The organism is Idiomarina sp. OT37-5b, from assembly GCF_002968395.1.
GTDB lineage: Bacteria > Pseudomonadota > Gammaproteobacteria > Enterobacterales > Alteromonadaceae > Idiomarina > Idiomarina aquatica.
On record NZ_CP027188.1, the window covers coordinates 2,511,545 to 2,626,887 of the forward strand.

Here is a 115,343-nt window from a genome sequence, read left to right on the forward strand (position 1 = left end):
TAGTGCTCACCGGCACGGAACGGCAGCTTAAACAATTCATTGAGGTTCTGCGGTGAGATGATGTGTTCGGGACCTATCAAGCCAAACACGTCGGCAGCAATACGCGCAACAAAAATGTCATTGCCCAGTTGTTCCGTCAAACGCAATGCCACCGAGCGCAGCAGCGCATTACCAACGTCCTGCCCCAGTCCGTCATTGACGTCCGAAAAGTGATCAATATCGACAATAGCGGCTACTTTTGATTTGCTGGCTCGTTCAGCCAGCCGTTGCAGCTGACGCGTAAACTCGGCGCGATTAGCAATACCAGTTAATGGATCGAGATAAGCCGCTGAGCGGAGCTCCTCAAACAAGTTTGCGTTCTCAAAGCCGACGGCAATATTAGCGAGGAAAACTTCCAGTAGCTCCTGATCGTAATTTTCAATCGCATCAGCGGTCTCGATATAAGCCGCTGCCTGGTGCTCCTGACCATCGATAAAAAATACCGTGGCGCCTTCCATTTGCACGTGCCGGCGCTCGGCCAGACAACGTTTTACACCTTCCTCGATTCGTTGTGACTCTAACGAGCGGAGACTCTTATTAATACTCCCGGCAAAGTGACCGGCAGCTCCCAGCACAATAATGTCATTTTCTTTATCCGGGGCCCGTGCCCCGACAATCCCTTCCGCCCGCAACCCAAGGAGCGAGGCAAGCTGAGTGACCACCCCTTCGGAGAAATTCACGATGGAGTGCTTCTCCATGAGGTTGGAGGCCGAATGAATAATTTTGCGCAGTCCGCGTCGGTTTTCGTTGATGGTTCGTAATTGCTGGTAGGAACGTATGGCAGAAAATACCGTCGTTAGCAGGCGACTGCGGGTTAGTTCTGTTTTGGTTTTATAGTCGTTGATGTCGTAGTTTTTAACGACGCTTTCTTCCGGCGCATAACCGGGTTGTCCAGTCCGTAAAACAATGCGAACTTCATCGTTTCCGAGCTCTTCACGGATGGCTTTGGCAACGTTGAGACCGGCATCGTCGGTTTCCATAACCACATCGAGCAATACCATTGCGATATCATCGTGTTCGGTCAGACAATCTAACGCTTCGATACCACTGTAGGCATGCAGAAATTCAAGCGAGCGATTGGCAATGATCACATCCGATAACGCCATCTTAGTGACGGCATGAATCTCCTGATCGTCGTCAACAATCAGGAGTTTCCATACGCCTTCGCAAAGTTCCCCGGGTATTTCGTCGGGGTCATCACTTAAAAAGAGTGGCTCATCGTGGTTACTGCTCATTGATTACCAGTTGCCTTGGGTTAAAGGATAACCTTAACAATTTAGCTACAACTGAATCTTACTGCAAGCGGTAATCTTTAGAAATGCACATCCAGTGAAACAAACGGGCCTTTGAAGTTAAGATCTGAGTAGATATTATCAATATCATCCAGCTCTACCTTCATGGCTCGATAACCAGCGCTGATGCTAATATCAACCGCCAGGTTGTCAATCACACGGTATTCCAGTGCTGCCTGAATGTCATGTAAGTTACTGTCATCAAAACTGATGGCTTTCGCCTCGCCCGTTACCGTCCAGTTGGTAAATGGCAGGCCAATGCGTGCGGCAGCGTAAGCGGTTGGCACAACACCTGAAAAATCCTGCTGCGCAACAATGTCACTGACTGCGATTTCAGCCTGGCCGTCGAACTGTTTACCATTAATACCAACGTCGATGGCTACGATATCGTTGTCGAAAATCTCGTAATACAAGGTGTAATCGGTATTATCGAAGTTGCCGGAATAGCTGCCCGTTGATGTATTAACATCCAACTGAGTCTGACGAATCTTAACGTTCGGTATCAATGGAATCGGATGCTCCAACGCAGCATAGAAACTGGTGTTGGTGTCGTCATTATCAACATAAAACGGCTGAACATCTGAGCCAAAGCCGTACTGTCCGTCATAATCCGCGTTCCAGCCCTGTACACCAACGTACAAACCCAAAATCGTGTCGGCGCTGGCAGCCATCGGTAATGTCAGTAAACTTGCGGCGGCGACGAGTGTGCTCAGTTTTTTCATAATAGTGCGCTATCCTTCAGCTAATAAATTACGTAAATCAATTAATGCGGCATTAGCTCGCGATAAATAGTTCGCCATAACCAGCGAATGATTGGCCAGTAACCCAAAGCCTGATCCATTTAATACCATCGGACTCCAGATTGATTGCTGAGACGACTCTAACTCTTTAATGATCTGTTGCAAGCTAATTAACGCATTTTTATTATTTAACACCTCAGCAAAGTCCAGCTCCACCGCTTTCAAATAATGCAATAAAGCCCAACTGGCTCCACGTGCCTCATAGAATACGTCATCGATTTGCCACCAACTGGTTTGCGCGGAAATCAGTCTCGGCGAAGCGGTTGACTGCTTAGCCGCAGCGTCACCGGCAAGCGATATATCGGTCTCCACGCGGGCAACACTCGCGCTCAACCGTCTGGACAATGACCCCAGACGCTTTTCAACTTCCTGGATGTAGCGCCTTAAATTATCTGATCGCGCATAAAACTGCGCGGAATGATCGCCTGGATCCGCCAGCGCAAGTCGATATTGCTGCACTTCCCTCATCACCAGTTGATACTCATTCTCGGCCGTTGGAGCGAACCAGCTGCGGTGGTCAATATTCATCGCCGGCTGTGCTTTCAATAAATTTGGGTTTTCAACCGACTGCGATTGCGAGCGGCTAAAATCATTTCGCATAGCCAATAACATATCCCGCGTCATTTGTATGGCGCCAAATTCCCAGGCTGGAATATTATCGAGTAGGCTGGTGGGTGGCAGAATATCGTTACTCATATAGCCGCCACGCTTATTTAATAACGTGGAAATGACCTCTACCACCGCCGTACTGGTGGCAAATCCTTTAACCGGTTCTAATGACAGTTCAGTGGCACTCTCAGTTACCGCCTCACGCACAGAAAAGGTATCAGGCTCTTTACTGAGGAACCAGCCCAGAACCCAAATGAGAACGATCAGCGACAGCGTACCTATCGCCAACCACTTCCAACTTAATGTTGAGTACCAACGCGAATGTTGTTGCATTATGGCTTCCTTACCTCTAGTTGAAGCAACTGTGAACGACCATCGGCAAAAAGTAACTCCACGGCAACCGTCGAGCCTTCTTGTAATGGCTCCTGCAGACCCATCAGCATGATGTGGTAACCTCCAGGTTTCATCTCTAACGTTTCACCCGGCGCTATCGACACTTCGCTAACGTGGGTCATTTTCATCATGCCGTCTTCATGAATATGAGTATGCAATTCCGTCGTTTTACTGACGTCACTTTTCATACCGACCAAGGTGATTACACTGGCCGTTTCGTTATGCAGTGAGACATACCCGGCGCCACTACTTGCGCCGGGGATCGAAGCACGAGCCCATGCATTAGTGGCCGTTACGTCGACCGCCCATGCACTAAAGGTACAACATGCGAGAATACCCGCAAGTAAAACGTTAAGCTGATTCTTCATAGCCGTAGTTAAGTCGCTGACTGATACCTCATACTATACGGTTTTTCTTGGATTCCGAAAGACAAAGTAGAGAATTAACACACACAGCAACAGTGGCCAAAACAGTCCAATGCCGGTAAAAATCAGCGCGATGAGGGCAGCCCCAAGACCCAGTAGCACACTGCCAAATATGGTCATGACTAAGAAGAAGACCAACCCAACCACAGCCAGACTGATGATCAATGAGATCGCGAATTCAATCACCGAACCAATCGCAAAACCCAGCGTTGCCAGTATCTCTGGAGCAAAAAACAGCACAACAACAGCGATAATGGCAATGATAATACCTTGATTGCGTGACATAGTAGCCTCTTAATGTTTCAAATAACCCGATATTGTCTTTCAAGTTTAATGCCAAGTATTTTTCCTTATTTATCAATATACTATATAGCTCGTTGATTTTAAGTTGGTCGCTTTAACTACAGAAATAAAAAAACCGCCACATTGTGGCGGTTTTTATCAAAGCTCAAGTCACTTAAAATGTGTATTCCAACTCGGTAAAGAAGTAGGCTCCGTTGAAGCCAATCGGCGAGTTGGTATTAGGGTATTTAAAGATTTGATCAAAAACGCCCTGTACCGGCTGCTCTTGCGGATACTCGCTGAAAATGTTCTGTCCGCCAACCACTAAACTCAGGTTATTGGAAAACGCATAGCGAACCGAAAGATCCGTCACCCAGTTAGGACCATAAGTCTCGTTCGCCTCAGCAGGGGTTTCACCCTCATCGTAGTCACCAATAATATAGGTACCAAAATAGTTAAACCGTAAATCGGTACGCCAATTACCCAAGGTATGAGTAAACCCAATTGAGCTACTGTGCGCCGGCGTCGAATCCGTCATCCGTATTGCTTCATCGTAATCGAACAATACCGACTCAATACCATCAAATAAAGGTGGTAAATTGACCGATTCAATTTCAGTATCGTTAAAGCCGTAAGCGACCTGAGTCTTTAGATCCCCATACTCGGCAAGATCAAATGACTTGCTGACAACCACATCAAGACCTTTGGTTTTGGTATCAACAGCATTGATGAAGAAGCGTGCATTCTCAGCATCTACGGTACTCAGTGCCTGTGCAACCTGTGGCGAGTCATCCGGACGAACCTGATTTGACAGGATGATGCGATCATCGATGTTGATCTGGAAGAAATCAACCGTTACCGCCAACCCATCATAACCATTCCAAACGAATCCGGCACTGACGCTTTCTGACTCTTCGGGTTGTAAGTCAGGGATGCTCAAAGCTTCGGTAATTGGACTTAACGAATTAAAGGTACCTGATTGCTCAAGAACCGTTTCGCCGTTTACGTCCACCGCCAACGTTGAGATGTTGGTAAAATACAGTTGTTGTGCACTGGGAGCGCGGAAGCCGGTATTTACCGCGCCACGAACGGCAAAACGATCGGTCACATCATAACGGCCGGACAGTTTCCAACTGGTGTTGTCACCAAAGTCGGAATAGTCTTCGTAGCGTACAGCAGCTCCCCAAAGGAAGTTGCTGGTAAGCTGGTTTTCAGCTTCCAAATAAACGCCGACGTTGTCGCGGCTCTGATTCACTTCGGATTCCGGTTTAAAGCCTGTAAAACCCTGGCTGCCGGCTGGACGATCCTGATAACCGCCATCAATATAAGACGCTTCCTCACCGGCTTCTATTTGATAGGTATTGTCGCGATAACTAACACCGAACGCTACAGACAAGTCCGAGTTATTGTAAAAAGGAATAAAACGCTGTGCGTCGAACGTGACATTTGTTTCTTCGTTGGTCAGGGTACCCGCGTCAAAAGACGTTGGGGTTAGCTCTGGGCCCATTGATGCGTTCAGCGAGTTTTCCACGTTGTATTGAAACTCACTGGTCCCTAAACCACCACTAAAGTCCAGTGTCCATTCGCCAACAAACCATTCGTAACCAACGTAGGCCGAATAATCCTGCACATCGGGGGCTAAGATCGGCAGGAAACCGTCAGGATAGATTTCGGTTAAGGTATTCGACTGAATCGCACGGCGATAGAATGCGCCAGACTCGGATTTACGATCGCTGACACCACCAAACGCGTATAAACGACCGTCGGCAAAGCTCATGTCAAAATTCGCGAACAACGACGCATTCTCGTACTCGCCAGCACCGATATGGAAGCTCTTGCGATCAAAGGTTTCTTCCCGCGGATCCGGCTCACCGTTGTCCAGTAGCGGATATTGTTGTCTGGTATCAAGACCTGCACGATTAGTGCGGTTCTTATGGTGAAGTTCAGCTGATAGTGTTAATGCCCCATCTTCTCCAACCGAAAATCCGGTACTGCCGGACGCGCGCCATTGTTCACCATCACCTTTATGCGTCTGGCCAGCCTGTAAACTGACATCACCGCCGCTGGCGTTATCCTTTAAAACGATATTGATGACGCCCGCAATCGCATCGGAACCATACAGTGCTGCGGCGCCATCGCGAAGCACTTCAATACGTTTAATCGCGGCCATTGGAATAGCGTTTAAGTCAACGTTTGAACTACCACGCCCTGTGGTGCCGTTTAGGTGAACTAACGCAGAGCTATGGCGACGCTTACCATTGATTAAAACCAAGGTGTGATCAGGCGACAACCCGCGTAATGATGCAGGTCGTACCGCGTCACTGCCATCGGTGATGGATGATGACGGAAAGTTAAAGCTCGGTACGGCGTATTGAAGTGCTTTGGCGGTGTCGGTCATACCGGTAGCAGCCAGATCTTCGGCTGAAATAATATCGATCGGTGCAGCACCGTCCGTCGCGGTACGTAATGACAGCCGTGAACCGACCACTTGTAACACTTCTTCTACTTCAGCTTCGGCGTTGGTATTTGCTTGTTGCGCAACAACAGGCGCCGTAAAAGCGGTGCCTGATAAGATTGCCAGAGTAATTAAGTTCTTTTTATTCATTACTGCTCTCCCATGAACGTGATGTTCCTAATATAACAGTAATACGAAAAACCTTATAAAACGGTTGGTGATGAATTAGATAAATTCAATCTAATAACTAGAAAAGGTCAACAGCGGTAACGCCGCGGGCCGGGCGGGCATAAAAAAAGCCCCGAGTGTGAGCCCGGGGCTTTCCTTAATTTGAAGTCTGGCGGTGTCCTACTCTCACATGGGGAGACCCCACACTACCATCGGCGCTGGTATGTTTCACTTCTGGGTTCGGAATGGAGCCAGGTGGTGCCATACCGCTATGGCCGCCAGACAAAAACTGTCACAACATGAAGGCTGATTGTAATGCCACTCGGTTGATGTCGCGCTCTGCGCAACCTCTGTTATTCGGTAAAGGTATCGTGCTTGTGCTTAACGATTCCCAAACACCTTGGGTGTTGTATGGTTAAGTCTCACGGGCAATTAGTACGGGTTAGCTCAACGCATTACTACGCTTCCACACCCCGCCTATCAACGTTGTCGTCTTCAACGACCCTTCAGAGCACTTAAAGTGCTAGTGAGAGCTTATCTCGAGGCTCGCTTCCCGCTTAGATGCTTTCAGCGGTTATCGATTCCGAACGTAGCTACCCGGCAGTGCCACTGGCGTGACAACCGGAACACCAGAGGTTCGTCCACTCCGGTCCTCTCGTACTAGGAGCAGCCCCTCTCAACTCTCAAACGCCCACGGCAGATAGGGACCGAACTGTCTCACGACGTTCTAAACCCAGCTCGCGTACCACTTTAAATGGCGAACAGCCATACCCTTGGGACCGACTTCAGCCCCAGGATGTGATGAGCCGACATCGAGGTGCCAAACACCGCCGTCGATATGAACTCTTGGGCGGTATCAGCCTGTTATCCCCGGAGTACCTTTTATCCGTTGAGCGATGGCCCTTCCATTCAGAACCACCGGATCACTATGACCTACTTTCGTATCTGCTCGACGTGTCTGTCTCGCAGTTAAGCTGGCTTCTGCCATTACACTAACCGTACGATGTCCGACCGTACTTAGCCAACCTTCGTGCTCCTCCGTTACTCTTTGGGAGGAGACCGCCCCAGTCAAACTACCCACCAGGCACTGTCCTCACACCCGATTAGGGTGCCAAGTTAGAACATCAAACATACAAGGGTGGTATTTCAAGGATGGCTCCACACCAACTGGCGCCAGTGCTTCAAAGCCTCCCACCTATCCTACACATGTAGGTTCAATGTTCAGTGCCAAGCTGTAGTAAAGGTTCACGGGGTCTTTCCGTCTAGCCGCGGGTACACTGCATCTTCACAGCGATTTCAATTTCACTGAGTCTCGGGTGGAGACAGCGTGGCCATGGTTACACCATTCGTGCAGGTCGGAACTTACCCGACAAGGAATTTCGCTACCTTAGGACCGTTATAGTTACGGCCGCCGTTTACCGGGGCTTCGATCAAGAGCTTCGCTTACGCTAACCCCATCAATTAACCTTCCGGCACCGGGCAGGTGTCACACCCTATACGTCCTCTTTCGAGTTAGCAGAGTGCTGTGTTTTTAATAAACAGTCCCAGCCACCTGGTCACTGCGACCACCATCAGCTTACGACGCGAAGTCTTCACCAACAGTGGCGTACCTTCTCCCGAAGTTACGGTACTATTTTGCCTAGTTCCTTCACCCGAGTTCTCTCAAGCGCCTTAGTATTCTCTACCTGACCACCTGTGTCGGTTTCGGGTACGGTCGATGTTTATCTGAAGCTTAGAGGCTTTTCCCGGAAGCATGGCATCAACAGCTTCGCACCCGTAGGTACTCGTCTCGTGTCTCGACCTTAAGAGCCCGGATTTTCCTAAGCTCTCAGCCTACGCACTTTCACCAGGACTACCAACGCCTGGCCTGCCTAGCCTTCTCCGTCCCCCCATCGCAATAAACATCGGTACAGGAATATTAACCTGTTTCCCATCGACTACGCGTTTCCGCCTCGCCTTAGGGGCCGACTTACCCTACCCTGATTAGCATGGGATAGGAAACCTTGGTCTTCCGGCGTGGGAGTTTTTCACTCCCATTATCGTTACTCATGTCAGCATTCGCACTTCTGATACGTCCAGCATGCTTCTCAACACACCTTCATCCGCTTACAGAACGCTCCCCTACCCAGCAACAAGTTGCTGCCGCAGCTTCGGTGTATGGCTTAGCCCCGTTACATCTTCCGCGCAGGCCGACTCGACTAGTGAGCTATTACGCTTTCTTTAAAGGGTGGCTGCTTCTAAGCCAACCTCCTAGCTGTCTGTGCCTTCCCACATCGTTTCCCACTGAGCCATAACTTTGGGACCTTAGCTGGCGGTCTGGGTTGTTTCCCTCTCCACGACGGACGTTAGCACCCGCCGTGTGTCTCCCGGATAGTACTCTGCGGTATTCGGAGTTTGCATGGGGTTGGTAAGTCGGGATGACCCCCTAGCCCAAACAGTGCTCTACCCCCGCAGGTATTCGTCCGAGGCTCTACCTAAATAGATTTCGGGGAGAACCAGCTATCTCCGGGCTTGATTAGCCTTTCACTCCTAGCCACAAGTCATCCCCTAATTTTTCAACATTAGTGGGTTCGGTCCTCCAGTTGATGTTACTCAACCTTCAACCTGCTCATGGTTAGATCGCCCGGTTTCGGGTCTATACCTTGCAACTCGACGCCCAGTTAAGACTCGGTTTCCCTACGGCTTCCCTATACGGTTAACCTTGCTACAAAATATAAGTCGCTGACCCATTATACAAAAGGTACGCAGTCACCCCACAAGGAGGCTCCTACTGCTTGTACGTACACGGTTTCAGGTTCTATTTCACTCCCCTCGCCGGGGTTCTTTTCGCCTTTCCCTCACGGTACTGGTTCACTATCGGTCAGTTGGGAGTATTTAGCCTTGGAGGATGGTCCCCCCATATTCAGTCAAGATAACACGTGTCCCGACCTACTCGATTTCACTTTTCATGCGCCGTCACATACCGGGCTATCACCGTCTCTGGCTCTGCTTCCCAACAGATTCTGCTAACGCATGTAAAGCTTAAGGGCTGTTTCCCGTTCGCTCGCCGCTACTAAGGAAATCTCGGTTGATTTCTTTTCCTCCGGGTACTTAGATGTTTCAGTTCTCCGGGTTTGCCTCCTGACACCTATAGATTCAGTGCCGGATACTCTGTAAACAGAGTGGGTTTCCCCATTCGGAAATCCATGACTCAAGTGCCTCTTACTGGCTTATCATGGCTTATCGCAAGTTAGTACGTCCTTCATCGCCTCCAACTGCCTAGGCATCCACCGTGTACGCTTAGTCACTTAACCATACAACAACCAAAGTGTCTGTGACCCTTCAGATGCTGTAATCGCAACTAAGATTGTTTGTTCTCGCTGTACACAAGTTCGATACGCCTCTACCTAATCACAAAGGTTCAAATAGAGTGGCATTTCTTTCTTTTTACAATCAGCTTTCCATGTTGTTAAAGAGCGTGTAACACAAAGTTACCGGTAAACATTCAATCCTGAACGCTTAACGCTAACGTCGTATTGCTACAGAGATAAAGTGGTGGAGCCAAGCGGGATCGAACCGCTGACCTCCTGCGTGCAAGGCAGGCGCTCTCCCAGCTGAGCTATGGCCCCGGATAAAGCCTCATTTTTGAGTGACTGGCAAGGCGGGAAGTCGCGAAGCATACACCAGTATGCGAGTGACTTTCCAACGCAGCCCAGGCGCTCAAAATGGTGGGTCTGAGTAGACTTGAACTACCGACCTCACCCTTATCAGGGGTGCGCTCTAACCAGCTGAGCTACAGACCCAGTAAACCTTCAGGCATCATCTTGTGCCAAAGGCACAAGCTACCCAAATGTATCTCTGTATTCTATCAAGCCGGCAAACTGTGTGGACACTCACATCAGTCAGCATAATGTAAGGAGGTGATCCAGCCGCAGGTTCCCCTACGGCTACCTTGTTACGACTTCACCCCAGTCATGAACCACACCGTGGTGATCGTTCTCCCGAAGGTTAAACTAACCACTTCTGGTGCAGCCCACTCCCATGGTGTGACGGGCGGTGTGTACAAGGCCCGGGAACGTATTCACCGTGGCATTCTGATCCACGATTACTAGCGATTCCGACTTCATGGAGTCGAGTTGCAGACTCCAATCCGGACTACGACGCGCTTTATGAGATTCGCTTACCTTCGCAGGTTCGCTGCCCTTTGTACGCGCCATTGTAGCACGTGTGTAGCCCATCCCGTAAGGGCCATGATGACTTGACGTCGTCCCCACCTTCCTCCGGTTTATCACCGGCAGTCTCCCCAGAGTTCCCACCATTACGTGCTGGCAACTAAGGATAAGGGTTGCGCTCGTTGCGGGACTTAACCCAACATCTCACAACACGAGCTGACGACAGCCATGCAGCACCTGTCTCAGTGTTCCCGAAGGCACCAATCTATCTCTAGAAAGTTCACTGGATGTCAAGGGATGGTAAGGTTCTTCGCGTTGCATCGAATTAAACCACATGCTCCACCGCTTGTGCGGGCCCCCGTCAATTCATTTGAGTTTTAACCTTGCGGCCGTACTCCCCAGGCGGTCAACTTAGTGCGTTAGCTGCGTTACTCACGTCTTAAAGACACGAACAACTAGTTGACATCGTTTACGGCGTGGACTACCAGGGTATCTAATCCTGTTTGCTCCCCACGCTTTCGTACCTCAGCGTCAGTCTCTGACCAGGTGGCCGCCTTCGCCACCGGTATTCCTTCCAATATCTACGCATTTCACCGCTACACTGGAAATTCTACCACCCTCTTCAGGACTCTAGCGTGCCAGTTCAAAATGCCATTCCCAGGTTGAGCCCGGGGCTTTCACATCTTGCTTAACACACCGCCTACGTACGCTTTACGCCCAGTAATTCCGATTAACGCTTGCACCCTCCGTATTACCGCGGCTGCTGGCACGGAGTTAGCCGGTGCTTCTTCTGTGGCTAACGTCAACTGTAACCGCTATTAACGATTACCCTTTCCTCACCACTGAAAGTGCTTTACAACCCGAAGGCCTTCTTCACACACGCGGCATGGCTGGATCAGGGTTGCCCCCATTGTCCAATATTCCCCACTGCTGCCTCCCGTAGGAGTCTGGGCCGTGTCTCAGTCCCAGTGTGGCTGATCATCCTCTCAGAACAGCTAGGGATCGTCGCCTTGGTGAGCCGTTACCTCACCAACTAGCTAATCCCGCTTGGGCCCATCTCTAGGTGTGAGGCCTGAAGGTCCCCCACTTTGGTCCGTAGACATTATGCGGTATTAGCCACCGTTTCCAGTGGTTGTCCCCCGCCTAGAGGCAAGTTCCCAAGTATTACTCACCCGTCCGCCGCTCGTCAGCAAAGAAGCAAGCTTCTTCCTGTTACCGCTCGACTTGCATGTGTTAGGCCTGCCGCCAGCGTTCAATCTGAGCCATGATCAAACTCTTCAATTAAAAGTAGTTCAATCAACTCAATGAATTACGCGTTTTTGCTTAGCTTCAAATTTGAAACCTTGCTGAACACTCATTCAAAAGTTGCAATACATAGTTCGTTTTGCTTAACTTTTGCAAGTGCCCACACAGTTTGCTTGGCTTGATATATTGTTAAAGAGCGTTTCTCAGCAGCGTTGCTGCGAGAGGTGCGTATTCTACACACCTGAAGTTTTCCGTCAACACTTTTTTGAAAAAAGATTTTTTAGAAAACTTCTGTTTTCGGCGGCTTCGTTGCCTGCCTCGAACGTGGAGCGCATTTTAGAGATTTATCTCGCACCGTCAAGGCCTTTTTTGCAATTTTAACTGGTTTTATTGCCGTTTGATTACTTCATCAGCAAATGTGATCAAAATTAACATCATTCGCTGTTTTATTGCTCGTTTACGCCACTCGCAGCGGCCTTTTATATACCTTACAATAGGCTGATATTAATTCGCTTTATCACAGCAGGCAGGAATAATGACGCATAAAGCCATTGGCGAGCTCGACTATCAGCAACAACTAAATGCTAAGCGCGACAGCATGCGCCAACAGTACCGCAAAGTCGGGGTAACGGATTTCGAGGTGTTTCCATCCGCTCCCGTCCATTACCGTATGCGTGCCGAGTTTCGGCTTTGGCACGAAGGGGACGACCTCTACTACATTATGTTTAACCCAGAGACGCGTGAAAAAGTGCGTATGGATCAGTTCCTGCCGGGCAGTGAGCTCATCAATCGTTTGATGCAGGCCGTACGCGATTACGTCATCGATAAACCATTACTCCGGCGCAAACTGTTTCAAGTCGACTTCTTAACCACGACCACTCAACAGGCTATTGTCTCTGTTCTCTATCACCGTCCTCTCGATGACGAGTGGCAAGCAGCCGCGGCAGGATTACACCAACACTTACAAAGCTATGCCGATGTTGTTCATCTGATTGGCAGAGCACGAAAGCAGAAAGTGGTATTCGGTGAGGAGTCCGTTACCGAGCGCGTTACTGTGAATGGCAGAGATTACCAATCGATTCAAACCGAAAACAGCTTTACCCAACCGAATGCCGGTATCAATCAGCAAATGATTGAGTGGGTAAGTCGGCATGCGGGTAACGCCCAACACGATTTATTAGAACTTTACTGCGGTAATGGCAACTTCACGTTGCCGTTGGCACAGCAATTTCGGCAGGTACTGGCAACCGAAATCAGCAAGAGTTCTGTGCACGCGGCACGCGAGGGTGCAAGGCTTAATGAGATCGATAATGTTACGGTGGTAAGAATGTCGGCGGAAGACTTTAGCCAGGCCATGCAGGGAAAACTTGCGTCCAAACGCGCTGCCGACGCACAACTTGAGCGGTTTAATTGCCAGACCGTCTTAGTAGATCCCCCGCGCGCAGGGCTTGATCAGTTGGCCTTAGAGCTAGTCGCCCAGTATTCACGGATCATATACATATCGTGCAATCCGGAGACGTTAATTGAAAACATCGAGGCGTTAGGTGAACAGTTTGAAGTAACCGCAGCAGCGATATTTGATCAGTTCCCGTACACTGACCATATTGAAGCTGGTGTCATTATAGAGAAGAAGAGCTAACTTCTGGCATCGCGCCGGTTGCCGCTGCGATGCGACTCTGCTTTCGCGAGCGTTGCAGGTTGCTCCAATGAGCGTAAATGATAAGACCTGCACCGAACAAAATAATGAAAGGTTCGCCGATATGGCCAAATACGTCCCGCTGGGAATAAATGACGGCTCCTGCCAGCAGTGGAATCAATAGGCGCCATTCACCATGTTGGCGAGCCCCTCCGACTAAAGACCACAAGCCAACCACAACGCTTAAACCCAGTATGGTGTTTTCCAACAGGTCTTCACCGATGAATGCCATACCGGTCAGTGCCAACAAAGGCAAAATAAGAGGCAATAACAGACAGTGGATCGCGCAAAGTGTGGTGATCCACATCCCCGCCCTGTCCAACTTTTTCTGTTTTGATAGTGTCATAACCGCCTCGCTTTACTTAATGCTGTTATATTATAACATACGCTTTCGACTGCCAAGAGGATCGGTTAAGTTTTTATCGAAGTGTTTGATCTGGCGCTAACAATTAGCAACAGAAAACGGCTGAACTTGAGCAATATGATCGGCACCCGTCGCAATCATCAACAACCGGTCAAAACCGAGGGCAACCCCAGCACACGTTGGCATGCCGTGTTCTAATGCCGCCAATAATCGTTCATCCGGTGCTTTCATCAATTTCGAATGCGCTTGCCTGAGCTCATTATCCTGAGCAAAGCGTTGTGCCTGCACGGCGGAATCGATCAACTCATCATACCCATTAGCCAGCTCAATCCCCTGGTAATAGATTTCGAAGCGGAGCGCGACTCGATCATCGGTTTCACTTAACCGGGCTAGTGCCGCCTGTGTCGCAGGAAAGTGAGTAATCGCAACCGGACGATCAGCGGGTAAGTTCGGTTCAACCCATAAATAAAACGCGAGTTGCAACATGGTATCGGTGTCTGTTTCCGCCTGCATCCAGCTTGCCGTGTCATCGCGTTGTTTTAACCGCTGATGTAACGCATCTCGACCAGCGGCCGTCAGTGGATCACACTGTGTGTGTTCAAGAAACGCCTGTTGGTAGGTGATGATATCAGTCGCAGGCGCATTAATGCAGTCGGTTAATAGCTCGGCCACTTCAGCGATCAAATCATTCATCGAGAAACCGATGCGATACCACTCCAGCATCATAAATTCAGGGTTATGGTGTCGGCCAATTTCGTCATCCCGAAAAACATGACTTAATTGGTAAATGCTGGTTTTATACTGAGCTAAGAGACGCTTCATAGCGTACTCTGGCGATGTTTGTAAGAACAGCTCGAGCGCCTGGCCGGTTGCATCGGCAGAGAGGGTTGTCACGAGGTTTTCCAAATGACAGTCGGTTACTCCCCGTTGACTCAGCGCTGGCGTGTCAACTTCGAGCACCTTTCTGTCATAAAAAAACTGGCGAACTCGGCGCATCAGCTCTGCACGCTGTTGCAGCACCTCAATTGATGCCTGAGATCGCCAGTCCATTATCCGCAACGCTTATTTCTGTACACGCGAAACGTATTCACCTGAACGGGTATCAACTTTTATCACTTCACCAATTTGCACGAACAGCGGAACACGGACCACCGCACCTGTGCTCAAGGTTGCAGGTTTACCACCAGTACCCGCCGTATCACCTTTCAAACCAGGATCGGTTTCGGTCACTTCCAGTTCCACGAAGTTCGGCGGCTGGACATTAATTGGGTTACCTTCCCACAGCGTCAAAGTACATACGTCCTGTTCAACCAGCCACTTTTCTGCCTCACCAACCGCTTTGGCATCTGCAGCAACTTGTTCAAAGGTCTCATTATTCATGAAATGCCAAAACTCGCCGTCGTTGTACAGATACGCCAGTTCCAGCTCAATAACGTCCGCGCCTTCAACCGACTCACCGGATTTGAAGGTCTTCTCAACCACTTTGCCGCTAATCAACTTACGGATTTTTACGCGGTTAAATGCCTGACCTTTACCAGGTTTCACCATTTCATTCTCGATAATGCTGCACGGCTCGCCGTCCTGCATGATCTTAAGACCACCTTTAAACTCGTTGGTAATATAATTTGCCATGATATCGTTCCTTTAATCGATAACTCTGTTGGCGGCAATAATAAAACAATCAAGGAAAATTTTCAGGTAAAATAATGACCCAGTCGATCAAATAATGGGGGAATTTTGAATCAAGCTCGACTTTTGACTCGTCCGGACTGGCGTATGGAGCTGCAGCGGGCTTTCACTCGCCCTGACGAACTGTTACGCGCGGTCGCGTTAGATCCTGCCGATTTTTCCGCCGACGTTAAAGCTCGGCAACTGTTTCCGTTGCGTGTTCCACGCCCGTTCGTACACTTAATGGAAGCCGGCAACCCCCACGACCCACTGCTGCGTCAAGTGCTTCCGCTGCGGCAGGAATTTCATGCGCCAGCAGGCTATAGCACTGACCCGCTGCATGAGCAGTCTGCTGATACCGCTAAAGACGAAGCTAAAGGGCTGCTGCATAAATATCGTTCTCGGGTTTTGATCATATTAAAGGGCGGCTGCGCGATTAACTGTCGTTACTGTTTTCGACGGCACTTCCCGTATGACGAGGTTCGTTTTGACCAGCATCAGTTAGAACAGACACTGGCTTACCTGTCTAACCACCCCGATGTCAACGAAGTCATCCTGAGCGGGGGCGATCCTTTGATGGCCAGCGACCACCAATTACAACGAATCATTGCAGCGCTAGCCGACATACCAACGCTGAAGCGAGTCCGGATTCACAGTCGTCTGCCGGTCGTTATTCCAGCACGTATCACTCAGGAACTGGTGGTCGCTTTAACCGCGACAAGATTAAAAGCATCGTTGGTGATTCATGCTAATCACGCGAACGAAATCTCGCCCTCACTGGGCGAATCGATGGCTGTACTCCGTCAGGCAGGCGTTCATTTGTTCAATCAGAGCGTCCTGTTAAAAGGCGTCAATGACACTCCGGACGCCTTGGTTAACCTGAGTGAACGTCTATTTGATATTGATGTGTTACCCTATTACCTGCACCAACTGGACAAGGTAATCGGTGCTGCGCACTTTGAAGTTACGGATACTAAAGCGCAATATTTATGGCAACAAATGAACATTCGTTTACCCGGCTTTTTGGTACCAAAACTTGTACGAGAGGTCGGTGGAGAACACAGTAAGACGCCCATCATGCCAGACGGCAACGTAACTAAGTTATCAGCTTTTGAATAAATGAAGGAATGTTATGAGCGAAGCAATGAATCAAGTCGAGCAAAAACTGCAGCAACATTTACAGGTTGTTTACCGCCAGACGGTGGACGCTGATGCCTATCTCGACGGACTGCGCCAGCAAGGTAAAGCGAAGTTTCAGGATGTTTTTGCTGAACAGAGTTGTTTCAAAACCAAAAGCAACCGGTTCCAGCCGTACCTTCAGGAAGTTACCGAGAACGTTGAGTTATGGCAACAACAGAAAAACGATGAAGAGCTGCTGCAAACAATCGTACAGCAGCTCCAGTTAATGACCGAGACGCTTGCCCGCCTTAAGCAGATTCGCCAGGCTGGTTAGTCTTTAGATGCTCAGAGAAGGTTTCATCAAACCAGCTTTTGAGCATTTTCTTCTCATAGTATAAGTCGTCGTTTTGCGAGCGTTTGGTTGCCATACTGCCAAAATCGAAACTCATGTCTTTTAATTTAACCTGATCTTCTTTTATGACAGCGCCATCTGCGCCATGCAACTGATAGTTAAAATGTAACACCGGGAAGTCGATCGAACGGACAACCCGGATGAAATTCGAGCCACCTTCGCCAAAAGTTGGCTCCAGACGTCCAGTCAAATCAATATCCGTTACCGTTACGTTTAGCACCTGATCTTTCGGTAGTTGCTGTGACAGCTCGTTAAAATACGCCGTTAATTCGTCCATTTGACGCTTTTGAAAACGTTCCTCAATACCACTGGCCGGCTCGAAGTCGGTATAATCTTCTACTTTTTCAAAACTTACTTTCGCTTCTCCCGCGATAGCTGTGGTCGACAGTAGTGCGAGCGCAGCGGTAGCGGCAATCATTGGAATTGTTCGCATAGTCACCTCCTGACTAAACTTGTTATCACTCCTAAGACAAAGAGATAGCATAAAAATTCCACAGCTCAAGGGAATTAACTGAAGATTTACGGTTGCCAATAAAAAAGGAGCCCGCAGGCTCCTTTTTAGAGATAAGGCCAGTAGGCCGGCATTACATCATGCCGCCCATACCACCCATACCGCCCATGTCGCCGCCCATAGCGCCGGCGTCATCGTCTTTTGGCAGGTCAGCAACCATTGCTTCGGTGGTGATCATCAGCGCACCAACAGAAGCAGCGAATTGCAGTGCTGAACGAGTTACTTTGGTTGGATCCAAGATGCCCATTTCCAGCATGTCGCCATAAGTGTCGTTACCCGCGTTGTAACCGAAGTTGCCTTCGCCGTCACGAACGTTGTTAGCGACCACAGAAGCTTCTGCACCAGCGTTAGTCGCGATTTGACGCAGAGGCGCTTCCATCGCGCGCAGTGCCAAACGGATACCAACGTTCTGCTCTTCGTTGTCGCCACGCAGGTCAGCCAGTTTGCTGGCCGCACGTACCAGTGCGACACCGCCACCTGGGACTACGCCTTCTTCAACCGCAGCACGGGTAGCGTGCAGTGCATCTTCAACGCGAGCTTTCTTCTCTTTCATCTCAACTTCGGTAGCAGCACCAACTTTGATGACCGCAACACCGCCAGCCAGTTTCGCCAGACGTTCTTGCAGCTTCTCACGGTCATAATCAGACGTGGTTTCTTCCATTTGCTGCTTGATTTGCGTTACGCGGCCTTCAATCGCTGCATCGTCGCCGTTACCGTCAACCACGGTGGTGTTATCTTTAGTGATAACAACGCGCTTCGCCGTACCCAGGTCTTCCAACTGAGTTTTTTCCAGCTCCATACCGATTTCTTCAGAAACAACGGTACCGCCAGTCAATACAGCAATGTCCTGCAACATGGCTTTACGACGGTCGCCGAAGCCAGGCGCTTTAACCGCAGCAACTTTAACAATGCCACGCATGTTGTTTACCACTAAGGTTGCTAACGCTTCGCCTTCAACATCTTCAGCGATGATCAGCAAAGGCTTACCGGCTTTTGAAACGCCTTCTAATACCGGCAACAACTCACGGATATTAGAGATTTTCTTGTCAACCAACAGGATGAACGGGTTATCCAATTCAACCGAACCGCTCTCCTGGTTGTTAATGAAGTAAGGAGACAGGTAACCACGGTCGAACTGCATACCTTCAACAACGTCCAGTTCGTCAGTCAGTGCCTGACCTTCTTCAACAGTGATAACGCCTTCCTGACCCACTTTATCCATCGCTTCAGCAATGATTTGACCGATGGTTTCATCGGAGTTAGCAGAAATAGTACCTACTTGAGCGATAGCTTTGCTGTCGGCACATGGCTGAGAAATTTTCTTCAGTTCTGCAACCGCGGCGATGACGGCTTTGTCGATACCACGTTTCAGGTCCATCGGGTTCATGCCTGCCGCAACGGCTTTCAGGCCTTCATTGACGATGGCTTGTGCCAACACGGTAGCAGTAGTCGTACCGTCACCGGCTTCGTCGTTTGCTTTAGACGCAACTTCTTTCACCATTTGTGCGCCCATATTTTCGAACTTGTCTTCCAGTTCGATCTCTTTTGCAACAGAAACACCATCTTTAGTGATGTTCGGAGCGCCAAACGACTTGTCCAAAACAACGTTGCGGCCTTTCGGACCTAATGTAACTTTTACTGCGTCAGCCAGAACGTTGACGCCTTTCAGCATTTTTTGACGCGCTGTGTTACCAAACTTAACTTCTTTAGCTGCCATTTTTGCTTTCCTCTTAAATACGGTTTAACGATTGTGCGTGTAACTTGCTACGACCCAAGACAGCGGCTTACTCTTCTACCGCCAGAATGTCGCTTTCGCTCATGATTAAGTACTCTTCACCGTCGATTTTTTCAGTTTTCACACCGTAACCTTCGTTGAACAGTACTTTGTCGCCGACTTTTACGTCCAGCGCGCGCACTTCACCGTTATCCAGAATGCGGCCATTGCCTACTGCAACAACTTCACCGCGAGTAGACTTTTCTGCCGCCGAACCGGTCAATACAATACCGCCCGCCGATTTTGCTTCGACTTCGATGCGTTTAATAATGACTCGATCGTGTAAAGGACGAAGTTTCATCGTTGATAACTCCTCAACCTGTTATGTTTGTGGTTAATACCCCTTCGGGGCGTTTAAAAATGAATGTGCACTATAGATGGGGTAAGAAATTGCGTTATCAAGGTCTTGATGAAAATTTTTATAAAAAATTTGTGCCTGAGCACGAACCACTTCTGTAACTGTGTTATTTTGACGGCGTGCGTTTTTGGCTATTGACCGGACTTGAGTAGAGGTAAACCATGTCACATGCAACCCGAATGCTATTTTGCACATGTGCCGATAATGATGAAGCCGGCCGCTTGGCTCATCTGCTGGTTGAGCAGCGTGTTGCGGCCTGCGTGAACATTGTGCCGCACGTTCGTTCGGTTTACGAATGGCAGGGAAAAATCGAAGACGATAGCGAAGTCCTGCTGATCATCAAAACCTCGAAACTAAAACTTGAGGCGTTAAAAGAAGCGATTCAGACACATCACTCCTATGAGTCTCCTGAACTCATAAGCTTTGAAATTGACGATGGTTTACCGGCGTATTTGGATTGGGTTGAGGCACAGACAAAATGAAGAAGTGGTTTTGGGTATTCGGAATTTGGCTCGTTTTAGGAGTCTGCTCTGCCGCACAGGCACAATCGGAGTTTTCACAGTCCAATAACCCGTTCCAGTCGGAGCCCGAATTTTTGCCCGTTGAAGAGGCTTTTTCACCAGAACTGCGTGAAGATAAGGGTGAGCTTACCGTAAGTTTCAACGTTCAACCCGGCTACTACTTGTATAAGCATCAATTCAAAGTAAAGCCAGCGGATGCGTTAGCTCAGCCCATTAATTTCCCGCCCTCGGAATCTCATGTCGATGAGTTTTTCGGCGAAAGTCAGATCTTTCGTGATTACCTTGAATTCCAGGTACAGCTGTCGTCAGACTACCAAGGCAGTAGGGTTGAACTACAATATCAGGGCTGTGCTGACGCCGGTTTATGTTATCCACCGACCACAATCACTCTGGCCGGGGCGGACCAACAACGTTCTGCAGCGGCACCGGCTGCCGCACCAGCAACCTCGTCTGGACCAGGTTTGTTTGGCCTTGAACAACAGTCGTTATTGCTATCGCTGGCATTGTTTTTCGCGCTCGGTATTGGGTTGGCCTTCACCCCTTGTGTGTTCCCGATGTATCCGATTTTGTCATCGGTGGTGATCGGCGACAAGCCGCGCACCTTCAAAAACGCATTATGGCTTTCTTTTATTTACGTACAGGGCATGGCGATCACTTACTCATTATTGGGGTTACTGGTTGCGATGGCCGGAATGCAGTATCAAGCCTACTTTCAACATCCCGCCGTGTTGATCGTTTTGAGCGTTGCGTTTGGTATCTTCGCACTTAGCATGCTGGGCTTATTTACCCTGCAGTTACCAAGTTCATGGCAGAGTAAATTACAGCAAATCAGTGGTCAGCAGCGCGGTGGTAACGTCGCCGGTGTCTTTGTCATCGGCATGATTTCCGGTCTGGTTGCCTCACCCTGCACAACGGCCCCATTATCCGGTGCGCTGCTCTATATTGCGCAGTCCGGCGATGTCATGTCCGGCGCTGCAATCCTATACGCACTGAGCCTGGGCATGGGCGTCCCACTGATGATCTTCGGGGTATCCGGCGGTAAGTTATTACCCAAAGCCGGTGCCTGGATGACCGCCATCAAGCACGCCTTTGGTTGGTTACTACTGGCAGTGGTGGTGGTACTGATAGAGCGACTGCTGTCCACACAACAAGCATTTTGGTTATGGATTGGTTATTTTGTCGCACTCGCCGTGTTTATGGGTCAGCATTTACAAACCCTGACTCATCGCGGCGCCCAAACCATACTGTTTGTGGTTTTGGTCAGTGGCACCGTCGGCGGTATTTTCTGGCAGGTTGATAAACTCGAGCGCGCTGAACAGTCTCACGCCTTATTCACCGCCGTTAACTCATTAGGCGATATTGAACAGCAGCTTGCCAAGGCAACGGAAAATGGTCAGTGGGTGATGCTGGATCTCTATGCGGACTGGTGTGTCGCCTGTAAGGAGTTTGAACAATACACGTTCAGCAACGCCGAAGTACAAGCTGAGCTCAGCTCGATGCGACTACTCCAAGCCGACGTCACCAAAAACGACGCCGTCGATCAGCAAATCCTGACGCACTATCAGGTTATGGGTCTACCCACGGTGCTGTTCTTTAATCCACAGGGAACTGAGTTAACCGGTTGGCGTGTCACAGGCTTTCAGGACGCGGAGCGATTTTTAGAGCACCTCGAAGCCATGAAAGCCGATTAATAATCGGGAACTTGCGGCTAAAAGCGGTGATAAGACCAGTATTTTACTGCAATCACCGCTCAGTGTTCTATAATGCGGAACATAGAAACTTTTCTTGTTTTGAATGGTCGACATGTTAACCATAAACTATTAAGTCGGCACGTTCGCAACATTTGGCAGCAAAATGAACCCAAAAACGTCTCAAAAAGCTAATATCCTGGTGCTTAACGGACCCAACTTAAATTTGCTGGGCACACGTGAACCGGATATTTATGGTGCCGAAACGCTGAGTGACATTCAGCAGCAACTGGAATTACTCGCACAACAGCACTCGCTGACCCTCAGTTGTTTTCAGTCCAACAATGAAGCCGAACTGATAGACGCCATTCATGCTGCGCGTGGCACTGTTGATTACATTATTATTAATGCGGCAGCCTACTCGCATACCAGTATTGCGTTGCGCGACGCCCTGACGGCGGTTGCCATCCCCTTTTATGAAGTACATATCTCTAATATTTACCGACGCGAAAGCTTTCGTCACCATTCGTATTTAGCCGATGCCGCAGAAGCCACGTTAAGTGGTTTTGGCAGCTACGGTTATTCGTTGGCGTTACTCGCGATCATCAAACAATTACAATCCTAATTGAGGCAAACGGTTATCATGGATATTCGTAAAATTAAAAAACTGATCGAACTTGTAGAAGAATCCGGTATCGCAGAGCTTGAAATCACTGAGGGCGAAGAGTCGGTGCGCATCAACCGCTACAGCGCACAACCTGCACCTATGCAATATGCGGCACCACAACCAGCACCCGCAGCAGCTCCTGCGGCGGCACCGGCAAACCAGGACGCTGCAGCAGCTCCGGCAACGGAAGAACCAAGCGGTCATATCGTGCGCTCACCCATGGTTGGCACCTTCTACGAAGCTCCTTCTCCTGACGCCAGCCCGTTTGTCACTGTAGGTTCAAAAGTGAATGTCGGCGACACACTGTGTATCGTTGAAGCAATGAAAATGATGAACCAAATCGAAGCCGATAAAAGCGGCGTTGTTAAGCAGATTCTGGTCGAGAACGAAGAGCCGGTTGAGTTTGACCAGCCTCTGTTCGTCATCGAATAAGCCAAGCAACATTAACCGCTAAACAACGACCAACGTTCAGGAATTTATCATGTTAGATAAAGTGGTTATCGCCAACCGTGGCGAAATTGCCTTACGAATCTTGCGGGCGTGTAAGGAGCTAGGGATTAAAACCGTAGCCGTGCACTCGACCGTAGACAGAAATTTAAAACACGTACTGCTGGCTGACGAGTCCATATGCATCGGTAAAGCACCGGCATCGGAAAGTTATTTGAACATTCCACGCATTATCAGTGCCGCCGAAATCACCGATGCGGCAGCCATCCACCCAGGTTACGGTTTCCTTGCAGAGAACGCGGACTTTGCCGAGCAAGTTGAGAAATCCGGTTTCGTTTTTGTCGGACCGACCGCTGACGTCATTCGCTTGATGGGTGACAAAGTATCCGCCATTAAAGCCATGAAAAAGGCCGGTGTTCCTTGTGTACCTGGCTCAGACGGTCCTCTCGATGACGACGACGAGCGCAATATTAAATTGGCCAAACGCATTGGTTATCCGATTATTATCAAAGCAGCTGGTGGCGGTGGTGGCCGTGGTATGCGTGTTGTGCGTCAGGAAAGTGAACTGTTGAGCGCGATCACCATGACCCAGAACGAGGCGCGGGCAGCGTTCGGTAACCCTGTGGTTTATATGGAGAAGTTCCTGGAAAACCCTCGTCATGTCGAAGTTCAGGTGTTAGCCGACGGCCAGGGCAATGCGATTCACTTGGGCGAACGTGACTGTTCTATGCAACGTAAGCACCAAAAAGTCGTGGAGGAAGCTCCAGCACCAGGTATCACGCCGGAAATGCGTAAATTTATTGGTGAACGCTGCGCGAAAGCCTGTATTGAAATTGGCTACCGGGGTGCCGGTACCTTCGAATTCCTGTATGAAAACGGCGAGTTCTACTTTATCGAAATGAATACCCGAATTCAGGTAGAGCACCCGGTCACTGAGATGGTGACAGGTATCGACCTGATCAAAGAACAACTGCGCATCGCAGCCGGCCGTCAGTTGTCGATTAATCAGGAAGATGTGGTGATTCGTGGTCACGCGATTGAGTGCCGTATCAATGCTGAGGATCCCGATACGTTCATTCCTTCACCGGGCCAAATCACTCGCTTCCACTCGCCAGGTGGATTTGGTGTACGCTGGGACTCTCACGTTTATGCCGACTACACCGTGCCGCCTAACTACGATTCAATGATCGGTAAGCTGATCACATACGGAGAAAACCGTGATATCGCTATCGCTCGTATGCGTAACGCACTGAGCGAACTTATCATTGAAAACATTAAAACCAACGTGCCGTTACAGAAAGACATCATGGCCGATGAAAACTTCCAGCATGGTGGTACCAACATCCACTATCTTGAGAAAAAACTTGGTCTTGGAGGGCATTAGGCCGGTGCCTTGGATCCAACTTACCCTATCAAGTACTGAAGAGCATGCCCCGCAGGTCGGGGACATGCTCATGGCTAATGGTGCTCAGGCCGTCACGTATCGCGATGCGGCGGATAATCCCATTTTCGAACCGCCGCTTGGCAAAGTGTTATTGTGGAAGCACAGTCTGGTTACCGGGCTGTTCGACGCCGCCGTCGATATGAAACCGGTTATCGCCAACCTCGAAAAGGCGAAAGTGCTACCCTCACCGCTACAATACAAACTCGACGGTCTGGAAGACAAAGACTGGGAACGAGAATGGATGGACAAGTTTCACCCGATTCAATTTGGTGAAAGGCTTTGGATTTGCCCCAGTTGGCGAGAGGTTCCTGAGCCGAGTGCCGTCAATATTTTGCTCGATCCCGGCATGGCTTTTGGTACCGGTACGCACCCCACTACGGCCATGTGCTTACGTTGGCTCGATGGAAACCCGCCAACGAACGCAAGTGTGGTCGATTTCGGGTGTGGCTCAGGCATTTTGGGCATCGCTGCGTTGATGCTTGGCGCCAAGCACGCGATTGGCATTGATATTGACCGTCAGGCACTGATCGCAACCGTTGAAAATGCGGAACGTAATGGCGTCGCTGATGCGTTTGATGTGTACCTACCGTCTGAACAACCGACCGCGAAAGCGGAGCTGGTGCTGGCAAACGTGCTGGCAGGGCCTCTGCGCGAGCTTGCTGCAGTCATCCTTGACTATGTTGCACCAAAGGGTCGCTTAGTAATGTCAGGCATCTTAGAACGCCAGGCTGACGATGTTATGGCGGCGTATCAGCATGCCATTGACTTTGACCCTGTGGTTGTCGATGGCGATTGGGTGATGTTATCGGGAGTACGCTCTCGCTAGGCGTTATGGCTTAGCCATCCTCTATTTTTGTCAATAGTAAAAACTTAAAAAAAGGCTAAATTTGCATACTTTTTAGCCTTTTCTTTAGGCGTTAAATTCCATAAAATTCTTCACCCTTTTCGCTGCGTAGTTTTTGACCGATGCGGATTGGCCAATACCAATTAATCAACAATGTGATCCTTGCTCCGATGGCCGGTGTGACTGACCAGCCGTTCCGGCAGTTATGCCATGAACTGGGGGCTGGAATGACCGTTTCGGAAATGCTTTCCAGCAATCCGAAGGTTTGGCATACCGACAAATCGCGGCAACGCATGGATCATTCTGGTGAGCTAGGTATTCGAGCTGTTCAAATAGCGGGTTCTGAGCCGCATTTGATGGCCGAAGCTGCGCGCGTGAATGTCGCGATGGGCGCCCAAATTATTGATATCAATATGGGCTGTCCGGCGAAAAAAGTGAATAAAAAACTGGCAGGGTCTGCGTTAATGCAACATCCAGCGTTGGTTGAGAAGATTCTCACCGCGGTGGTCGAGGCAGTTGATGTTCCGGTGACCTTAAAAACCCGTACAGGGTGGGATCCAGAGCATAAGAACGGCATCGAAATCGCACAAATCGCAGAACGTTGTGGTATTCAGTCACTTGCCATACATGGTCGCACACGCGCCTGTATGTACAAAGGGAACGCTGAATACGACACCATCCGGGCGATAAAACAAGCGGTTTCCATTCCGGTTGTTGCAAACGGAGATATTACCTGTCCGGAACAAGCAAAATCGGTATTAGATAATACCGGAGCAGATGCCATTATGATTGGTCGCGGAGCCCAGGGAAACCCGTGGTTATTCCGTGAAATTGATCATTACCTCCGACACGGAGAGCACCATCCAAAGCCATCAAACGATGAGGTGGCTGAGACAGTGCTCAAACATGTCAAACGATTGCACCAGTTTTATGGTGATTATCAAGGGGTCCGTATTGCCCGTAAGCATGTGGGATGGTATCTGAATGAACGCCCTGGCGGTCGCGAAATGCGCCAACAGTTTAACCAAATCGAGCAGCCTAACGAGCAGCTCGATACGCTAGAACATTATTTTGTCACTGTAGAGAAGAGATAAGCGCACTATGTTTGATCAAAATCCTAACCGTGAGAACACATCACCTTTAACTACCATTGGTAATAACTCACAGCCGAAGCCTTTACGCGATTCGGTAAAGCAAGCGCTCAACAGCTTTTTACGTCAACTTGACGGTCAAGACCCTGAAGAATTGTATGAGCTGGTGCTGTCTGAGGTAGAAGCTCCGTTGCTGGAAGAAGTGATGACTTACACTCGCGGCAATCAAACCCGCGCCGCTACTATGCTAGGCATTAACCGTGGTACGCTTCGCAAAAAGCTGAAGAAATACGGAATGAACTGATCCCTGTGATTAAGAGCGCCTTTTGGCGCTCTTTTTTTTATAATGTTTTTTATATTACGACAGAAAGTTAAGGTTAAGTGATGCAAAGCCAACCGATTCAACGCGCTCTCATAAGTGTTTCTGACAAAACTGGTATCGTCGAATTCGCGACGCAACTGGCGGCAAAAGGCGTAGAAATCCTCTCAACCGGAGGTACTGCTAAACTTCTTCGTGACGCCAACATCGATGTTAAAGATGTATCAGAACACACTGGCCAGGTAGAAATCATGGGGGGGCGTGTCAAAACACTGCACCCAAAAATTCACGGCGGTATCTTAGGGCGCCGTGACGTCGACCAGGATGTCATGAAAGAGCAGGGAATCGCTGCCATCGATTTGGTCGTGGTTAATTTGTATCCCTTTAAAAAAACCGTCGCTGCGCCTGACTGCACCTTAGCGGATGCCATTGAAAACATTGATATCGGCGGCCCAACCATGGTTCGCGCAGCGGCTAAAAACCATAAAGACGTCACCATCGTGGTTAACAGTGATGACTATCAACGCGTACTCGACGAAATGTCAGAGAACGCCAACGCGGTATCGGCGGAAACACGCTTCAAGCTGGCCGTTGCCGCGTTTGAGCACACCGCTCAATACGATGGCATGATCGCCAATTACCTAGGTGGTAAGTTAAGCGGTGAAGCTGATTTCCCCAACACTTATAATATGCAGTTTCAACACAAACAAAGCCTTCGTTATGGTGAGAACAGCCACCAAAAAGCAGCTTTTTACACCGAAGCGGAGAGTCCATCGGGTACGGTTTCCAGTGCCAAGCAATTGCAGGGTAAAGCGTTATCCTTTAATAACATCGCCGATACCGATGCCGCACTGGAATGCGTGAAAAGTTTTACGCAGCCGGCCTGTGTCATCGTTAAACACGCCAACCCATGCGGTGTAGCCATTGGCGAAAGCATTGCCGATGCCTATCAACGCGCATTTATGACCGACCCGACTTCGGCTTTTGGCGGTATTATCGCCTTCAACCGAGAACTTGATGCAGCCACCGCAAAAGCCATTATCGATAAACAATTTGTCGAAGTGATCATCGCGCCTAAAGTGACCGACGAAGCCGTTCGTATCGTTGCCGAGAAGAAAAACGTGCGCTTACTGGAGTGTGGGCAGTGGCAACCAACTGACGCTCAGTGGGACTTTAAGCGGGTTAACGGTGGCTTATTGGTACAACAAGCCGATCTCGAAGACTTTAACCCGGACGAACTAAAAGTCGTCAGTAAGGTACAGCCGACCGAGACACAGCTGGCGGATCTTAAGTTCTGCTGGAAAGTCGCCAAGTTCGTCAAATCAAATGCGATTGTGTATGCCAAAGACGGCATGACCATCGGCGTTGGTGCCGGTCAGATGAGCCGTGTCTACAGTGCCAAGATTGCCGGCATCAAAGCCGCTGATGAAGGCTTACAAGTCGAAGGCTCCGTGATGGCTTCGGATGCGTTCTTCCCGTTCAGGGACGGTATTGATGCCGCCGCCGCAGCGGGTATCAAAGCCATCATTCAACCCGGTGGCTCAATTCGGGATGAAGAAATCATTGCCGCCGCGGATGAACATGGTATCGCGATGGTCTTTACCGGAATGCGCCATTTCCGTCATTAATGCGTAGTGATAAGTGATGTTATTTGCCGCCCCGAACATTCGGGGCTAATCTTTACCAACACTTATAACAACTAAAGAGGCAGTTATATGAAATATTCTGCAATCGCATTAACCATGACGTCATTGCTCGCGTTATCAGCCTGTGACTCGGCGCCACAATCTGCGGCGCCCGCCAGTACCGAACAGGGCGCCGCCATGACCATTGAACAGGCGGTCAGCCACAGTGACCGTACGCCGGCATTCGTTCAACGAGACGCTTTCCGGCATCCCGCTGAGACGCTCGCATTTTTTGAACTGGAACCCTCCATGACTGTGGTAGAAATTTGGCCCGGCGGTGGTTACTACAGTGAAATCCTGGCTCCTTACCTAGCCGAGGAAGGTACATTTTATGCGGCTCACTTCCCTGAAGAGAGCGACAGCAACTACTATCAGCGTTCACTCAGCAAATTTAAAGAACGCCTTGCCAGCGAAGCGGTGTTTGGTAATGTGCAATTAACCCAGTTTTCACCGGTGACTCAGCTGAGCTCGGATATCGCACCGCCAAACAGTGCCGACCGTGTATTAACCTTCCGTAACCTGCACAATTGGTACATGAATGGTGGCGAAGAAGCGGTATTAAATGCCTTCCGTCAATTCCATCAGGCTCTGGTACCAGATGGCATCCTTGGTGTGGTTGATCATCGCTTACCGGAGTCAGCCGACGATGAGGCCATGGCAAACAGTGGTTACATCAAAGAGAGCTGGGTGATTGAACTGGCGCAACAGGCGGGCTTTGAGCTGGTCGAGCGCAGTGAAATTAACGCCAATCCGAAAGATACTGCAGACCACCCCAATGGGGTTTGGAACTTACCACCGACACTGAATGTGGAGGAAGGTGATGACGCAGAAATTTATAAGGCGATTGGTGAGAGTGATCGCTTCACATTAAAATTCAGAAAACCGATAGAATAAGGATACCCATGAAAGTTTTGGTTGTCGGCGGTGGTGGCCGCGAGCACGCCCTGGCGTGGAAAGCGGCGCAGTCGCCAAAAGTGGATGAAGTCTTTGTTGCTCCCGGCAATGCAGGTACCGCAACAGAGCAAGGCTTGCAAAATATTGACATTAACGCAGAAGATGTCGATGGGTTACTGGCATTTGCACAACAGCAGGCGGTTGATCTGACCATCGTCGGTCCTGAGGCGCCGCTTGTCGCCGGTATTGTTGATCGCTTTACCGAAGCGGGCCTTGCGATTTTCGGGCCGACTGCAGCAGCGGCTCAACTCGAAGGCTCAAAAGCGTTCAGTAAAGACTTCCTGCAGCGTCATAACATTCCAACCGCCGCCTACCAGAACTTTACCGACCGTGATGCTGCTAAGGCTTATGTTCGTCAACAACCGTTACCGATCGTCATTAAAGCCGACGGTTTGGCTGCGGGTAAAGGCGTCATCATAGCCGAAACGCTTGAACAAGCCGATTCCGCCATTGACGATATGTTGGCCGGTAACCGTTTCGGCGAAGCCGGTCACCGTGTGGTTATTGAAGAATTTCTACAGGGTGAAGAAGCATCGTTTATTGTCATGGTTGACGGTAAAGACGCCGTTGCTTTTGCCTCCAGTCAAGATCACAAAGCACGTGACAACGGCGACAAGGGTCCCAACACAGGTGGTATGGGCGCTTACTCTCCTGCCCCTGTCGTTACCCCGACGGTACACGATTGGGTGATGCAACACGTGATTAAGCCAACCGTTGATGGTATGGCAGCGGAAGGTCATCCCTATACAGGCTTTCTGTACGCCGGCTTGATGATTGCCGAAGATGGCAGTGCCAAAGTGCTTGAATACAACTGCCGTTTCGGAGACCCGGAAACTCAGCCAATCATGATGCGCCTGCAATCCGACCTGGTTGAACTGTGTCAACTGGCGATTAACGGTGAGCTTAAGCAAACACCAGTTGCGTTTGATAACCGCGCCGCGGTTGGTGTGGTCATGGCCGCAGGAGGCTATCCAGAGAGCTACAACAAAGGCGATGTGATAACCGGTATTCCGGCCGCTACCGAAGACAGCAAAGTATTCCATGCCGGCACGGCCATCGAAGACGGTCAGGTCGTTACCAGCGGCGGACGTGTTTTATGTTGTACCGCACTTGGTGATAACGTAACCCAGGCGCAACAGCGTGCTTATCAACTGGTGCAACAGATCCAGTGGGATAACGTCTACTTCCGCACCGACATTGCCCATCGTGCCATTGCCCGCGAACAATAATCAACACCTCCGGCACAGCCTTTGCTGCTGTGCCGGCCTCGCCTTTACCTTCAGCTGTAACAGCTCTGTCACAGAAATTAAGTAAACTGCCCTCTGTCATTAAATTAACAAACCGCCTGAGGGTTATGAATTCTGCGCGCGAACTGCTTAAACTTATTGAATCCAAACAGCTGTTTCCGCTGTTCCAGCCAATAATCGATACCGCAGAAGAACACATTATTGGTTATGAAGCACTGATTCGTGGTCCGCAGGGTCATCCCCTCGAATTCCCTGATGCGCTGTTCAGTGCCGCCCAACAGCATGACTTACTGTCCGAGCTGGAACTGGCCTGTCGCGAAGCCGCAATAAGGGAATTCTTACAGTTAGATACCGACGCGCGCTTATTTCTAAACGTAAATCCTAATGTCTTACAGGATAGTGATCACCCTCACGGTACCACGCTGAGGATCTCCCAGCAGCTGGGTATTGACCCTCGCCGTATTGTCATTGAATTATCGGAACGCTACCCAATACAGCAGCCCGAGCTGCTAAAGGAAGCGGTACTCCATTACCAACAATTAGGCTTTTTAGTCGCCATTGACGACTTAGGCGCGGGCTATTCGGGCCTTAAACTGTGGTCGGAAATTAAACCTGATTTTGTCAAAATCGACCGCTACTTCATCAGTGACTTAAACAACCAGCCGACCAAGCGTGAATTTGTACAGTCGATTACCTCTTTAGCCCGCAAGGTAAATGCGAAAGTCATTGCTGAAGGTATCGAAACCATCGAAGAGTTTCACCAACTGCACCACCTTAATCTTTTCCTTTGTCAGGGTTTTTTGTTTGCCAGACCCACCAAAAATCCACCACAAACATTGCCCGTTGAGCACTTATTGCCGCAAGCCCGTAACACCATTGCGCCCAACCCGGATACCATTGCCAGCGTTACTCGCGATGCCATTACGCTATCGCCTTTTGACAAAGCCCATAATGCTTTGGAGTTGTTCAGTAACCGCAGGACCTTGTGTTCAATTCCGATCGTTGACAATGGCAAAGCGGTCGGCATGTTACGTCGGGAGTCATTAATGGAGCTGTTTTCAGGCTCCTATGGGCGGGCGCTTTATGCGAACAAGGAGGTTTCAAGGGTGATGGACAGCAACCCGGTTGTCGTTGACTGTAACACCCCGATTGATACCGTATCGACCATTATCACCGATGACGATGACGTCGATATATTCCGCGAGTTTATCGTTACTCAAAAGCAACAGTTTTTAGGCGTTGCATCCGTTCGGGATCTGTTAAAGCGCATTACTGAACTGCGCATACAGAACGCGCGTTACGCTAATCCACTGACGTTACTGCCGGGTAACGTTCCCATTCATCAGCACCTGGATGAACTGCTGGCCGCTCGCCAATCGTTTGCCATCGCTTACTTTGATATTAATCACTTTAAGCCTTTCAACGACAATTATGGCTATGCCAAAGGTGACGAAGTCATTCGTCAACTCGGCCAACTACTGGTTCAGTATGCGGACAGCCCGTATACCTTTATTGGCCATATCGGGGGTGATGATTTTGTGGTGATTTTCCGTAAAACGGAGGTCGCCGAAGTCATATGCAAACAGGTCATCGACGCCTTTGAACAACACATTACGACCTTTTATTCAACGCAGGATAAGCAACGAGGGTTTGTGTTGGCGACCGGCCGTGACGGCCAACAGCAGAGTTTTCCGCTAACGTCATTGGCGGTTGGGTTGGTCATTGTCAGTGCTGACACGATTCAATCGCATCATCAGGTAGCGGCTCTGGCCAGCGAGGCCAAAAAGCAAGCAAAACAGGAAAGCGGCAGTTACTGTTACGTTGACTGCCGCTGACCTCAATTAATCTTCAACGATCAAATCGTCTTCACTGTCCTCAGCGGAACCCGAACCAAAACTCTCATCGGCAAACTTACCCCGACCATACATGCTGGCCACTTTGGGGCGATGAATGCGCGCCTGATATTTTGCCCACGCTTTTTCAACCAATGTCTGTGGCGCCTGTTCACCGCGAGCCGAAGCCAATAAAGCCTCATCCTCTTGGTTCTGAGGCTGGTAATCACCGTTCAGTAATGCCGTAATCAGACAGCCGTATTGGGTCAAAGCATCACTTTCGCGAATAGAGAAATCACCGGAGCGAGAAAAGCCGTAAGGATAATTACGAAAGTCATTAAATGATCTCTTTAACAGAGACTCACGAGTCATAGTGGTCATGGCAAGCCCTTCCTACAGACTAAAACCGAACAAAAAGTCTGTCGCTCAGAAACGACAAAGACGATATAGAGCGATATTCAGACTTTGTCAATTAAAATATGTGAAGGACCTAAAAAAAAGCCGCCATCAGGCTCTTACCACTGAGTAGCAGTGACACCAACATGATAACGCAAGCCAATAGATTCTGCCGGGTATTGTTGCGGTAACTGCCCAAATGTGGCTTATTGCATAACCACCAGATGAAGCCGGCCATTACTGGCAGCAAAATGCCGTTAGCTACCTGCGCCAGCCAAATCACGCTGACAGGCTTGATGCCTGCGCTACTGATAACAATCCCGATCAGTAAGATAATACTCCAGGTGGCCCGGAACGAACGGCTTTTTAAGTGACCTGACCAACCCATAATACCGCTGAGGGCGTAGGCCGATGCCAACGGCGCCGTGGTCGCAGAGGAGATCCCAGCCGCAAACAGCCCTATCGCCATCAGATACTGAGCTCCGACGCCAAACAGCGGTTCCAACGATTGCGCCAGATCAGCGGCGCTGTCGATGGTGCTCTCGCGACCAAAGAAAGCCGATGCCGCAGTCGCCAACACCGCCATCGAAATTAACCCGCCCAGCGGAATCGACAGCAGACTGTCTTGTTGTGCCTGTTTCAGCTGTGACGCTGTTTGCCACTTTTTAGCGGCACTGGATGCGTGCAGAAAAAGGTTGTAAGGCACCACTGTGGTACCAATCAACGCCACTACCGTGAGCGTTGCGCCACTTGGCATTGACGGGATAAAAAGTCCTTTCAACAGCCCCATCACGTCAGGCTGGGTTAATACGAAGGTGCCAATAAAAGCCAGACTCATTAGCAGTACTAAACCAATAAGTGCTTTCTCAATGAGCCTCGCACTACCACTCCACAGCACCGCGAACGCTACCGCACCTACCGCCACTGGCCATGCATTTTCAAGCCCTAACGACGTTAAGCTGAAATCCCCCAGCAGTCCGGCCAGGCCCAGGCTGGCGCCCGATAAGTTACCGCCCTGATAGACGCTGTTACCAACGACAACGGCCGCAAAAACCAAGGCGATGAAAAAACCGCGACTGGCGGGATGCGTTAAATTTTCCCGAATATTCTCACCCAGCCCTTTTTGCGTAATCACACCAACACGTAACGCCATCTCTTGCAGGATCAGACAGGCGAGTACGGAAAACAGCAAAGCCCATAGTAGCGCGTAGCCGAAATTGGCGCCCGCCAACGACGCCGTTACTACCGTTCCCGGACCAATGAAGGCTGCCGCTACCAGCGCGCCCGGACCAAACTGCGACAGTTTCATTGTTGTGGCCCTTCGATCACCGTCAGCGTGATCCAGTTGTTGTTCATGGCTTGATTTAAGTCGTGTTCGAGTGCAATGCGGGCGGTATCATAATCAACCAGCAACTCGGTCACGCCACACGCTCGGTTGCGGCCTCTTGCTTTACAGGTATAGAGTGCCATGTCGGCAATCTGAAGTGCGCGCTCCCAGTCGACTTGATGTTCACTCAGGTCAGCAAACGGTAATTCAATAAACCCTATGCTAGTGGTAATGCTGATCAACTCACCATTTATTTTAATTGGATGCTCAGCAACCGTACGCAAAATTCGTTCAGCGAGTTGAAGTAGGCTACTCTGTTTAATGCCCTTCACATAAAACAGAAATTCCTCACCACCCCAGCGGACCAGAATGTCAGAATCGCGGCAGATGTTTTGTAGTCGTTTGCTTAATTCGGTGAGAACCTTGTCACCGCCCGCATGGCCATGCCGATCATTAATCTGCTTAAAACGGTCAATATCAAGCAATAGTAGACCGTCCTGACTTCTTTCGTCGGAGCGAGCGCGCTCGAGCATGCGCTCTTGAAGCGCTCGCCGATTCCAAAGACCGGTCAATGGATCCTTCAATGATTGATCGGCCAGTTGCTCATTGGCTCGATTTAACTGTTGATTGGCGCGCTTCGATTTCCGGTACAACAAAAATACCAATACCAGGCACACGGCAGCAAATGCGGTAAACAAAATCCACACAATACGTTGCTGCTCGCTATTTTTAATGATTTGCTCTTTAAGTTCATTCTGCTTTTGCAACAACTCGATCTGCTGCGCATCATCGCGTGATTTATAGACCGCCTGTAACTCAGACATTTTCTCACGTTGCGATTGAGTTAAGATGCGTTCTTTCAGATTAATTCGTTCACGCAATATTTGCGCTTCTGCGGCATGATCATTTACTAACGCATAAGCTTCAGCTAGCTCTCCTAATGCCATCTCCAGTTGACTATTTGAGAGTGTCTCGCGGAAATTAGCCACGGCCTCTTCCATTTGCTTTATACCAAGGCTGTCACCTTGTTTAACCGCGATAAACCCTAAATTAAAGTTGATGGTACTCAACATCCCATCAAACCCGAGAGCTTCAGCTTTATCAAGAGCTTCGAGTAAATGTTCACGCGCTTCATCAAATTGTTCAAGACGAAGATAGGTATCTCCAAAATTGTTTAAAATAATGACTTCCTGATACGACGCCTCCAGCTCCTGTGCCATCTGGTAAGCTCGGTTTAACGAGCGTAACGCCTGCTCAAGTTGACCGAGGGAAATTTCAGCATAGTATTTTGAAAACCATAGATCGTAAGCAAGCCCCTGATAGCCTTTGTCAATGGCCTCAGGGACCGTTTCTTCAACCGTCAAAATCGCCGCATCCCATTGCTCCAATGACAGTTGAATATTCGCAATGCGACTCAGTAGATAAAGGCGTCGACCTTCGTTCAGACTAGAATTCATTTCACCCAGCGCCTGCTGTGCCTGCAGGAGATGTTGAAGCGCGGGTTCAAAGCGCTCCCAGTCTACGTAAATAGACGACAGTAGATTGTGGCCATAATAGCGAATGCGGGCAGTTTGGGTTTTTTCCAATAACCGCTCCAATCGAGGAACCCTTAAAAACGCGTCGCCCCGTTTGCCTTCCATCACCATAAAGTCAATACGGGAAGCCAATACTTCAGCTTGAGCGTCAATCACCTGAGCTTGCTCACTTGCCTGTTTAAGTCGGTCCAACAGTGCATAGGCTTGAGTAAATTTCTCTTCATAAGCGAGTTCGCTAGCACGATAGCCGAGTGCTCTTACTCGAGTAATAAGCGGTGTTTCTGCAGTGACTTGCGCGATAATATCCTCAAGCAGGACTTTTGCCTGAGCTTCTGACTCGCTAGCCACGGCAAGATAGTTATCCAGTTTCACTTCTAGACGAACGTCAATCAATTGGCTATTTACGACTTTTTGGGCATAGCCATAGGTACTGAAGAAGAGTATAAAAAGGTAAAGAAGTGATTGTGGTAAAGAGCGCAGCAGCGAGCCAGACAACGATAGCTGGCAGAGCCGTTTTGGTGTTTTTGTTGTCATTGGCTCTTCTCGTGTAGCGTTTGTAAAACGGTTAATGTCTCAACAAATAATAACCGATTTTTAACATCATCACCAAGTACTGTTAATGGATTATTCTGAGGCTTATATGGCAGACAAGAAGCTCGACTGGTCAAAAATACTGAAGTCCGGACAGCGCATCTTTATTGGTTCCCATGCCGGCGTACCGACAGCGCTCATTAAAGACCTGATTGCCCACTCGAAAAACTTGCATGATATCGAAATCGTCCAGCTAATGACGTTGTCCGATAACGAATGGGCCAAGCCAGAACATCAACAGTTGTTCAAGGTAAATACGTTTTTTATTGGTGGTGAAACGGTTAGAACCGCGGTTAATGAAGGGCGCGCTGATTACACACCCTGTTTTATCTCCGATATTCCTAACTTGTTCGAGAATGGCATTTTGCCCCTCGATGCGGCATTGATCATGGTCAGCCCGGCCGATCAATACGGCTATCACTCGATGGGCGTTTCCGTGGATGTGGTTTCAGCAGCGGCCAAATTCGCCAATACGGTTATCGCGCAGGTCAATCCGCAGATGCCAGTCACTTACGGCCAGTCCTTTCTGCACAAACGTCAAATTGATTACTTTTGGGAACATGAAGAGCCATTACCCACGCTTGAACCACCGGCGACGGAAGACAGCAAGATCATCGAGCGTATCGGACAATATATTGCCTTACTGGTGCGCGATGGCTGCACCTTGCAAATTGGTGTCGGGCGCGTCTGTGCAGCGGCATTAAGATACCTCAGTAACCATAAAGATTTGGGTGTACACAGCGAACTGATTACCGACGACATCATGGAACTGATGCTAAAAGGGGTCATCAATAACCGCAAGAAGACATTTCACCCCAACAAAATCGTCACCAGTTTTTGCATGGGCACAAAAAAGCTCTATGATTTCGTGCATCAAAACCCACATGTCGGCTTTTACCCGAGCGAATACGTTAATTCACCCACCAATGTTGCTCGAAATGACAACCTCATTGCCATCAACAGTGCCATTGAAGTGGACTTAACCGGACAGGTCGTGTCCGACTCCATCGGTCATCAATTTTACAGTGGTATCGGCGGACAAGTTGACTTTAGCCGTGGTGCGTCACTGAGTAAAGGTGGAAAGCCTGTGGTTGCGCTACCTTCTACAACGGCGGATGGTAAAGTGTCTCGTATCGTTGCACACATCAAGGAAGGTGCCGGTGTGGTTACCTCACGCGGCCACGTTCATTATGTGGTAACCGAGTTCGGCGTCGCCTCACTGCGCGGCAAAAGCATCCGCGAACGGGCGTTGGAGCTCATTCGTGTTGCCCATCCGAAGTTCCGCCAACAGTTGCTGCAACAGGTACGCCAGCATTACTGGGTCCCTCATTATCAGCAACAGACACCGGTCGACGTGCCTGAACTGGGCGCAATGGGTTTTAAAAAGATCCAGTTTAAAGGGGAAGAATTTGATCTACGACCACTGTACCCGTCGGATGAACGACGCTTGCAGGAGTTTTTCTATTCGCACACCAAGGAGACCCTGCAGCTCAGGTACAACGCCGTACCAACCAGCATGAGCCGGGAGAAGTCCTGCACCCTGGTCAGCATCGATCAGTCAAAGGATCTCGCCCTATGCATTGTGCGCCAGAAAGGCTCGGCCGCCAAAATTATGGCCGTTGGTCGCTATTACTTCATCGAATCACAAAACAGCTGTGAGGTAGCCTTCGTGACCCGTGAGCATTATCAGGGACAAGGTATGGCCAGCATGTTACTGCATGAGATGATACGTATCGCCAAATCTCGCGGCCTGCAGAGTATGCAGGCGGTCGTACTGGCCAATAATACGCCCATGCTTAACGTCTTTGAGAAAGCCGGGTTTAAACGTTTACCGGCTGATGAGCCCGGCGAAGTTTTGCTGAAACTGTCGTTGCATGATGACAAGGAAGAGTAATGTCAATTACGTTGTTTTCTCATAAAGATTGTGCGCTGCATAATCCAGACCCTCACCATCCGGAATGTCCCGCTCGACTGGATGCCATTAACGATCAAATCATTCGTTCCGGCCTTGATTTTGTCATCGTCCGCGAGCAAGCAACCGCCTCCGGTTTGGCGCCCATCTATCAGGTACATGATCGTGCTTATGTTGATGACCTATTCGCTAAAGTTCCTGCCGACGGCCACATCTGGCTCGATCCAGATACACCAATGACGTCCCAAACCCTGACGTCGGCATTGATGGCGGTCGGCGCCAACATCAATGCGGTTGACCATGTCATGTCGCGTACAAATCATCAGGCATTTTGCGCCGTCCGTCCACCAGGCCACCATGCCACGCGTAATCAGGCCATGGGCTTTTGTGTTTTTAACAACATTGCCATTGCCGCTCGTTATGCCATCGATCATTACGGCCTTGAGCGGGTGGCTATTGTTGATTTTGACGTACACCACGGTAATGGTACCGAAGATATTTTTGAACACGATCCGCGGGTCTTATTCTGTTCCTCGTTTCAGCAGCAACTTTACCCATTTGTGGATGAAAATCACAACAACGAGCACATTCTTAGTATTGGTTTACCACCAGGCTGTAAAAACTATGAATGGCGGGAAGCGGTTTACCAACGCTGGTTCCCCAAAATTGATGCGTTCAAACCGCAACTTATTCTGATATCGGCCGGTTTTGACGGACACATTGAAGACGAGATGTCCCAATTCTTATTGAAAGAAGACGATTACTATTGGGTCACCGAACAACTCAAACGGCTCGCTGATAAACACTGCCAGGGGCGGATCGTTTCAACGCTGGAAGGCGGTTATGCGCTCAGTGCGTTAGGACGTAGTGTCGTCGCTCATCTCAAGGGGATGTTGGGTAGTGATGCGTATTAGAAATTGGAGCGGGAAACGAGATTCGAACTCGCGACCCCAACCTTGGCAAGGTTGTGCTCTACCAGCTGAGCTATTCCCGCGTCTTTACTAGGTATTGCTATTCGTTGGAGGACTGACTTGGAGCGGGAAACGAGATTCGAACTCGCGACCCCAACCTTGGCAAGGTTGTGCTCTACCAGCTGAGCTATTCCCGCTTTGTCAGTGCGGCGTGTATTCTACCCATTACGCCGCATTCGTCAACACTTTTTCTGCAAAATTAACGCCACTTGGCGAACATTTAGTCAGACGGTTGCGCAAGCTTTAAAAAGTTATCGCGATAATGACGAAGTTCAGCGATGGATTCGCGGATATCTTCCAGTGCCTCATGAACACCCTTCTTCTTGAAACTGTTCAACACCTCCGGGTTCCAACGTTTTGCCAGCTCTTTTAAACTGCTTACGTCGAGGTTGCGATAGTGAAAATACGCTTCCAGTTCCGGCATATGCCTGGCGAGAAAACGCCGATCCTGGCAAATGCTGTTACCACACATCGGGCTGGTATTCGGCTCAACCCATTCCTGCAAAAACGCAATCGTTGCTTGTACCGCATGTTGTTCGCTGTATTCACTGGCCTTGATGCGATCCACCAAGCCCGAGCCGGTATGTGTTTTGACGTTCCAGTCATCCATCCGATCAAGGTACTCCTGCGGCTGGTTAATCGCAATGACAGGCCCTTGCGCCAACTCATTCAGGTTGTGGTCCGTTACGATGGTCGCTATCTCGATAATATGGTTTTGCTCAGGATCCAACCCGGTCATTTCCAAATCGATCCAAATTAAGCGTTGGCTTTTCTCATTCTCACTCATAATCCCACTCTAAACTTATGTTATTTTCAGGTATGATAGCGTCAATTTAGAAACAACAACAGGTCGCAACGATTGGCTAAAAAACGTCGCCTCAATAAAGGTCAGCAACGACGCGTCAAGCTGAACCAGCGCAAACGGCTCGAACAGCCCGATGTCGACTGGGACAACGACCAACTCGGTCCCTCGCAGGAAGGCCGGGTTATCAGTCGTTATGGCCAACACGCGGACATCATGGACAACAGCGGGGACGTTGTTCGCTGTCATATTCGTCGTGCCGTGGATAGCTTGGTCTGTGGTGATAGAGTACAGTGGCGCCGCGCCACTTCCTCTACGGATGGTATGCAAGGTGTGGTCGAAGCGGTTCATGATCGCGACTCACTGCTATCTCGGCCGGATTTTTACGACGGGTTAAAGCCAGTGGCTGCTAATATCGACCAAATTTTAGTGATTTCCAGTGTGCTTCCCGCGTTCAGCTCACAAATTATCGATCGCTACCTTGTCGCCTGTGAAGATATTGGCATCGAACCCATTCTTGTTTTAAACAAAACCGATCTCCTGGCGACACTGGATAGCGAATTACAGCAGGAGATCGAAACCTGCCTAAGTTATTACGCCAGTATGGGTTACCAGGTCTTGCGCGTCAGCAGCGCCACAACCGACGGTCTGAGCGAGTTAATCGCACAATTACCCGGACACACATCCATTGTCGTAGGCCAGTCGGGCGTTGGTAAATCCTCATTGGTAAACAACATACTGCCCGATGTCGATACGATCACTAACGACGTTTCGGACAACTCCGGACTGGGTCAGCACACCACCACCGTGGCCACCTGGTACGAATTGCCAGAAGGCGGCGCACTGATTGATTCTCCGGGAATTCGTGAGTTTTCCTTATGGCATTTGGAGAAAGAGCGGGTGGCCTGGGGCTTTAAAGATTTTCGTGACGTCTTAGGTGGGTGTAAATTCCGCGACTGCAAACATCAAAACGATCCCGGTTGCGCCTTGCAGGAAGCCGTGGAAGCTGGAAAAATCGCGAGCTGGCGATTACAGAACTATCATCGAATTATTGAGTCTATGAACTCACAAAAGCCCAATCGGGCCATGCAACGAGGTTAAATCACGTGTCATCCATCGACAAAATCAAGATTGCGGCACAGTACGCAATGCCAAAACATCTCCTGTCCCGCTTAGTCGGGTCATTTGCGGCCGCCAAAGCCGGTGTTTTTACGCAATTGTTTATTCGCTGGTTTATTAAACAGTATGGTATCGACATGAGCGAGGCGATCGAAGAACAGCCGTCGGCTTATAAAACCTTCAATAGCTTTTTTACCCGCCGCCTCAAGCCTGAGCTGCGCCCTTTAACGGCAACCCATGGTCAGCTCGCTCATCCTGTCGATGGAACCGTCAGTCAACTTGGCGCGATTCACAGCGATCGTATCTTCCAGGCTAAGGGTCACGATTACTCATTACAGGCTCTGCTAGGCGGTCAGCAGCAAGATGCTGAGCCATTTATGGACGGTGATTTTGCAACCATTTATCTGGCGCCGAAAGACTACCACCGCATTCATATGCCGTGTGACGGAACGCTGAAGAAAATGATCTACGTGCCGGGTGACTTATTTTCCGTGAATCCACTGACTGCTGCCAATGTACCGAACCTGTTTGCCCGTAACGAGCGAGTTGTGGCTATTTTTGACACTGAGGTTGGGCCAATGGCGATGGTGTTGGTGGGCGCAACCATCGTAGCCAGTATTGGCACCGTATGGTCGGGCACCGTTACACCACCGACCGCTAAGCGCGTACATTCATGGTCTTACCCCAGCTCCGGACCGGAAGCGATTCAGCTCAAAAAGGGGGAAGAAATGGGTCACTTTAAATTAGGCTCAACCGTGGTTATGACCTTTGCCAAAGACAGTATTCGGTTTGACGAGTCACTCGAAGCTGGCTCTGTCACCCGCATGGGTCAGGTTATGGCGTCCATCAACGGCAGCAGTGACTAAATGAAAATCTGGGCGCACCGTGGTGCCAGCGCGGAGGCGCCGGAAAACACTCTGGCGGCCTTTTCACGCGCGATGGACGCGCAGGTTCACGGTATTGAACTGGACGTCTATGCCATTGACGGCGAGCGCTTCGTGTTCCACGACCGTTACCTTGAACGCCTTACAGCAACCCCGGGCCGTCTGAAAGACCTTAGCCAACAACAGATCCGCGAATTGCGGGTGTTTGGGCAACAAGCCATTCCGACGCTGCGCGAAGCGCTCATGCACATCAACGGTCGGTGTCACGTCAATATCGAGCTTAAAGGGGATGTCCCCAGCCCGGAATTGCTGTCTGATATCGACTACGCCCTTGCCAACACGCAATTTGAATTAACACAGATACTGGTTTCTTCGTTTAATCATCATTGGTTACAGCGCTTAAAACACCGCCGTCCTGAGGTGAACATTGGCGCACTCACTACCTGCTGCCCATTGGATTACTGCGCGTTCGCCAGCCGTCTGAGCGCCGTTGCCGCCCACATCGACGTTGATTTTGTGACTCAGGAGCTGGTCGATGACGGCCATCGCCGCAACCTTGAAGTGTATGTCTTTACCGTTGACGAACAGCACGACATTGAGGAGCTTCACGCCATGGGCGTTGACGGCATCTTTACCAATAATCCTGTATTTGCCCAGAATATATTAAAGGGGCTGTCACCGCGCGGTAACGAGCCCCTTTATCACTATCGCTAATCTCGCTCAGCTACGCGTTAATGGTGATGATCCGGATAATCTTCCTGCATGGATTCAAGTTGGCGTGTCAGCGCCAATGGCGAGGTTGTGCGTTTTGCCATTAATAAATACAGAGCCGGAATCACAAACAGCGTTAAGAAGGCTGACACCGCAACGCCCGAGAAGATAACAATACCAATCACCATGCGGCTTTCGTGACCGGGTCCCGAGCCCAGAATCAGCGGTAACGCACTCATTAACGTGGTAAAAGCGGTCATGACAATGGGTCGTAGCCGTTGTTGCGATGCGCGCAGCACCGACTCTTTAAAATCCAATCCGGTGTCACGCAGCTGGTTAGCAAACTCGACGATCAAAATGCCATTCTTAGCCGCCAGACCGATGAGCATGACAATACCTATCTGAGAGTAGATATTGATGGTCTGCCCGGTGACATACAGGCCAATAAAGGCACCGACAATCGCCATTGGTACCGCCAGCATAATCACTAACGGATGCACGAAGCTTTCAAACTGCGCTGCCAGGACCAAGAAAGTAATGACTAATGCCAGGCCAAACACAAAGATGATCGAACTGCCACTTTCCTGATAAAGCTGGGATTCACCTTTGTAATCAATTGAAACGTCATCCGGTAATTTGTCATCGACAACCCCTTCCAGAAACGCTAACGCTTCACCCAGTGAATAGCCTTCTGCCAAATTCGCTTCGATGGTAACGCTGCGCATGCGGTTATAGCGGTTCAGTTGTCCGGACGTCGCCCGCTCACTCACATTGACCACATTCGACAGTGGGATCAATTCGCCACTTCGGCTCGACCGCACGTAAATGTTATCAATCGCTGCAGGGCTACGGTAATCCGCTTTTTCCCCTTCCAGCATCACGTAATACTCTTCACCTCGGTCAAGATACGTGGTGACGCGTCGTTGTCCCAGAATCGATTGCAAGGTGATGCCGATATCCTGTACGGAAACGCCCAGATCAGCGGCACGAGCTTCATCCACTTCAACCAACAGCTGCGGTAGCGTTTCTTTATAGTCGCTATCGACCTCCTGCAGGCCTGGGTTCTTCATGGCTTCTTCAATCACCACATCGCGGTATTCAGCCAATTGTTCATAGGTATTCCCCTGTAACACAAACTGCACCGGCCGGCCGCCGCCACCGCTGATACCGCTGCGCATAAAGGCAAATGCCTGTACACCGACAACTTGGTTTAACTTGGTGCGCATTTCCTCCATCAACTCAAAGGTTGACCACTCACGCTGTTCAAATGGAATGGCACCGACAATCGCGATACCCGCTGAACCACCCCAGCCCGGCGCTCTTACAATCACCCGATCAATTTTATTTTGATCGATGTAAGGCAATAGGATCTGCTCGATTTCATCCATATGCCGCGAGTTGGATTCAAAACTGGCACCTTCCGCTCCACGGATACTGATATAAAAGGTTCCCCGGTCCTCCGGCGGCGCAAATTCTTGGGGGATAAGTTTTAACGCACCAAAACTGACAACACCGGCGAGGATCACCAATATCAACGCAAACAGCGGGCGGGTGACGCTGGCTTCCAGCAGTTTCCGGTAACCATTTTCCAGCCAGGCGAAAACGGCATCAAACGCTTTACCAAACTTACTGGTTCGCTCTTTATGCGAGAGCACCTTAGAGCTTAACATCGGCGTCAGGGTAAGCGCGGCAATACTGGAGAACGCGACCGCAGCGGCAATCGCCAGCGCAAATTCGGTAAACAGTTTACCGATATTGCCTTCCAGAAAAGCCAAGGGGACAAACACCGAGATCAATACCAGAGTGGTTGCGACGACCGCAAAACCAACCTCTCGCGCACCGCGGTAGGCAGCCAATAACGGCGGTTCACCGGATTCAATACGACGATAAATGTTTTCCAACACCACGATCGAATCATCAACCACTAAGCCAATCGCCAGCACCAACGCCAACAAGGTCAGCAAGTTAATTGAAAAGCCTAGGGCAAACAGCACGATGTACGAGGCTATGATCGCAACCGGTACCGTTAACGCCGGGATAATGGTTGCGCGGACATTACCGAGGAACAGGTAAATCACCACCACCACCAGACACATGGCCACTAACAAGGTGTTGTAAACTTCGTCTATCGAGCCTTGTATAAATACCGATGAGTCGTAACTGGTAGCCAGATACATGGTTTCCGGCAAGGTTTTTTCCAGCCGCTCCATCTCCGCGCGTACGTTTTCGACCACCGCCAGCGTATTCGCCTTCGACTGTTTGATGATGCCAATACCGACCATGTTTACGCCGTTACCGCGGAAGTCGGTTTTATCGTCTTCTGCACCCAGCTCAACCCGTGCGACCTCACCTAACCGCACCAAATAACCGTCATCGCCGCGACCAATCACGAGGTTTTGGAAGTCTTCCTCAGACAAGTACGAACGTGCCATACGTACGGAGAACTCGCGCTCGGTTGACTCGACTTCTCCGGCAGGTAACTCGATGTTCTCTTCCCGTAACCGGTTAACAATGTCGGTTACCGTAACTTCTCTGGCCGCCATCGCATCGCGATCCAGCCAAACCCGCATCGCGTAGCGGCGATCACCACCAATACGAACCCGAGCAACACCGTCGACAACGGCCAGACGGTCGACAATATAGCGTTCCGCATAGTCGGTGAGCTCCAGAATCGACATGCTTTCACTACGCAAATTGTACCAAACTACGGTCGTTTCATCGGACGACGCCTTGGATACCTCAGGTGGATCGGATTCTTCCGGTAAGTTATCCAATGCTCGGGATACACGCTCCCGCACGTCGTTTGATGCGGCATCAATATCACGGGTCAGATTGAATTCGATGCTGATGTTGGAATAGCCCGGGCGACTGCTTGAGCTGATGTTTTTTATCCCCTCAATGCCGCTGATACGTTCTTCAATAAGCTGAGTAATTTGCGTTTCCACGACTTCCGCGGAAGCGCCGGGATAATCCGTGCTGACGCTGACGACCGGCGCATCGATATCGGGGAATTCGCGTAACGGCAACATGGTAAACGCAACGATACCGAAAATGAGTAATAGGACATTAATGACCGTGGCAAAAACCGGTCGTTTTACCGATACATCTGATAAAAACACGCGTTAGTCCTCCTGCACGTCTACGGGAACACCATCGCGCAGGCGCACTAGCCCCTCTACGATCACTTGATCACCCGGTTTTACCCCGTCGGTAATTTCAACAATACCTGGTTTACGTCGTCCAATGGTTACTTCAACACGCTGTGCCCGGCCATCCGGTGTTAATTTAAACACGTACTGCCGGCTTTGAATCGGCATCACCGCTTTTTCTGGGAGCAACAAGGTTTCATCGATGCTCCGCAGCAGTGTGATTTCCAGTAGCATACCAGGGCGTAATAAGTCACCGTCATTCGGCAGCTGTGCCCGAACCCGGACCGAGCGAGTAACCGGATCGACGCGCGAGTCGATACTACTGATACGACCACTAAACTGTTGCCCTGGGTAGGCACTGTTTCGTGCAATCACTTCCTGATTCACGGCCAGGCTGGCAAAGTAACGCTCCGGCACACTAAAATCGACTTTAATCGGACTGATGTCGTCCAGTGTTGTGAATACATCACCCGGAGCCACTAATGCGCCCGGACTGACTTCCCGAATACCGACTCGACCGGAAAACGGTGCATAAATCTTCATTTCAGCCAAGGTAGCTTCAGCTACCTCGAGCTCCGCCTGTAGCCCATTCACAGCAACCTGCTGCTCTTCCAACTGCTGTTGAGATGCCGCATTGCCTCGGCGCAACTCGGTAAGACGATCCAACTGACGTTGCGCTTCTCCTAAACTGAATTTCAATTGCTGTACCCGGGCGACCTCTTTGCGCGCGTTCAGCTCTGCCATCAGCTGACCTTGCTCAACGAAGTCACCGCTTTCAAAATAAATCTTCTCAACCACGTCCTGGGTTTGTGCGGTGATGGCGACCGTTTCGTTGGCTTGTGCTGTGCCCAGTGCCTGAATCACATCGCGAAACTCACTGAGTTCAGCAACCTGCACACGTACTGGCACACTCGGCTGTTGCCGTTCTTGCTCTTGCTGTTGTGGTGGAAATCCAAAAAAGTAAATCGCTAACGCCATAAGAACGAGAACGATAACGGTCAGTGGGTTGATCCAGGAACGTCGGGCCATGTTTACCTCTTGGCATCAGGAGACAATTAAAACATAGCCCATTGTACGGAAAACACCGCCACGGGGGCGGTGCATCTAACGAGGATAAGTGGGTATTAATCGCAAAAGTAAGTGTGCGTCAGACCCTTTAGTCCTGCTCATGGTAGCGCGGGCTATGCTTATGTATCGCTTCAATAAAGGCGCCGGCATGTTCCGGATCGACTTCCGGATGAATACCATGACCAAGGTTGAAAACGTGGCCAGTACCCTGACCATAACTGGCCAAAATGCTCTGCACTTCTTCCTCAATGCGGGTCGGGCTGGCGTAGAGCACACTCGGATCCATATTGCCTTGCAAGGCCACTTTACTACCGACACGTGCACGAGCGTCGCCCAAGTCGGTTGTCCAGTCAACGCCTAACCCATCGGCTCCGGTTGCTGCCATGGCTTCAAGCCACTGACCACCGTTCTTGGTAAACAAGGTGACCGGCACCTTGCGTCCCTCGGAGGTCTTGGTCAGGCCTGCAACAATCTTTTCCATATACGCCAGCGAGAACAATTTGTAGTCTCGTGGTGACAATACCCCGCCCCAAGTATCAAACACCATTACGGCTTGTGCGCCGGCGTCAATTTGCGCGTTCAGGTAATCAATAACCGAGTCTGCTAACACCGTCAGTAACTTATGCATTGCTTCTGGTTCGGCAAACATCAGACGCTTAACCTTGGAGAAGTTCTTGGTGCTGCCGCCCTCAACCATGTATGTCGCCAGCGTCCAAGGACTGCCCGAAAAGCCAATCAGTGGCACCTTACCCTGCAACTCCTGACGAATTAAGCTAACCGCATCGGTCACGTATTTTAAGTCGCTGCCCATATCCGGCACACTTAAGCGCTCAATTTGCTCAATCGTTGTTACCGGTTTCGCAAACTTTGGACCTTCTCCGGTTTCAAAATACAATTCCAATCCCATAGCGTCAGGAATGGTGAGGATGTCGCTAAACAGAATCGCCGCATCCAGATCGTAACGACGTAAGGGTTGTAAAGTAACTTCACATGCCAGTTCGGTATTGCGGCACAGCGACATAAAATCACCGGCTTGCGATCGCGTGGCTTTATACTCTGGTAAATACCGGCCTGCCTGACGCATCATCCACACGGGAGTGCGGTCAACAGGTTGCTTTAGCAGGGCTCTTAAGTAACGATCGTTTTGTAACGCCGGTTTTTGCATGTGATTGATTCCATTAGCACAACAATAAAGCGGTGATTTTACCACTATTGCGAATCTTTGCCGATAGCCTTTTCTATTAAGGTTCGTGCGATCGTACCATGCGGGGGAATGGTTGGCAGTTGATCAAACGCAAACCAGTCACCGGTAACCAGTTCGTGCGGATCAATATGCAGATCGCCGGCCGCCCATTCGGCGGTGAACCCCATCATTAGCGAATGGGGAAACGGCCATGGCTGGCTTAACTGATACTGGATATTTTTTACGGTAATACCAGCCTCTTCATGAACTTCCCGTTCAAGTGCCTGTTCAAGCGACTCACCCGCTTCTACGAAGCCCGCCAGAATGGAGTACATACCTTCTTTGTGACGTTTCCCTTGTGCCAACAATATACGGTCACCACGGGTAATCGCAACAATGACACAAGGCGACACGCGCGGATAACAGCGATGCTGACACTGATGACAATGCATCGCTAATTCCCAGTCGACGGCTTGCATGCGTGTGCCACAGCGGCCACAAAACCGATGGGTGCTCAGAAAATCACTAAACTGACGAGCGCGTCCCGCCAACGCGAATTTCTCCAGATCCTGAGTGTCGAGCAACGCTCGCAACGATTGGAAGCTACCATCCGCAAAGCTGTCATCAAGATAATCCGCTACCACCAGGTAACATGAACGCTCACGCAGTTCGCCAATAAACACGGTGGTGTAGTCGTTTAAATCAGGAAATGACATATCCTGTAGACAGCCAAAGGGTAAATCATTATCTTCAGTAACTAAGATCTGATCCGAACTGACCACGCACCACCAAGCCGGTTCGTCGTCAGCAGGTCGTGAATAAGGCTTTACCATTGGACTCTCCTATGATGAGATAAGAGCGATGACGACTTTTTACGTCATGTGAGAGTAGTGATTGTGACAGATAACGGATGTTCGGAGAAGCACATGTTAAGGAAAGGCGAACAAGCCCAGCGAAAATGGGGTGGAGCCAACGACAGTATTGACCAGTGGTTGACTGAACGTCAGGATCTGTTGGTCAATTACTTTAAACTTGCGGCGCTGCCGCCCTACGAAACCGTACGTAACGGCCTACCGGATATTTCCGACATCCGCGAATTTTGTGGCCAATTGGTGGATTATGTTTCCAGTGGCCATTTCGAGATATACGGCCAGTTAATCAAAGCCGGCAACGATAAACACATCAAGCTCGATGATTTGATGGATGACTTGTTTCCGCTTATTTCTGATACGACGGACATTGCCCTCGATTTTAATGACCATTATGGCGAGATCGATAACACCACCGAGCTGAACAAATTTGATCGCGACCTCTCAGCACTGGGGGAAGCACTTGAACTACGGATGGAATTTGAAGATCAGCTGCTCAATCATCTGCACGAGCATGAACTGATTAAAAGTTAAAAGCACGTATTAAAAAGCCGGCTCGAAGCCGGCTTTTTAGTGATTTAAGCACCATTAGTTATTTTGCTCGGTGCCGTCCGCATTCTCTGCTTCGTCGTTTTTCACATCAAGCAGCTCAACGGTAAAAATCAACGTTGAATTAGGTGGAATTTGACCGCCACCCACTTCACGGTCACCGTAAGCCAATTCAGCCGGTATCACGAAGCGATACTTCGCGCCTTCTTTCATTAGCTGCAGGCCTTCGGTCCAGCCTGGGATCACACGGTTTAATGGGAACACGGTCGGTTCGCCACGCTCATAAGAGCTGTCAAATACTTCACCGTTGACCAAGGTACCTTCATAGTGAACTTCGACGGTATCGTCCGCCGCAGGGCTGACACCCGAGCCTTCTTCCAGCACTTCATACTGAAGTCCTGATTCCGTTACGGTTACGCCATCTTTCTTCGCATTTTCCTGCTGATAAGCCGTACCTTGCTCTGCCGCCTTGGTACCCAATACATTTTGACGTTGCTCCATAACCGTCGAACGGAGGTCATTCAGCAATTTCTCTGCTTCTTCCTCATTCAACTTCACTTCACCTTTCACCGCGTCAACAAAACCTGCAATCACCATGTTACGATCCAGCATAACTTCGGCTTCTTCTTGCTGGTCGAGGTTACGGCCAACAAAACGACCCACGGATGAGCCGAGCGCGTAGGCTTGTTTTTGTTCTTCGGTTTTTAGCTCTTCCTGACTGACTGGGTATTGCTCTTGCTGTGAGCAGGCCGCCAGCGCTAACGTCAGAGCAGACAGCGCTAAAGGCTTTATCACTCGATTCATGTTTTTCTCCAATTTGGTCCCGTATTGCTACGGACTATGCCATAATTCCTAAATGAGGTCAGCACCATACTACACAACCACAGGAAGCTTGCCCATGACTTTTCGCGACAAACTCTACCTTGTGGCCCTGGCTTTAGTTGTGACAGGCTGCAGCCCGGCACCGGATAAAGTGCATCAAAAAATTCATGCACAACAGGGAACCTATGTCGCTGATATAGCAGATGATGGCTCCTTCAGTGTCGTGTCGACCAATGAGAATGGTATCTTACTTTGGCCACGCTATGCGAATGATGCCAAATTTCAATGGCAACATGATGACCAGACCTCCCAAATTATCGCGGTAGACGCAAGCTTTGATGGCAGTGTTGTCGCCACCTCGACCCGGGTGGAGTTCGCGTTGTGGGACGCAAAAAGTGGCGAGAACCTTGGCTTTTGGAAAATCGGCAGTGGTGGTATTCAGGACGTTGCCGTAAGTAACGGCGGTTCAACCATCGTTTTAGCAAAGCGGGATGGTACGCAAATCGCCTTTAATCCGAGCTCAGGTCGGCGTATTGAATTTTACGGTCATACCGAGCGCGTCAATGTCGTGGATATCTCTGCAAATGGTTTTTACGTACTCAGCGGCAGTAATGACGCATCGGCCATTTTATGGGATACCCGCAGCGGCCAAATTGTCCACAAGTGGGAACATAAAAACCGCGTAACTCAGGTCGCTCTTCACTCTAACGCGAAGTATGTATTCACTTCTGGAAGTACCGATAACGCCAAAATCTGGCAGTTGCCCGACGGCAGTGAGTACAGCCGGCTGCAATTTATTGATCGACAAAAAATCTTCAGCAGCGCGCGCTTTAATCAGGATGGCAGCGTGCTGATAACAGGTGCACCTTCACGCCGAATCACACTGTGGGATACCCAAACCGGCAAGTCACTGAAACACTGGAATGTGGGTTTGGTCGAAGAACGTAACCCCAATAGCGCCGTCGTATTGGCGGTACATTTTTATGACAATGAAAACATCGTTCTGAGCGAGAGCTCAGCCGGACTGGCCGAATGGTGGCAACTTGAATCAAATTGGAATGAGTAAGTAATGACCGATATCCACGAACTTCTCTCACGTCTAGAGAGTTTAGAAACGCAGCTAGCTTTTCAGGAAGATACCATCGAATCCTTAAACCAGTTGGTAACCAAACAAAATAATGAATTGAAGACAATGAGCGAGCGCATGCGCTGGCTCGGCCGTAAACTGAATCAGTTGCAAAATAATGAGTCAGGGCCTGATGCCGACCCAAGTCAGGAACCGCCGCCACCGCATTATTGAAACAACGACGTCTGTCATGTATAACAGATGTTCACTTTTTGTTAATGGAACATTATGTCTGCAAAGCACCCCATTATTGCGGTGACCGGTTCTTCCGGCGCCGGCACAACCACGACCGGACAGGCAGTTCGCCACATCTTCCGGTCGCTGGAGATTGCCGCCGCCTTCGTTGAAGGCGATAGCTTTCACCGATACTCGCGCCCCGAGATGGAGCTCGAGATCCGTAAAGCGCAGGAACAGGGTAAGCACATCAGTTATTTCGGTCAGGAGGCCAACGACTTCGAGCGTTTGCAGGAGCTGTTTCGTTGCTATGGCAAATCTGGGCAAGGGCAAATCCGCCGATACTTGCACACCTTCGACGATGCCGTGCCCTACAACCAAATGCCGGGTACTTTTACCCCTTGGGAAGATTTACCCAGCGATACCGACGTGTTGTTTTATGAAGGCTTGCATGGCGGTGTTTCCGGTGAAGGTTATGATGTTGCACAGCACGTCGATTTGTTGATTGGTATGGTTCCCATTGTAAACCTGGAATGGATTCAAAAACTCATCCGCGATACCCAGGATCGGGGCCACTCACGTGAAGCCGTCACCACCAGTATTGTGCGCAGTATGGAAGATTACATTCACCATATCGTGCCGCAGTTCTCCAGAACACACATCAACTTTCAACGGGTACCGACGGTAGATACGTCCAACCCATTCAGTGCCAAAGACATTCCCTCACTTGATGAAAGCTTCGTCGTGATCCGCTTTCGCGGTATCAAAAACGTTGACTTCCCCTATTACCTGCAAATGATTGAGGGCTCTTTTATGTCGCGTACGAATACCTTGGTGGTGCCCGGCGGTAAAATGGCGCTGGCCATGGAGCTCATTCTAACGCCATTGATCGAACAGATTATGGAGCGGAAACTCAAAGCCAGAACCCAGCTTGACTGGATCAGCTCCAAATAAGCTCCAATGCCGTCAGGATTCTGCGACCAGCCACCGATAATCGCTGCTGGCACCGTCACTCTGAGCCAGTAGCCGCGTCAGATAAGGCAGGATTTCGTTGAGTTCGTTAACCATGCCAAAGGGCGGGTTAATCCAGACAAAACCGCAGCCACTTAGGCCTTTCGCTTCATCCGCTGAACGAATCATCAGTTCTATCGCTAATGTTTTCGGCACATCCGGTATGGCAGCGACCGCATCATAGAAAGCGGCGATTTTGACCGGATCTTTGATGGGAAACCACACCGCATAACTGCCGGTCTGCCAACGCTTTAAACCTTGCTCAAGCGCCGTAGTTACCTGATCGAACTCATCGACTTGTTCAAACGGCGGATCAATCAACACCAGTCCGCGTTTCTCATTCGGCGGTAGCTTTGCACTCAGCGCTTGGTAGCCATTTTGGGGCGCCAGAATTTGTAATTTCTTACTATCACCCAAGGTCACTAAGTTTTTGCGCAGGGTGACCGCATCCTGCTGATGCAGTTCACACACCACAAGCCGATCTTGAGTTCGCATCAATGCATGAGCAAGCCAGGGTGAGCCCGGATAATGAGCGGGGTCTGCCGAGCCATTATTCAGCGCATTCACGCAAGCAACGTAGTCGTCTGTAAATGCCGGGCGATGGTCGTCAGCCAGCAAGCGACCGATGCCGTCGCGGTATTCATTGGTTTTTTGCGCTTCTTCCGTGGCAAAATCATAACGGCCAATACCACCATGAGTGTCCAGCACCAGGTAAGGCTTGGCTTTCTGATTTAAATAGCTAATTGCGCGGGTTAGCAACAGATGTTTGAAAACGTCGGCAAAGTTACCGGCATGATAAATATGGCGATAATTCATGCGGCACGAATGACATAACTGTGTGTCATTGCAACACTTGCTTCTAGCATTTTGGCGACGGAACAATACTTATCGGCTGACAGCGCAACCGCGCGTTCAACGTGCTTTTCTGCGACATCGTGTCCGGTCACTACAAATTCCAGGTGTATCGCTTTAAACACATTCGGTGTTGCACCAACACGCTCACCTGTAACGGTGCATTCACAGCGCACCACCTTTTGGCGGGCTTTTTCAAGGATACTGACCACGTCAACCGAGGCGCAACTGCCCGCTGCCATCAGTATCATTTCCATTGGGCTGGGCGCTGTTCCCGGACTGTTGCCGTCCAACACCGTTTGGTGTCCGCTGCCGGATTCGGCGACGAAGGTAAGCCCATCAACCCACTTTACCGAGGCTGTTAAACGATTGTCTGCCATGGGAACCCTAACTGTTTAATTTCTGATCAAAAAGATTTTTCACGAGTCCGACGAATTCAACCACAAATTCCTCTTGCTCGGTGGTGGGATGATTGTTGAGGACACTCGACAGGACTTCCTCTAAATCATACATGATGGCATCTGCCTCACGAACGATATCAAGCCGTGTTTCCTGCTCCAACTGGTTCTGCTCAAACACCGTGATCATGCTTTCGCCCAGCTTTTCTTCAAGCAGTTCGCGCAGGGTATAATCCGCGGTAGACGTAGTACCGGTATTCTGCGCAAACAGCGGTAGCTGGCCCGTTAAATACTGGACCAGCTCAATATACCCGTCGGTGTCAACAATCATAAAAGGCCTTGATTAAAATTTTAATCCCGGCGCCAGGCTCTCGGGCATTGTCATGCTCGATGCTTCAACGGATGCGACCGGATACGAGCAGTAGTCAGCCGCGTAATAGGCACTGGCGCGGTGGTTACCACTCGCTCCGATACCACCAAACGGGGCAGCACTGCTGGCTCCTGTAATCGGTTTATTCCAGTTCACAATACCTGCCCGGATGTGCTTGAAGAAGTAACGATAGGTTGCCTCATCATCACACAAAATGCCTGCAGATAAGCCATAGCGCGTGTTATTTGCTTCTTTAATCGCCTCATCCAGTGATGAAAAGCGATAAACTTTTAGCAATGGTCCAAAATATTCTTCATCCGGAATATTTTCAACACCCGTAACGTCAACGATACCTGGTGTGACAAATCCAGTTTGCGGATCCCGGTGCGTCAACTTAACCAATGACTTACCGCCTAACCGCAACAACTCACTTTGTGCATCGGCCATTCCAGCAGCAGCTTTAGCTGAAATCATGGCACCCATAAAGGGTTGTGGATCAGCCTCGTAGTCATCAACCACAATATTCTTGGTGACTTCCACCAAACGATCGAGTACCGCCTGACCTTTTTCGCCGGCTTCGATAAACAGACGGCGCGCACAGGTACAACGCTGACCTGAGGTAATATACGCAGATTGCACGATATTGTGTACCGCGGCATCGACATCCGACACATTGGTTACGATGAGTGGGTTATTACCGCCCATTTCCAACGCCAGAATTTTGTCCGGGCGGCCGCCAAACTGTTTATGCAACAAATGCCCGGTATTGGACGAGCCGGTAAAGTACAGCCCATCAATTTGCGGGTGCACGGACAATGCCTTACCGGTTTCAACTTCACCCTGCACCAAGTTTAAAACGCCAGCAGGAATACCCGCTTTTTCCCAGAGTTTAACGCTGAATTCAGCCACTTTTGGGGTCAGCTCTGACGGCTTAAATACCACGGTATTACCGGCAATCAGTGCTGGCACAATGTGTCCGTTGGGTAAGTGACCAGGGAAGTTGTAAGGACCATACACTGCAACGACACCGTGTGGCTTATGACGAATAAAGGCTTTCGCACCAGGCATATCATTCTCAACCGTGCCGGTGCGTTCATGATACGCTTTTTCAGAAATTGCGACTTTGCCGATCATAGCGCCCACTTCGGTGCGTGTTTCCCAAATCGGTTTGCCTGTCTCTTCTGCCATCGTGCGCGCTAGAGCTTCCTTGTTTTCGCCAAGTAGCTCTGAAAAGCGTTTACAAATCGCCAGGCGTTCGTCAAAACTGCGCTGTGACCATTCAGGGAACGCTTTGCGCGCCGCCATAACCGCAGCGTCTACTTGGCTCTCGTCAGCCGCCTCGCCAGACCAAACGACTTCGTTACGAGCCGGGTCAATCGATTTAAACAATTTGCCTTTACCGGCAGCCCAGCTGCCGTCAATAAACTGTACACTGGAACTCATAAAATGAATCTCCTGTTACATGGCCACGATGCGTGCATCGTCGCCTTGTTCTAATTGTAAATGCTGTGCCTGTTCTGCGGTAATTTGTAGCGTTTCAGCGCCGGGCTGACACATAAGCTGCGCCGCACGGAAGTGTTCAAGCTGTGTATTACAGACAATATGCGGCTTTAAACCTTGCTCGGGTAGCCGCGCGACAATTTCAACCGGTACCAGCCTGCTATTGCGCACACTTTTTAGGTTACACACTTCAGCTTCTACCGTAGGTCCGGCGTCAAAAATGTCGACAAAACCTCGGAAACGTAATCCTTCCGCCTCCAGTAACCGCAGTGCCGGACGTGTATTGTCATGCACCTTACCAATAACCGCACGTGCCTCATCCGACAGCAACGCCGTATAAATCGGAAAACGTGGCATCAACTCGGCAATAAAGGTCTTGTCGCCGACACCACTGAGGTAATCAGCTTTTGGAAAGTCCATCGAAAAGAAGTGCTGCTCCAACCACTGCCAAAACGGCGAGTCACCATTTTCGTCAGAAACACCGCGCATTTCAGCAATAACCCAATCACTGAAACGTTGTTTAAACTGCGCCAGGAACAACATCCGAAAACGCGATAACGTTCGCCCATTCATACTATGACGATAGGGTTCGCGTAAAAACAGCGTGCATAATTCCGATACGCCAGTGTAGTCATTACACAACGTCAACGTTTCTAAGGAATTATAAATATTCAGCTTTTCCGAGTGGTGAACGGCTTTACCCAATCGATAATGCCAAAACGCTTCGGTTAGGCCGACTGCTGCTTCGATCCCACTCACGCCCGCAATTTCACCGGACTCGGTGTCTTCCATCACAAATAAGTAACTTTCATCGCCCGGTGTTACCACGTCTTTTTTGGTAAACGCCTGCTTGGCTCGAGCGATTCTTCGCTCGAGCAAGGCTTGATCTACCGGCAGCGAGGTAAAGCCATGGCCTGATTCTACGGCGCAGCTGTATAGCGCCTCATAATCAGCTGACTCAATCGGTCGGATCAGCAACATAGCTCAGCTCCTTTATTCGCCGATGACTTGCGCGACCGCTTTCTCAAAGCGCTGAAGACCTTCTTTGATGTCTTCTTCCGGAATGATCAACGATGGTGTCAAACGAATAACGTTCGCACCGGCAACCAGAACCATCACACCATGCTCCTGTCCGGCCAATAAAAAGTCACGCGCACGGCCTTCAAATTTGTCGCTCAGCTCAGCGCCCAGCAGGCAGCCTTTACCGCGCACGTCTTTAAAAACACCGTACTTTTCACCGATCGCCGTTAACTGTTCTTTCATCCATTGCTCGCGTTGTTTGACGCCATTGAGCACCTGTTCGGTGTTAACCACATCCAACACTGCTTCCGACACCGCGCAAGCCAATGGGTTACCACCGTAAGTGCTGCCGTGGGTACCCGGCTTCAAGTGCTCAGCAATTGCCTCAGTTGTCAGCATGGCACCAATCGGGAATCCACCACCGAGCGATTTTGCACTGGTCAAAATATCCGGCGTCACACCCAATTGCTCGTAGGCATATAACGTACCGGTGCGACCAAAGCCGGTCTGAACTTCGTCAAAAATCAATAGCGCATTATGTTGGTCACAGAGTTCACGAACGGCTTTTACAAAGTCCATATCCGGAGGCACTACACCGCCTTCACCTTGTAATGGTTCCATCATGACGGCGCAGGTCTTGTCAGAAATCAACGCTTTCAGTGCGTCGATGTCATTGTAAGGGACATGATCGATAGCGCCTGGCTTTGGACCGAAACCTTCTGAATAGGCCGGCTGCCCGCCAACGGTAACGGTGAAGAAAGTGCGGCCATGGAAGCCTTTGCTAAACGCAATGATCTGTTGCTTATCTTCGCCATGAACATCCAACGCCCAGCGACGAGCCAGTTTTAATGCCGCTTCATTGGCTTCTGCTCCCGAATTGGCGTAATAAACGCGGTCGGCAAAGGTTGCTTCCGTCAGTTTCTTTGCCAGACGAATAGCAGGCTCGTTGGTAAATACGTTACTCAGGTGCCAAAGCTTCTTACTTTGTTCATGCAATGCAGACACCATTGCCGGGTGACAATGACCCAAACAATTTACCGCGATACCACCGGCAAAATCGATGTATTCTTTACCTTCCTGGTCCCAGACACGTGATCCTTCACCTTTCACTGGAATCATACTTGCCGGGTTATAGTTAGGCACCATAACTTCATTAAACAAGTCACGGGTGACTGAAATTGCGTTGTGGTTGTCGGCCATTGCTCACTTCCTTATCGCTTGTGCGAATTAATTGATAAGAGTCATGGATTAATAGAGTAGCCCGTAATTATGCCAAATTTTAATCAGTTTGTCTGTTTTAATTAGGCGCTGACGCCAGACTATGCGCGGCCTCGGGCGTTTTTTCAAAAGAACGGAATAACTATTCAACCATGCGCCATTACGGCGCATGATTAGTCATAAACAGAAGGGAACTTATTCAGGAACAATCACTTTGGGACGTTTTAAATTAACATTATTCAGCGTTTTGACGCGCTCGGCACCAATGTCGTGTTTCTTCAGTAAGATCAAACCTTCTTCAACCGAAGCAAGATCAACCTCGCGTAATAAACGAAACTCACAAAACGCGTTAGCCTGACCCAACACACGGGCATAATCGGTGTAATCGTCCTGCGTCTTCGCCTGGGTGAAACTCAACAGGTGCTGGCTTATCGGAACTCGTTGTAAGCCCCAGCCCTCAGCCACCAAGTAGCTCACTTTCTTATCTTGCTCGAGCATTAAATTACGTAAAAAACGTTCATCCGGTTTCAACTCGACCAGGGCATTGTGTTTATCAGGCGTACTGTCCTTGATTGACTTCATCGCCATTTCGCGTTGAGTGTCATCAAATACCCGCAAATACAATTTGGTGAGTGCAATTTTACCCAGTTCATGGAACATCCCCAGGGTGTACGCCAGTACCGGATCTTTCAGGCCGTCTTGAGTCGCAATTTCATGCGCAAGAATGGCTGTGCCTAAACTGTGATCCCAGATCTTCCGGCGGAATAACGTAAACGGGTGGGTTGATGGCGGCAACCAATATTGCATCACGTACGCGGGCGTTAGAATTCTTAGATTCTCCGGCCCCATAAAGCTCATTGCGGTGCGCAAATTTTCTACTTTGACTTGCTTTTGTTTACGCCGTTTGTCGATAAAAGGCGGTTGGTTAACCGTTTTTAAAACGCCGTTATGGAACCAGTCGAGTCCCTGTACGACGTTTTCGATGCGCCGCATTGACGCCGCCTTAGTGCTGAGAATATCCAGTAATTCGGGCAGTTGTTCAGGAAGCGGAATTAACCGTTCACGCACGTAAGTGGCGTCCTCAATACGCTCCAATATACGGTGGTAAATGGCTTCATGAAGCTCGTCGGAAACGCGATCGGCGTAACGTTGGCGTGCCTGCTTAAGACGTTCCCGTTCATCATGATTAATCTGCTCAACCTGCAACAAGCGTCGCCGCTGTTCCTGCTTTTCCTCTTCCTTGCCGTCCGCTTTATCGCGGCCTTTGCGGGCAAAAGGCAGACTGATCAGATAGTTGATGAAGCGTTTTTCAAGCCGGATGGCAGGATCTTTGCTGCCCCCTTCTGTTGATACTGCAAAAAAATCGTACATTTACGCGTGACGCTCCCGCTAATTCCGTGTTTCGAGAAAATTTTGCAACAATTGATGCCCTGCCTCTGTCATGACTGATTCGGGATGAAACTGCACACCGTATAACGGCAACTCGGTATGCCGAATTGCCATGATTTCCTGACCGAACTGCATGCTATCAACCCAAGCATCGACGCTAAAACAGCTAGGCAGTGACGATGGTTCAACCACCAGCGAATGATAGCGCGTGACCGTCAGCGGCGCCGGCAAATTGTTAAATAGTCCTTTAGATGTATGCGTTACCCGTGATGTTTTACCATGCATCACACGCTTTGCTCTAACGACCTCGGCACCAAATACTTGTGCCAGAGCCTGATGACCGAGACACACGCCTAAAATTGGCAGCTTCCCGGCAAAAGCTTCGATAGCCGCCAATGAAACGCCCGAATCGTTGGGCGTGCAGGGACCCGGCGATATCACCAACGCGGTCATAGCCAGATTCTGCAACTGCGACACCGTCACTTGGTCATTACGATACACCACAACCTGCTCACCGAGTTCTCTAAAGTAGCGAGCCAGGTTGTGTGAAAACGAATCGTAATTATCAATTAACACCAACATGGTGTGTTAGCCCGGGTAGGGGACAAAGCCTACGGCTTTATAGACCTCTGCCAACGTTGTGGCCGCTTTGGCACGTGCTTTATCCGCACCTTGCTTCATCACTTGTTGCAGAAACGCCGGATCGTTACGCATCTCCTGATAGCGCTGCTGGATAGGTTCAAGCATCGCCACAACAGCGTCCGCAACATCCGTCTTCAAGTGGCCGTACATTTTATCTTCGTACTCCGGCACAAGCTCGTCAATTGCTCGTCCACTCGCCGCCGACAAGATACTCAACAGGTTGGAGACTCCTGCTTTTTCCGCAGGATCAAAATAAATTCTAGCCTGTTCATCAGAGTCAGTTACCGCACGCTTTATCTTCTTCGCGATCTTTTTCGGATCTTCCAGCAGACCTACATAGTTATTAGGGTTATCGTCCGATTTCGACATTTTTTTAGTGGGATCCTGCAACGACATCACCCGCGCGCCGACTTTCGGAATCATTGGCTCAGGTACGGTAAATACCTCGCCGTATAAATTGTTAAACCGCTCTGCAACATTACGCGCTAGCTCCAGGTGCTGCTTCTGATCATCACCAACCGGAACTTCGTTCGCCTGATAAATCAGAATGTCCGCCGCCATCAGCGCAGGGTAGGTAAACAGACCTGCATTGATGTTGCCCGAATGACGCTGGGATTTGTCTTTAAACTGCGTCATCCGGTTCAGCTCACCCATTTGCGTGTAGCAGTTGAGTACCCAGGCGAGTTCAGCGTGCTCGGGTACGTGCGACTGAATGAACAAGGTGCTTTTATCCGGGTCAAGTCCGCAAGCCAGGTACAAGGCAAGGCCATCCAGAGTGGCTTCAGTCAGCTTTTGTGGTTCCTGGCGCACCGTTATGGCGTGTAAATCAACCAACATGAATTTGCAGTCGTGCGTATCCTGCATTTTCACCCAGTTACTGATTGCACCAATATAGTTACCGATTGAAAGCTGCCCTGAGGGCTGACATCCACTGAGTACTACGGGTTTTGACATCTTAGTTTCCTGAACTTGACTGAGAAATTTTTTGACGCATTTGTTGAATCACGTCAGCATAATTCGGTTGATTAAAAATTGCGGAGCCCGCCACAAACATGTCGGCACCCGCTGCAGCAATTTCGCCGATGTTATTGACGTTAACCCCACCATCGACTTCCAGACGAATATCGCGGCCACTGGCATCAATACGTTGACGCACCTGACGGAGCTTATCCAGCGTTGACGGAATGAACGACTGCCCGCCAAAGCCCGGGTTCACCGACATCAGCAGGATCACATCCAGCTTATCCATCACATGATCGAGATAGTGCAAGGGTGTCGCTGGGTTGAACACCAACCCTGCCTGACATCCGTGCTCGCGGATCGTTTGCAAGGTTCTGTCGATGTGCTCTGACGCTTCCGGATGAAACGTAATAATGGACGCTCCGGCATCGGCAAAGTCAGGGATGATACGATCCACCGGTTTTACCATTAAATGTACGTCTATGGGCGCCGTGATGCCGTAATCCCGAAGCGCTTTACACACCATCGGGCCGATGGTTAAATTTGGCACGTAGTGATTATCCATCACATCAAAGTGAATAACGTCAGCCCCGGCATCTAACACCGCGCTTACTTCTTCACCTAAACGGGCGAAGTCGGCGGATAAAATTGATGGCGCAATCCATGGTTGCATGCTCATGCCTCTTCGGTAACCTTCCTATAAATTGTGCGCGGATTATAGCAGGTAAACTGCGACAAAAAAATTTCTCTTAAATTGCTAGTAATTGTAACAAATCGCTGATAAATTAATCAGCACTAGACACAGGAGAAAGATAGCGATGTCTACTACGATAAAAACCATAACAATCACGAGCGCCGCGCTAAGCCTTGCTGCAGCCGGATTTTTGTTGTGGGCGCCAGCTTCTCCAGTGACCTCCGTCAGTAATTCTACACAGCAATGTGAGAAGTTATTGTCATCCTCTGAAACGCAACATACCGCGGCACAATGCCAAGCGCCATCAAACCAGGTGACTTGGAGTAATTGGGCTAAGGGTGAAAGTCGTTCTGCGCAATTTCACTTTATTGATTTGTTTGAGTTGCTGTTCAGCAGTTCAGACTCTGCCAAAAAATCGACCGAACGTTTTAATCAACAATCGTCTCTGTGATGTCTGAGCGGAAGTCACGCCCCGGGATCATCAGCGCAATATTGAGTGTTATTGCCGCCTTTTTTGGGGTGCAGAGTGAATCCAATCGCCAACGCGACTTTCAGCATGGAAACCCACTGATCTACATCGTTATTGGCGTGGTTCTGGCCGTTATTATGGTGTTGGGACTGGTCGGCATCGTCAATTGGGTGCTTGCCGCCAGCCCCAGTTAGGGTCAAGGCTTATGCCGCGATACCGCTGTGTCGGAGTAATGGCGTTACTTCCGGCTCGCGGCCACGGAATTCGACAAATAAGTCAGCAGCACTTCGACTGCCACCGCGTTCGAGAATACACGTTAGGAAATCACGTCCGGTTGCAGCACTAAAGATACCTTCTTCCTCAAACCGAGAAAAAGCATCTGCGGAGAGCACTTCAGCCCACTTGTAACTGTAATACCCTGCGGCATAACCACCGGCAAAAATGTGTCCAAAACTGTGCTGAAAACGGTTGTAAGACGGTGGCATGCGTACGGCAACTTGCTCTCTGACTTGTTGCAGTACGTCATTAATACGTGCTCCCTGCTGTTCGTCGTATTCGCAATGCAGGCGCATATCAAACAGCGAAAACTCAAGTTGTCGAACCATTTGCATGGCCGACTGGAAGTTTTTTGCAGCCAGCATTTTCTCCAGCAGTTCCTCTGGCAACGGTTCACCGGTTTCATAATGACCGGAGATATAAGCCAGCGCCTCGGGCTCCCAACACCAATTTTCTAAAAACTGGCTTGGCAACTCGACGGCATCCCATTCCACGCCATTAATCCCAGAAACGCCCGCGGTATCAATTTGCGTGAGCATATGATGCAACCCATGGCCAAATTCGTGGAATAATGTCACCACCTCATCGTGAGTGAATAGCGCCGGTTTACCGCCCACGGGCTTATTGAAGTTACAGGTTAAAAAGGCAACCGGGTTTTGCAGTTCGCCATCCGGCTTTTTACGACGGCCAACGCAGTCGGCCATCCACGCCCCGCCACGTTTGCCGGCGCGTGCGTATAAGTCAAGATAGAAGCTACCGCGCAGTCTGCCATCGGCATCATGAATGCGGAAAAAGCGCACGTGCTGATGCCACTTATTAACGTCTTTTTGTTCGCTGACCGTCATACCGAACAGCCGCTTAACCACCTCAAACAACCCATTTAAAACTTGTTGCTCAGGAAAGTAAGGCCGCAACACTTCATCAGAAATGGCATAACGTTGCTGTTTTAGTTGCTCACTGTAATAAGGCACATCCCAGGCTTCTAGTTCTGTCACCCCTTGCTCAGCAGCGTACTGTTCAACTTCAGCGTATTCTTGTTTCGCCTGCGGTAATGATTTGTCGGCGAGGTCGTTTAGGAACGCCAGCACCTGTTCAGGACTGTCTGCCATTTTCGTGTGCAGCGACATCTCGGCATAGTCATTAAAACCCAGTAACTTGGCTAACTCATGCCGCAATGCCAGTGTTTCGTTCATGATCTCTGTATTATCGAACTGTCCACCGTTTGGTCCGGTCTCGGATGCCCGGGTTGTGAACGCGTAATACATTTCCCGCCGTAATTCCCGATCCTCGGCATACAGCATCACCGGTAGATAACTTGGAATGTCCAATGTGAATAACCACCCACCCTGCTCCCCGGCGGCTTCTGCAGCAGCTTCTTTGATGCTGTCCGGGAGACCGGCTAGGCGATCCTCATCGGTAATGTGACAGGTCCAGGCATGGGTCGCATCGAGCAGATGATTACTGAACTGCGATGACAACTCCGACAGCCGGCTGGTGATTTGTGCATAACGTTGCTTATCAGCGTCGTCGAGATCAACGCCTGACAAATGAAAATCACGCAGGGTATCGGTAATCAGCTTTTGTTGCGCCTCGCTCAGCGTTTCAAATTCATCACTGTGACGCAACGACTGATACGCATCGAATAGGCCCCGATGCTGACCGACAAAAGTGCTGTAGTCCGATAGTAGCGGTAAACAGGCATCATGAGCCTCGCGCAGCTCTGCCGTACTTACCACGGCATTAAGGTGCGATACAGGCGCCCACACTTTTTCAATAGCTTCGTCGGCATCGGTCAATGGTTCCACTAACCCGTTCCAGCTAAAGTCACCGGCCGCCAGCACATCGTCAATCGTACCTCTGGCCTCTGCCAAGCGTTGCTTAACCGCTGGCACGATATGTTCCGGTTTAATGGCTTCAAAATCCGGCAGGCTCTCGCCGCTTTCGTGCACCGCTAACAGTGGGTTATCGCTCATCTTTGCCTCATCAATTTATCTAACGTAATAATCTACGGATTAACTCTGGATATTGGGCTATTTGTCTCATCTTCAAGTCAAGCCTCTGACTTTCGCGTTCGGTTAAGCTATCATCATAGGCACAAAAATTTCGACACCCATGTGCCAACTATCGTTTTCTAATAATAAAAAGGCTTACCAATGTCCGTTTGTAAACCATTTATTCTTCCTTTACTGGCCGGTGCTTTTACGGTTATCTCGCTGAGCGGCTGCAGTAGTACCGATACGGTGCCAGTCACTGAGATCGCTCAGACTGACCGCCAGCCCCTGAACATTGAGTCCATTTATGCCAGTGATACTTTCCGCTTAGAGTATCCGGCGCCCACTCGCTGGTTGGAAGATGGCTCAGGCTATACCACTCTCGAAGCGTCAGACTCTGCTAACGGTCGGGATATTGTTCGTTACCATCCGGAAACCAACCAACGCGATGTTCTGGTCAGTGCCGAACAACTGACACCTAAAGAGGCTGAACGAGCCCTTGATATCGCCGATTATCAGTGGTCTGCCGACGGTAGCAAAGTATTAATTTTTACCAACACCAAGCGTTCATGGCGTACTCATACACTGGGTGACTACTGGGTTCTTGATCGCAACAGCAACGAGCTCCGGCAGTTAGGTGGTAACGCACCCGAATCAACGCTACAGTTTGCTAAATTTAATCCGCAGGGTGATAAAGTCGCCTACGTGATGCAGAACAACATTTACGTACAGGACCTGACTGACTTTAACATTACGCCGATAACCACGGATGGCGATGAGTTTATCGTGAATGGCACATTTGATTGGGTGAACGAAGAAGAGTTTTTCCTTCGTGATGGTTTCCGCTGGAGTCCCGACGGTGAGCATATTGCCTATTGGCAGTTGAATACCGAAGGCACTCCGTTATTCACCATGATCAACAATACCGATGAGCTCTATCCGACGCTCAAGCAGTTTCCTTATCCGAAAGTGGGTGAGGTCAATGCATCAATGCGCATCGGCGTCGTTGACGCCAATGGTGGTGATACCACCTGGATGCAAACGCCCGGTGACCCACGCCAACACTATTTAGTTCGTATGCAGTGGGCGGGCAACAATCAGCAACTCCTGATTCAACAGCTAACCCGGAAACAACACATTAATCGCGTATTTCTTAGCGACATTAACAACGGCAAAACCCAGGAACTGATCCGCGAAACCACAGAATCATGGGCAGAGTATGTCGATGACGTTAAGTTTATGGACAACGGTGAGCGTTTCACCTGGCTGTCCGAACGCTCGGGCTACCGCCACCTCTACGTGGTCAATAAATCTTCGGGAGCAATGACGGCGGTAACCCAGGGCAAATGGGATGTGGTTGAAGTCCTGCGAATCAATGAGTCCAGTGGCTGGGTTTATTTTATCGCGTCACCGGAGAACCCTCTTGAGCGCTACTTATTCCGGGCGACCTTAGACGGCAGCGGAGTGCTACAGCGGTTAACTCCGGATCAGGCTGGCACCCATGCGTACAGCATTTCTCAGGACGGTCGCTATGCCGAACACACGTTCAGTGCCGTTGACCAGGTACCGCAAACCCATATGGTTCGACTGCCTGAACACGACGTCATTCGTCCGGTTGTTGTTAACCAGGACGTACAGCAAGCTGTCGATAACATCCAGCGTCAGCCACTCGAGTTTTTCCGCGTCGAAGCGCGCGATGGCGTTGCGCTGGACGGCTATATTATGCGTCCGGCAGATTTTGATCCCAGCAAAAAATACCCCATTTTGTTTTATGTTTACGGCGAGCCCTGGGGTCAAACCGTCGCCAATAAATGGGGAGGATCAACCTACCTGTGGCACACCATGCTCACGCAACAGGGCTATATTGTTGCCTCCATAGACAACCGCGGTACTAAGTCTCCACGCGGCTTTGAATGGCGCCGTTCCATTTACAAAAATCTTGGTGTTATCACCGTACGTGATCAGTACGACGCCTTGCAGGCAATGGCCGAGCGCTGGGAATTTATCGATACTGACCGAGTCGGTATTTGGGGTCATAGCGGTGGCGGTTCACAAACCCTCAATGCCCTATTCCGTTATCCCGACACCTATCACATGGGCATGGCGCTGGCTCCGGTACCGGATTTAACGCTTTATGACACCATTTATCAGGAACGCTATTCCGGCTTGCTACCGGAATCGGCCGAACGCTATAAAGAAACCTCGGCTATCACGCATGCCGAACATTTACAGGGCGACTTGTTGCTGGTACATGGCACGGGGGACGATAACGTGCACTTTCAGGGTTCTGAACGGCTGGTCAACGAGCTCATAAAACACGGTAAGCAATTTGAGTTTTTTGCGTATCCAAATCGTTCACATGGTATTTACGAGGGTGAGGGAACCGTCCCCCATTTACGCACCATGATGACCGAGTTTGTGCAGGAGCATTTGCCTGCCGGCGGCCGTTAACCGCTGATCTTTCGATAACCGCAATCGGTATTAACACATAACATCACCCCGTATCTGCATTGCATGATGCGGGGTTTTTCTTCAAGATAAGCGCATTTATAGGTTTTTTACAGGAGTTAAGCAGTATGAGCAGACATTATGACTACCTTGCAATTGGTGCCGGCAGCGGCGGCATTGCATCAGCCAACCGCGCCGCTATTCGTGGTGCTAAAGCGGCGGTCATCGAAGCCAAAGCGGTTGGCGGCACATGCGTTAACGTAGGCTGTGTTCCCAAGAAAGTTATGTGGTATGGCGCTCATGTTGCAGAAGCTCTGAAATACTCACCAGCCTATGGTTTCGACGTCGAGCAGAAAGGATTCGACTGGGCCACCATGGTGAAAAACCGTGAAGCCTACATCGAACGAATCCATGGGGGTTATCATCGTGGCTTTCAGGGTAACGGGGTTGAGTTTATCGAAGGCTTCGCAAAATTTGTCGATCATCGTACCGTAGAAGTGAATGGCGAGCACATCACCGCCGATCACATTACCATCGCAACCGGTGGCCGTCCTCTGATTCCTGAGATCCCTGGTGCGGAATACGGCATCGACTCAGATGGCTTTTTTGCTCTCACAGAACAGCCCAAGAAAGCCGCTGTCGTAGGCGCGGGCTATATTGCCGTGGAAATCGCCGGCGTGTTTCACGCGTTAGGTACTGACACGCATTTACTGGTACGTCGTGATCGCCCGCTACGGAATTTTGACAAATACATCACCGATGGCCTGCTCGAACGGATGAAACAAGACGGTCCCGAGTTGCATACCGAAACCACGGTCAAAGAGGTGGTGAAAGAAGCCGATGGAACACTGACACTGCACTATGAAAATGGACAGTCACTGCAAGGCGTTGATTGCCTGGTTTGGGCCATCGGCCGAGTTCCGGCAACCGACAGTATTAATATCGAGTGTACGGGTGTAGAACTGGATGCCGACGGCTTTATTCAGGTTGATAAGTACCAGAATACCAACGTCCAGGGTATTTATGCCGTTGGTGATAATACCGGAGCTGCCGCGCTGACCCCGGTCGCAATCAAAGCTGGCCGGCAATTGGCTGAGCGACTGTTCAATGACATGCCGGATGCGCACATGGATTACGACAATATTCCAACCGTCGTTTTCAGTCACCCCACCATTGGTACGGTAGGACTGAGCGAAGAAGATGCTATCGTTAAATACGGCGCCAGCAATATCAAAGTGTATACGTCATCGTTCGCCGCCATGTACAACGCGGTCACACCTCACCGTGCACTCAGTTATTTCAAGTTGGTGTGCTACGGTCCGGAAGAAAACGTGGTTGGCATTCATGGTATCGGCGAAGGTATGGATGAAATCTTACAGGGCTTCGCCGTAGCGGTGAAAATGGGCGCCCGCAAATCCGATCTGGATGCTACGGTTGCCTTGCACCCGACCTCTGCCGAAGAGTTCGTAACGCTGCGCTAAGCCGCACTCCTCGTTGTCACAAGCCGGCTATAATGCCGGCTTTTTATTGCCCGTAAGGCGTTGTTAAAACTCTGTTACAAAGTTTCTGCCGGAAGCACTGCGATTGTCTAAGCCTTAATGCTAGAGTCATACTAACCACTATGACCCCATGTATTGAGAAACCATCATCATGAAAAAACTAGTACTTGCTACTGCCATTAGCAGCGCATTGTTAGCCGCTGGTTGTGCACCCACCGATAGTACAACCGCACAAAACGCATTAACCACCGCTCCAGAGGCTGTCGAGAGCGTCATTAAAAGCCCGAATGACCAACGCGAATACCGCACCATCACATTAGATAACGAGCTACAAATCCTGTTGGTGTCTGATCCCTCGACCGAAAAATCAGCCGCCTCGCTGAGTGTCGATGTCGGTTTGTTACACGACCCCATGACCCAGCAAGGTATGGCGCACTATCTCGAACATATGTTGTTCCTGGGCACCGAAAAATACCCGGATACCAACGGTTACAGCGAGTTCATGAGCAGTAACGGCGGTAGCCAGAACGCGTACACATGGTTGGATATTACCAACTACATGTTTAAGGTGAACAACAACGCCTATGACGAAGGTCTTGATCGTTTCTCCGACTTTTTTAAAGCACCGATGCTTTACCCGGAATATGTTGATAAAGAGCGTAATGCCGTTAACGCTGAGTGGTCAATGCGCCGCGAAATGGACTTCTTCGGTCAGTTTAAACTGGGCCGCGCACTACTGGGCGACCATCCCGCTAACCGGTTCCTGATCGGAAACCTGGAAACGTTAAGCGACAAAGAAGACAGTAAGCTACACGAAGAAACGGTAAAATTTTACAACCAGTATTATTCCGCCAATATCATGAAAGTTGCCATGCTGAGCAACCGTTCGTTGGATGAAATGGAAGCACTGGCTCGTAAACATTTTGCCAGTATTGAAAATGATGACATCGAAAACCCTGAAGTAACCGATGCCATCGACTTTACCGAAGTGGGTTCAAAACGCATTCACTATGTGCCAAACGAAGACGTCAAACAGCTTAAACTGGAATTTATTATTGGTAACAACCAAGATCAGTTTGCGGTTAAGCCCAACCGATACGTCACTTACTTGCTCGGCTCTGAAATGCCTGGCACACCGGCTGCAACACTGAAGCAGGCAGGCCTGATTTCCAGCCTCAATGCGTCGGCAGCACCAGATTATTATGAAAATTACGGCGTGCTCTCGATTGATTTTGAACTGACCGATGCCGGTATGCAGCAACGTGAAGAGATTATTCGCGTGATGATGAACTACATCGAGCAAGTTAAAGAAAACGGCGTTGACGAAAAATACTTCAAAGAAATTCGTACCAGCTTACAAAACCGCTTCCGCTTTCTCGAGAAAGGTGATGAGTTCAGCTACGTTTCATCCCTTGCCGAAGCCATGCAGAATTATCCGGCGGAATACGTGATCAGCGCACCGTTCGAATTCCAGCGCTTTAACCCGGACGCCATCAATGATGTGCTGGATCAACTCACCCCTGAACGGCTGCGTATCTGGTATATCAGCCAACAGGAGCCGCATGACAGCGAACTGAAGTTCTATGATGGTAAGTACAAGGTCGTCAACCTTGATAACGAACAGTTGAAACAATATCAACAGCCCGCGAAGATTGCGGTCACGCTGCCGAAAGTCAATGAGCTGCTGCCGGAAAGTTTCGCTCTGCGTGATAACGAAGCTTTTGATAAACCAGAGGTTGTCATCGACGAAGACGGTTTCACGGTCTGGCAGTATCCGAGTCAGGAGTTTGCTGACCAGCCGCGCGGCATTTTTACCGTTAACTTAAATAATCCGGCCACCATAACGGATATTGATAAGCATGTACTTGCTGCAATCTGGCGCGACCTCTACAGCTTAAACACCAGCGCACTTGATACCGAAGCTGGTATTGCTGGTATGAACCTGAGCCTGGCAAACGGCGTTGGCATGACGCTAACGGTATCGGGCTTTACCGATAAGCAACCCGAACTGCTTAGCCGCGCACTCGAACAATTGACCTTCGAGGTTGACGAACGAGCCTTCAAACAGGCCGTTGATCGCTATGTCCGGGGCTTAAAAAACCGGGGGCAACAGTTCCCGCTGTACCAATCGTTTGATGCTTATGGCAGTGTTATTCGCGAAGGCAGTTTTGCGGAGGATGCGCTGATCGACACCGCCCAGTCATTGGCCGCCGACGATCTGGAACAATTTATGTCAGAATTACTGTCGTCCAACAACGTTCGAGCCTTTGCCTTCGGTAACTATAACCAGCAAGACGTTGATCGCGCCGTTGCACGTATCCGCGCTCAACTGCCGGCTGATCGCACCATCAGCGATTACCGCTATGCTCGTTTTTACGAGCCCCAGGCTAATACCTCCGTGGTATTACGTAAAGACTTGGAAGTGGCTGACGTCGGTATCGTCGATGTACACATGCACCCTGAGCCGGGTTTTGCCACTCAAGCCGCCGGTACCGTGCTGCAGAACCATTTCCGGACCGCTGCGTTCGATACGCTGCGAACCGAAGAACAATTGGCTTATGCCGTCGGTGCCTTCGCGCCGTCACTGGATACGTACAGTGGTTTTGGCCTCTATATTCAGACACCGGTGAAAAATGTGGCCGATATGCAGGCTCGTTTCGACGAGTTTAAGCAAGAATACTGGACTCAGCTCAGCGAGTTATCGACAGAAAAATTCGAGCAGCTCAAAGCCAGTACCTTGGTAACCCTGAATGAGCCTCCGAAAAACCTTAATGAAGAGGTAGCACCATTACTGTCGGACTGGAGTATGCAACGTTTCGATTTTAACAGTAAGCAACAGCTTATCGATGCGGTCGAAACACTTACACTGGACGATGCAAAGGCGTTCTACCAGGCCACGTTACTGGATCCAAATGCGGCGCGCATTTCTGTACAACTGCGCGGTGAAAAGTTTGCCGATCAGCCGTTTGCCGACATTCCAAATATGGAGGTCATTGAACAGTTATCGGATTTCCATGCGGAGATGCCGAAACAATAAACGTTTCGGAACAACAGAAAAAGGCAGCCCTTCAGTGGCTGCCTTTTTATTGATAAGCGCTCATTTCTGCGATGCACCATTAACTAACTTACCGCCGGCGCCCTGCGGTGTAGCGGCGACCCGGAACTGCTGTTCAGCTCGTGCGCCGACGGCCATGATCTCGACAGCGGTTAATGCCCGATTACTTTGCCACAGTTGCAACGCAATTTCCTGTTGGGCGAGCTGCACAGATCCGCGCAAACCAGTAGCGCTTGCGTAACTTTGCGGACTGACCTTAAAGGTCTGTTCCACTTTGTGAGATGGCTCTCGTACTTCACCTGCCAACGCAGAACCACAAACCAAAGAGACAGCTAATACCAAACTTCCAATACCTGCTTTCATATGACACCTCGTGACGGCCTCTAACGGTATACATTAAGTCGTTGTCATGACCCAAAAGGTTGTATTGAACTGCAAATAATTACCAACCTGACGTTAGACTAGTCCATACGAAAAGAATTGCTGTTTAACAACGTAATAAACTGTAACCAGGTGCGTCTTGTTAAAATTGGTTTACATCACCTGCTAGCGCGCTAATATGGGGGTTTACGACACTGTCCAACTGCTGACCACGCCAAGGAGTCCGGGTGCTAAAGCAATTAACGGAGAACGTTGCCTCCTCACTCGTTACACTCATAGCGATTAGCTGTGTAATGCTTGGGATGGCCGGCTTTAGCAACCTTGTTGTCAGCGATAACGCGGGCATTATGCCGATCATGACGCCGCTGCTGTCACTCACCACGTTAATAACCGGTGTGGCAATCGTGAGTTATCAGTTGCAACAATGGCTCATCACGCGGTTGTTGGGACTGATTCTGATAGTCCTTGGCGTTTATGCAACAGGCTGGCTGACCCTGCAAATCTCGTTATGGTTGCCCACCACATCTATGGTCGTTGGTTTGGTACTGCTGGCGTCGTCAAACCGTGCGCTATCCGCACAAATTTGCCGCTGGAGCGGACTGCTTTTGTTAGTCTTCGCAACCGGATTGTTTGTATCGCTTTGGTTGCGCGGTTACACCACCTCTTGGGCCACTAACCCTATTGCTGTAACGGCTGCGATGGTGATCATACTGTTAGTCGGAGGCGCTTTTCTATTACTGCCCAAAGCATTGGAGCAACCAACAAAACGCAATTTTTCCGGTATTCTTGTTGCGGCCACTATCGTAATCGCTACGGTAGTCATTTGGGGCATACTCTCCAATGAACACATCGATAACATTAAAAGCCGCGGCGCACTGAACCTGCAAAAATCCAGTGAAGCCATAAGCTCACGGTTGGATATACAAAATAAGGCATTGGTGCGGCTGGTCAGTCGCTGGAATCATGTCGCCGAGGACAGTTGGGAACAGTTGATTGAAGTCGACACCACAACCTACCTCAATGATTTTGAGTTAATCCAGGCCATGATGCTCTACCAACAACAGGAGTTCGACAATCCGCTGTTGACCAAGGCAACCGCTCCGGCCGAATTGTTAATCGCGGATATCGATAGCATCAAAACCTGGCGCCAACAGCAGTTCAAGCAACAGGGTGCCGTTGTCGTTGAAGACTCTCTGGCCACCAACGAACCCCGCTTTATTCTGGTTTTCCCGATCAATAATCCGCATTATCCTGCACGCCAATTGCTGGTGGTATTGAATCTGAAAAAGTTGCTGTCCGTCAGCAAAATCAGCTACCTCGATTATTTTGACACCTATTTAAAGCTCTCCGACGATTACTTTTTACCGATAAACAGTCAAGCGTTCGCTCCGTTATCTAAACATGAGCTGGCGAAGAAACATTTCTTCCAATTATCGACATCACTGCCCGTATTTGGCGAGCAACCGATGACGTTTCATGCGGTCCTCAATGAACCTGGAATTTTCTGGCAAAATGCGGCGATTAACCAAGCCGTGCTATTGGTGGGATTACTGCTTGCAGCGTTATTCCTGGCAACCTTTGACATCAACCGTCGGTTAAACCGGGAACGCAAAAAACTGTTTACCGTCGCACAGTTTGACAGTGTTACTCAACTGATCCGAAGAGACGTGCTTGAGCAACGCATGACCGAATACCTGCAAAAAAGCCCGCATCTCAGTTGTTGCGTTTTGTTCATCGATCTTGATGGCTTTAAAGCGATCAACGACAACCTCGGGCTACGCATAGGCAATAAACTCCTGCACAGTGTCGCCAGACGCTTACAGCAAAACCAGCAGGATAATTTGCAAATCGCTCGCTTTAGCGGTGATGAGTTCATCGTCTTTGCCCCCGATACGGATCTGCAGAAAGGTCGGGAGCTGGCAAAAACGTTTTTGCGTCAGATCAGAGAGAAGTTCGACTTTTATGAACTCGATTTGTATTTAACCGCCAGTATTGGTCTGTCGGTTTCTAAATTCCACAGCACCGATGCAGAACTGTTAATTCAAAATGCCGACGTCGCCATGAGTCACGCGAAACGCAGTGGTGGTAATACTTTCGAGGTGTTCGCGGACAAAATGGCAATACAATACGAACACGAACTGCATTTACGTAATAAACTGCAAAAGGCCATCGAACAGCGAGAGTTTGAAGTTTACTACCAGCCCTACGTATCCGCCAGAGGGCAGCGTATTATTGGTGCAGAGGCATTGGTACGCTGGCCGCAACCGGATGGCAGCTTTATTTCTCCGGCGGAATTCATCCCCATTGCGGAGCAAACCGGACAAATCGTTCCATTGTCTAAATTGATCATGCGGGCTGCCATCGCCGACCTCGCTAAATGGCAAGTTGGTAAAAACTTTACGTTATCGATTAATCTATCGGTCAAGCAGTTTCAGCGCGAGAACATTATTGGAACCGTTTCCGAACTCGCCCAAGAATATCAGGTGCCACTGCAACAGTTGCAGTTTGAGTTAACCGAGAGCGTTATGGTCGAGGATGCGCAAAAGGTATTCCGGGAGCTGGCTGAACTCAGAACCATCGGTTGCCGGGTGGCGATTGATGACTTCGGTACCGGATTCTCCTCGCTCTCATACTTAAGCCGGCTACCCATTGATACACTAAAAATTGACCGTGAGTTCAGCCAATCGATATTTACCGATCCAGCCAGCCCTACAATTTGTAAAGCCATTACTGATATGGCTCATGGCCTTAACAAGATGGTTATCGTAGAAGGTATCGAGACACCGGAACAGGCCGATTTCTTTATGCGTCAGGGCTGCATGGGTCTACAGGGGTTTCTGTTCTATAAACCCATGCCTTTTGACGAATTCTATAAAACGCTGGCGGCGGAGACTACTCAACACGAGTAACGCGGAAGCGGCGATTAGCGCCTTCCCGTCCAAAAAAGAAAGAGTTCAAGGCACCACGTTCAATGTAGTAAGTGTCCTCTTCATCCCAACTGAAATACCCGACACTTTCAGTTTGTTTCCAAACTTGTCCGTTGGCCAGCGTAATAATCCAGTTGCCATAAGGATCTTGTCTGCGGCTGGCAATCTCGACGGTCAGTTTGTCGATGCTCTCCATGTCCTTGGCATTTTTATGCTCAATACCAAAGCGTGCGGCAGCATCGCGATGAGTTTGCTGACGCTCGGCTTTTACGGCCTTTTGCGGTTGTTCTTGGGGCGGGTTATCACTGTATTTTTCCGCCAACTTGTCAAAACAGACAAGACGCTGCAATGAATCTTCAATGGTGGCACAGCGTTGCAATTCATCCTGCTGCGCGCTCACCGGCATCGATGCCGTTACCGCCGCAAGTGCTAAAACCAAACTTACACGAGAAAACATGTTGCTACCTCTTATTCAATACGAAACTCTGCACTAGTACCGTATCGTTAACGTATCGCCCTTCTGTGTCAACTCAAACTGTTTCAGTGCGCTCATCCCCAACAAAATAATGTCGCCATCCATGCCGGGGGTGATTGAGGCCTGCACATCGTCTAACACGATGTCACCCAGTTGCAATTGATCAATCACGGTACGGTAGGTGATGACTCGGCCATTGGCGGTTTGTGACATCCCCTGACGGCCTTTTTTTAGCCCCAGCCGCTGAGCCAATGGCTCGGGAATAGCCACTAAGGTTGCACCTGTATCCAGCAAAAAGGTGACTGGCTGACCATTAACCCGACCTTTCGCAACATAATGACCCATGCGGTTTTGCTCGAGTTGAACGACCAATTGATTGCCCAACTGTTGTGTCGAAACCTGTTGATTAGGATTGAACTGTTGCTGTAGTTTGTCTTCGAAAAACCATACCAGTAATGCCAGAGCCAGGCCCCAGGCGATAAACATAAAGGGTTTACCGAAGCCGGAGCGACTAGACATCCTTCACCTTGGTGTTATTGCTGTCATAAACTTTTACATCAACGTCGATGCCATTGCGGACACTCTGCGTGACCACACAAAAATCTTCAAACTTCTCCAGCGCCTGAGATAAATGCGGTAAGGCATCCTGATCATTGCCTAAAAACAGCTCAACACCGATATTGGTTATGCGCCACCGGCCATCAACACGTTCCAGCTTGCCACTGACGTCAGCACTCACTTTGCCCGGATCATCTTTGTATTTACGCAGTGCAAAAATTAAACTCGCCGCCAGGCAGTTAGCCACTGAGGCTGCCAGCATCCGCGACGGATTCGGGCCTTCACCACTTCCTAAGGGTTCAGGTTCGTCACTGATAACTTCACCAAACTGCCCAAAATCAATGACAAACTTATAATCTTCAAGCAGTTCCAGGCTCAGTTTAAATTCGTTATCCATTTTCCACTGCCCTCCTGTTAATAAGGTAATTGTTGGTTGCTGACCTTATCTGCCTGCGCCTGTCTCACTGCCAGCACCTCGCTTTGATCCGTAGCAACGGTCCACCCACTCAGGTGGTTCTGAATTAACTGCACCAGTGCGTCAATATGTTGTGGCTCCGCATTTAATGCACTGATGTACTCATAACGCTCACCACCATTTTCGATAAAATACTCTTTATTCTCTTCACCAATCTCTTCAATGGTTTCCAGGCAATCGGCAGAAAAACCCGGACAGAACACCTGCACCGATTTTACCCCCTTCGCCGGTAAACTTTTCATGGTTTCATCGGTGTAAGGTTGTAGCCACTCTTCGCGACCAAACCGTGACTGAAACGTGGTTAAGTATTCACTATCGCTCAATCCAAGCTTTTGCGCTAATAAACGAGACGTTTTGTAGCATTCGCAATGATAAGGGTCACCGTTTTTAAGATAACGAAGGGGAACACCATGATACGAAAAAATCAGTTTATCGGCGCGACCGTGGGTTGCCCAATGGCGCTCAATACGTTCGGCCGCCGCCGCAATAAAAGGTTCAAAGTCGTGATAATGAGTGATGAAACGGAACTCTGGCAACCAACGGCGCTTACTGAAATCCTTCGCGACGGCATCAAAGGTCGAGGCCACCGTCGAAGCTGAGTATTGGGGATACAACGGCAGTACCAGCAACTTACGCACCCCTGCCTGCAGCATTCTATCGATGCGGTCGCTGATGCTCGGCTGACCATAGCGCATCGCAAAGTCCACCACCACCTTATCGCCAAACTGTTGTTTCAGTTGCTTATCAATTGCCGTAGCCTGATCCTGAGTGTGGTAAAGCAACGGCGAACCGCGTTCTGTCCACACCGTTTCATAGGCCTCAGCAGAGCGCTTAGGCCGTATCCGCAGTATCACGCCGTTCAAAATCAATGACCACAGCAGACGCGGCACTTCGACCACCCGGGGGTCGGAAAGAAACTCTTTCAGGTAAGGTTTTAATGCTGCCTTGGTGGGCGCGTCGGGGGTGCCGAGGTTCGTTACAAGCACACCCAGTTTATCGGCCTGCTGATGAGTAAATGCTGGACTGCCGCGATAGTTCATTTCACTGTATTCCTTATAAAAACAACGTGCCGCTTATTTACGTCCTTTTTAAACGGTTCGATCCCCCTTTGCAAAGATTTCGCGTTAAACTGGCAACGATTGCTTTAATCGGAAACAGCGCTCGTGGATAACGAAACCCTTAAACCAGACAATAAATCCGCACAAAAATGGCTGCAACGCTTGCTCGACTCGCCACACGCATTGGTGATTTTATTTTTTATGTCGGCGTTGGAAGCCACCATTATACCGATACCATTGGAATTGATACTGATTCCTTTCATGGTGCTGGAACGCGATCGCATTTGGTCCATTGCCAGCGTGGCACTGGCGGGTTGCCTGACCGGAGCGCTGGCGGGATATTTTATCGGTTACGCCTTATTCGATAGCATCGGGCAGTGGTTTATCAACTACCTTAGCCTGCAAGACTATTATGAATCATTTAAAGCAACACTGGAAACCGACGGTTTTATCGCGGTGTTTCTGGTTGGGGTAACGCCGGTTCCCTTTCAGACGGCGATGCTCGCGGCGGGCGTTACGGGCTTCTCACTGCCCTTGTTTTTACTTGCCTCAGGTTTGTCACGCGGCATTCGTTATTATGGGCTGGCGTTACTGGCGATGTGGCTAGGTCCCTATGCGCAGCAATGGTGGCAAAAAAATGCGTCGCGTTTAGGCTGGTCGGTTGCTATTATTGCCGCCATTGCCCTCGTGGTTTTTCAGTTTAGCTAACGCGGAATACTATGTTTTTACTGATTGTTTTTGCTTTTCTAGCCATTGGCGTGTCTTTTATTTGTTCGGTGCTCGAAGCAGCGCTGTTGTCGATCACCCCCAGCTACATTGCTCAACTAAAAGAACAACAGCCTGTCCTGCACGATAAATTGGCCGCCTTAAAACGCAATATAGACCAGCCGCTGGCAGCCATTCTGACCTTAAACACCATTGCCCATACCGCAGGTGCTGCGGGGGTTGGCGCGCAAGTCGGCGTCGTGTTTGGCGATGGCTATTTAGGCGTTGCCAGTGCGGTAATGACACTGCTTATTCTGGTGTTGTCGGAAATCATACCGAAAACCATCGGCGCGAAATTCTGGCGTGCCCTGGCACCGCTGTTGGCGCCCACCCTGCGTTTTATGATTTTCACCTTACGCCCCTTCATTTGGTTGTCCGATCAAATTACCCGTCGCATCGGTAACAACGAGCCGGACATTGATGTGCGCTCAGAAATTAAAGCCATGGCCACCATGGGTTTCGAACAACAGGCGCTGGACAAAGACGAACACCGCGTTATCTGGAATATTCTCGATTTACACGATATCCGTGTTAAGGACGTGATGACCCCCCGTACGGTGTGTGAGACCATTCCGCCCGATATGACCGTTGCTGAATTTGCCGAGAAAGCTCGCCCATTGCCGTTCTCGCGCTTTCCGATCATCGATGCCGACGAAGAGCCACAGGGTCTATTATTCCGCAGTGATGCACTGGATGCAGACCGCCAACAGCGGGTTGTTGATTTAGCACGGCCGGTCGAAATCGTTACCGAAACCGTGAGTATCGAAAGCTTAATGGCGTATCTGCTGAAAGAACGTCAACATCTTTGCCTGGTATACGACGAGCATGGCAGTTGGCTGGGCTTAATTACCCTGGAAGATATTATCGAGACCATTCTCGGCACACCAATTATGGACGAAACCGATAACGTCGCCAGTTTACGACGTTATGCCCGACAACGCTGGGATAAACGCGTCAAACGCGACCCACAGCAGACGCAAAGCCAGTAGCGTAATCACCCAGCGGAAAATTTGGTTAAAGCGGTGATTCGAAATCCGCTTTAACCATTTTAAGCCCACCCAGGTACCGATAAAGCCCGCCGCCATCATCGCTGCGATCAACAACAGCCAGTCTTTAAATACAAACCCGGCTAAGCCAAACACCAGCGCTTTCGGTGCGTGCTGCATGCTCATGGTGGCGGCAAACGTCGCTACTGTGGTCATGCGTTCGGAAAAGCGTGACTTAATAAAGGCCGCCACCACGGGTCCGGATGCTCCGACAAACAACGAAATAAAACCGGTGATCAGACCGCCACAGGCAAGTCCCGCTTTGCCCAATACCAGTTGCGGTAGCTTCGGCCCCCAGGTCAGATACAATAAAAATAACGCAATACACAGTTGCAGCAAGGGAGCCGGAAACTGCACCAACAAGAGACTGCCTACTGTTGTGCCGAGCAATCCAAAGGGCACAAACCAGGCAACGGTGAACCAATCAATGTGGCGCCAGGCCAGTACCGTGCGACCGACGTTGGATCCCATCTGTACCACCCCATGCACCGGGATAATCGCCGGCGCCGGTAACACCAGTGCCAGCATGGCTATCAATACCGCGCCACCGCCGGCACCGGCAATCGCGGTTAACAACGAGGTGCTTGCAGAAAGCAACACCAAGCCCCAAAACATCCAATCACTTGCGGGCATTGAGCAAAATTCCTCTAACGGTTATAATCCGCGCGATTTTAACGCACCGGATTTACGTTCCGGGCAGCTGAAAAAGGTAGTCTTTTTATGTTTATTTGCGCGGCACTGTATAAATTTGTCGAACTCAACGACTTTGAACAACTTCGTGAGCCTCTGTATCAAACTCTAATTGATAACGATGTCAAAGGCACCCTCCTTTTGGCTCGGGAAGGTATCAATGGCACCATTTGCGGTACTCGTGAAGGTATCGACAATGTGCTGGCTTACTTGCGCAGCGATGAACGTTTGATTGATATTGATCACAAAGAATCCCCCAGTGATACACAAGCGTTTTATCGGACCAAAGTGAAGCTTAAGAAAGAAATCGTTACCATGGGTATCGACTGGGTTGATCCTAAAAATACCGTCGGCACCTACGTGGAACCTGAGCAATGGAATGATCTGATTTCCGATCCTGAAGTGCTGGTCATCGACACCCGTAACGAATACGAATACGCTGTTGGTACATTTGAAGGTGCGGTAAACCCAAAAACGGAAGCTTTCCGCGAGTTTCCTGAATACGTTAAGCAGCATCTGGACCCCACCAAGCACAAAAAGGTCGCGATGTTCTGCACAGGCGGTATTCGCTGTGAAAAATCAACCGCCTACCTGAAAGAACAAGGTTTTGATGAAGTCTACCACCTGAAAGGGGGGATTCTTAAATACTTGGAGATGGTGCCGGAAGAAAGCAGCAAATGGAACGGCGAATGCTTCGTGTTTGACCAACGCGTGACGGTGAAACACGGGCTTGAACAGGGTGAGTACGATCAGTGCTACGCCTGTCGGATGCCAATCACCGAAGAAGAGAAGCAATCTGAGCAGTATCAGAAAGGGGTAAGCTGTCCCCATTGTTTTGATAAAACCACACCCGAGCAAAAACAACGGTTTGCTGAGCGTGAGCGTCAAATTCAGTTGGCCAAACAGCGCGGCGAACAGCACATTCGTGATGGTAAACGCGAAACAATCCTTCAGAAATGATCAAATTTGCAGTAAATTCGTAGTAAGTGGGTACGGAGTCAGTCAATCTGGAGGACGTAATGAAACAGTTAAAAGTTATTGGTCTTGATGAGAAAAAAGCAGCCAGTTTAGGTGATAAATTGAATGAGCTGTTGGCCAATTATCAGATTTTTTACATGAATGTTCGTGGTTTCCACTGGAACATCAAAGGTGAACAGTTCTTCCAACTGCACGCGAAGTTCGAAGAAACCTATGATGACTTGTTGCTGAAAATTGATGAAATTGCTGAACGTATTCTGACTTTGGGTCAGCGCCCAATGCATGCGTATTCAACGTACATCAAGGCGAGTGACATTGAGGAAGTAAAAGATGTGCATGAAGGTCGTGCCTGCGTCGGTAATATCCTTGACAGTTACCAGACAATTATTCGTCTTCAACGCGACATCCAGGCGCTTGCCGATGATGCAGGAGATGAAGGTACATCAGCCTTGATGAGCGATTACATTCGTGAACAAGAAAAAACATCATGGATGTTAACGTCATACCTTGGTTAATAGGGTGACATGAACAACTTAAGCCCGCGGCCGAGGCCGCGGGCTTTTTGCTTTAGAACGAATAATTAAAGCGCATATAGTAGTAGCCGCCATTAATGCCAAATGGCAAGGTTTCCCAACCATACTTAAAACCGGCCTGAGAGAACGGTATACCCGCATCACCCCATTCATCAGGATAGGTATCAAATACGTTATTGGCACCGACCATCACGGACAGGTCACGGCTAATGTCATAGCCGACCGATAAATCCATTAACCATTTTGCCCCCCATTCGTGACGTACGCCGGTAAACGCCTGTCCTTCAACGGAGCCAAAGTAGTTCAGCGCCGCATTAACGGTCCAGTCATTACGCTGCCACTGGCCGCTAAACGTGGCTTTCTCGTTAGGCTGTCCCTCTTCGATACGTAACACCTGAGTCTCATTGAATATTTCCTCTGCAGGAATCAACGAGGACACCGAGTTAACACTTTCAACGCTGGTATTCATAAAACTGACGGCGGCGGTTAAGTTTAAATCGCCCTGCCAGAGTTTGGTGGGGTAAGAACCAATAATGTCCAGGCCGGTGGTCTTAGTATCCACCGAGTTGGTAAAGAACTGCGCTGCACCGAGGTTATTGGCCGCAAGGATGTCAGCAAAATCGCTGCCAATCGAGGCGGTTAATGGTTCCGAAATCACGATCCGGTCATCGATATTAATTTGATAAAAGTCCAAGGTAAGGTCAAAGCCGCTGTCCCAGCGCTTGATCAAACCCAGACTGACACTCTCGGAAGTTTCTTCTTCCAGCTCATTAATACCAAACTGCCGGGCAACGTCGTCATCATTGGATACGGTGCCGGTTTGTACCAAAGTACCGTTGACGATATTAGTCAGTACCTGGCTGTAGTAGATTTGCTGCACGCCAGGTGCGCGGAAGCCCGTCGCTAAGGTGCCACGAACCGAAAAATCCGCGTCAATGTCGTAGCGCATTGAGAGTTTTCCGGAAATATTATCGCCAGCGATATCATAATCTTCATAGCGTAACGCTCCGGCCATCAAGAACTCCGGCGTGACATAATATTCCGCGTCGACATAAACCCCATAACTGTCACGTTCGGCATCCACGGCCTGACCCGGACTGAAACCCGGGAAGCCCTGAATGCCGGCCTCGGCAGGAGCCCCTGACGGTGTCAGTATCTCAATACTTGGGTCATTAGTGCGGCCATAGGCCCACGACACCGGATCACCTGGATTAATGGTATAACCATCGGTTCGGTATTCCAGGCCGGTTGCCAAATAGAGCAGTTCGTTGCCGACATCAACGGTACCGTTAAAGTCGAGGTTAAAGGTCGTTTGCTCAAAGATCAGTTCGCCGTCAAACGCTTCGGTCGGCGTTTCGCCGTAAATCCCGCCATTGCCATCCGGCTCGTAGTACCAGCTTACGTTAGCCGAATTTGCGGAATTAAAGCGAAATTCATTCATACCGTGCACAACACTGGCATCCCACATCCATGCGTTGGGTAGATCACCGCGCACACCAATCGCGATGGATTGGTCATCCGCTTCGGTCTTTAACTGGGGTAAAAAACCGTCCGGATACAGCGCTTCTATGGTACGCGGATGACCGCGACCACGGAAAAACCCGGCAGAACCACCGTCACGAGTGGATAGCCCGCCAAACGCATAGAGTTCGGTTGTACTGTTTAACGAGTAGCCTGCATTAAGCCAGGCGTAATAGTTTTCAGAATCGGCATCGCCAACGTGCAAACGCACCACGGGGTCACCATTTTCATCGAGCCAGTCACCGATCAATTGACCGCCCGTTGCTTCCAGAGTCGCCGGTGATGCCCGGTTGGTCATACCCCGGTCACGGTATTCAAGGGTCAGGTTGACGAAGCCGGAGCTGCTCGACGTGCCGATGTTGAAACCAACCTGGTTATTTTCACCATCCCCCTCATAAGTCTGACCTACTTCGGCGCTCAAACTACCACCATCGCCGCTTTTCAGGGTGATGTTGATAACCCCGGCAATGGCGTCAGAACCGTATTGTGCCGCGGCACCGTCCCGTAAAATTTCCACGCGCGCAACGGCCGAAATCGGGATCGCATTGATGTCATAACCGGCAGAACCCTTACCAATGGTTTCTTGTACGTTAACCAACGCCTGTTGATGACGACGCTTTCCGTTAACAAGAACCAGTACTTGATCAGGGCCAAGGCCTCGTAACGTCGCCGGACGAATAATGTCCGAGCCATCCGAGATGGTGGTGGTTGAAAAGTTAAACGATGGCGCACTCATCTGCAGTGCTTTACCTAATTCACTGGCACCCGTGCTAACCAGCTGCTCTCCGGAGATGATATCGACCGGCGAGGCTGACTCGGTCGCGGTTCTGCCATTTACTCGTGAGCCTAGCGTAACAATTCGTTCCATATCTTCTGAGTCGGCAGCACTTTCTGCTTGTTGACTCATAGCGACCGGTCCGTATAAGGCGGTGCTGACAGCTAATGCAATGCTGGTATGTTTGATGATTTTTCTCATTGTTCTACGCCCACGTTTTGTTTAAACACATTTTATTATCTACGTGGAATGAACAAAGATTGACATATGTCAGTACGCGTATGACATATGTCAATGTCTTGATTGGTCACCACCCTGTGCTACATTGAAAGTCGACAGAACAATAACCCCTGTTTAGGAGCAACTTATGAATAAAGTGGTGGGACTGGTACTCATTATTGTCGGCGCAATACTGTTATATATGTCGTACGAGGCGTCGCAATCAATCGCTTCGGAAGCATCTGAGGTCTTTACCAATCAACCGACCGACAGCACACTTTGGTATCTGATCGGTGGTGTCGCGGCGGTCATTATTGGGCTGTACGCCTTACTTAAAGGCAAATAACTCATCAACAAAGCGGCTGCTCCGGGGGTTAGTCCCCGGAGACATTCGGCAGTGCCAGCGCTGAAAGGAACGCCAACACACCAACAGCGACCAGAAACCACAATACCGCCGCAGCACCATAAGCCGCATCCAGCCAACCTAGCAGGATACCGGCTAACAAAATAATACCCATAACGGTATTGGAAACGGCCGTTAATTGCGCTCGGTTATCCTGATCAGCCATATCCACCAAATAGGTTTTTCGGCCTACCCGCGCTCCGTGGTGAGCTACCGCCGACAAGAACAACAACAATCCGGCAACCCAGGGCCAGGCGAGTGCTGTAGGAGCCCAATAATAGACGCCTAATGCCATTAACATCACCAACGTCGACATCACCGAGGCGGCGGCCATAACACGATGGCTGGCAGCATCAGACCAACGCCCCCAGACACGCCCGGCGAGTAACCCGGCCAGCCCGCTGGCCAATAGCAAACTGCCAAGACTGGTCAGCTCAGCATCACCTTCACGTTGAATCAGCACCACGATGTAGGGAATCGCGAAAGCAGCAGAAACCAACAGCGCGCGGGTTAAAACAAAATGACCAAACTGGCCATTGCGCCATAACAACGAGAGCGACTTAAGGGCTTCGGTAATGGCGTTACCACCGCCTTCCGTAGAACCGGCTACCTCAGGAATCCCCGCATAAAGCAAAGCTGCAGCGGTCCAAAGCACCACGCCGCTACCCAGTAACGCAAGGAATAACCAGCGTTCACCCTCAACCTCAGGCGAAAACATGATCACCAGTGCCGTACCCAACGTCAGTAACCCCGCCGCTGAAGCGGCAACGCCGGAAAGACGCCCGCGACGGGTTTTCGATACCGTCTTACCGGTTACGTCTTTATTGGCGACCGAGCAAACGCCGCGAGATAGTGAGAAGGTGGTTAATAAAATCACCACAGCCCAACCCAGCGCCGAATTATTCAGCGTGGCTACCGCCACGACCATTAACGCCAACGATAATGCCTGGCCAATACTGCCTGCCACCCAGAACCATTTTCGTACGGGTTGTTCACGGAGTTTTTGCGCAACAAACAGTTGCGGCAACAGCGCCAGCGATTCACGCAAGGGCACCAGTGCACTGATGAAAATAGCCGGCGCTCCTAACGTACTGAGCATCCACGGCAACACCAATCGTGCGCTGACAAGAGTGTCACCAAGTTTCGTTAGTGTTAGCGACAGCAACATCAGCACAAATGAGCGAGGCTGATGATGGCACGCCGACTCAGGGATATCTTTACAAACGCGGGCGTCTTCGTCCTCTGCCAAATAGCCATAGACGCGGTGGGTTAAATCTTTGTCACTCACTCAGTGCTCCTTGCTGCAGCAGTTTTGACCATTGTCGATAGAGCCAACGAACGAATTGTCGGTGCTCATGCAGACAGTGGTTATCTATCTCAATACCCGTCTGCTCGCTGTAATGGTGACACAATTCTGCACAACCATTAGCATCCAGGCCGTTTATTTCAATAGTACTGGCGATATCTGTCAAGCGATCACCCCAGCCGGCATACTCCCAGTCAATAACCTTAAGCGAGTGGCCGGTCAAAATATGGGCGAAAGCCAGGTCAAAATGGCACAACACCTGAGACTCGTCCGTTGTCAGTGTCTTTTTAAACGCAGCCAGCTGTTGCTGTTCGGTTTCCCCTAGGCGATGTGCATAATGGTCCGCTTTCTGCCACAGCGTAGTCCCTTGCCAGGCCGGTTTCTGACGATGGATTTGTGCCAATGCCTGCGCGGTGATGCGAAGTTTTTCGGTGGTTTTAATGGGCTTGGCACTGATGGGAGTGGCACTGATGTATTCTTGTAACACCCACCGGCTCGGATCGAGCGCAATAACCTCCGGCGCCAGACCAACATCGGCGAGCTGCTGTTGTAAGTGAAACTCGTCACTCCGCCTCAGGCCCAGACAGTCGCTGTGATTTAGCCATTTAAACACGTAGGATGCGTTGGCCCCCCGCAATAACCAAACCTCATTTGCGACGCCCGAACGAAGCGCCCGAACCTCAATCGGTTTCTCGATCTTCAATGATTAGTTACCAACTCCGCTTGCTGATCACTTTTCCAACGATACATTGCGTAAACCACCAACACAACGTAAAGCACGAAAAGCAGGGCGGTTGCGACGAATCCCTTGCTCCAGTACAAATACACATAAACACTGTCGATAACCAACCAATACCACCAGGTTTCGAAGGCTTTCTGCGCAATCAGCCAAGTCGCAAGCAAACTGAACACGGTTGTGAAGGTGTCTAACCACACCGCATCAGCATCCGTGAAATGTTGCAATGACAGCGCAATTGACACAGCCAGAGGTACCAGCCACGCCCATTGAAGCAGGTGCCAACGCCAACTAAACCGCAACTCCGGCTGCTCTTCGCTGATGTTGGCCTGATGCCACTGCCACCAGCCGTAGCCGGCCATTGCAATGTAAATCACTTGCAACACAGACTCCATATAAAGACGTGCCTGCCAAAAGATGACGGCATAAATGGAGCAACTGATGGCAGCGGCGAGCCAGCACCATTGGCGCTGATGAGCCGCCAACAGCAGATACGCCAGTGCTAACACCAGCGCGATGAGCTCCCATCCGGAGCTCATGAGTAATGCATCAAGAAGCTGCTCCACCATCATTGTTCCTAAAATTGATACTCGGCAGTCAAGCCAACGCGGCGCGGCTCACCGTACTGCAAGTAAGTCTCGGTGACGTATTGGTCACGCGGATCATTACCAAAGTAGAAACCTCGTACCTCGACGTCCTCATCGGTAAGGTTACGTCCCCACAGCTTCAGTTCCCAGTTGTCCCAGCGATAGCCAATCTGAGCATGCCATTGCGTGGCCGCTTCAGCTTTCTGGTTATGTGAATTGGAAAAGTAGTAGCCGTCTTTCAAATCTGTCTGCACACTCCAGTACCAGTGCTCGCCGAGAACGCCGCGTAAACCAATGTTAGCGGTATAATTCGGAGCATGCGCCTGATCCCGGCCACTCATATCCTCGCCGTCTTCGGTCACAAAACCGTCGATTTCTGTGTTCAACCAACCAAGCGATGCAAACGCACTCAGCCCATCGGTCAACTGTCCTTCGAGCTCAGCTTCTACACCATAGTTGGTGCCACTGGCGGCGTTCTCTAGAAAGCCCACAAACGATTGGTCGCGGTTAACCCAGCTTTTCAACTGCACGTCATCACGCCAGTTATAAAATACCGCCACACGTCCTGTCCAACCTTGGTTCGGACTCGCCCACTTAAGGCCTGACTCCAGATTCCATAACAATTCCGGTGCGAACGTCGCACGCTCCAACAAGTACTGTTCGATGCTTTCCAGTTGCTGATCTTTGGCTCTTCCCAATGCCTCACCATTAACACCGCCTGCTTTGTAGCCGCGCGCCAGCGTGGTGTACCAGCGACTATTGTCAGTGTACTGGTAACGCAAACTGAGGTTACCACCGATCATCGTATCACTGGGTTCTTCAGCCACCTGATTGCTGTCGAGATAATCCGTCGTGTAACGTTCCAAACGCAACCCGGTTAGCAGGCTCCAGCGAGTGTTCAGTTGTTGAATCAGTTCGCCGTAAAGCGCCCAGTGATTGCGTTCTTGGTCACTGCTAAATAGCGCTGGAGCGCCAATATCCCAGTTAAAATAATCACGGGTAAGTTGCTGGTTTTTACGGTAGGCATAAACCCCCAGCGTCCACTCAGACATAAGACCCAGCAACGTAACCGGCTCTGTGGAGCGCAAACGTCCTTCAACGGTAGTGTCTTCGCGGTCTCGGAAATACGCATCAAAAGAGGAGTATTCCCACCCAGGAGCAATACCGACGTAGGTCCAGTCCTCATCAAAACTGTATTCACTGTCGGCGTTCAGCCGGCTGACGGACAGCTCCAGCTCACTAGCCCCCCAACCGGAGTACACGGCTGCCAGGCGCACGGCTGCAGAACGCAGCGCATCTGAACCGGGCTGGTCAGATAGCGTTACACGGTCATTTTCCAGACTAAAGGCATCATAGCCATTATCAATATTAAAGTAGTGCAGATTGGCATTAACCTGCCAGTCGTCACTCAATGCTGACGACAGACCCAGACGGGCAGACAGTTCATCACGCTGTTCGGTGTCATCACGGTCTAAAAAGGCGTTGCTGGTGAAGCCATCCTGATTAAACTGTAGCACCGATAAGCGCGCTTGGGTTGCCTCACCTAAGGCTCCGCCGACCGCAACACCAAGGCGCTGCTCATCGTAATTAGCCATACCTGCCAACAGCCGTCCTTGGGTGATCGCCGATGGCGCTTCACTTTCCAATACCACCATCCCCGCCAACGAATTAACACCAAAGCGCCCGCTCTGTGGCCCGCGGAATACCTCGAGTTGACCGATATCGAACAAGGTGGCCGCGGCACCCAAACCGGAATAGTCAATGCCGTCGATAAGTAAACCAACCGACGGATTAACATTGTCAACGAACTGTGAACGTTCACCGATGCCCCGTATCTGAATAAAACGGGCTGTTGACGTACCGCCAGAAAAATTAATATTGGCTACGCTGTTGAGCACATTCTGTAAATGTTCGGCACTGCGCTCTTGCATGGTTTGTGGATCAACGATGGCAATACTTTGCGGAATCTCATTCAGTGTCTGCGACTGAAAGTCCGCATTCACGGTAATAATTTCAATGTTTTCCTGGTCGGATTGGGCATTCGCCGCAAACCCTAACGAAAGCGCGGTCAGGGCAAAAAGATTCTGTTTTAACATGATGGATCATTTCCTCAGCTTAAGAAAGAAACGATCCGGTAAGGCTTCAATGGATAGCAAGTCGGAGTTGTCTACCATCCCTACGCCAGTATTAACCGGATCAGGTACAAAGGGTTCGCTGTCTTGCATCTCAGCCCGTTAAGGGCACCCCTTGGTAATGCCGCGCTAGTATAACGCGACGGTCATATTGTTCAACCGTTTAAATAAACGACAAGGCGTCTCCGTGTAACTGTGCCAGCGGCACACCACGGGCAACAAAATCGTCACGAATAACACGGACCATTTCAAACCGCCCCGCCATATAAATCTGACAGTCAGCCAGATCTGTGCGTTCAGCCATAACCGCATGATGCACCAAGCCGATCGCGTAAGACCAGCTTTCATCCGCCTGTTCCAGCACCGGACGGTAGCTGAACAGTGGGTGTTGCTGCGCCAATTGCTGTAACCGCTCGTGCAAATATAAATCCTGCTTTTGCTTTGCACCCCAGTAGAGGTAAACCGGCTGTTTCAACCCATCCGCAAGCAGTTTTTGCAAGATAGAATAGGTGTAGGAAAACCCGGTGCCGCCGGCAATGAGCACAACCGGCTGTTGTTGCGGCAGATGCACAAAAGCCTCACCCGCCGGTGCTTCGATATCGAGCTGCTGGTGCTGTCTGATCCGCTCCAGTACCTCTCCCGCGTAGGCGTTATCTGGAGGAGCACCGATGTGCAGTAACCACTGATGATGTTCAGCCGGATCCGACGCGATACTGAAGGGGCGCTTATCGGTTTCGCCCATTACCACCTGCAAATACTGTCCGGCTTTAAATTCAACGGCTTTAGGCAGCTTGATACTGACTTCCCAGACGTAATCAGCCAATTGCCGACTGATATTGGCCTGGCAAGTGAGTTGTTCTGACATTTACTTCTCCAGAATATTCAGTTGGTCCCAGAGCTCATCGACGCGTTGTTTAACGTCCTCGCTCATTGTGATGGGTTCGCCCCATTCGCGATCAGTTTCGCCGACCCACTTATTGGTCGCATCCATTCCCATCTTTGAACCAAGCCCGGATACCGGCGAAGCAAAGTCGAGATAATCAATGGGTGTATTTTCGACCAGTGTCGTGTCGCGAGCGGGGTCCATCCGCGTGGTCATTGCCCAGATAACGTCTTTCCAGTCACGAGCATTGACGTCGTCATCGCAGACGATAACAAACTTGGTATACATAAACTGACGTAAAAAAGACCACACACCCATCATCACGCGTTTCGCATGGCCAGGATATTGCTTCTTCATGGTCACTACCGCTAGCCGATACGAACAGCCCTCGGGTGGAAGATAGAAGTCAACAATCTCGGGGAACTGCTTTTGCAATAACGGAATAAACACTTCATTCAGAGCAACACCAAGCACGGCCGGTTCGTCCGGCGGTCGGCCGGTATAGGTGCTGTGATAGATCGGATCGCGTCGGTGGGTCACGTGGGTGACGGTAAATACCGGAAATTCATCCACTTCGTTATAATAGCCGGTGTGATCACCATAGGGCCCCTCGGGCGCGGTTTCACCCGGTTCGATATAACCTTCAAGAATGATTTCTGCGTGCGCAGGCACCTGCAGGTCGTTACTGACGCTCTGCGTTACCTGTGTCTTGCTGTCTCGCAACAAACCGGCAAACGCATATTCCGACAAACTGTCAGGCACGGGCGTCACCGCTCCGAGAATCGTCGCCGGATCAGCGCCTAATGCGACCGAAACCGGGAAGCGTTCGCCCGGGTGTTGCTGGCACCACTCTTGATAATCTAACGCGCCACCGCGGTGGGACAACCAGCGCATGATGAGTTTATTACGACCCAGCAATTGCTGTCGGTATATCCCCAGGTTCTGGCGTTCTTTATGCGGTCCGCGGGTTATCGTCAAACCCCAGGTAATCAGTGGCGCAGCATCGCCAGGCCAGCAATGCTGAATTGGCAATTGCGTCAAGTCGACGTCATCACCGCTGACGATCACTTCCTGACAAGGCGCTTTTTTTACCATTTTCGGCGACATGCTGAGCACTTTTTTATAAGTCGGCAGCAAATTCAGCGCATCTTTAAAGCCTTTTGGCGGCTCAGGTTCTTTTAGAAATGCCAACAGTTTACCGACATCACGCAGCGCGGTCACCGACTCCTGTCCCATCCCCAGGGCAACCCGCTCCGGGGTACCAAACAAGTTGGCCAGTACCGGAATAGAATGGCCCTTGACGTTTTCGAACAGTAACGCGGGACCGCCCGCTTTTAGCGTGCGATCCGCAATTTCTGTCATTTCCAGATAGGGGTCAATTTGCTGCGTAATGCGCTTCAGTTCGCCACGCGCCTCTAACTGCTTAATAAAGTCACGAAGATCTTGATATTTCATGCGTTACTTAGCTGTTGCGCTGACGCTTCATTGACTCAAAGAACTCATCGTTAGTCTTGGTCATCTGTAACCGGTCGATCAAGAATTCCATGGCTTCTACCTCGCCCATAGGATTCATGATTTTACGCAGGATCCACATTTTTTGCAGTTCATCCTGAGTCGTCAGCAACTCTTCACGACGGGTACCCGAACGGTTAAAGTCGATGGCCGGGAACACACGGCGTTCTGCAATTTTACGGTTTAAGTGCAGTTCCATGTTACCGGTGCCCTTAAACTCTTCATAAATGACTTCATCCATTTTTGAGCCGGTGTCGATAAGCGCCGTCGCAATGATGGTCAAACTTCCACCTTCTTCAACATTACGGGCTGCACCGAAGAAGCGCTTAGGTTTGTGCAATGCATTAGCATCAACACCACCGGTCAGAACCTTACCTGAGCTTGGGATAACGGTGTTGTATGCACGCGCCAGACGAGTAATTGAATCCAACAGAATAACCACATCTTTCTTGTGCTCGACTAAGCGCTTGGCCTTTTCGATGACCATTTCCGCAACTTGTACGTGGCGGTTTGCCGGCTCATCAAACGTCGAGGCAACCACTTCACCTTTCACCAAACGGTGCATTTCGGTCACTTCTTCCGGACGCTCGTCAATCAACAGAACGATCAGCTCCGCTTCCGGATGGTTGGCAGCAATCGACGTTGCAACGTTTTGCAATAGCAAGGTTTTACCGGCTTTTGGTGGTGCCACAATCAAGCCCCGCTGACCTTTACCGATTGGCGCTGATAAATCCAACACCCGCGCGGTAATGTCCTCGGTGCTGCCATTGCCTCGCTCAAGACGGAAACGCTCGTCGGCGTGTAATGGGGTTAAGTTTTCAAACAGGATTTTATTGCGGGAGTTTTCAGGCTTGTCGAAGTTAACTTCACGGATTTTCAGTAACGCAAAGTAACGTTCACTGTCCTTCGGTGGGCGTATTTTGCCGCCGATGGTATCACCCGTACGTAAGTTAAAGCGACGGATTTGGCTGGGCGATACATAAATGTCATCCGGCCCTGCCAGGTAAGACGAATCCGCTGAGCGCAAGAAGCCAAAGCCATCCTGCAAAATTTCCAGCACGCCGCCACCATAGATGTCTTCGCCGCTTTTCGCGTGCGCCTTCAAAATGGCAAAAATGATATCTTGCTTACGCAGCCGCGCCATATTTTCAAGGCCCATGCTATCGGCAAGTTCGACAAGTTCGTTTACAGGTTTATTTTTAAGTTCTGTCAGATTCATAGGAGGGTTTTCGAGTTATCGATTAATGGTTAAGTCAGTGTGACTCGCTTTAAGGGTTCTTATCGCTAAAGTTAAGTCGTTACGGTTACTGCTTGGGTCTGGATTTCGCGAGGTGCGAAGCCAACGACTGAAAGATTCGTTTACATTCTATCTGCGGCGATTCGGTGGCAAGCATCACCCAGATGTCTAGTTAATAAGCAAAAGCTATCATCAAATTTCGGATTCGTCCAGTTTTCGCGACCAACGGTAGCTCTCGTGCAATAAAAAACGGCGCATGTTGCGCCGTTTTTTGATTTTCTTAAATATGTTGATCCAAAAATTCGGTCAATTGTGCACGTGACAATGCGCCGACTTTGGTCGCCACCACTTCACCGTTTTTAAACAACAACAGTGTCGGGATGCCGCGAATACCATACTTAGGAGGTGTTTGGTCATTATGGTCTACGTTCAGCTTGCCAATCACTAATTTGTCTTTATAGTCATCCGCAATGTCATCCAGAATAGGGGCAACCATCTTGCACGGGCCACACCATTCCGCCCAAAAATCTACCAGAACGGGTTTATCGGATTTGATGACATCTTCTTCAAAACTGTCATCGCTTAGCTGAACAATTACGTCACTCATGGTACTCTCCGCTACTTTCTTCGCGTGGAAATATTTTAAAATACTATTATTTATGTTTTTGAATACAAGCGCAAACTGATATGCTTATAACTTATGAATAAAACACATCTTACAGAAACACGCTTCGCCGAACTTGGGTTACATCCTCAAGTCGAGCAAGCTATGACGCACGCTGGTTTTGAGTATTGTACTCCGATTCAGGCTTTAAGTCTTCCTGTTGCACTGGCAGGTCAAGATGTAGCCGGTCAAGCGCAAACAGGAACCGGTAAAACCTTGGCATTTCTGCTGGCGACTTTCAACCGCTTAATGAACAAGCCACAGTCTACAACCCGTAACGGCCCCCGTGCACTGATTATGGCGCCGACACGCGAATTAGCCATTCAGATTGCCCATGATGCCGAGCCACTGACCAAGAACTGTGACCTGAACATGTCCGTTATATACGGCGGTGAGGGCTATGAGGTTCAAAAAGAACAGCTGGCCAGTCAACCGGACATTTTAGTGGGTACCACCGGCCGCCTGATCGATTTCTATAAGCAGGGCTTATTTGCCCTCGATAATATTGAGGTGGTGGTGCTGGATGAAGCCGATCGTATGTTCGATTTGGGCTTTATTAATGACATCCGCTATTTGCTCAGCAAGATGCCACCGCCGGCGCAACGGCTGAATTTATTGTTCTCCGCGACACTATCTTACCGTGTGCAGGAGCTGGCATACGAGCACATGAACGCTCCGGCGAAGGTCGAAGTCGAGCCGCAACAAAAAACCGGCGTCCGCATCAGTGAAGAGCTTTTTTATCCATCCAAGCCGGATAAAATGCCGCTGTTATTGACACTGATTGAAGAGGACTGGCCCGATAAAGCGATCGTATTTGCTAACACCAAGCACGGTTGCGATAAGGTTTACCAATGGCTTGCGGTAAACGATCATCGTGTTGGCTTGCTCACCGGTGATGTGCCGCAGAAAAAGCGCCTGAAGATCCTCGAGGACTTTGCCCAGGGGCAACTGGACATTCTGGTCGCCACCGACGTTGCCGCTCGCGGCCTGCACATCCCGGCCGTCAGTCATGTCTATAATTTTGATTTGCCGGACGATTGCGAAGACTACGTTCATCGCATTGGTCGTACCGGCCGTGCCGGCGCCAGTGGCGCAGCCATTAGCCTGGCCTGTGAAGAGTATGTTTACAACTTACCGGCCATCGAGGAGTACATTGGCCATCCGATTCCGGTAACCAATTACGACGAAACGGCATTGCTGAGCGATTTAAAACGTCCACGCCCTACCCATCGTCGACGTCGCAGTCATTCCGGCGGTCGTGGTAAGCCTCGCCAACGTAAACCTGGAGCGCAGCGCAAAAACTAGTATGAAACCCGGTTATAAACGCCTCGCTGCCATCGACATGGGCTCCAACAGTTTTCATTTGTTGCTGGCAGAGGTTTCGATGCGAGGCTTTTACCCTAAACCTCGCATCGTTGCCCGTTACAAGCACAAGGTGCGGCTGGCTGACGGTTTTAACCAACAGTTTGAGCTTGATCATGACTCCGTCCAGCGCGGCGTTGAGTGCCTGCACAGCTTTGCTGACCAATTGCTCCGATTTAATCCCGATGTTGTCTGTGCGGTAGCTACGGCTGCTCTTCGTAAAGCAAAAAACCAGACCCAGATCCTGCCACAACTCGAGCAAGCCCTCGGGCACCCGATTAGCGTGATATCGGGTGAGCGCGAAGCCGAGCTGATTTTCTCGGGGGTCTGTGCGGCTGCCGAGCAAAAAGGCAACATCCTGGTCATTGATATTGGTGGCGCCAGCACCGAAGTGATTGCCGGACGACCATTGTCGCCTCGCGTACTAAACAGCTTTGATATGGGCTGCGTTGTGTTCCAGAATCATCATTTTGCCGATGGCCAAATTACTCGGCAGCGTTTTGAACACGCCGTAAACCAGGCGCGCCAACAAGTCAGTAGCTATACCAGCGCTTATCAAGCCGCAGGTTGGGATCATGTACTCGGTGCATCTGGTACCTTCCGTGCACTTGCAGAAATCGCGATGGCAGAAGGGCAGACCAACTTAACCCGCGACTGGCTGGCACAGCTGATCGAACGTTGCGTACAAACACAACAGGTTGAGCGGTTAAACTTTGTCGGCTTACGGGACGACCGCAAAGCGATTCTGTGCGGTGGTATAGCCATTCTGATGGGAGTTCTCAGCGAACTGGGAATCGATGTCTTTGGGGTTACCAACGGAGCCCTGCGAGAAGGGCTCCTGGCGGAAATGGTAGCAACAGAAACCGCTTAACGCTGCCACTTACGGGCGATATCTTTCGCAAAATAAGTAAGAATACCGTCGGCCCCGGCACGTTTAAACGCCAGTAAACTTTCTTCAATCACGTCGCTGCCCAGCCAACCGTTTTCGATGGCTGCGTTTAACATCGCGTACTCTCCACTCACCTGATAAGCAAAGGTGGGTACGCCAAACTGTTGTTTGACTTCACGCACCACATCCAGATAAGGCATACCGGGCTTCACCATAACCATGTCAGCGCCTTCCTGAATATCTAACCCGACTTCACGAATGGCTTCCAGCCGATTTGCCGGATCCATTTGGTAGGTTTTTTTGTCCGCGCCTTTTAAATTGCCAGCCGAACCTACCGCGTCGCGGAACGGGCCGTAGAACGCACTGGCATACTTGGCCGAGTAAGCCATGATCGCCACATTAACAAAGCCGTTGTGTTCCAGCGCCTTGCGGATCGCGCCGATACGACCATCCATCATATCCGACGGTGCAACCACATCGGCACCGGCACGTGCGTGCGATAACGCCTGCTTAACCAGCACGTCGGTCGTGATGTCGTTAAGCACGTAACCCTGATCATCAATAATGCCGTCCTGTCCATGTGTGGTGAAGGGATCCAGTGCAACATCGGTCATTACGCCCAGCTCCGGACAGGCGGCTTTGATCGCTCTGACCGCTCTTTGTGCCAGGCCCTCATCATCATATGCGGCTTCTGCCATTAATGACTTTGCTGACTCTGGCGTCACCGGAAACAACGCCACCATTGGCACACCCAGCTCAACCAGTTCGCGGCATGACGCTACCAGTAAATCGATGCTAAGGCGTTCGACACCCGGCATTGATGCTACCTGTTGGCGTTGTTGTTCGCCTTCAACCACGAACATCGGATAAATAAGATCATTCACGCTGACCGAAGTTTCTGCCACTAAACGTCTGCGAAAGTCCGTCGCGCGATTGCGGCGCATACGAGTCATTGGGAATTTACCCAGTTCGGTCATATTCGATCACTCCTAATAGTTACAACGTAAGTTCGGTAGGCTAAACCGTAACGACTTGATCACGTCCCTCGCGCTTCGCTCGGTACAATGCCTCATCCGCGGCTTTAAATAAACGTTCTGTCGATTGCCCCGCCGCGCTGTCGAGTTCTGCAACACCGACGCTGATGGTAATGTTTCTGGCCCCGGAATCGGTCGCAAAGCGAGTCTTGCGAACACGCTTGACCAAGCTTTCAGCAAAGGCTTCCGCTTGCTCCTGCAGGCTATCTGCCAAAATGATAGCAAACTCTTCACCACCGTAACGACAGACAATGTCTCCCGGGCGCTTGGCACTCTGCTTCAGCACGCTTGCCAGCCCCTGCAGGATCTGGTCACCGATAAAGTGACCGTGAGTGTCATTCACTTTTTTGAAATGATCAATATCGACCATCAATAAGCTAAGCGGTCGTTGATTTCGGAACGCACGTCGATACTCTTTTTCCAGTTGCTGGGTAAAGTAGCGACGGTTGTACAGCCCGGTCAATGAATCTTCGAAGTTGCGCTTCTCGAGTTCGGTGTTGACGTCCTGCAACTCGCGTAACGCAATTTGTAATTCGAAGGTGCGCTCTTCTACGCGGCCTTCCAACTCTTCATTATAGCGCTCTTGAGCTTCCAACTTCTCTCGTCGTTGCTCGTTATAACGCACGGCCAGTACCCACGACAACAACAGTATCTCGATGCCAGACCCCAACATGATGGCATGGCGCTGAATGAACATACTGTCTATGACACCCAGATAGCCGAGCGAATTCGCCATCACCGACAACAATAAGGTTCCCCAGGCGATGGTAAACATGCGCGCATAAACCAAACCTTTGCGCCACAAATAAGCACCGACGATCAATAAGAACAAACAACCCGGTGCGGCCATCACCAGGAGCACGTGAATACTTACCCGGTAACTTGCGAATATGGCAACCAAAAACGTCAGTACCGACAATCCAGCCATAACAAACAGCCCGCGGGCCAGGGTGGTGCGATATTCCTTTAAACGCAGCAACTGATAAGCGAACAATGCCGCGGTTAAAAACGTCAGGCTACCAAAAATCGGTATCCCTTTGTCTTGCAGAAATAACGAATCGGGCCACAAATATCGAAAACCGAGACCGTCCAGCGACAGCATCAGCCCCCCGAAAAACAGCGTATACAACGAATACAGACCAAACTCAGGTTCGCGGGAGGCGACAAATCCAAACAGGTTGTATACCGCCATACACAACAACACGCCAAAATAAATGCCTTCGGCCAAACGCTTTTGCATTTGCGCGTCAAAAAAGCGCTGCTCACTGCGGATTGAAACCGGGAGCCGCATTGAACTCTCGGTACGCGCGCTCATGTAAAGAGTGCCGGATTCACCAGCCGGCAAAGGCACCGAAAACTCTGACGTCAAAATGGGTCGTTCGTAATAAGGCTGACGGTCGCCCATTTCATAAGTTTTAATGGTTTCCGGTTGAACCCAATAAATATCGAGCTCATCAATTAATGGATAGCCCACATGTAAGACGCGGTCGTAGTCTTTTGCATCAATAAATAACCGCAACCAGTACTCATCCCGAGTGTAGCCAAATGATGCCCGGGCGCTGTCCAGCCGCTGCCATTGAACGTTGTCGTTTTCATAGACATCGGAGAGGCTTAATGGTGTTTCAGACTTTAAGTACCACAGTTCAATAGGTTCTTCGCTGTTCGATAAGTCGGTATTGGCATTCGCCGTGTACCAACCCACCAGTAGCGTGAGCAGAATCGCTGACGTCAACAGGTAGACCCAGCGTTTCATGAGCGTTCCTGCTCGAGTTCGAACAAACGCAGTGCGTTCGTGGTTGTCTGTTCGGCCAGCGCGGCGACCGAACATTGCCAGTGTACCGCCAGCTCATTACCGATATAGGGTAGTAACGCCGGTTCATTCATTTTCGGCCGCGGTCTTACCGTTCTGGGTAATAAGAAAGGTGCATCGGTCTCCAGCACAATACGATTCCGCGGCAGTATCGGTAACGCTTCCAGCAGTGCTTGATTGCGGCGCTCATCACACAACCAGCCGGTCAGTCCAAACCAATGCCCGCGCTCAAGGTAAGCTTTTGCATCGTCAGGCCCGCCGGTAAAGCAATGGGACAAGCAGGGCGTGTGATCAGCACAATAGCGTGTCAGCAGCTCCAACTGTGTGGATAACGCCTCTCGTTCGTGTAAATACAAGGGTAAACCAAGCCGGTTAGCCAGTTGGATCTGCTCTGAAAAGACCCGCTTTTGATCGTCCTCGGAAGAAAAGTTGCGATTAAAGTCCAGTCCGCATTCACCAATGGCGACCACCGCCGGGTGCTTTGCCAGCGCCTCCAGCTTATCGATGTAGTCGCTGCTGACGCCGGCAGCGTCATGAGGATGAACGCCAACGGTTGCGTAAAGTTGTCGAGGGTAGCGTTCGCATAATGCTATTGCCCGCTCTGCCTCTTGTTCATTGGTCGCAATGATCAACTGCCGGCGCACACCCGCTTCCTGTGCTCGGGCGATAACGCCATCCACATCCTTTGACAGACGTGCGTTGGTTAAATTGACTCCGGCATCAAACCACATGAGCAGTGTTTAGTCTCGTTTCCTTTTGGGACGATACCATCGGCCAATGACCAGGCCCAGCTCAAACAACAACCACATTGGTATCGCTAATAATGTCTGCGAAATTACGTCCGGCGGCGTTAATAACATCCCGACCGTGAAGGCGCCAACAATAATGTATGGACGCTTTTTACTGAGTGACTCAGGCGTACTGGCGCCACTCCATATCAGTAATACAATAGCGACTGGTGTTTCAAAGGCAATACCAAAGGCAACAAATATTGCCAATACAAAATCTAAATAGCGTGAAATATCCGTTGCGATAGCGACGTCTGCCGGTGCTACGCTAGTGAAGAAGCCCATCGCCAATGGCAATACGACAAAGTAGGCAAAGGCAATTCCGGCATAAAACAGCAGTGTACTGCTGGCCAGCAAAGGAACCACCAGGCGTTTTTCGGATTTATAAAGGCCCGGCGCGATAAAAGCCCAAAGTTGCCACAGCAAAAATGGGATAGCCAATGCCACTGCCACGACAAACGTCAGCTTAAACGGGGTAAAAAATGGCGCAGCCACATCCGTGGCGATCATTTGTGTGCCTTCCGGCAGATGCTTGATCAGCGGTTCCGCCAACAACCGATACAGATCATTGGCAAAATACGCTAATGCGGCAAAAACCAGGATAATGGCGACAAGGGCGCGCAACAAACGGTTACGCAATTCCAATAGATGATCAAGCAACGGCGAGTCGCTCATTTCTGCTCCTCGTCATTGTCTTTCGATTCTGTTTGCTTCCGGTAGGGCCGTTGCACTTCAGCCGCGGCATTTTGCAGTTCAACAATTGAACGTTGTAATTCTGGACTCAAGTCACTGAAATCCTGAGCTTCTGCTTTCTTAAGGTGTTCATGCAACTCCTTAATACGCAGCTCATGGTCCAGTTCATTTTGCATGCGCTGACCGTAGCTTCGAATACTCCCCAGCGTCCGCTGCAGGCTTCGTAGCGCCGACGGTAAGCGTTCCGGGCCGAGCACCAGTAGCCCGACTATCGCAATAAGCAACAGCTCCCAAAAGCCGATATCAAACATCGTTACTTCCGCGACTGTTCGTTATCAGCGTCTGCCCGTTCCTTGGTCGTCGCGTTCTTATCGTTTTGAGTCAGTTTCTCATCTTCAGAAGCGGGTTTGCTGTCATCGTCTTCGCTAACCGACTTTTTAAACCCTTTTACCGCACTGCCGATATCGCTACCGATATTGCGCAAACGTTTGGTACCAAATAACAATACTACGATAGCTAGAAGAATTAGCAGTTGCCAAATACTGATGCCCATAAGTCACCTTTCCACGTTAACGATTTATGACGTGGGGTCGCGACCGCCACGCTTGTGCGCCGAGTATAACAGTAATCACAGCAGAAGTGATCGGCCAGCCTGGCGCAATATTCGCCGTCGCCAACCAGGTTGTGCTGATAACACCACTGGCTGTCAACAGTGACCAAAACGAACTGGTCGACGCCTGACGTTGTTGCAGTAGCTGACGTTGATGCTGTAACTCGAGTTGTCGCTGAACGTGTTGCTGAGCATGCAGGCTCTCATAGAGTAAGTTCGGTAATTCCGGTAATTTCTCAGCCCAATAAGGCGCATTTTCCTTAACGGAACGAACTACCGCTCGCCAGCCCAGTTGCTCGTTCATCCAACGCTCCAGGAACGGTTTTGCGGTTTTCCACAAATCAAGCTCCGGATAGAGCTGACGACCCAAGCCTTCGATATAAAGCAGGGTTTTTTGCAACAACACCAACTGCGGTTGAACTTCCATTTCGAATCGGCGTGCGGTGTTAAATAAGTTCACCAGCACATGACCGAAAGAGATTTCTGCCAACGGCTTCTCAAAAATTGGTTCACAGACCGTACGGATCGCAGACTCAAACTCTTCAATGTTGGTGTGCCGCGGCACCCAACCGGAGTCCACGTGGAGTTCCGCAACTTTTCGATAGTCACGATTGAAGAACGCCAGAAAATTTTCCGCCAGATAACGCTTATCTTCCCGGTTCAACGTCCCCACAATGCCAAAATCAATACCGATATAACGTGGGTTCAAGGGGTCATCTTTGGCGACAAAAATGTTACCCGGATGCATATCCGCATGGAAAAAGCTGTCCCGAAAAACTTGTGTGAAAAACACTTCGACACCACGTTCGGCCAATTTTTTCATGTCCACGCCGCGAGCTTTTAATACCTCTACGTCGCTGACGGGAATGCCGTCAATACGTTCCATCACCATAACGTTATTACGGCTGTAATCACTATAAACCGTCGGGATATACAGCAGCTTTGAGTCTTCGAAGTTACGTTTTAACTGGATGGCGTTAGCGGCTTCACGCAATAAATCCAACTCATCCAGCAACGTCTTGCGATACTCGCGCACTACTTCCTTTGGTTTCAACCGTCGCCCGTCCGGTAAGTGGCGAGCCATCACCGACGCTAAGGTTTCCATTAACTCGAGGTCGGCATCAATGGTGCGACGGATATCCGGCCGAATGACTTTGACGACAATGTCTTTCACGTCGCCGTCGGCAACACGTAACTTACCGGTATGAACTTGTGCGATTGAGGCGGATGCCAATGGCTGTGTATTAAAATCTTCGAACAAGTCGCTGATGTGCTTTAGCCCCAGCGATTTTTCGATTATGGCTTGCGCCGCCTGACCATCAAAAGGCGCCACCCGATCCTGTAAATAAGCCAGCTCCAAGGCGATATCCGGCGGCAATAAGTCGCGCCGGGTAGACAGCATTTGACCAAATTTGACCCATACCGGCCCGAGCGATTCCAGCGCTAGCCGCAGGCGCACACCAGGACTCTTATCTTTATGCCGGTTTGGCAGCCAAAACAGGGCGTGACGGCCTAGCCGTAAAGACCATGGCAACCATTTCGCCGGGATCAAGTCATCCAGACCGTAACTTAACAGGGTTTTGGTGATGGCATACAGGCGCCGGCTACGCATTAACTGTCCTCTCTTAACTGACGCTCTAGTCGTTCAATTTTGGCGCGCAATTGCTGCAATTGCTGTTTATGCTGCTCAAACTCAATTCGCGCCGGAAGTATCTTTTTCTCATCAATCAATACCCCGGTTGCCCACCGTTGACTCTGCTGCAGGGAATCTGCGACTTGCTGCCGACTTTTGCGCCAGATCTGGCTTAGCCAATGAGCTGGCACAGCACCAATTTTAGCTTCCAGCTCGGCTTCCCAGTCGATATCCAGCTCTTTTATCAGCGCCACCAACTGCTGAGCCAACATCGGGTCGCCTTCAATATCCAATTTACCCGCTTTAATCAACCGCGTAAGGTTGGAGCTGTCGCTGAGCTCGGGCAATACGCCCAGTTCGGTTTGCAGCCAACAGTCGGTTTCGCCTTCACTCACGGTGGTTAACCGCAGACCGTACTCGTCAATACTGACGGTGAGTTCAAACGGTAACTCTTTGATGTCAAAGCGCAGACTTTTACCAACCAGTTTTTGGCGCCGTTGTAGCGAACCAGGATCGCGCGCCAAGAGCTCGTTAATCAGCTTTTCCAGCAACATCCAGGGTATCAGCGACAGACTTTTCATCAAAACTTATAACCTCTGTGCAACGCTACGATGCCGCCGGTCAAGTTTTGATAATCAACATTGTCATAGCCCGCCTGCTGCATCATCCCTTTAAGGGTGTCCTGATCCGGGTGCATACGAATCGACTCCGCAAGATATTGATAACTGTCAGCGTCATTCGCGATCAACTGTCCCATCTTCGGCAACACATTGAATGAGTAAAAGTCATACATTTGGTTCAACCCCGGTGCAACCGGTTTAGAAAACTCCAGCACCAACAGTCGACCACCCGGCTTGAGTACCCGGAACATTGAGCGTAATGCGGCGTCTTTATCGGTCACGTTTCGCAACCCAAAAGCGATGGTAATAATATCGAAGGTGTTGTCGTCAAAGGGTAACTGTTCGGCATCCGCCTGGACATAACGAATATTGCCGACATAGCCTTTATCACGCAGTTTATCGCGTCCAACTTTCAGCATCGCGTCGTTAATGTCTGCCAAGACCACTTCACCGGTGGGACCAACACGGCGTGAGAACTGTGCCGTTAAATCACCGGTACCGCCGGCAATATCCAGCACTTTCATGCCGCTTCTCACACCACTGCAGTCAATGGTATAACGCTTCCACAGACGATGGATACCGAACGACATAACGTCGTTCATCACGTCGTATTTGGCTGCAACGGAGTTGAATACGTTGGCAACCAGTCCCTTTTTCTGTTCCCGGGCAACTTGTTGGTAACCAAAATCGATGGAATCTTGCTTTTTATCGTTCATACAGACACCTTGAACTGAATTTTCTCTAGTGTACTTGATGCTAAGCGTCAGTGCGACAGTGTGTTGTCGTTAAACTTGCGCATAATGATCTCGCCGTGGTAACCAGCGTTCGATCAACGCAGCTGCCGTTGCCGGATAGTCATTTAGCAGACGCTCTGCCAGTGTTTGTGCGGATGGAATTAAGTCAGCATCACGTTCGATATCCGCCACTTTCATCTGCGTCAAACCGGTTTGACGGTGCCCTAATAACTCGCCCGGCCCTCGGATTTCTAAATCACGCTGAGCAATGACAAAGCCATCGTTGCTGTCTCTTAATACGCCTAATCGTTCCGCAGCGGTTTTCGACAGTGGACTTTTATAAAGTAAAACACAATGGCTGGCGGTTGACCCACGGCCAACACGCCCTCGCAACTGGTGCAACTGCGCCAGCCCAAGCCGTTCTGGGTTTTCTATGATCATGAGCGAGGCATTCGGCACATCAACACCCACTTCGATGACCGTGGTTGCCACCAGTAAATCAAGCTCACCGGCTTTAAACGCCTGCATTACGGCTTCTTTCTGATCCGCTTTGAGCCGTCCATGCACAAGACCAACCTTCAAATCCGCCAGCGCCGCCTGCAATTCATTGGCGGTGTCTTCCGCTGCCTGACACTCCAGTACTTCCGACTCTTCAATCAGCGTACACACCCAGTACGCCTGCCGGCGCTCGGTTCGACACACTTGTCGCACCCGCTCAATCACCTGATCGCGGCGAGTATCCGGAATAGCGACGGTGGTAACCGGCGTTCGTCCCGGTGGCAATTCATCAATCACCGAGGTTTTAAGGTCAGCATAGGCCGTCATCGCCAGCGTTCGCGGGATCGGTGTCGCGGTCATGATCAACTGATGTGGCTGAAAGCCCGCCTTGACCCCTTTTTCGCGCAATTGTAAACGTTGATGCACCCCAAAACGATGCTGTTCGTCAATAATAACCAACGCCAGGTTGTGGTAATCCACATCGCTCTGAAACAACGCATGGGTGCCGACCAGCATCGCCACTTGACCCGAGGCAACCCGCTCGAGGAGCTCTCGTCTGGCTTTCCCTTTGGTGCGCCCGCTGAGCCAACCAACCTCGATGCCAAGCGGCTGCAGCCATTGTGAAAACGATAAAGCATGCTGTTCGGACAACAGTTCGGTCGGTGCCATCAGCGCCACCTGATAACCCGCCTCAATCGCCCGTAATGCCGCCAGCGCTGCGACTAACGTTTTACCCGAGCCCACATCTCCCTGTACCAACCTCATCATCGGCACAGGTTGCGCCATATCCGCGTGAATCTCGCTCACCACGCGTTGCTGCGCCGCCGTCGGCTCGAACGGTAAGGTCGCCAGGAACTCATCTTGCAATTTGCTGCCCTCAGCAATGGCAATACCGCCTTCACTTTGCCGTTGCTGACGCAGTTGCAACAAACTCAGCTGATGAGCCACCAGCTCTTCCATCGCCAACCGCTGCTGAGCAGGATGCTGTCCTAGTTCCAGCGCCTGCAGTGAACTCTCGACCGGCGGATGATGAAGCGTCTGCAGGGCCTCCACCAACGACAGTTGGTGCGGCCGTAATGATTCCGGCAACAGCTCCTCGACGCTCTGTTCGGATAAATAGCCAAGGGCCTGTTCAATAATTTTACGCAAGGTGGTTGGGTAAACCCCTTCGGTGGTCGGATAAACCGGCGTGTAGGTGGGTTCCAGCTCGACATGCTGACCCGGCTTGAGTTGTTCATATTCCGGGTGAATCAGTTCAGCACCTGCCATCCCGTGGCGGATCTCACCAAACACCAATAGCCGGGTACCGGCACTGAATTGCTTTAACTGAGCGGCACTGAACTGAAAAAAACGCAATGTCAGCGTGCCGCTGTCATCTTTGGTGCGCACCAGCAGCATCCGTTTGCGGCCATACTTTATATCCGCGTTCTGCACCTCGACGATCAAATTGGCTGACTGTCCGGGACGAACCATGGCGATGTTGGCAATCCGGGTACGATCTTCATAGCGTAACGGCAAATGGAAAATGGCATCCTGAACGGTAACCAGACCCAGCTTGGCCAGTTTCTTCGCCACTTTATCGCCAACTCCCTTTAAGGTTGTCAGCGGTATTTTGGCAAGAGCGGCACCCGAACCCGGCATTTACTTCGCCGCCCTCATGGCCTGCCACCATTGTTCATCGGCGACGATTTGTCCTTGTTCATCAAGCTCTGGATAGCTTAGCCCTTTGCGTTTGCAAGCCTTGGCATAAATCGGATGGCCGCCTTCAAACAATACCCGGTGGCGTTCGGCGGCATCTAATTGGTTACCCTGATAACGACCTGCCGCCTTGCGCTGGCGCTGCGCTTCATACAGCATCACAGCAGCGGCAACAGATACGTTCAACGATTGTGCCATACCCACCATCGGAATCATCACATGATGATCAGCGCACGCCAATGCTTCGTCGCTGACACCGTATTTTTCCTGGCCCAGTAAAATGGCTGTAGGTTGGGTATAGTCGATGTCACGAAAGTCCACCGCGCTGTCCGACAAATGCGTAACGACCACCTGCATCCGTTGCGACCGCACCGCACTGATCGCATCAGCGAGCTCATTGTAATGCGAGACCCCAACCCAGTTCTGACTGCCCAGCGCCGTTCCCGCCGACAGTTTTCGTTTTGGCGATTCCCATACCGCATGCATCTGATGCACGCCGACCGCATCAGCGGTGCGCACCACCGCTGATAAGTTATGGTTTTTGTGCACATTTTCCATCACCACCGTTAAATCCGGCTGACGCAGATCTAGCAGTTGATTAATGCGCGCAAACCGCTCTGGACTCATGCTGTTTTATTCCTTATTACTGGCCATTAACCACGAAACTTTTTTGACACTTCGTAGATATCTGTACGGCGGTCCTTCTTATTCGTCACCGACCCTTCGTGATGCAAGTAACGAAGTTCATCCAAGTTTAAGTCAGAAAACATCAACATCTCCGTATTCGGCGTTGTTTCTGACATCACCGCATCATGTGGAAAGGCGAAGTCGGACGGTGAGAACACCGCGGATTGAGCGTATTGTACGTCCAGACTTTCAACTTCCGGCAAGTTACCAACACTGCCGCAGATAACCACATAACACTCGTTTTCAATGGCTCGTGCCTGCGCACAGTGACGCACTCGCAGGTAAGCGTTACGGGTATCGGTCCAGAACGGTACAAATAAAATCTCAAGCCCTTCATCTGCCATGATCCGGCCAAGCTCCGGAAACTCAACATCATAGCAAATCAAAATGCCGACCCGACCAGCGTCGGTATCGAAGACATTCACCTCATGACCGCCTTCGATAACCCAGTCGCGTTTCTCATGCGGGGTGATGTGAACTTTGCGCTGTTCTTCGACGGAGCCATCACGGCGGCACAAATACGACACGTTATAAATGCTGTCGCCGTCCTGCAATGGCATTGAACCGGTAATGATATTGACGTTATAACTGACCGCCATTTGTGACATTTCACGCTTAAACCGCTCGGTGTAACCGGCTAGAAAGCGAATCGCGTTCATCTGCTGGCTCTGATCGGTTAATCCCATCAACGGCGCGTTGAAGAACTCCGGCAATACCGCAAAGTCACTTTGATAGCTCGACAGCGCATCGACAAAGTATTCGACCTGCTGGAGTAGTTCATCAACCGACTCAACCGAACGCATCTGCCACTGTACCGCGCCCACCCGCACATTCTGAATACGCGTGGTCAGAATGCTGGTGGACGGATCGTAGAGGAAGTTGTTCCACTCCAGCAGCGTGGCAAAGCCACGCGACTTTTCATCTTCTGGCAAGTATTTGCCCAACAAGCGCTTCACACTGAAGTCATTGGCCAGCTGAAAGGTCAGGATCGGATCGTAAATTTCACGGCGCTGAACCTTATCCAGATACTGGCTTGGTGTCAGTTCCTGTGAGTATTTATGGTAATTAACAATGCGACCACCGGCCAAAATGGCGCGCAGGTTCGCCTGCCGGCACAATTCTTTACGCGCATCATACAACCGCCGCCCCAACCGATAACCGCGGTAATCGGGATGGATCAGCACGTCCAAACCGTAAAGCGCATCGCCTTTCTTATCGTTAAGGATGGCTTCACGATGGCCAATTAAATCATCGTACGTGTGCGGGTTGGAGAACTTGTTATAGGCAACTTTTACGGTCAAAGCGACACCGACGATCTGGCCGTTATCCTCCAGACAAAACTGCCCCTCAGCAAAATCCTTGATCAGTTTTTCAATCGTAAACTGGCTCCAGGCTCCGCCTATATCGGTGTAAACAGCATCCATTAATGCTTTAAGTTGTGCGTAATCTTCCAGCCGCAAATTGCGCAGTTGAAGATTCAAATTCTCCGGACTCATGGCTTCCCCAAACGTAAAATCATGTTATAGGTAGTTTACACGGAAATTGATCAGGGTTGCACCAGAACGATTAGCTGTATAAACTTCTGGACGTCTAAAATAAATTATAAAAGGAAGTGGTATGAATTCATCGGCCGCCGTCCAGCCGCCAAGTGCTAAGGCACTACTGCCGCTGGCGTTGTTTTTGGCGCTCTTTTTAGGAACCGGCATTTACTTTCAGTCTGAGGGTGTCGAGTACGCGTTTTACCAATTACCCAGCCCTGTGGCGATTTTGCCGGCTATTGCGTTGGGCATTTTGCTGAGCAAGCAGGCATTTGAAGAACGCATTGCCACCTTCGTGGCCGGTGTCGGTGACAGCAACATCGTCACCATGTGTATGATTTATCTGTTAGCCGGTGCCTTCTCGACCGTGGCGGAAGCAACGGGCGGCGTCGATGCGATGGTAGCACTCGGACTGAATGTAATTCCGGCTTCTTTTCTGATTCCCGGCTTATTCTTGATCGCCGGCGTCATTTCTACCGCCATGGGCACCTCAATGGGCACGCTCGCGGCGTTAGCACCTGTGGTGCTGGGCATCGGTGAAGCAACCGATATCAGTCTGCCGTTATTGGCAGGCGTATTGGTCAGTGGTGCCATGTTTGGTGACAACCTGTCGATTATCTCGGACACCACCATTGCCGCCACTCGCACACAGGGCTGTAGTATGCGGGATAAGTTCCGCGCCAACCTTAAGATTGCGATTCCGGCAGCCATCATCACCGTGCTTTGGTTGGTCAGTTACGACACCAGTAATGTTCCGATCAAAATCCCGGAAGCCAACCTGTGGTTGTGTCTGCCGTACTTTGTCATCATCGTGCTGGCGGTGATGGGGCTGAACGTCTTTGCCGTATTAGGGCTGGGTATTGTGCTGGCAGCGGCCTTCGGCATGGTCACGGTAGACTACCAATGGGTTAAGTTCAGTCAGGATATCTACGACGGCTTTACCAGCATGCAAGAAATCTTTCTGCTGTCACTGCTGATCGGCGGCCTGTCCGGCTTAATCCGCCAGCAAGGTGGGCTTGCCTTCCTTGCCCGCGTGGTTGAAGCCGTATCGAGCCGCGTCAGTAAACACAAACAACGTTCATCAGCATTTGGGATTGCCGGACTGACCTCGCTGACGAACCTTTGCGTCGCCAATAACACGGTCAGTATTCTTCTGGCCGGCGAAGTCAGTAAGCGCCTGGCCAAACAGGGCAACTTGGCGCCGCGGCAAAGCGCTAGCTTGTTGGATATCTTCGCCTGTACCGTTCAGGGCGCATTGCCTTACGGCGCCCAGGCACTGTTAATGGGGGCAAGCTTTGGTATATCGCCACTGTCGGTCAGCTTACATACCGGCTACTGCTTTATTCTCGGCAGTGTCGCCTTACTGATGATTCTCTGGCGGCGACCTCTGGAAGATCGCGAACCGCAAAGCAAAGAGGCGGCTGTTTAAGCCGCCTCCGGGATGTTACTCAGTGCCGACGTTTAGTTGGTGCTGGGTAGCTCCAAAATACCGTCGATTTCTATTTGAGCGCCTTTAGGCAACTGCTTAACACCAATAGCGGCGCGAGCCGGGTAAGGCGTTTTAAAGTATTTTGCCATGACCTCGTTAACAATGGCGAACTCGGATAAATCCGTCAGATAAATCTGTACTTTGACCATATCCTGTAGCTCACCACCGGCCGCTTCACAAACGGCGGTCAGGTTTTTAAAAACTTGCTCGGCCTGTTGGGTAAAGTCTTCACTGACCAGCTCCATGGTTTCCGGAACCAACGGAATCTGCCCCGACAAATACACCGTGGTACCAATTTTTACTGCTTGTGAATAAGTGCCAATCGCCGCTGGCGCTTTATCGGTTGAGATAATAACTTTTGACATGATTACTTCCTTAAGCGCGTCACGCGCTGAACATCAGGCATCTTACGAATATGACGAATCACGTCCGCAAGGTGTTTGCGGTTACGAATCGTCAGTGCCACATCAATGAAATAAATATTCGCATCAATTTCTTCGGTTTTCAGACCATCAATGTTACATCCAGTGGTTGCAATGGCAGACGTCAACTTAGCCAATGCTCCCTGATGGTTGACGATTTCAATGCGAATTTCCGAAATAAACTCTGCTTCTGGCTTGTTATCCCATTCGACCGGGAAATAACGTCCGGGTTCATCTTCATAACCGCGCACGTTTTTACACTCGCGACGATGAATGACCAACCCTTTGCCAGGACTCACATGGGCAATAATATCGTCGCCCGGAATCGGACGACAGCACTTCGCAAAGCTAACCAGGAGCCCTTCCGCACCTTTTATCGACAGACTTCGCTGCGACGGCGCATCATCTTTAAGTGCCTGCAGCTCGCCCAATAAGCGTTTGGCAATGGCAACGGACATCATATTGCCGAGGCCGATCTGCTTTAACAGCTCTTCTTTGTTCTCAACCCGCGTTTCCTGTACCACGCGTTCAAACTCCGAGGCTGGAATGTCTTCATAACTGATTGGCCCCAACGCTGAGCGCAACAATCGTTCACCCAATTGCTGAGCCTCGGAGGCTTCCTGTCCCTTTAGATACTGGCGAATCTTGGCTCGCGCTTTTCCGGTCACGACGAAATTCAGCCAGGCAATATTAGGCCGCGACCCAACCGCCGTTTTAATTTCGACGGTCTGGCCTGTTTCTAAGGGTTTACTCAGCGAATAGGTGCGGTGGTTTACCCGCGCGCCAACACAGGTATTGCCGACATCCGTGTGCACGGCATAGGCAAAATCAACCGCCGTTGCGCCCTGCGGCAGCTCAATAATGCGGCCATCGGGAGTAAACACGTAAATCTCGTCCGGAAACAGATCCGACTTAACGTTTTCGATAAATTCAAAGGAACTGCCTGCACTTTGCTGCAGTTCGAGCAAGCTTTGCATCCACTTGCGCGCTCGCACCTGAGCCGTGGTACCGGCATCGTCCGTATTTTTATACAGCCAATGTGCGGCGACGCCGCGATCGGCCATCAAATCCATTTCTTCGGTGCGAATTTGAATCTCCACCGGCACCCCGTGCGGCCCCTTAAGCGACGTATGCAAGGATTGATAACCGTTCGATTTGGGGATCGCGATGTAGTCCTTAAACCGTGTTTCAATCGGTTTATACAGATTGTGCAACGCACCCAGAACACGGTAACAGGTGTCAACGCTATCAACGATCACTCGAAACGCATAGATATCCATGACCTGATTAAAGCGCAATTCTTTGCTCTGCATCTTACGATAAATACTGTGCAGATGTTTTTCCCGGCCCAGCACCCGCGCTTGTATCTGATTGCCTTCTAAACGCGACGCAATTTCACTGTGAACTCGCTCCATGAATTCCCGACGGTTGCCGCGGGCTTTCTTGACTTCCGATTCCAGCAGCCGGGCACGCCAAGGGTATAAAGCCCAGAAGCCAAGTTGCTCCAGTTCATTTTTAATGTCATGGATACCTAGCCGGTGCGCCAGCGGCGCATAAATTTCCAAGGTTTCACGGGCAATACGGCGGCGTTTGTCAGGGCGCAAATGTTGAATTGTGCGCATGTTGTGGGTACGGTCGGCGAGCTTGATCAGAATGACACGAATATCCTGTGTCATCGCCATGATCATTTTGCGGTAATTTTCCGCCTGCGCTTCTTCTTTGGAGTCAAACTGCAGCTTATCGAGCTTCGAAACACCTTCAACCAAGTTGGCAACAGTCGCACCGAACAGTTCTGCCAGGTCTTCACGCCGAGTTTCTGTGTCTTCGATCACATCATGCAGCAACGCTGCCATGATGGTTTCCTGATCCAGACGCATGTCAGCAAGCAAACTGGCAACGGCCACCGGGTGGGTAATGTAGGGTTCACCGCTACTGCGCTTTTGCGTGCTGTGCGCATCGTTCGCAACCACAAATGCTTGCTGCACTTGTTCTACCTGCTCGGCAGACAAGTAGTCACTGATTTGCGTTTTTAAGCCTTCAAATAGATACACCGACTCTCTCCGCAACAGGATAAACGTATCGCACTTTCAGAAAAGTCCGTTAATGATCAGAATACGAGCAATCCAACAAAAAAGCCAACGGCACAAGTACCGTTGGCTCTGTAGCTTCAGCAAAAGCTGTTGTTATTCGACGCCACGCAATGCGTTCACTGCCTGCATCTCTTCTGCGTCTGCTTGTTGAGCCGCCTGACGGTCTTCTGCGTCAAGGCGATCATTATCAATCAAACCCTGCTCAATCTCACGTAGAGCAATGACCGTTGGCTTTTCATTCTTTACTTCAACCAAAGGTTGTTTCCCTTGCACTGCCAACTGGCGCGCACGACGGGCCGCTAATAAAATCAAATCAAAACGATTGCCAACGCGGTCTACGGCATCTTCAACGGTTACGCGAGCCATGGTTTACTCCCCATAAAGCCTGAGTGATATTTTTCGAAAGGCTAAGAATTATACGGAAACTCGGCCCATTAGCCAAGCAATTCCTTCAGAGTTTCTGCGTGTCGCACTTGTTGCAGCGACATTCTGCTGCGCTGCGCCAGTACAATATGTTCAAGCTGGGCCAGTGTATCATTAAAGTCATCATTCACCAGCAGGTAGTCAAATTCATGGTAATGGGACATTTCGGCCTGCGCTTTTGCCATTCGCTTGGCAATCACCTCGTCACTGTCCTGGCCACGGTGACGCAGTCGGCTCTCCAAAACCTCCAGACTGGGCGGCACAATAAACACCGAACGGGTTTCCGGGTGATGTTCACGTACCTGCTGTGCGCCTTGCCAGTCGATATCGAGAAACACGTCGATGCCTTGCTGTAACGCTTCTTCAACGACCTTTCTTGAGGTCCCGTAATAGTTATCGAAAACACGCGCCCACTCATAAAATTCGCCAGCATCAATACGCTGTTCAAACTCGGCGACATTCATGAAGTGATAATGGATACCATCCTCTTCACCCGGTCTGGGCGGACGGGTTGTTGAGGAAACTGATACCTGCATGGTTCCGTCTGCATGACGCTCCAGCAGCGCTTTGATCAAACTGGACTTACCGGCTCCGCTGGGAGCCGCGATAATAAAGAGATTTCCGGATTGCGTTGCCATGCTTGTCGTCATCTGCAAGAAGTTGAGTTGCCGCTAATGGCATCAAAGAATACCATGCTTACGCCTGAATGGTAAAAGTACAATCGTTCACTCTTGCTAAAAAAAGCAGTAAAGTGGCGACACTTGACCGTTTAAAGGAATCGATAACGTTGTCTGTAAATTCAACTACGCAACCCCAGGTTGCCCGAAAAAGCCTGATGTTTGGACTGGCGCTACTGGTTTTACTCGGCCTCAACTTACGCCCACTGCTCACCTCCATCGGTCCTCTGACTGATGAATTGATTGTAGCCACAGGGGCATCATTCAGCAGCATCTCGCTGCTCACCACCTTGCCCATTTTAATGATTGGTGTACTGGCGCTATTTGCCGGGCGCCTGACCATGGCGCTTGGCTATAAACGAGGCATTACGCTCGGTTTGGTAATACTAACCGCAGGACTGCTGTTGCGCGTTATCCCGCCAACCATTGAGCTGTTGTTATTCAGTGCGTTGATCGGAGGCTTCGGTATTGCGCTGCTGCACATTATTATTCCGGAGTTAACCAAGCATCGCTATTTACATCGGCTGGGTATGGTCACCGGCTTGTGGTCCGCGGCGTTAATGGGAGGCGCAGCGCTTGGCGCCGTATTAACGCCTTGGTTTGCCGAACAGTTACCGGAACGATTTTATTCACTCGCCGCCTGGGCCGTGCTAGCGATTCTTACACTGATTATCTGGTGGGCCCCGCAAAATCGCGTGCCGCTTGCCAATATCCCACCCAGAGACCAGCTTCTGAAAGCGGTTCGTTATCCGAGAGCTTGGTTTTTGGGCGCCTACTTTGCTTTGGTTAATGCAGGTTACGCCGGTTTTATCGCCTGGATTGCGCCGTTTTACGGTGAATTTGGCTGGCCGGCGCAGCAATCAGGCAATTTGTTGGCGCTGTTCTCACTGGTGCAGGTGGCGGGGGCACTCATTCTGCCGGCACTCTCGCACAGCCAGGATCGACGCCCTTGGCTGATTGTGGCGGTACTGACCCAGATGGTAGGCTTTGCTGGCCTTAGCTTTTGGCCCGAGTATTCACCCTGGCTTTGGTCTGCACTGTGCGGTTTTGGCCTGGGTGGTGCGTTCCCGCTCTGTATTGTTATGGCACTGGATCATCTGGACAACCCGGTTCAGGCCGGACGTTTAGTGTCGTTCATGCAGGGAATTGGCTTTATGTTTGCCAGCTTGATGCCGTTACTGACCGGTTGGTTCCGCGATGTCAGCGGCGATTACAGCTTGGGCTGGCAACTGCACATCGCCGTCGGACTGGTTATTCTGGTGTTTACGCTTCGTTTTAACCCCAGTCACTATGCCTCACTGTTCAAACGTTAAGCACCGCCGACGCCGGCAGTATCTGTTGACAAATATCATCGGCCAGTTGCTTCAGCTGGTCGTTCGGTAAGTCCCGTTGAGACATCACACTCAAGCCCAAGATATTAGACTGGTAAAGCCGCGCCAGTCGTTTGGCATCCGCGCGAGGTGCCAGCTCTCCTGCGGCAATTGCCCGGCAAAACTTCACTTCGAACAACTGCTGCAGCTCGTTCATGTAGTTTTTTACCGGTTCATTATTTAATGTTTGATGGTTACTCAGTTCAAGCAAGGTTTTGATCAACATGCAGGCTTTGCTGGGAGTATTACCCTGTATTTTCGGTTCAACAATATTCTGCAGCAGTTGAACAAAGCCTGCTAACTCAGTATCACCTTCACTCAGTGCGGCGCTAAAACTGGCCTTAGTGCTCTCACCGTAAACGGCCAGCGCTTCACCGAACAAGCGTTCTTTACTGCCAAAAGCAGCGTATATACTGCCCGGCCGCATATCCATTGCCTGCTCGATGTCTTTCATTGAGGTTGCATGATAACCCTTTCGCCAGAATAAACTCATGGCATTGTTCAGCGCTGTTTCGCGGTTAAATTGTGGCGTTCTGGCCATACTTGTTCCCTGTATAAAACAGTTTGTTCATCAAAATACACCCTCCAGTATAGACAAGCTAATTATGCCTTTAAAGTGGATTATTATAAAAAGTGAGCCTTTATGCCTTTTCGTTAGTAGGTTATAAGTGTTAGTTAGGAACTTACTCGATTAACAGGAGTGTTAAATGTCTAGCGAGAAAAAGCCATGGCATCACGCCATATTATTCCCGGTGTTCCTGCCTGCGATTATTGTTATCGCACTGCTGGTCGTCGGGACACTGAGTGCGCCGGAGCAAGCAGGTAAACTGTTTGAAAGCACGCTCGCCGGAATCACCGAACATTTCGGCTGGTTCTACATGCTTGCCGTTGCGCTGTTTCTTATTTTCATCGTCGGGGTCGGCATCTCCAAATGGGG

General features: G+C 50.3%; 103 protein-coding genes, 4 tRNA genes, 3 rRNA genes and 1 riboswitch (2 of these 111 running past the window's edge). Of the genes, 39 read left to right on the forward strand and 71 right to left on the reverse strand.

Going from position 1 to position 115,343, the window contains the following annotated elements:
- From C5610_RS11820 to C5610_RS11870, 11 genes are all read right to left on the reverse strand, one after another.
- On the reverse strand, nucleotides 1-1,274 hold the 5' portion of the coding sequence (locus C5610_RS11820) for an EAL domain-containing protein (protein ID WP_105307329.1). The gene continues 970 nt to the left of window position 1, outside the view; only the first 1,274 of its 2,244 coding nucleotides appear in the window; the start codon lies at nucleotides 1,272-1,274; its stop codon lies beyond the left edge, outside the window.
- Between the two features lie 77 nt (nucleotides 1,275-1,351).
- Entirely contained in the window at nucleotides 1,352-2,053 is a 702-nt protein-coding gene (locus tag C5610_RS11825) for a TIGR04219 family outer membrane beta-barrel protein (RefSeq protein WP_105307330.1), read from the reverse strand.
- Between the two features lie 9 nt (nucleotides 2,054-2,062).
- Complete coding sequence (locus C5610_RS11830; RefSeq protein ID WP_105307331.1) at nucleotides 2,063-3,073, reverse strand: DUF2333 family protein; 1,011 nt, start codon at nucleotides 3,071-3,073, stop codon at nucleotides 2,063-2,065.
- On the reverse strand, nucleotides 3,073-3,501 hold the full coding sequence (locus tag C5610_RS11835) for a copper chaperone PCu(A)C (protein WP_105307332.1): 429 nt from the start codon (nucleotides 3,499-3,501) through the stop codon (nucleotides 3,073-3,075). Before C5610_RS11835 ends, C5610_RS11830 begins: the two co-directional genes overlap by 1 nt.
- 33 nt (nucleotides 3,502-3,534) lie before the next feature.
- Nucleotides 3,535-3,843, reverse strand: a complete 309-nt coding sequence (locus C5610_RS11840; protein WP_105307333.1) for a hypothetical protein — start codon at nucleotides 3,841-3,843, stop codon at nucleotides 3,535-3,537.
- A 172-nt stretch (nucleotides 3,844-4,015) separates the two neighbouring features.
- Nucleotides 4,016-6,445, reverse strand: coding sequence for a TonB-dependent receptor plug domain-containing protein (locus tag C5610_RS11845; RefSeq protein WP_105307334.1), 2,430 nt, complete (start codon nucleotides 6,443-6,445; stop codon nucleotides 4,016-4,018).
- Nucleotides 6,446-6,630: 185 nt separating this feature from the next.
- A 5S ribosomal RNA gene (rrf, locus tag C5610_RS11850) occupies nucleotides 6,631-6,746 on the reverse strand.
- A gap of 128 nt (nucleotides 6,747-6,874) precedes the next feature.
- Nucleotides 6,875-9,756 (reverse strand): 23S ribosomal RNA (locus tag C5610_RS11855).
- 239 nt (nucleotides 9,757-9,995) lie between these two features.
- Nucleotides 9,996-10,071 (reverse strand) — tRNA-Ala (locus tag C5610_RS11860).
- A gap of 97 nt (nucleotides 10,072-10,168) precedes the next feature.
- Nucleotides 10,169-10,245: transfer RNA gene (locus C5610_RS11865), tRNA-Ile, on the reverse strand.
- A gap of 110 nt (nucleotides 10,246-10,355) precedes the next feature.
- Nucleotides 10,356-11,898, reverse strand: a 16S ribosomal RNA gene (locus tag C5610_RS11870).
- Together the 16S, 23S and 5S rRNA genes with 2 tRNA genes alongside form the textbook arrangement of a ribosomal RNA operon.
- A gap of 496 nt (nucleotides 11,899-12,394) precedes the next feature.
- Here C5610_RS11870 and trmA point away from each other — a divergent pair.
- Entirely contained in the window at nucleotides 12,395-13,498 is a 1,104-nt protein-coding gene (trmA, locus tag C5610_RS11875; protein ID WP_105307335.1) for a tRNA (uridine(54)-C5)-methyltransferase TrmA, read from the forward strand.
- Here the strand turns inward: trmA and C5610_RS11880 are convergent.
- The 3 genes from C5610_RS11880 to efp all read right to left on the reverse strand — a co-directional run bounded on the left by C5610_RS11880 (nucleotide 13,479) and on the right by efp (nucleotide 15,551).
- A complete protein-coding gene (locus C5610_RS11880) occupies nucleotides 13,479-13,901 on the reverse strand; it encodes a MerC domain-containing protein (RefSeq protein WP_105307336.1) in 423 nt (140 codons plus the stop codon). The genes trmA and C5610_RS11880 overlap by 20 nt on opposite strands.
- 96 nt (nucleotides 13,902-13,997) lie before the next feature.
- The gene (gene epmA / locus C5610_RS11885) at nucleotides 13,998-14,969 is read right to left on the reverse strand and encodes an elongation factor P--(R)-beta-lysine ligase (protein ID WP_105307337.1); all 972 of its coding nucleotides are present in this window, start codon (nucleotides 14,967-14,969) and stop codon (nucleotides 13,998-14,000) included.
- A gap of 12 nt (nucleotides 14,970-14,981) precedes the next feature.
- A complete protein-coding gene (gene efp, locus C5610_RS11890) occupies nucleotides 14,982-15,551 on the reverse strand; it encodes an elongation factor P (protein ID WP_105307338.1) in 570 nt (189 codons plus the stop codon).
- A gap of 105 nt (nucleotides 15,552-15,656) precedes the next feature.
- On the opposite strand from efp, the gene epmB reads away from it, so the two are divergent.
- Nucleotides 15,657-16,706 carry an EF-P beta-lysylation protein EpmB gene (gene epmB, locus C5610_RS11895; RefSeq protein ID WP_316042234.1) on the forward strand — a complete coding sequence of 350 codons (1,050 nt, stop codon included), beginning with the start codon at nucleotides 15,657-15,659 and terminating at the stop codon, nucleotides 16,704-16,706.
- A gap of 13 nt (nucleotides 16,707-16,719) precedes the next feature.
- Nucleotides 16,720-17,040 (forward strand): hypothetical protein, encoded by a 321-nt coding sequence (locus tag C5610_RS11900; RefSeq protein ID WP_105307340.1) that lies wholly within the window; start codon nucleotides 16,720-16,722, stop codon nucleotides 17,038-17,040.
- Here C5610_RS11900 and C5610_RS11905 read toward each other — a convergent pair.
- The 3 genes from C5610_RS11905 to C5610_RS11915 all read right to left on the reverse strand — a co-directional run bounded on the left by C5610_RS11905 (nucleotide 17,015) and on the right by C5610_RS11915 (nucleotide 19,704).
- Nucleotides 17,015-17,551, reverse strand: coding sequence for a DUF3016 domain-containing protein (locus C5610_RS11905; RefSeq protein WP_105307341.1), 537 nt, complete (start codon nucleotides 17,549-17,551; stop codon nucleotides 17,015-17,017). The genes C5610_RS11900 and C5610_RS11905 overlap by 26 nt on opposite strands.
- Nucleotides 17,552-17,702: 151 nt before the next feature.
- Nucleotides 17,703-19,346: a chaperonin GroEL gene (gene groL, locus C5610_RS11910; protein ID WP_105307342.1), complete on the reverse strand. Its 1,644-nt coding sequence runs from the start codon at nucleotides 19,344-19,346 to the stop codon at nucleotides 17,703-17,705.
- A 67-nt stretch (nucleotides 19,347-19,413) separates the two neighbouring features.
- On the reverse strand, nucleotides 19,414-19,704 hold the full coding sequence (locus tag C5610_RS11915) for a co-chaperone GroES (protein WP_105307343.1): 291 nt from the start codon (nucleotides 19,702-19,704) through the stop codon (nucleotides 19,414-19,416).
- A 236-nt stretch (nucleotides 19,705-19,940) separates the two neighbouring features.
- Between C5610_RS11915 and cutA the strand changes: the two genes are divergently transcribed.
- The 12 genes from cutA to C5610_RS11975 all read left to right on the forward strand — a co-directional run bounded on the left by cutA (nucleotide 19,941) and on the right by C5610_RS11975 (nucleotide 32,503).
- Complete coding sequence (gene cutA, locus C5610_RS11920; protein ID WP_241970626.1) at nucleotides 19,941-20,243, forward strand: divalent-cation tolerance protein CutA; 303 nt, start codon at nucleotides 19,941-19,943, stop codon at nucleotides 20,241-20,243.
- Nucleotides 20,240-21,973 carry a protein-disulfide reductase DsbD gene (locus C5610_RS11925; protein WP_105307345.1) on the forward strand — a complete coding sequence of 578 codons (1,734 nt, stop codon included), beginning with the start codon at nucleotides 20,240-20,242 and terminating at the stop codon, nucleotides 21,971-21,973. Before cutA ends, C5610_RS11925 begins: the two co-directional genes overlap by 4 nt.
- A gap of 163 nt (nucleotides 21,974-22,136) precedes the next feature.
- Complete coding sequence (gene aroQ / locus C5610_RS11930) at nucleotides 22,137-22,595, forward strand: type II 3-dehydroquinate dehydratase (RefSeq protein WP_105307346.1); 459 nt, start codon at nucleotides 22,137-22,139, stop codon at nucleotides 22,593-22,595.
- An 18-nt stretch (nucleotides 22,596-22,613) separates the two neighbouring features.
- Nucleotides 22,614-23,069 (forward strand): acetyl-CoA carboxylase biotin carboxyl carrier protein, encoded by a 456-nt coding sequence (gene accB, locus C5610_RS11935; protein ID WP_105307347.1) that lies wholly within the window; start codon nucleotides 22,614-22,616, stop codon nucleotides 23,067-23,069.
- Between the two features lie 49 nt (nucleotides 23,070-23,118).
- A complete protein-coding gene (accC, locus tag C5610_RS11940) occupies nucleotides 23,119-24,468 on the forward strand; it encodes an acetyl-CoA carboxylase biotin carboxylase subunit (protein ID WP_105307348.1) in 1,350 nt (449 codons plus the stop codon).
- A gap of 4 nt (nucleotides 24,469-24,472) precedes the next feature.
- A complete protein-coding gene (gene prmA / locus C5610_RS11945) occupies nucleotides 24,473-25,354 on the forward strand; it encodes a 50S ribosomal protein L11 methyltransferase (RefSeq protein ID WP_105307349.1) in 882 nt (293 codons plus the stop codon).
- Nucleotides 25,355-25,494: 140 nt separating this feature from the next.
- Complete coding sequence (gene dusB, locus C5610_RS11950; protein WP_105307350.1) at nucleotides 25,495-26,466, forward strand: tRNA dihydrouridine synthase DusB; 972 nt, start codon at nucleotides 25,495-25,497, stop codon at nucleotides 26,464-26,466.
- 7 nt (nucleotides 26,467-26,473) lie between these two features.
- Nucleotides 26,474-26,767 (forward strand): DNA-binding transcriptional regulator Fis, encoded by a 294-nt coding sequence (fis, locus tag C5610_RS11955; RefSeq protein ID WP_105307351.1) that lies wholly within the window; start codon nucleotides 26,474-26,476, stop codon nucleotides 26,765-26,767.
- Nucleotides 26,768-26,847: 80 nt separating this feature from the next.
- Complete coding sequence (purH, locus tag C5610_RS11960) at nucleotides 26,848-28,410, forward strand: bifunctional phosphoribosylaminoimidazolecarboxamide formyltransferase/IMP cyclohydrolase (protein ID WP_105307352.1); 1,563 nt, start codon at nucleotides 26,848-26,850, stop codon at nucleotides 28,408-28,410.
- Nucleotides 28,411-28,497: 87 nt separating this feature from the next.
- Nucleotides 28,498-29,361, forward strand: coding sequence for a class I SAM-dependent methyltransferase (locus tag C5610_RS11965; protein WP_105307353.1), 864 nt, complete (start codon nucleotides 28,498-28,500; stop codon nucleotides 29,359-29,361).
- A gap of 8 nt (nucleotides 29,362-29,369) precedes the next feature.
- Complete coding sequence (gene purD / locus C5610_RS11970) at nucleotides 29,370-30,650, forward strand: phosphoribosylamine--glycine ligase (protein WP_105307354.1); 1,281 nt, start codon at nucleotides 29,370-29,372, stop codon at nucleotides 30,648-30,650.
- 125 nt (nucleotides 30,651-30,775) lie between these two features.
- Nucleotides 30,776-32,503, forward strand: a complete 1,728-nt coding sequence (locus C5610_RS11975) for a bifunctional diguanylate cyclase/phosphodiesterase (RefSeq protein WP_105307355.1) — start codon at nucleotides 30,776-30,778, stop codon at nucleotides 32,501-32,503.
- A 6-nt stretch (nucleotides 32,504-32,509) separates the two neighbouring features.
- On the opposite strand, the gene maoP is transcribed toward C5610_RS11975, so the two are convergent.
- The 3 genes from maoP to C5610_RS11990 all read right to left on the reverse strand — a co-directional run bounded on the left by maoP (nucleotide 32,510) and on the right by C5610_RS11990 (nucleotide 36,292).
- A complete protein-coding gene (gene maoP, locus C5610_RS11980; RefSeq protein ID WP_105307356.1) occupies nucleotides 32,510-32,881 on the reverse strand; it encodes a DUF413 domain-containing protein in 372 nt (123 codons plus the stop codon).
- Nucleotides 32,882-32,990: 109 nt separating this feature from the next.
- The gene (locus C5610_RS11985; RefSeq protein WP_105307357.1) at nucleotides 32,991-34,205 is read right to left on the reverse strand and encodes an Nramp family divalent metal transporter; all 1,215 of its coding nucleotides are present in this window, start codon (nucleotides 34,203-34,205) and stop codon (nucleotides 32,991-32,993) included.
- Nucleotides 34,202-36,292 carry a tetratricopeptide repeat-containing diguanylate cyclase gene (locus C5610_RS11990; protein ID WP_105307358.1) on the reverse strand — a complete coding sequence of 697 codons (2,091 nt, stop codon included), beginning with the start codon at nucleotides 36,290-36,292 and terminating at the stop codon, nucleotides 34,202-34,204. The genes C5610_RS11985 and C5610_RS11990 overlap by 4 nt, the downstream gene beginning before the upstream one ends.
- A 106-nt stretch (nucleotides 36,293-36,398) precedes the next feature.
- Between C5610_RS11990 and C5610_RS11995 the strand changes: the two genes are divergently transcribed.
- Both C5610_RS11995 and C5610_RS12000 read left to right on the forward strand, forming a co-directional pair.
- Nucleotides 36,399-38,243 (forward strand): GNAT family N-acetyltransferase, encoded by a 1,845-nt coding sequence (locus C5610_RS11995; RefSeq protein WP_105307821.1) that lies wholly within the window; start codon nucleotides 36,399-36,401, stop codon nucleotides 38,241-38,243.
- Nucleotides 38,243-39,175: a histone deacetylase family protein gene (locus tag C5610_RS12000; RefSeq protein ID WP_105307359.1), complete on the forward strand. Its 933-nt coding sequence runs from the start codon at nucleotides 38,243-38,245 to the stop codon at nucleotides 39,173-39,175. Before C5610_RS11995 ends, C5610_RS12000 begins: the two co-directional genes overlap by 1 nt.
- A 4-nt stretch (nucleotides 39,176-39,179) precedes the next feature.
- Here the strand turns inward: C5610_RS12000 and C5610_RS12005 are convergent.
- The 3 genes from C5610_RS12005 to orn all read right to left on the reverse strand — a co-directional run bounded on the left by C5610_RS12005 (nucleotide 39,180) and on the right by orn (nucleotide 40,019).
- Nucleotides 39,180-39,255, reverse strand: a tRNA-Gly gene (locus C5610_RS12005).
- Nucleotides 39,256-39,293: 38 nt separating this feature from the next.
- Nucleotides 39,294-39,369 (reverse strand) — tRNA-Gly (locus C5610_RS12010).
- Between the two features lie 83 nt (nucleotides 39,370-39,452).
- Nucleotides 39,453-40,019 (reverse strand): oligoribonuclease, encoded by a 567-nt coding sequence (gene orn / locus C5610_RS12015; protein ID WP_105307360.1) that lies wholly within the window; start codon nucleotides 40,017-40,019, stop codon nucleotides 39,453-39,455.
- Nucleotides 40,020-40,091: 72 nt separating this feature from the next.
- On the opposite strand from orn, the gene rsgA reads away from it, so the two are divergent.
- From rsgA to C5610_RS12030, 3 genes are read left to right on the forward strand one after another with little or no spacing between them, the layout of a single operon-like run.
- Nucleotides 40,092-41,135: a small ribosomal subunit biogenesis GTPase RsgA gene (gene rsgA, locus C5610_RS12020; protein WP_105307361.1), complete on the forward strand. Its 1,044-nt coding sequence runs from the start codon at nucleotides 40,092-40,094 to the stop codon at nucleotides 41,133-41,135.
- A gap of 14 nt (nucleotides 41,136-41,149) precedes the next feature.
- Nucleotides 41,150-42,019, forward strand: a complete 870-nt coding sequence (gene asd / locus C5610_RS12025) for an archaetidylserine decarboxylase (RefSeq protein ID WP_410054419.1) — start codon at nucleotides 41,150-41,152, stop codon at nucleotides 42,017-42,019.
- Nucleotides 42,020-42,751: a glycerophosphodiester phosphodiesterase gene (locus C5610_RS12030; RefSeq protein WP_105307363.1), complete on the forward strand. Its 732-nt coding sequence runs from the start codon at nucleotides 42,020-42,022 to the stop codon at nucleotides 42,749-42,751.
- A gap of 17 nt (nucleotides 42,752-42,768) precedes the next feature.
- Here the strand turns inward: C5610_RS12030 and C5610_RS12035 are convergent, their stop codons facing one another.
- From C5610_RS12035 to nudC, 4 genes are all read right to left on the reverse strand, one after another.
- A complete protein-coding gene (locus C5610_RS12035) occupies nucleotides 42,769-45,867 on the reverse strand; it encodes an efflux RND transporter permease subunit (protein ID WP_105307364.1) in 3,099 nt (1,032 codons plus the stop codon).
- A gap of 3 nt (nucleotides 45,868-45,870) precedes the next feature.
- A complete protein-coding gene (locus tag C5610_RS12040) occupies nucleotides 45,871-46,926 on the reverse strand; it encodes an efflux RND transporter periplasmic adaptor subunit (RefSeq protein WP_105307365.1) in 1,056 nt (351 codons plus the stop codon).
- 127 nt (nucleotides 46,927-47,053) lie between these two features.
- Nucleotides 47,054-48,130, reverse strand: a complete 1,077-nt coding sequence (hemE, locus tag C5610_RS12045; protein WP_105307366.1) for a uroporphyrinogen decarboxylase — start codon at nucleotides 48,128-48,130, stop codon at nucleotides 47,054-47,056.
- Between the two features lie 44 nt (nucleotides 48,131-48,174).
- Nucleotides 48,175-48,981, reverse strand: a complete 807-nt coding sequence (gene nudC, locus C5610_RS12050; RefSeq protein ID WP_105307367.1) for an NAD(+) diphosphatase — start codon at nucleotides 48,979-48,981, stop codon at nucleotides 48,175-48,177.
- 93 nt (nucleotides 48,982-49,074) lie between these two features.
- Here nudC and rsd point away from each other — a divergent pair, with 93 nt between their 5' ends.
- Complete coding sequence (gene rsd / locus C5610_RS12055; protein ID WP_105307368.1) at nucleotides 49,075-49,551, forward strand: sigma D regulator; 477 nt, start codon at nucleotides 49,075-49,077, stop codon at nucleotides 49,549-49,551.
- Nucleotides 49,552-49,605: 54 nt separating this feature from the next.
- Here rsd and fkpA read toward each other — a convergent pair whose 3' ends face one another.
- Nucleotides 49,606-50,370 (reverse strand): FKBP-type peptidyl-prolyl cis-trans isomerase, encoded by a 765-nt coding sequence (fkpA, locus tag C5610_RS12060; RefSeq protein ID WP_105307369.1) that lies wholly within the window; start codon nucleotides 50,368-50,370, stop codon nucleotides 49,606-49,608.
- A 94-nt stretch (nucleotides 50,371-50,464) separates the two neighbouring features.
- Here fkpA and C5610_RS12065 point away from each other — a divergent pair, with 94 nt between their 5' ends.
- The 3 genes from C5610_RS12065 to C5610_RS12075 are packed head-to-tail and all read left to right on the forward strand — an operon-like array spanning nucleotide 50,465 to nucleotide 52,642.
- Nucleotides 50,465-51,454 carry a WD40 repeat domain-containing protein gene (locus C5610_RS12065; RefSeq protein WP_105307370.1) on the forward strand — a complete coding sequence of 330 codons (990 nt, stop codon included), beginning with the start codon at nucleotides 50,465-50,467 and terminating at the stop codon, nucleotides 51,452-51,454.
- Between the two features lie 3 nt (nucleotides 51,455-51,457).
- A complete protein-coding gene (locus C5610_RS12070) occupies nucleotides 51,458-51,688 on the forward strand; it encodes a SlyX family protein (protein WP_105307371.1) in 231 nt (76 codons plus the stop codon).
- Between the two features lie 54 nt (nucleotides 51,689-51,742).
- Nucleotides 51,743-52,642, forward strand: coding sequence for a phosphoribulokinase (locus C5610_RS12075; RefSeq protein ID WP_105307372.1), 900 nt, complete (start codon nucleotides 51,743-51,745; stop codon nucleotides 52,640-52,642).
- 12 nt (nucleotides 52,643-52,654) lie between these two features.
- On the opposite strand, the gene C5610_RS12080 is transcribed toward C5610_RS12075, so the two are convergent.
- The 10 genes from C5610_RS12080 to rpe all read right to left on the reverse strand — a co-directional run bounded on the left by C5610_RS12080 (nucleotide 52,655) and on the right by rpe (nucleotide 61,721).
- Nucleotides 52,655-53,515, reverse strand: a complete 861-nt coding sequence (locus C5610_RS12080; RefSeq protein ID WP_105307373.1) for a 23S rRNA (adenine(2030)-N(6))-methyltransferase RlmJ — start codon at nucleotides 53,513-53,515, stop codon at nucleotides 52,655-52,657.
- Nucleotides 53,512-53,931 carry an OsmC family protein gene (locus tag C5610_RS12085; RefSeq protein ID WP_105307374.1) on the reverse strand — a complete coding sequence of 140 codons (420 nt, stop codon included), beginning with the start codon at nucleotides 53,929-53,931 and terminating at the stop codon, nucleotides 53,512-53,514. Before C5610_RS12085 ends, C5610_RS12080 begins: the two co-directional genes overlap by 4 nt.
- 7 nt (nucleotides 53,932-53,938) lie before the next feature.
- Complete coding sequence (locus C5610_RS12090; protein ID WP_105307375.1) at nucleotides 53,939-54,280, reverse strand: DUF3802 family protein; 342 nt, start codon at nucleotides 54,278-54,280, stop codon at nucleotides 53,939-53,941.
- 12 nt (nucleotides 54,281-54,292) lie between these two features.
- Complete coding sequence (astD, locus tag C5610_RS12095; protein WP_105307376.1) at nucleotides 54,293-55,762, reverse strand: succinylglutamate-semialdehyde dehydrogenase; 1,470 nt, start codon at nucleotides 55,760-55,762, stop codon at nucleotides 54,293-54,295.
- Nucleotides 55,763-55,777: 15 nt separating this feature from the next.
- Complete coding sequence (astA, locus tag C5610_RS12100; protein ID WP_105307377.1) at nucleotides 55,778-56,800, reverse strand: arginine N-succinyltransferase; 1,023 nt, start codon at nucleotides 56,798-56,800, stop codon at nucleotides 55,778-55,780.
- A 12-nt stretch (nucleotides 56,801-56,812) separates the two neighbouring features.
- The gene (locus C5610_RS12105; RefSeq protein ID WP_105307822.1) at nucleotides 56,813-58,018 is read right to left on the reverse strand and encodes an aspartate aminotransferase family protein; all 1,206 of its coding nucleotides are present in this window, start codon (nucleotides 58,016-58,018) and stop codon (nucleotides 56,813-56,815) included.
- A 234-nt stretch (nucleotides 58,019-58,252) separates the two neighbouring features.
- On the reverse strand, nucleotides 58,253-59,428 hold the full coding sequence (locus tag C5610_RS12110; RefSeq protein ID WP_105307378.1) for an HDOD domain-containing protein: 1,176 nt from the start codon (nucleotides 59,426-59,428) through the stop codon (nucleotides 58,253-58,255).
- An 18-nt stretch (nucleotides 59,429-59,446) separates the two neighbouring features.
- On the reverse strand, nucleotides 59,447-60,028 hold the full coding sequence (locus C5610_RS12115) for an anthranilate synthase component II (RefSeq protein ID WP_105307379.1): 582 nt from the start codon (nucleotides 60,026-60,028) through the stop codon (nucleotides 59,447-59,449).
- A gap of 6 nt (nucleotides 60,029-60,034) precedes the next feature.
- The gene (gene trpS / locus C5610_RS12120) at nucleotides 60,035-61,042 is read right to left on the reverse strand and encodes a tryptophan--tRNA ligase (protein ID WP_105307380.1); all 1,008 of its coding nucleotides are present in this window, start codon (nucleotides 61,040-61,042) and stop codon (nucleotides 60,035-60,037) included.
- 1 nt (nucleotide 61,043) lies between these two features.
- Nucleotides 61,044-61,721, reverse strand: coding sequence for a ribulose-phosphate 3-epimerase (rpe, locus tag C5610_RS12125; RefSeq protein ID WP_105307381.1), 678 nt, complete (start codon nucleotides 61,719-61,721; stop codon nucleotides 61,044-61,046).
- 471 nt (nucleotides 61,722-62,192) lie between these two features.
- Here rpe and C5610_RS12135 point away from each other — a divergent pair, with 471 nt between their 5' ends.
- A complete protein-coding gene (locus C5610_RS12135) occupies nucleotides 62,193-62,405 on the forward strand; it encodes a DUF2970 domain-containing protein (RefSeq protein WP_105307383.1) in 213 nt (70 codons plus the stop codon).
- Nucleotides 62,406-62,414: 9 nt separating this feature from the next.
- Here the strand turns inward: C5610_RS12135 and prlC are convergent, their stop codons facing one another.
- Nucleotides 62,415-64,460: an oligopeptidase A gene (gene prlC / locus C5610_RS12140; RefSeq protein ID WP_105307384.1), complete on the reverse strand. Its 2,046-nt coding sequence runs from the start codon at nucleotides 64,458-64,460 to the stop codon at nucleotides 62,415-62,417.
- A gap of 180 nt (nucleotides 64,461-64,640) precedes the next feature.
- On the opposite strand from prlC, the gene C5610_RS12145 reads away from it, so the two are divergent.
- From C5610_RS12145 to C5610_RS12155, 3 genes are all read left to right on the forward strand, one after another.
- Nucleotides 64,641-66,929, forward strand: coding sequence for a S9 family peptidase (locus tag C5610_RS12145; RefSeq protein WP_105307385.1), 2,289 nt, complete (start codon nucleotides 64,641-64,643; stop codon nucleotides 66,927-66,929).
- Between the two features lie 125 nt (nucleotides 66,930-67,054).
- Nucleotides 67,055-68,407, forward strand: coding sequence for a glutathione-disulfide reductase (gene gorA / locus C5610_RS12150; protein ID WP_105307386.1), 1,353 nt, complete (start codon nucleotides 67,055-67,057; stop codon nucleotides 68,405-68,407).
- 169 nt (nucleotides 68,408-68,576) lie between these two features.
- Nucleotides 68,577-71,462, forward strand: a complete 2,886-nt coding sequence (locus C5610_RS12155) for an insulinase family protein (RefSeq protein WP_105307387.1) — start codon at nucleotides 68,577-68,579, stop codon at nucleotides 71,460-71,462.
- A 60-nt stretch (nucleotides 71,463-71,522) separates the two neighbouring features.
- Here C5610_RS12155 and C5610_RS12160 read toward each other — a convergent pair whose 3' ends face one another.
- On the reverse strand, nucleotides 71,523-71,843 hold the full coding sequence (locus tag C5610_RS12160) for a hypothetical protein (protein ID WP_105307388.1): 321 nt from the start codon (nucleotides 71,841-71,843) through the stop codon (nucleotides 71,523-71,525).
- A gap of 245 nt (nucleotides 71,844-72,088) precedes the next feature.
- On the opposite strand from C5610_RS12160, the gene C5610_RS12165 reads away from it, so the two are divergent.
- Nucleotides 72,089-74,770 carry a putative bifunctional diguanylate cyclase/phosphodiesterase gene (locus tag C5610_RS12165; RefSeq protein WP_158682698.1) on the forward strand — a complete coding sequence of 894 codons (2,682 nt, stop codon included), beginning with the start codon at nucleotides 72,089-72,091 and terminating at the stop codon, nucleotides 74,768-74,770.
- On the opposite strand, the gene C5610_RS12170 is transcribed toward C5610_RS12165, so the two are convergent.
- From C5610_RS12170 to hemH, 4 genes are read right to left on the reverse strand one after another with little or no spacing between them, the layout of a single operon-like run.
- Complete coding sequence (locus C5610_RS12170) at nucleotides 74,754-75,245, reverse strand: hypothetical protein (RefSeq protein WP_241970627.1); 492 nt, start codon at nucleotides 75,243-75,245, stop codon at nucleotides 74,754-74,756. The two genes, C5610_RS12165 and C5610_RS12170, sit on opposite strands and share 17 nt — an antisense overlap.
- 33 nt (nucleotides 75,246-75,278) lie before the next feature.
- Nucleotides 75,279-75,782, reverse strand: a complete 504-nt coding sequence (locus tag C5610_RS12175; RefSeq protein ID WP_105307390.1) for a TIGR02281 family clan AA aspartic protease — start codon at nucleotides 75,780-75,782, stop codon at nucleotides 75,279-75,281.
- Entirely contained in the window at nucleotides 75,775-76,218 is a 444-nt protein-coding gene (locus tag C5610_RS12180) for an OsmC family protein (RefSeq protein WP_105307391.1), read from the reverse strand. Before C5610_RS12180 ends, C5610_RS12175 begins: the two co-directional genes overlap by 8 nt.
- A gap of 17 nt (nucleotides 76,219-76,235) precedes the next feature.
- The gene (hemH, locus tag C5610_RS12185) at nucleotides 76,236-77,336 is read right to left on the reverse strand and encodes a ferrochelatase (protein ID WP_105307392.1); all 1,101 of its coding nucleotides are present in this window, start codon (nucleotides 77,334-77,336) and stop codon (nucleotides 76,236-76,238) included.
- A gap of 123 nt (nucleotides 77,337-77,459) precedes the next feature.
- Here hemH and C5610_RS12190 point away from each other — a divergent pair, with 123 nt between their 5' ends.
- On the forward strand, nucleotides 77,460-78,062 hold the full coding sequence (locus C5610_RS12190) for a YqaA family protein (protein ID WP_241970628.1): 603 nt from the start codon (nucleotides 77,460-77,462) through the stop codon (nucleotides 78,060-78,062).
- Nucleotides 78,063-78,073: 11 nt separating this feature from the next.
- Nucleotides 78,074-79,108, forward strand: a complete 1,035-nt coding sequence (locus tag C5610_RS12195) for a CNNM domain-containing protein (RefSeq protein ID WP_105307393.1) — start codon at nucleotides 78,074-78,076, stop codon at nucleotides 79,106-79,108.
- Here the strand turns inward: C5610_RS12195 and C5610_RS12200 are convergent.
- Complete coding sequence (locus tag C5610_RS12200; RefSeq protein ID WP_262339873.1) at nucleotides 79,037-79,798, reverse strand: sulfite exporter TauE/SafE family protein; 762 nt, start codon at nucleotides 79,796-79,798, stop codon at nucleotides 79,037-79,039. The genes C5610_RS12195 and C5610_RS12200 overlap by 72 nt on opposite strands.
- Before the next feature lie 87 nt (nucleotides 79,799-79,885).
- On the opposite strand from C5610_RS12200, the gene C5610_RS12205 reads away from it, so the two are divergent.
- Entirely contained in the window at nucleotides 79,886-80,815 is a 930-nt protein-coding gene (locus C5610_RS12205) for a rhodanese-related sulfurtransferase (RefSeq protein WP_105307394.1), read from the forward strand.
- Nucleotides 80,816-80,874: 59 nt separating this feature from the next.
- Nucleotides 80,875-81,348 carry a Dps family protein gene (locus tag C5610_RS12210; protein WP_105307395.1) on the forward strand — a complete coding sequence of 158 codons (474 nt, stop codon included), beginning with the start codon at nucleotides 80,875-80,877 and terminating at the stop codon, nucleotides 81,346-81,348.
- A gap of 52 nt (nucleotides 81,349-81,400) precedes the next feature.
- Here the strand turns inward: C5610_RS12210 and C5610_RS12215 are convergent, their stop codons facing one another.
- Nucleotides 81,401-83,863, reverse strand: coding sequence for a TonB-dependent receptor plug domain-containing protein (locus tag C5610_RS12215; RefSeq protein ID WP_105307396.1), 2,463 nt, complete (start codon nucleotides 83,861-83,863; stop codon nucleotides 81,401-81,403).
- A 166-nt stretch (nucleotides 83,864-84,029) separates the two neighbouring features.
- Between C5610_RS12215 and C5610_RS12220 the strand changes: the two genes are divergently transcribed.
- The gene (locus C5610_RS12220) at nucleotides 84,030-84,227 is read left to right on the forward strand and encodes a DUF3185 family protein (RefSeq protein ID WP_105307397.1); all 198 of its coding nucleotides are present in this window, start codon (nucleotides 84,030-84,032) and stop codon (nucleotides 84,225-84,227) included.
- Nucleotides 84,228-84,255: 28 nt separating this feature from the next.
- On the opposite strand, the gene C5610_RS12225 is transcribed toward C5610_RS12220, so the two are convergent.
- The 8 genes from C5610_RS12225 to trxA all read right to left on the reverse strand — a co-directional run bounded on the left by C5610_RS12225 (nucleotide 84,256) and on the right by trxA (nucleotide 93,284).
- A complete protein-coding gene (locus C5610_RS12225; protein ID WP_105307398.1) occupies nucleotides 84,256-85,572 on the reverse strand; it encodes an MFS transporter permease in 1,317 nt (438 codons plus the stop codon).
- Nucleotides 85,565-86,293 (reverse strand): phosphotransferase, encoded by a 729-nt coding sequence (locus C5610_RS12230; RefSeq protein WP_105307399.1) that lies wholly within the window; start codon nucleotides 86,291-86,293, stop codon nucleotides 85,565-85,567. The genes C5610_RS12225 and C5610_RS12230 overlap by 8 nt, the downstream gene beginning before the upstream one ends.
- Nucleotides 86,290-86,865: a nicotinamide riboside transporter PnuC gene (gene pnuC / locus C5610_RS12235; RefSeq protein WP_262339874.1), complete on the reverse strand. Its 576-nt coding sequence runs from the start codon at nucleotides 86,863-86,865 to the stop codon at nucleotides 86,290-86,292. The genes C5610_RS12230 and pnuC overlap by 4 nt, the downstream gene beginning before the upstream one ends.
- Before the next feature lie 38 nt (nucleotides 86,866-86,903).
- Nucleotides 86,904-89,009, reverse strand: a complete 2,106-nt coding sequence (locus C5610_RS12240) for a TonB-dependent receptor (RefSeq protein ID WP_105307401.1) — start codon at nucleotides 89,007-89,009, stop codon at nucleotides 86,904-86,906.
- A gap of 60 nt (nucleotides 89,010-89,069) precedes the next feature.
- Nucleotides 89,070-89,171, reverse strand: a riboswitch (TPP riboswitch).
- 37 nt (nucleotides 89,172-89,208) lie between these two features.
- Complete coding sequence (fre, locus tag C5610_RS12245; protein WP_105307402.1) at nucleotides 89,209-89,910, reverse strand: NAD(P)H-flavin reductase; 702 nt, start codon at nucleotides 89,908-89,910, stop codon at nucleotides 89,209-89,211.
- Nucleotides 89,911-91,383: a 4-hydroxy-3-polyprenylbenzoate decarboxylase gene (gene ubiD, locus C5610_RS12250; RefSeq protein WP_105307403.1), complete on the reverse strand. Its 1,473-nt coding sequence runs from the start codon at nucleotides 91,381-91,383 to the stop codon at nucleotides 89,911-89,913.
- A 7-nt stretch (nucleotides 91,384-91,390) separates the two neighbouring features.
- Nucleotides 91,391-92,659: a transcription termination factor Rho gene (rho, locus tag C5610_RS12255; protein ID WP_105307404.1), complete on the reverse strand. Its 1,269-nt coding sequence runs from the start codon at nucleotides 92,657-92,659 to the stop codon at nucleotides 91,391-91,393.
- Nucleotides 92,660-92,957: 298 nt separating this feature from the next.
- On the reverse strand, nucleotides 92,958-93,284 hold the full coding sequence (trxA, locus tag C5610_RS12260; protein WP_105307405.1) for a thioredoxin TrxA: 327 nt from the start codon (nucleotides 93,282-93,284) through the stop codon (nucleotides 92,958-92,960).
- Nucleotides 93,285-93,377: 93 nt separating this feature from the next.
- Here trxA and rhlB point away from each other — a divergent pair, with 93 nt between their 5' ends.
- Nucleotides 93,378-94,646, forward strand: coding sequence for an ATP-dependent RNA helicase RhlB (rhlB, locus tag C5610_RS12265; RefSeq protein ID WP_105307406.1), 1,269 nt, complete (start codon nucleotides 93,378-93,380; stop codon nucleotides 94,644-94,646).
- 1 nt (nucleotide 94,647) lies between these two features.
- Nucleotides 94,648-95,574 carry a Ppx/GppA phosphatase family protein gene (locus C5610_RS12270; protein ID WP_105307407.1) on the forward strand — a complete coding sequence of 309 codons (927 nt, stop codon included), beginning with the start codon at nucleotides 94,648-94,650 and terminating at the stop codon, nucleotides 95,572-95,574.
- On the opposite strand, the gene hemB is transcribed toward C5610_RS12270, so the two are convergent.
- From hemB to C5610_RS12330, 12 genes are all read right to left on the reverse strand, one after another.
- Nucleotides 95,571-96,569 (reverse strand): porphobilinogen synthase, encoded by a 999-nt coding sequence (gene hemB / locus C5610_RS12275; RefSeq protein WP_105307408.1) that lies wholly within the window; start codon nucleotides 96,567-96,569, stop codon nucleotides 95,571-95,573. The genes C5610_RS12270 and hemB overlap by 4 nt on opposite strands.
- A 40-nt stretch (nucleotides 96,570-96,609) precedes the next feature.
- Nucleotides 96,610-98,379, reverse strand: a complete 1,770-nt coding sequence (locus tag C5610_RS12280; RefSeq protein ID WP_105307409.1) for a diguanylate cyclase — start codon at nucleotides 98,377-98,379, stop codon at nucleotides 96,610-96,612.
- A complete protein-coding gene (locus C5610_RS12285; RefSeq protein ID WP_105307410.1) occupies nucleotides 98,376-99,167 on the reverse strand; it encodes a TatD family hydrolase in 792 nt (263 codons plus the stop codon). The genes C5610_RS12280 and C5610_RS12285 overlap by 4 nt, the downstream gene beginning before the upstream one ends.
- A 9-nt stretch (nucleotides 99,168-99,176) precedes the next feature.
- Complete coding sequence (tatC, locus tag C5610_RS12290; protein WP_105307411.1) at nucleotides 99,177-99,899, reverse strand: twin-arginine translocase subunit TatC; 723 nt, start codon at nucleotides 99,897-99,899, stop codon at nucleotides 99,177-99,179.
- Nucleotides 99,896-100,228, reverse strand: coding sequence for a Sec-independent protein translocase protein TatB (gene tatB / locus C5610_RS12295; protein WP_105307412.1), 333 nt, complete (start codon nucleotides 100,226-100,228; stop codon nucleotides 99,896-99,898). The genes tatC and tatB overlap by 4 nt, the downstream gene beginning before the upstream one ends.
- A gap of 2 nt (nucleotides 100,229-100,230) precedes the next feature.
- Complete coding sequence (tatA, locus tag C5610_RS12300) at nucleotides 100,231-100,470, reverse strand: Sec-independent protein translocase subunit TatA (RefSeq protein ID WP_105307413.1); 240 nt, start codon at nucleotides 100,468-100,470, stop codon at nucleotides 100,231-100,233.
- Between the two features lie 16 nt (nucleotides 100,471-100,486).
- Nucleotides 100,487-102,139, reverse strand: a complete 1,653-nt coding sequence (gene ubiB, locus C5610_RS12305; protein WP_105307414.1) for a ubiquinone biosynthesis regulatory protein kinase UbiB — start codon at nucleotides 102,137-102,139, stop codon at nucleotides 100,487-100,489.
- Nucleotides 102,139-102,741, reverse strand: coding sequence for an SCP2 domain-containing protein (locus C5610_RS12310; RefSeq protein ID WP_105307415.1), 603 nt, complete (start codon nucleotides 102,739-102,741; stop codon nucleotides 102,139-102,141). The genes ubiB and C5610_RS12310 overlap by 1 nt, the downstream gene beginning before the upstream one ends.
- Nucleotides 102,741-103,496: a bifunctional demethylmenaquinone methyltransferase/2-methoxy-6-polyprenyl-1,4-benzoquinol methylase UbiE gene (ubiE, locus tag C5610_RS12315; protein WP_105307416.1), complete on the reverse strand. Its 756-nt coding sequence runs from the start codon at nucleotides 103,494-103,496 to the stop codon at nucleotides 102,741-102,743. Before ubiE ends, C5610_RS12310 begins: the two co-directional genes overlap by 1 nt.
- A gap of 69 nt (nucleotides 103,497-103,565) precedes the next feature.
- The gene (gene recG / locus C5610_RS12320) at nucleotides 103,566-105,653 is read right to left on the reverse strand and encodes an ATP-dependent DNA helicase RecG (RefSeq protein ID WP_105307417.1); all 2,088 of its coding nucleotides are present in this window, start codon (nucleotides 105,651-105,653) and stop codon (nucleotides 103,566-103,568) included.
- Nucleotides 105,654-106,337, reverse strand: a complete 684-nt coding sequence (gene trmH, locus C5610_RS12325; RefSeq protein ID WP_105307418.1) for a tRNA (guanosine(18)-2'-O)-methyltransferase TrmH — start codon at nucleotides 106,335-106,337, stop codon at nucleotides 105,654-105,656.
- A gap of 26 nt (nucleotides 106,338-106,363) precedes the next feature.
- Entirely contained in the window at nucleotides 106,364-107,893 is a 1,530-nt protein-coding gene (locus C5610_RS12330) for a bifunctional GNAT family N-acetyltransferase/carbon-nitrogen hydrolase family protein (RefSeq protein WP_105307419.1), read from the reverse strand.
- A gap of 121 nt (nucleotides 107,894-108,014) precedes the next feature.
- Here C5610_RS12330 and C5610_RS12335 point away from each other — a divergent pair, with 121 nt between their 5' ends.
- On the forward strand, nucleotides 108,015-109,364 hold the full coding sequence (locus C5610_RS12335; RefSeq protein ID WP_105307420.1) for a Na+/H+ antiporter NhaC family protein: 1,350 nt from the start codon (nucleotides 108,015-108,017) through the stop codon (nucleotides 109,362-109,364).
- Nucleotides 109,365-109,396: 32 nt separating this feature from the next.
- Here C5610_RS12335 and C5610_RS12340 read toward each other — a convergent pair whose 3' ends face one another.
- The 4 genes from C5610_RS12340 to gmk all read right to left on the reverse strand — a co-directional run bounded on the left by C5610_RS12340 (nucleotide 109,397) and on the right by gmk (nucleotide 112,997).
- Nucleotides 109,397-109,789 carry a RidA family protein gene (locus tag C5610_RS12340; protein ID WP_105307421.1) on the reverse strand — a complete coding sequence of 131 codons (393 nt, stop codon included), beginning with the start codon at nucleotides 109,787-109,789 and terminating at the stop codon, nucleotides 109,397-109,399.
- 2 nt (nucleotides 109,790-109,791) lie between these two features.
- Nucleotides 109,792-111,897, reverse strand: coding sequence for a bifunctional GTP diphosphokinase/guanosine-3',5'-bis pyrophosphate 3'-pyrophosphohydrolase (gene spoT / locus C5610_RS12345; RefSeq protein ID WP_105307422.1), 2,106 nt, complete (start codon nucleotides 111,895-111,897; stop codon nucleotides 109,792-109,794).
- 132 nt (nucleotides 111,898-112,029) lie between these two features.
- Nucleotides 112,030-112,302 (reverse strand): DNA-directed RNA polymerase subunit omega, encoded by a 273-nt coding sequence (gene rpoZ / locus C5610_RS12350; protein WP_105307423.1) that lies wholly within the window; start codon nucleotides 112,300-112,302, stop codon nucleotides 112,030-112,032.
- A gap of 68 nt (nucleotides 112,303-112,370) precedes the next feature.
- Nucleotides 112,371-112,997 carry a guanylate kinase gene (gene gmk, locus C5610_RS12355; protein ID WP_105307424.1) on the reverse strand — a complete coding sequence of 209 codons (627 nt, stop codon included), beginning with the start codon at nucleotides 112,995-112,997 and terminating at the stop codon, nucleotides 112,371-112,373.
- Between the two features lie 149 nt (nucleotides 112,998-113,146).
- Here gmk and C5610_RS12360 point away from each other — a divergent pair, with 149 nt between their 5' ends.
- On the forward strand, nucleotides 113,147-114,349 hold the full coding sequence (locus C5610_RS12360; RefSeq protein WP_241970630.1) for a cyanate transporter: 1,203 nt from the start codon (nucleotides 113,147-113,149) through the stop codon (nucleotides 114,347-114,349).
- Here C5610_RS12360 and C5610_RS12365 read toward each other — a convergent pair.
- Entirely contained in the window at nucleotides 114,339-114,947 is a 609-nt protein-coding gene (locus tag C5610_RS12365; protein WP_105307425.1) for a TetR/AcrR family transcriptional regulator, read from the reverse strand. The two genes, C5610_RS12360 and C5610_RS12365, sit on opposite strands and share 11 nt — an antisense overlap.
- Before the next feature lie 166 nt (nucleotides 114,948-115,113).
- Between C5610_RS12365 and C5610_RS12370 the strand changes: the two genes are divergently transcribed.
- Nucleotides 115,114-115,343, forward strand: partial view of a BCCT family transporter gene (locus C5610_RS12370; RefSeq protein WP_105307426.1) — the start only. 1,810 nt of this gene lie beyond the right edge of the window; 230 of the gene's 2,040 nt are visible here — the first part of the coding sequence; its start codon is at nucleotides 115,114-115,116; its stop codon lies off the right edge, out of view.

Coding starts and splice junctions, on each gene's coding strand:
- C5610_RS11825 (WP_105307330.1), bottom strand. CDS start 2,053: ATGAAAAAACTGAGCACACTCGTCGCCGCCGCAAGTTTACTGACATTA.
- C5610_RS11830 (WP_105307331.1), bottom strand. CDS start 3,073: ATGCAACAACATTCGCGTTGGTACTCAACATTAAGTTGGAAGTGGTTG.
- C5610_RS11835 (WP_105307332.1), bottom strand. CDS start 3,501: ATGAAGAATCAGCTTAACGTTTTACTTGCGGGTATTCTCGCATGTTGT.
- C5610_RS11840 (WP_105307333.1), bottom strand. CDS start 3,843: ATGTCACGCAATCAAGGTATTATCATTGCCATTATCGCTGTTGTTGTG.
- C5610_RS11845 (WP_105307334.1), bottom strand. CDS start 6,445: ATGAATAAAAAGAACTTAATTACTCTGGCAATCTTATCAGGCACCGCT.
- trmA (WP_105307335.1), top strand. CDS start 12,395: ATGACGCATAAAGCCATTGGCGAGCTCGACTATCAGCAACAACTAAAT.
- C5610_RS11880 (WP_105307336.1), bottom strand. CDS start 13,901: ATGACACTATCAAAACAGAAAAAGTTGGACAGGGCGGGGATGTGGATC.
- epmA (WP_105307337.1), bottom strand. CDS start 14,969: ATGGACTGGCGATCTCAGGCATCAATTGAGGTGCTGCAACAGCGTGCA.
- efp (WP_105307338.1), bottom strand. CDS start 15,551: ATGGCAAATTATATTACCAACGAGTTTAAAGGTGGTCTTAAGATCATG.
- C5610_RS11900 (WP_105307340.1), top strand. CDS start 16,720: ATGAGCGAAGCAATGAATCAAGTCGAGCAAAAACTGCAGCAACATTTA.
- C5610_RS11905 (WP_105307341.1), bottom strand. CDS start 17,551: ATGCGAACAATTCCAATGATTGCCGCTACCGCTGCGCTCGCACTACTG.
- groL (WP_105307342.1), bottom strand. CDS start 19,346: ATGGCAGCTAAAGAAGTTAAGTTTGGTAACACAGCGCGTCAAAAAATG.
- C5610_RS11915 (WP_105307343.1), bottom strand. CDS start 19,704: ATGAAACTTCGTCCTTTACACGATCGAGTCATTATTAAACGCATCGAA.
- cutA (WP_241970626.1), top strand. CDS start 19,941: ATGCTATTTTGCACATGTGCCGATAATGATGAAGCCGGCCGCTTGGCT.
- C5610_RS11925 (WP_105307345.1), top strand. CDS start 20,240: ATGAAGAAGTGGTTTTGGGTATTCGGAATTTGGCTCGTTTTAGGAGTC.
- aroQ (WP_105307346.1), top strand. CDS start 22,137: ATGAACCCAAAAACGTCTCAAAAAGCTAATATCCTGGTGCTTAACGGA.
- accB (WP_105307347.1), top strand. CDS start 22,614: ATGGATATTCGTAAAATTAAAAAACTGATCGAACTTGTAGAAGAATCC.
- accC (WP_105307348.1), top strand. CDS start 23,119: ATGTTAGATAAAGTGGTTATCGCCAACCGTGGCGAAATTGCCTTACGA.
- dusB (WP_105307350.1), top strand. CDS start 25,495: ATGCGGATTGGCCAATACCAATTAATCAACAATGTGATCCTTGCTCCG.
- fis (WP_105307351.1), top strand. CDS start 26,474: ATGTTTGATCAAAATCCTAACCGTGAGAACACATCACCTTTAACTACC.
- purH (WP_105307352.1), top strand. CDS start 26,848: ATGCAAAGCCAACCGATTCAACGCGCTCTCATAAGTGTTTCTGACAAA.
- C5610_RS11965 (WP_105307353.1), top strand. CDS start 28,498: ATGAAATATTCTGCAATCGCATTAACCATGACGTCATTGCTCGCGTTA.
- purD (WP_105307354.1), top strand. CDS start 29,370: ATGAAAGTTTTGGTTGTCGGCGGTGGTGGCCGCGAGCACGCCCTGGCG.
- C5610_RS11975 (WP_105307355.1), top strand. CDS start 30,776: ATGAATTCTGCGCGCGAACTGCTTAAACTTATTGAATCCAAACAGCTG.
- maoP (WP_105307356.1), bottom strand. CDS start 32,881: ATGACCACTATGACTCGTGAGTCTCTGTTAAAGAGATCATTTAATGAC.
- C5610_RS11985 (WP_105307357.1), bottom strand. CDS start 34,205: ATGAAACTGTCGCAGTTTGGTCCGGGCGCGCTGGTAGCGGCAGCCTTC.
- C5610_RS11990 (WP_105307358.1), bottom strand. CDS start 36,292: ATGACAACAAAAACACCAAAACGGCTCTGCCAGCTATCGTTGTCTGGC.
- C5610_RS11995 (WP_105307821.1), top strand. CDS start 36,399: ATGGCAGACAAGAAGCTCGACTGGTCAAAAATACTGAAGTCCGGACAG.
- C5610_RS12000 (WP_105307359.1), top strand. CDS start 38,243: ATGTCAATTACGTTGTTTTCTCATAAAGATTGTGCGCTGCATAATCCA.
- orn (WP_105307360.1), bottom strand. CDS start 40,019: ATGAGTGAGAATGAGAAAAGCCAACGCTTAATTTGGATCGATTTGGAA.
- C5610_RS12030 (WP_105307363.1), top strand. CDS start 42,020: ATGAAAATCTGGGCGCACCGTGGTGCCAGCGCGGAGGCGCCGGAAAAC.
- C5610_RS12040 (WP_105307365.1), bottom strand. CDS start 46,926: ATGGCCCGACGTTCCTGGATCAACCCACTGACCGTTATCGTTCTCGTT.
- hemE (WP_105307366.1), bottom strand. CDS start 48,130: ATGCAAAAACCGGCGTTACAAAACGATCGTTACTTAAGAGCCCTGCTA.
- nudC (WP_105307367.1), bottom strand. CDS start 48,981: ATGGTAAAGCCTTATTCACGACCTGCTGACGACGAACCGGCTTGGTGG.
- rsd (WP_105307368.1), top strand. CDS start 49,075: ATGTTAAGGAAAGGCGAACAAGCCCAGCGAAAATGGGGTGGAGCCAAC.
- fkpA (WP_105307369.1), bottom strand. CDS start 50,370: ATGAATCGAGTGATAAAGCCTTTAGCGCTGTCTGCTCTGACGTTAGCG.
- C5610_RS12065 (WP_105307370.1), top strand. CDS start 50,465: ATGACTTTTCGCGACAAACTCTACCTTGTGGCCCTGGCTTTAGTTGTG.
- C5610_RS12070 (WP_105307371.1), top strand. CDS start 51,458: ATGACCGATATCCACGAACTTCTCTCACGTCTAGAGAGTTTAGAAACG.
- C5610_RS12075 (WP_105307372.1), top strand. CDS start 51,743: ATGTCTGCAAAGCACCCCATTATTGCGGTGACCGGTTCTTCCGGCGCC.
- C5610_RS12080 (WP_105307373.1), bottom strand. CDS start 53,515: ATGAATTATCGCCATATTTATCATGCCGGTAACTTTGCCGACGTTTTC.
- C5610_RS12085 (WP_105307374.1), bottom strand. CDS start 53,931: ATGGCAGACAATCGTTTAACAGCCTCGGTAAAGTGGGTTGATGGGCTT.
- C5610_RS12090 (WP_105307375.1), bottom strand. CDS start 54,280: ATGATTGTTGACACCGACGGGTATATTGAGCTGGTCCAGTATTTAACG.
- astD (WP_105307376.1), bottom strand. CDS start 55,762: ATGAGTTCCAGTGTACAGTTTATTGACGGCAGCTGGGCTGCCGGTAAA.
- astA (WP_105307377.1), bottom strand. CDS start 56,800: ATGTTGCTGATCCGACCGATTGAGTCAGCTGATTATGAGGCGCTATAC.
- C5610_RS12110 (WP_105307378.1), bottom strand. CDS start 59,428: ATGTACGATTTTTTTGCAGTATCAACAGAAGGGGGCAGCAAAGATCCT.
- C5610_RS12115 (WP_105307379.1), bottom strand. CDS start 60,028: ATGTTGGTGTTAATTGATAATTACGATTCGTTTTCACACAACCTGGCT.
- trpS (WP_105307380.1), bottom strand. CDS start 61,042: ATGTCAAAACCCGTAGTACTCAGTGGATGTCAGCCCTCAGGGCAGCTT.
- rpe (WP_105307381.1), bottom strand. CDS start 61,721: ATGCAACCATGGATTGCGCCATCAATTTTATCCGCCGACTTCGCCCGT.
- C5610_RS12135 (WP_105307383.1), top strand. CDS start 62,193: ATGTCTGAGCGGAAGTCACGCCCCGGGATCATCAGCGCAATATTGAGT.
- prlC (WP_105307384.1), bottom strand. CDS start 64,460: ATGAGCGATAACCCACTGTTAGCGGTGCACGAAAGCGGCGAGAGCCTG.
- C5610_RS12145 (WP_105307385.1), top strand. CDS start 64,641: ATGTCCGTTTGTAAACCATTTATTCTTCCTTTACTGGCCGGTGCTTTT.
- gorA (WP_105307386.1), top strand. CDS start 67,055: ATGAGCAGACATTATGACTACCTTGCAATTGGTGCCGGCAGCGGCGGC.
- C5610_RS12155 (WP_105307387.1), top strand. CDS start 68,577: ATGAAAAAACTAGTACTTGCTACTGCCATTAGCAGCGCATTGTTAGCC.
- C5610_RS12160 (WP_105307388.1), bottom strand. CDS start 71,843: ATGAAAGCAGGTATTGGAAGTTTGGTATTAGCTGTCTCTTTGGTTTGT.
- C5610_RS12170 (WP_241970627.1), bottom strand. CDS start 75,245: ATGTTTTCTCGTGTAAGTTTGGTTTTAGCACTTGCGGCGGTAACGGCA.
- C5610_RS12175 (WP_105307390.1), bottom strand. CDS start 75,782: ATGTCTAGTCGCTCCGGCTTCGGTAAACCCTTTATGTTTATCGCCTGG.
- C5610_RS12180 (WP_105307391.1), bottom strand. CDS start 76,218: ATGGATAACGAATTTAAACTGAGCCTGGAACTGCTTGAAGATTATAAG.
- hemH (WP_105307392.1), bottom strand. CDS start 77,336: ATGAACTATCGCGGCAGTCCAGCATTTACTCATCAGCAGGCCGATAAA.
- C5610_RS12195 (WP_105307393.1), top strand. CDS start 78,074: ATGTTTTTACTGATTGTTTTTGCTTTTCTAGCCATTGGCGTGTCTTTT.
- C5610_RS12200 (WP_262339873.1), bottom strand. CDS start 79,798: ATGCCCGCAAGTGATTGGATGTTTTGGGGCTTGGTGTTGCTTTCTGCA.
- C5610_RS12205 (WP_105307394.1), top strand. CDS start 79,886: ATGTTTATTTGCGCGGCACTGTATAAATTTGTCGAACTCAACGACTTT.
- C5610_RS12210 (WP_105307395.1), top strand. CDS start 80,875: ATGAAACAGTTAAAAGTTATTGGTCTTGATGAGAAAAAAGCAGCCAGT.
- C5610_RS12215 (WP_105307396.1), bottom strand. CDS start 83,863: ATGAGAAAAATCATCAAACATACCAGCATTGCATTAGCTGTCAGCACC.
- C5610_RS12220 (WP_105307397.1), top strand. CDS start 84,030: ATGAATAAAGTGGTGGGACTGGTACTCATTATTGTCGGCGCAATACTG.
- pnuC (WP_262339874.1), bottom strand. CDS start 86,865: ATGAGCTCCGGATGGGAGCTCATCGCGCTGGTGTTAGCACTGGCGTAT.
- C5610_RS12240 (WP_105307401.1), bottom strand. CDS start 89,009: ATGTTAAAACAGAATCTTTTTGCCCTGACCGCGCTTTCGTTAGGGTTT.
- fre (WP_105307402.1), bottom strand. CDS start 89,910: ATGTCAGAACAACTCACTTGCCAGGCCAATATCAGTCGGCAATTGGCT.
- ubiD (WP_105307403.1), bottom strand. CDS start 91,383: ATGAAATATCAAGATCTTCGTGACTTTATTAAGCAGTTAGAGGCGCGT.
- rho (WP_105307404.1), bottom strand. CDS start 92,659: ATGAATCTGACAGAACTTAAAAATAAACCTGTAAACGAACTTGTCGAA.
- trxA (WP_105307405.1), bottom strand. CDS start 93,284: ATGAGTGACGTAATTGTTCAGCTAAGCGATGACAGTTTTGAAGAAGAT.
- rhlB (WP_105307406.1), top strand. CDS start 93,378: ATGAATAAAACACATCTTACAGAAACACGCTTCGCCGAACTTGGGTTA.
- C5610_RS12270 (WP_105307407.1), top strand. CDS start 94,648: ATGAAACCCGGTTATAAACGCCTCGCTGCCATCGACATGGGCTCCAAC.
- hemB (WP_105307408.1), bottom strand. CDS start 96,569: ATGACCGAACTGGGTAAATTCCCAATGACTCGTATGCGCCGCAATCGC.
- C5610_RS12280 (WP_105307409.1), bottom strand. CDS start 98,379: ATGAAACGCTGGGTCTACCTGTTGACGTCAGCGATTCTGCTCACGCTA.
- C5610_RS12285 (WP_105307410.1), bottom strand. CDS start 99,167: ATGTGGTTTGATGCCGGAGTCAATTTAACCAACGCACGTCTGTCAAAG.
- tatC (WP_105307411.1), bottom strand. CDS start 99,899: ATGAGCGACTCGCCGTTGCTTGATCATCTATTGGAATTGCGTAACCGT.
- tatB (WP_105307412.1), bottom strand. CDS start 100,228: ATGTTTGATATCGGCTTTTGGGAGCTGTTGCTTATTGCGATAGTCGGG.
- tatA (WP_105307413.1), bottom strand. CDS start 100,470: ATGGGCATCAGTATTTGGCAACTGCTAATTCTTCTAGCTATCGTAGTA.
- ubiB (WP_105307414.1), bottom strand. CDS start 102,139: ATGCGTAGCCGGCGCCTGTATGCCATCACCAAAACCCTGTTAAGTTAC.
- C5610_RS12310 (WP_105307415.1), bottom strand. CDS start 102,741: ATGAAAAGTCTGTCGCTGATACCCTGGATGTTGCTGGAAAAGCTGATT.
- ubiE (WP_105307416.1), bottom strand. CDS start 103,496: ATGAACGATAAAAAGCAAGATTCCATCGATTTTGGTTACCAACAAGTT.
- recG (WP_105307417.1), bottom strand. CDS start 105,653: ATGCCGGGTTCGGGTGCCGCTCTTGCCAAAATACCGCTGACAACCTTA.
- trmH (WP_105307418.1), bottom strand. CDS start 106,337: ATGAGTCCAGAGCGGTTTGCGCGCATTAATCAACTGCTAGATCTGCGT.
- C5610_RS12330 (WP_105307419.1), bottom strand. CDS start 107,893: ATGAGTCCGGAGAATTTGAATCTTCAACTGCGCAATTTGCGGCTGGAA.
- C5610_RS12335 (WP_105307420.1), top strand. CDS start 108,015: ATGAATTCATCGGCCGCCGTCCAGCCGCCAAGTGCTAAGGCACTACTG.
- C5610_RS12340 (WP_105307421.1), bottom strand. CDS start 109,789: ATGTCAAAAGTTATTATCTCAACCGATAAAGCGCCAGCGGCGATTGGC.
- rpoZ (WP_105307423.1), bottom strand. CDS start 112,302: ATGGCTCGCGTAACCGTTGAAGATGCCGTAGACCGCGTTGGCAATCGT.
- gmk (WP_105307424.1), bottom strand. CDS start 112,997: ATGGCAACGCAATCCGGAAATCTCTTTATTATCGCGGCTCCCAGCGGA.
- C5610_RS12365 (WP_105307425.1), bottom strand. CDS start 114,947: ATGGCCAGAACGCCACAATTTAACCGCGAAACAGCGCTGAACAATGCC.